At 40.3% G+C, this 86,679-nt stretch carries 64 protein-coding genes, 2 tRNA genes and 2 riboswitches; of the genes, 45 read left to right on the top strand and 21 right to left on the bottom strand.

Features of this window, described 5'->3' with window-relative positions:
- The first annotated feature begins 202 nt into the window (after positions 1–202).
- Together DRW42_RS23705 and DRW42_RS23700 are read left to right on the top strand one after the other, a co-directional pair.
- Positions 203–496, top strand: coding sequence for a DUF3817 domain-containing protein (locus DRW42_RS23705; protein WP_113951349.1), 294 nt, complete (start codon positions 203–205; stop codon positions 494–496).
- An 89-nt stretch (positions 497–585) separates the two neighbouring features.
- Positions 586–668, top strand: a tRNA-Leu gene (locus DRW42_RS23700).
- A gap of 171 nt (positions 669–839) precedes the next feature.
- Here the strand turns inward: DRW42_RS23700 and DRW42_RS23695 are convergent.
- The 3 genes from DRW42_RS23695 to DRW42_RS23685 form a co-directional block, all read right to left on the bottom strand.
- Positions 840–1,157, bottom strand: coding sequence for a RebB family R body protein (locus DRW42_RS23695; RefSeq protein WP_208643625.1), 318 nt, complete (start codon positions 1,155–1,157; stop codon positions 840–842).
- A gap of 129 nt (positions 1,158–1,286) precedes the next feature.
- The gene (locus tag DRW42_RS23690) at positions 1,287–1,865 is read right to left on the bottom strand and encodes a hypothetical protein (protein ID WP_113951348.1); all 579 of its coding nucleotides are present in this window, start codon (positions 1,863–1,865) and stop codon (positions 1,287–1,289) included.
- Positions 1,866–2,124: 259 nt separating this feature from the next.
- Complete coding sequence (locus tag DRW42_RS23685; protein WP_113951347.1) at positions 2,125–3,012, bottom strand: alpha/beta fold hydrolase; 888 nt, start codon at positions 3,010–3,012, stop codon at positions 2,125–2,127.
- Positions 3,013–3,126: 114 nt separating this feature from the next.
- Between DRW42_RS23685 and DRW42_RS23680 the strand changes: the two genes are divergently transcribed.
- The 3 genes from DRW42_RS23680 to DRW42_RS23670 all read left to right on the top strand — a co-directional run bounded on the left by DRW42_RS23680 (position 3,127) and on the right by DRW42_RS23670 (position 5,862).
- Positions 3,127–3,492, top strand: coding sequence for a MerR family DNA-binding protein (locus DRW42_RS23680; protein WP_113951346.1), 366 nt, complete (start codon positions 3,127–3,129; stop codon positions 3,490–3,492).
- Between the two features lie 300 nt (positions 3,493–3,792).
- A complete protein-coding gene (locus tag DRW42_RS23675) occupies positions 3,793–4,665 on the top strand; it encodes a helix-turn-helix domain-containing protein (RefSeq protein ID WP_244215362.1) in 873 nt (290 codons plus the stop codon).
- A gap of 78 nt (positions 4,666–4,743) precedes the next feature.
- Entirely contained in the window at positions 4,744–5,862 is a 1,119-nt protein-coding gene (locus tag DRW42_RS23670; RefSeq protein WP_113951345.1) for an FAD-dependent monooxygenase, read from the top strand.
- Between the two features lie 396 nt (positions 5,863–6,258).
- Here DRW42_RS23670 and DRW42_RS23665 read toward each other — a convergent pair whose 3' ends face one another.
- Positions 6,259–7,047, bottom strand: a complete 789-nt coding sequence (locus tag DRW42_RS23665) for a PhzF family phenazine biosynthesis protein (RefSeq protein WP_113951344.1) — start codon at positions 7,045–7,047, stop codon at positions 6,259–6,261.
- A 245-nt stretch (positions 7,048–7,292) separates the two neighbouring features.
- Here DRW42_RS23665 and DRW42_RS23660 point away from each other — a divergent pair, with 245 nt between their 5' ends.
- On the top strand, positions 7,293–8,729 hold the full coding sequence (locus DRW42_RS23660; RefSeq protein ID WP_113951343.1) for a sulfatase: 1,437 nt from the start codon (positions 7,293–7,295) through the stop codon (positions 8,727–8,729).
- A 37-nt stretch (positions 8,730–8,766) separates the two neighbouring features.
- The gene (locus DRW42_RS23655; protein WP_113951342.1) at positions 8,767–10,836 is read left to right on the top strand and encodes a sulfatase-like hydrolase/transferase; all 2,070 of its coding nucleotides are present in this window, start codon (positions 8,767–8,769) and stop codon (positions 10,834–10,836) included.
- 121 nt (positions 10,837–10,957) lie between these two features.
- Here the strand turns inward: DRW42_RS23655 and DRW42_RS23650 are convergent, their stop codons facing one another.
- Complete coding sequence (locus DRW42_RS23650) at positions 10,958–11,851, bottom strand: winged helix-turn-helix domain-containing protein (RefSeq protein ID WP_113951341.1); 894 nt, start codon at positions 11,849–11,851, stop codon at positions 10,958–10,960.
- 169 nt (positions 11,852–12,020) lie between these two features.
- On the opposite strand from DRW42_RS23650, the gene DRW42_RS23645 reads away from it, so the two are divergent.
- Positions 12,021–12,560, top strand: a complete 540-nt coding sequence (locus tag DRW42_RS23645) for a hypothetical protein (RefSeq protein WP_113951340.1) — start codon at positions 12,021–12,023, stop codon at positions 12,558–12,560.
- A gap of 249 nt (positions 12,561–12,809) precedes the next feature.
- Positions 12,810–15,818 carry a glycosyl hydrolase family 28-related protein gene (locus DRW42_RS23640; RefSeq protein ID WP_113951339.1) on the top strand — a complete coding sequence of 1,003 codons (3,009 nt, stop codon included), beginning with the start codon at positions 12,810–12,812 and terminating at the stop codon, positions 15,816–15,818.
- Between the two features lie 100 nt (positions 15,819–15,918).
- On the opposite strand, the gene DRW42_RS23635 is transcribed toward DRW42_RS23640, so the two are convergent.
- Positions 15,919–16,542 (bottom strand): TetR/AcrR family transcriptional regulator, encoded by a 624-nt coding sequence (locus tag DRW42_RS23635; protein ID WP_113951338.1) that lies wholly within the window; start codon positions 16,540–16,542, stop codon positions 15,919–15,921.
- A gap of 143 nt (positions 16,543–16,685) precedes the next feature.
- Between DRW42_RS23635 and DRW42_RS23630 the strand changes: the two genes are divergently transcribed.
- Positions 16,686–16,940 (top strand): hypothetical protein, encoded by a 255-nt coding sequence (locus DRW42_RS23630; protein WP_147243797.1) that lies wholly within the window; start codon positions 16,686–16,688, stop codon positions 16,938–16,940.
- An 8-nt stretch (positions 16,941–16,948) separates the two neighbouring features.
- Entirely contained in the window at positions 16,949–17,689 is a 741-nt protein-coding gene (locus tag DRW42_RS23625; RefSeq protein WP_113951336.1) for a DUF3667 domain-containing protein, read from the top strand.
- A gap of 55 nt (positions 17,690–17,744) precedes the next feature.
- Here the strand turns inward: DRW42_RS23625 and DRW42_RS23620 are convergent, their stop codons facing one another.
- Positions 17,745–18,722: an NmrA/HSCARG family protein gene (locus DRW42_RS23620; protein WP_113951335.1), complete on the bottom strand. Its 978-nt coding sequence runs from the start codon at positions 18,720–18,722 to the stop codon at positions 17,745–17,747.
- 112 nt (positions 18,723–18,834) lie between these two features.
- Here DRW42_RS23620 and DRW42_RS23615 point away from each other — a divergent pair, with 112 nt between their 5' ends.
- Both DRW42_RS23615 and DRW42_RS23610 read left to right on the top strand, forming a co-directional pair.
- Positions 18,835–19,221, top strand: coding sequence for a winged helix-turn-helix transcriptional regulator (locus DRW42_RS23615; RefSeq protein WP_244215361.1), 387 nt, complete (start codon positions 18,835–18,837; stop codon positions 19,219–19,221).
- Between the two features lie 180 nt (positions 19,222–19,401).
- Entirely contained in the window at positions 19,402–20,757 is a 1,356-nt protein-coding gene (locus DRW42_RS23610) for an alkaline phosphatase family protein (RefSeq protein WP_113951333.1), read from the top strand.
- Positions 20,758–21,277: 520 nt separating this feature from the next.
- Here the strand turns inward: DRW42_RS23610 and DRW42_RS28610 are convergent.
- Positions 21,278–21,535: a hypothetical protein gene (locus DRW42_RS28610; RefSeq protein WP_147243796.1), complete on the bottom strand. Its 258-nt coding sequence runs from the start codon at positions 21,533–21,535 to the stop codon at positions 21,278–21,280.
- 61 nt (positions 21,536–21,596) lie between these two features.
- Here DRW42_RS28610 and DRW42_RS23605 point away from each other — a divergent pair, with 61 nt between their 5' ends.
- The 4 genes from DRW42_RS23605 to DRW42_RS23590 all read left to right on the top strand — a co-directional run bounded on the left by DRW42_RS23605 (position 21,597) and on the right by DRW42_RS23590 (position 24,776).
- The gene (locus tag DRW42_RS23605; protein ID WP_113951332.1) at positions 21,597–22,442 is read left to right on the top strand and encodes an AraC family transcriptional regulator; all 846 of its coding nucleotides are present in this window, start codon (positions 21,597–21,599) and stop codon (positions 22,440–22,442) included.
- 115 nt (positions 22,443–22,557) lie between these two features.
- Complete coding sequence (locus tag DRW42_RS23600; protein ID WP_244215360.1) at positions 22,558–23,904, top strand: amidohydrolase; 1,347 nt, start codon at positions 22,558–22,560, stop codon at positions 23,902–23,904.
- Between the two features lie 35 nt (positions 23,905–23,939).
- Positions 23,940–24,407 (top strand): ribosomal protein L7/L12, encoded by a 468-nt coding sequence (locus tag DRW42_RS23595; RefSeq protein WP_113951330.1) that lies wholly within the window; start codon positions 23,940–23,942, stop codon positions 24,405–24,407.
- Between the two features lie 90 nt (positions 24,408–24,497).
- On the top strand, positions 24,498–24,776 hold the full coding sequence (locus DRW42_RS23590; RefSeq protein WP_113951329.1) for a hypothetical protein: 279 nt from the start codon (positions 24,498–24,500) through the stop codon (positions 24,774–24,776).
- 164 nt (positions 24,777–24,940) lie between these two features.
- On the opposite strand, the gene DRW42_RS23585 is transcribed toward DRW42_RS23590, so the two are convergent.
- The 3 genes from DRW42_RS23585 to DRW42_RS23575 all read right to left on the bottom strand — a co-directional run bounded on the left by DRW42_RS23585 (position 24,941) and on the right by DRW42_RS23575 (position 26,011).
- Positions 24,941–25,522: a DUF4833 domain-containing protein gene (locus DRW42_RS23585; RefSeq protein WP_113951328.1), complete on the bottom strand. Its 582-nt coding sequence runs from the start codon at positions 25,520–25,522 to the stop codon at positions 24,941–24,943.
- A 37-nt stretch (positions 25,523–25,559) separates the two neighbouring features.
- Positions 25,560–25,742, bottom strand: a complete 183-nt coding sequence (locus DRW42_RS23580) for a hypothetical protein (protein WP_113951327.1) — start codon at positions 25,740–25,742, stop codon at positions 25,560–25,562.
- A gap of 83 nt (positions 25,743–25,825) precedes the next feature.
- A riboswitch (SAM riboswitch) is annotated at positions 25,826–25,924 on the bottom strand.
- A gap of 16 nt (positions 25,925–25,940) precedes the next feature.
- A tRNA-Cys gene (locus tag DRW42_RS23575) sits at positions 25,941–26,011 on the bottom strand.
- 900 nt (positions 26,012–26,911) lie between these two features.
- A riboswitch (SAM riboswitch) is annotated at positions 26,912–27,009 on the top strand.
- Positions 27,010–27,167: 158 nt separating this feature from the next.
- Here DRW42_RS23575 and DRW42_RS23570 point away from each other — a divergent pair.
- The 6 genes from DRW42_RS23570 to DRW42_RS23545 all read left to right on the top strand — a co-directional run bounded on the left by DRW42_RS23570 (position 27,168) and on the right by DRW42_RS23545 (position 35,469).
- Positions 27,168–28,469, top strand: coding sequence for a peroxiredoxin family protein (locus DRW42_RS23570; RefSeq protein ID WP_113951326.1), 1,302 nt, complete (start codon positions 27,168–27,170; stop codon positions 28,467–28,469).
- A 78-nt stretch (positions 28,470–28,547) separates the two neighbouring features.
- On the top strand, positions 28,548–29,867 hold the full coding sequence (locus DRW42_RS23565; protein ID WP_208643624.1) for a peroxiredoxin family protein: 1,320 nt from the start codon (positions 28,548–28,550) through the stop codon (positions 29,865–29,867).
- Between the two features lie 29 nt (positions 29,868–29,896).
- Positions 29,897–30,538 carry a YceI family protein gene (locus tag DRW42_RS23560; RefSeq protein ID WP_113951325.1) on the top strand — a complete coding sequence of 214 codons (642 nt, stop codon included), beginning with the start codon at positions 29,897–29,899 and terminating at the stop codon, positions 30,536–30,538.
- Between the two features lie 230 nt (positions 30,539–30,768).
- Positions 30,769–31,740 carry a cytochrome-c peroxidase gene (locus tag DRW42_RS23555; protein ID WP_113951324.1) on the top strand — a complete coding sequence of 324 codons (972 nt, stop codon included), beginning with the start codon at positions 30,769–30,771 and terminating at the stop codon, positions 31,738–31,740.
- Between the two features lie 88 nt (positions 31,741–31,828).
- The gene (locus DRW42_RS23550) at positions 31,829–34,597 is read left to right on the top strand and encodes a TonB-dependent receptor (RefSeq protein WP_113951323.1); all 2,769 of its coding nucleotides are present in this window, start codon (positions 31,829–31,831) and stop codon (positions 34,595–34,597) included.
- 8 nt (positions 34,598–34,605) lie between these two features.
- Positions 34,606–35,469: a DUF4397 domain-containing protein gene (locus DRW42_RS23545; RefSeq protein ID WP_113951322.1), complete on the top strand. Its 864-nt coding sequence runs from the start codon at positions 34,606–34,608 to the stop codon at positions 35,467–35,469.
- A gap of 428 nt (positions 35,470–35,897) precedes the next feature.
- On the opposite strand, the gene DRW42_RS23540 is transcribed toward DRW42_RS23545, so the two are convergent.
- The 8 genes from DRW42_RS23540 to DRW42_RS23505 form a co-directional block, all read right to left on the bottom strand.
- A complete protein-coding gene (locus tag DRW42_RS23540) occupies positions 35,898–37,538 on the bottom strand; it encodes a TldD/PmbA family protein (RefSeq protein ID WP_113951321.1) in 1,641 nt (546 codons plus the stop codon).
- Between the two features lie 179 nt (positions 37,539–37,717).
- A complete protein-coding gene (locus DRW42_RS23535; protein WP_113951320.1) occupies positions 37,718–39,034 on the bottom strand; it encodes a TldD/PmbA family protein in 1,317 nt (438 codons plus the stop codon).
- 2 nt (positions 39,035–39,036) lie between these two features.
- Entirely contained in the window at positions 39,037–40,671 is a 1,635-nt protein-coding gene (locus tag DRW42_RS23530) for a TldD/PmbA family protein (protein ID WP_208643623.1), read from the bottom strand.
- 1,090 nt (positions 40,672–41,761) lie between these two features.
- The gene (locus DRW42_RS23525; RefSeq protein ID WP_113951318.1) at positions 41,762–43,546 is read right to left on the bottom strand and encodes a tellurite resistance TerB C-terminal domain-containing protein; all 1,785 of its coding nucleotides are present in this window, start codon (positions 43,544–43,546) and stop codon (positions 41,762–41,764) included.
- A gap of 2 nt (positions 43,547–43,548) precedes the next feature.
- Entirely contained in the window at positions 43,549–45,681 is a 2,133-nt protein-coding gene (locus DRW42_RS23520) for a DUF4175 family protein (RefSeq protein ID WP_113951317.1), read from the bottom strand.
- Entirely contained in the window at positions 45,668–47,038 is a 1,371-nt protein-coding gene (locus tag DRW42_RS23515; RefSeq protein ID WP_113951316.1) for a BatA domain-containing protein, read from the bottom strand. The genes DRW42_RS23520 and DRW42_RS23515 overlap by 14 nt, the downstream gene beginning before the upstream one ends.
- A 2-nt stretch (positions 47,039–47,040) precedes the next feature.
- Positions 47,041–47,928, bottom strand: coding sequence for a DUF58 domain-containing protein (locus tag DRW42_RS23510; RefSeq protein ID WP_244215359.1), 888 nt, complete (start codon positions 47,926–47,928; stop codon positions 47,041–47,043).
- A complete protein-coding gene (locus DRW42_RS23505) occupies positions 47,928–48,926 on the bottom strand; it encodes an AAA family ATPase (RefSeq protein WP_113951315.1) in 999 nt (332 codons plus the stop codon). Before DRW42_RS23505 ends, DRW42_RS23510 begins: the two co-directional genes overlap by 1 nt.
- Positions 48,927–49,077: 151 nt before the next feature.
- Here DRW42_RS23505 and DRW42_RS23500 point away from each other — a divergent pair, with 151 nt between their 5' ends.
- The 6 genes from DRW42_RS23500 to DRW42_RS23475 all read left to right on the top strand — a co-directional run bounded on the left by DRW42_RS23500 (position 49,078) and on the right by DRW42_RS23475 (position 55,937).
- Positions 49,078–49,707: a DUF4159 domain-containing protein gene (locus tag DRW42_RS23500; RefSeq protein WP_113951314.1), complete on the top strand. Its 630-nt coding sequence runs from the start codon at positions 49,078–49,080 to the stop codon at positions 49,705–49,707.
- 760 nt (positions 49,708–50,467) lie between these two features.
- Positions 50,468–52,837, top strand: coding sequence for an ABC transporter permease (locus DRW42_RS23495; RefSeq protein WP_113951313.1), 2,370 nt, complete (start codon positions 50,468–50,470; stop codon positions 52,835–52,837).
- Positions 52,838–52,914: 77 nt separating this feature from the next.
- A complete protein-coding gene (locus DRW42_RS23490; protein WP_113951312.1) occupies positions 52,915–54,144 on the top strand; it encodes a TPR end-of-group domain-containing protein in 1,230 nt (409 codons plus the stop codon).
- Between the two features lie 209 nt (positions 54,145–54,353).
- Entirely contained in the window at positions 54,354–54,545 is a 192-nt protein-coding gene (locus DRW42_RS23485) for a type II toxin-antitoxin system HicA family toxin (RefSeq protein WP_113951353.1), read from the top strand.
- A gap of 90 nt (positions 54,546–54,635) precedes the next feature.
- Positions 54,636–55,028: an XRE family transcriptional regulator gene (locus DRW42_RS23480; protein WP_113951311.1), complete on the top strand. Its 393-nt coding sequence runs from the start codon at positions 54,636–54,638 to the stop codon at positions 55,026–55,028.
- 117 nt (positions 55,029–55,145) lie between these two features.
- The gene (locus tag DRW42_RS23475) at positions 55,146–55,937 is read left to right on the top strand and encodes a DUF4350 domain-containing protein (protein ID WP_113951310.1); all 792 of its coding nucleotides are present in this window, start codon (positions 55,146–55,148) and stop codon (positions 55,935–55,937) included.
- 4 nt (positions 55,938–55,941) lie between these two features.
- Here the strand turns inward: DRW42_RS23475 and DRW42_RS23470 are convergent, their stop codons facing one another.
- Entirely contained in the window at positions 55,942–56,502 is a 561-nt protein-coding gene (locus DRW42_RS23470; protein WP_113951309.1) for a DUF1543 domain-containing protein, read from the bottom strand.
- A gap of 422 nt (positions 56,503–56,924) precedes the next feature.
- Between DRW42_RS23470 and DRW42_RS23465 the strand changes: the two genes are divergently transcribed.
- The 16 genes from DRW42_RS23465 to DRW42_RS23390 all read left to right on the top strand — a co-directional run bounded on the left by DRW42_RS23465 (position 56,925) and on the right by DRW42_RS23390 (position 85,162).
- Entirely contained in the window at positions 56,925–58,631 is a 1,707-nt protein-coding gene (locus DRW42_RS23465; protein ID WP_113951308.1) for an FAD/NAD(P)-binding protein, read from the top strand.
- Between the two features lie 767 nt (positions 58,632–59,398).
- Positions 59,399–62,392, top strand: coding sequence for a SusC/RagA family TonB-linked outer membrane protein (locus DRW42_RS23460; protein ID WP_113951307.1), 2,994 nt, complete (start codon positions 59,399–59,401; stop codon positions 62,390–62,392).
- Between the two features lie 18 nt (positions 62,393–62,410).
- Positions 62,411–64,009: a RagB/SusD family nutrient uptake outer membrane protein gene (locus DRW42_RS23455; RefSeq protein WP_244215358.1), complete on the top strand. Its 1,599-nt coding sequence runs from the start codon at positions 62,411–62,413 to the stop codon at positions 64,007–64,009.
- Positions 64,010–64,023: 14 nt separating this feature from the next.
- Positions 64,024–64,698 (top strand): hypothetical protein, encoded by a 675-nt coding sequence (locus DRW42_RS23450; protein ID WP_147243795.1) that lies wholly within the window; start codon positions 64,024–64,026, stop codon positions 64,696–64,698.
- Positions 64,699–64,708: 10 nt separating this feature from the next.
- Positions 64,709–65,749, top strand: coding sequence for a DUF5007 domain-containing protein (locus DRW42_RS23445; RefSeq protein WP_158544390.1), 1,041 nt, complete (start codon positions 64,709–64,711; stop codon positions 65,747–65,749).
- Between the two features lie 35 nt (positions 65,750–65,784).
- Entirely contained in the window at positions 65,785–68,943 is a 3,159-nt protein-coding gene (locus DRW42_RS23440; protein WP_113951351.1) for a SusC/RagA family TonB-linked outer membrane protein, read from the top strand.
- 14 nt (positions 68,944–68,957) lie between these two features.
- On the top strand, positions 68,958–70,499 hold the full coding sequence (locus DRW42_RS23435; RefSeq protein ID WP_113951304.1) for a RagB/SusD family nutrient uptake outer membrane protein: 1,542 nt from the start codon (positions 68,958–68,960) through the stop codon (positions 70,497–70,499).
- A complete protein-coding gene (locus tag DRW42_RS23430) occupies positions 70,490–71,254 on the top strand; it encodes a hypothetical protein (protein ID WP_147243794.1) in 765 nt (254 codons plus the stop codon). Before DRW42_RS23435 ends, DRW42_RS23430 begins: the two co-directional genes overlap by 10 nt.
- A 30-nt stretch (positions 71,255–71,284) precedes the next feature.
- On the top strand, positions 71,285–72,958 hold the full coding sequence (locus DRW42_RS23425) for a DUF5008 domain-containing protein (protein ID WP_113951302.1): 1,674 nt from the start codon (positions 71,285–71,287) through the stop codon (positions 72,956–72,958).
- A gap of 26 nt (positions 72,959–72,984) precedes the next feature.
- Positions 72,985–74,733 carry a DUF4983 domain-containing protein gene (locus DRW42_RS23420; RefSeq protein ID WP_147243793.1) on the top strand — a complete coding sequence of 583 codons (1,749 nt, stop codon included), beginning with the start codon at positions 72,985–72,987 and terminating at the stop codon, positions 74,731–74,733.
- Between the two features lie 15 nt (positions 74,734–74,748).
- Positions 74,749–76,707, top strand: coding sequence for a M60 family metallopeptidase (locus tag DRW42_RS23415; protein WP_113951300.1), 1,959 nt, complete (start codon positions 74,749–74,751; stop codon positions 76,705–76,707).
- 9 nt (positions 76,708–76,716) lie between these two features.
- Positions 76,717–78,396 carry a LamG-like jellyroll fold domain-containing protein gene (locus DRW42_RS23410; protein WP_113951299.1) on the top strand — a complete coding sequence of 560 codons (1,680 nt, stop codon included), beginning with the start codon at positions 76,717–76,719 and terminating at the stop codon, positions 78,394–78,396.
- 442 nt (positions 78,397–78,838) lie between these two features.
- Positions 78,839–82,003 (top strand): beta-galactosidase, LacZ type, encoded by a 3,165-nt coding sequence (gene lacZ, locus DRW42_RS23405; RefSeq protein WP_113951298.1) that lies wholly within the window; start codon positions 78,839–78,841, stop codon positions 82,001–82,003.
- Positions 82,004–82,066: 63 nt separating this feature from the next.
- Positions 82,067–83,266, top strand: a complete 1,200-nt coding sequence (locus DRW42_RS23400; protein WP_208643622.1) for a glycoside hydrolase family 27 protein — start codon at positions 82,067–82,069, stop codon at positions 83,264–83,266.
- A gap of 31 nt (positions 83,267–83,297) precedes the next feature.
- Entirely contained in the window at positions 83,298–84,806 is a 1,509-nt protein-coding gene (locus tag DRW42_RS23395; protein WP_113951297.1) for a M60 family metallopeptidase, read from the top strand.
- Between the two features lie 38 nt (positions 84,807–84,844).
- A complete protein-coding gene (locus DRW42_RS23390; protein WP_113951296.1) occupies positions 84,845–85,162 on the top strand; it encodes a hypothetical protein in 318 nt (105 codons plus the stop codon).
- Between the two features lie 391 nt (positions 85,163–85,553).
- Here DRW42_RS23390 and DRW42_RS23385 read toward each other — a convergent pair whose 3' ends face one another.
- Positions 85,554–86,420: an NmrA family NAD(P)-binding protein gene (locus tag DRW42_RS23385; RefSeq protein ID WP_113951295.1), complete on the bottom strand. Its 867-nt coding sequence runs from the start codon at positions 86,418–86,420 to the stop codon at positions 85,554–85,556.
- Positions 86,421–86,679: the final 259 nt, after the last annotated feature.

The following is an 86,679-nucleotide window of genomic DNA, read 5'->3' as shown; positions in this document are numbered from 1 at the left end:
TGCGGTTAAAAATGGATGTTATAAGATGGAAAATGGATGATGGAGTGTGTTTTAAGATAATTGTCAGCTCTGCGGTTAAGCCCTAAACCTTACACCTTCTGCCTTCAACCTTCCACCTTTTCAGACACTCAATTGTAAAATCATTTTTTAGTTTTTGTTGGCCCGTGGCTTTATTTTACTTTCGGGACAAACAATCAGATCAATGAACAGTTCACTTTCTATTTTCCGTAAAGTAGCCGTAGCCGAAGGAATATCCTATTTGCTTTTATTATTTGTAGCCATGCCCTTAAAGTATTTTGCGAATCTTCCTTTATATGTGAAATATACAGGATGGGCTCACGGTTTATTATTTGTGTTGTATGCAGCTACGCTCATTTTAGCCTGGCAAGAGCAAAAATGGAAATTTGGCAAAGCTGTTTTGATCTTTTTAGCCTCACTTTTACCCTTTATGCCCTTTGTAGTAGACCGCAAATTAAAAGATGAACGGCCAATATAATTGGACTTCAGTAGGTTGAGATTTAATTGAAAATAATTTTTGGATTTTAAGTTTCAATTTCTACATTTGCAACCCCGTCCAACACGAATGCCCGGATGGCGGAATTGGTAGACGCGCTGGTCTCAAACACCTGTGGGAAACCGTGCCGGTTCGACTCCGGCTCCGGGTACCAAGGCGGAGTGAAGATTTTTCGAAATTTTTACTCCGCTTTTTTATGCTCTAAATTCTTGTTAATCAGGTAGATAAGACATACGGCAGGATTCATTGCAGCGGTCAATTTAAGCCTTTAAAGGTGGCCGCTTTGCTGAAACATAACCAGCCACTATTTGGATAATCTCCGCTTTTAATTATTGGTTTTGTTCTGATTTTGAGCTTGTGCGATGATAATAGCATCGGCAACCGTGTCTACGTTATAGATTTGCATTATTCCCTGTATAGTTGCAGCCTGCTCCAGGATATTTTGCTGGTTTTGTGAATCCAATGCATTTTCAAACATATCCCCTGTAGCTTGTGCTATGGTCTGGTAAAGATTTCCTAAAGCAATTGCCGGGTCTTCTGCAATAATTTTATCATTGGACTGCGTTACCGCGTCTGTAATCTGGTCATTCATTGGTTGTGGAACATTGTTGGTTGCTGAGTTACTGTCTTCTTCTGGATTCATGATATAGTTTTTTTAGATTTAGCTTAAAGGTAAGAATTACATCCTCGCAATCTTTGAATTTTTTGTTTCAATTTTCGATTGGGTTAAATCTCAAGGTGCTACACTTGTTGTAGATAAGGATAATCTGCTCTAAATGCGGAGATGTTCTTTGCCAGACTGAATCCTTTCATGGATAATATCCACTATTTCCCTTTTTTCAGATTCACCAAGAACACCCAAGGCAGTTAATGTTTGATTTTCACCCTTAGTTTTTAATACTAACTGATGGCCGGAAAAAAATGATTTCTTAACGGTAACATCCTCGATTTCTTTATATGGCATGAATGTAAGCTTTCCTACATCCAGGGATATTTTATCAAGCCTGCTTCCTGCAGGGATGGCACGGAAGTAAAATCCTTTATCGTCGAGCCTCGCGCGCTCAATTCCCTTGGCAAATCTGATGTAAAAATAGCCCCCTATAAAAAAAAGTAACTTGAAGAACAGCATCAATATCGACATGAGAAAGCTGCCTAAGTCTTCAAAACTGATCAAAATCCTTTGTAAAACCGACCAGAACGGTAGGTTGTAGTTCACCATTCCAAAGGTTACCGCAATCCCCATACAAATGAAAATTGTACCGATAATGATCGATCGCCAGGGCGGCAGAAAATAGGAGCGGGGCAATCCCCCACTATAGATTAGCGGCAACTTGATATTTTTCTTTTTCATTTTATTCAAATGTATTCCTGGCAGACTCAACAGTTACAAACAGCATTCTCAGGTAAATGTTAGGTAATAGTCCTTTTTTTAATCTTTAAAATACCCAAAAATTAAATGAAGATAGATAGATCAGCATTCAACTGACGATTATTTTTACCATAATCCGTAAAACAAAGCTGTAAGCAAAACAGATGATATTTCAGAGATCATTTTGATACTACATTGGCTTTGAAATTTTAATTGTTAGCAGGCTTAATCAAGGCAGATATTAAGCATTACTTAAAAAACTGATGATATGATCCGCACATTCCTGCGGTTTCTCTGAAAGTAAAAAATGTCCGCAATCTTCGATTTTCACCAGTTTAACATTTGTGGCATTTTCCCTTAATCCACTTTTTAGTACCTCGTAGCCACTGCCGCCAATAGCCAGCAGCGGAACTGTGATCTTGTTGTATTCTCTAAAGTCTGCGATATCATTGTTAAATGCCTGGTACCAGCTGTTTGAAGCCCGTATGGCATCCTTACTGTTATAGGCAAATGCATAAACCGACCGGTCAAAGCGCGTTACAGCCTCTTTGTGCACCAGGAGTTGATCAAACATCCAGTCGATGAGGGTATTCATTCTTCCTTCCATAATTTCTTCAGGCAATTCTTTTATCTGATTGAATGCCAGCCACCAGGGATATACATACTGCGCTCCGGGGATAGGCAGCATTGGGAGCTGGTACATTCCCTCCTCGGGATGCGGTGTATCAAACAAGATCACTTTTTCGGTTGCACCAGGAAAATTCGCAGCAAAGCTGTAGGCTACGTGGGCGCCAATATCCTGCCCGGCAATACATACTTTTCCAAGCTCAAGCAGTTTGGTCAGTTCGTAAACGTCTTTTGCCATATTCTTTTTTTCATAACCATCAGCTGGGTTATCAGAATCGCCCATTCCACGCATTTCAACTACAAAAATCCGGAATTTTGATGCGAGCAGGGGCATAATCTGATGACAACTCCACCAGGTTTCGGGGTAACCGGGAAGGAGGATGAGGGGCTGGCCCTGTCCACCTTCAATATAATGTATCCGGGTGCCATTCACCTGTTCAAAGTGACTTTCGAAGCCCGGGAGGCTTTTCAGGAGTTCTGTGCTGCTAAAGGGATTTTCCATCGTACTTATCTTATAAATTCAATAATGGTTATTTTCAAATGCGAAATTAGACAGTAAATTTGTAGGGCACAAGTATACAGTATACTTCATAGTTCAACTTTATTTTTCCACATCATGAAACTTATCCATCAGCTATCCAAAGAAACCGGCATTCCGATTCCGACATTGAGGTTCTACGAAAAGAGCGGACTGATCAGCGGGCGAAGAAAAACCGACGTCAATACCAATAACTATCAGTTTTACGATCAGGAGGCCATTGATAAGCTGAATTTTATTCAGATGGCGAAAGCGGTGGGTTTTACACTGAACGAAATCAAAGAAGTTGTTGATCTATGGTACAAAAAGGAGATTACCCAAAAGGCTCAATTTGAGGTGCTGGACAAAAGGTTGTTGCAGATTGATGAGAAAATTGCAGAACTGAATGCTATGAAAAAGCAGATTATGCTGTGTAAGGAGAACATTAAAAATAGAAATTTATAAGGACTTAGAGGATAAAATAAAGTTTCTAAATTCATATTTTTTAATGATTTTGAGAAACGGTTTTTCAAATTTTTCCTTGAGCCAGGCTTCCCAGTCTATCTCTTTTTCTGGAATGCTCATCCCTTAAATTTCAGTAAACCAAATAAAGATCAGGGTTTGGTATGTTCATTAGTATCGGCTTTTTAAAAGATTATGGATTAAAATTCCAGCCGTTCAAAATCGGTTCTGTATAATCTGTCGTTATGCAATTTCAGCCTTCGTTTTATTTACCTTTATATTCCGATTATCAGAATATATTATATGCAAGCGAGCAAAGGAAAGATACCAGTCAATATAATGGATGATGCTTTAAGGCATGGTATTGCTATGGACACAAACAGCATAAAAACTACTGATTTTCCGTCAGCTATCCAAAGGCAGCAAGCTACCCAGTCGCACCGTGATGAGGGATATACATTTCATATCCTCGAGAGGGGTAAGGTAGTAGTTGACATCGACTTTCAGACTTACCATGTATCTTCGCCGGCAGTTGTTTTTCTTCGTCCCGATCAGGTGCACCGAATGCGGGAAATAGATCACATCATTGTCAGTTCGATTTCGATTGATAGTGAAAAACTTAATGTTGCCTATCATAAAATACTCGAAGACCTCACACCGGCTACTCCACTTTCTTTGTCTGAGAATGCTTTTTCATTGATTTCAGAATATTTTTCTGTCTGTTTGAAACTCTATCGAAAAAAAGCCGAGAAGATGTACCATCATTTAGTACGGGAAAGTTGTAATGCCCTGGTTGGATTATTGGTATCTGAATTTCTAAATCAAAAAAGCGGGGAAGAAACGGTATCACGCTTTGATAAAGTTGCCAAATTTTTCAGGAAATCATTGGAAAGAAATTATTGTACGTTAAAAAGACCTGGTGAATATGCCGCTTTGCTTAATATCTCTACACCCTATCTAAATGAATGTCTTAAAAATGCAACTGGGTTCTCAGCATCTCAGCTAATTCATGACAGAATTATTTTAGAGGCAAAGCGCTTGTTATACCATACCGATAAGTCGGTTAAAGAAATTGCTTTTGATTTGGGCTATGCAGATTATCCTTATTTTTCCAGACTATTTTCCAAATCTACTGGTACTACAGCAATAGCATTCCGGAATCAAAACCTCGATTAATCCAATTCTTGCCTCGGTTGGTTCTTTACCGGAGATTTCGGATTGAGGATCTTTGTTTCATATTATTATTAAAGGTAAATGGAACAAATAAAGAAAAGTGTATTGATATCAGGTGCCAGCTTTGCCGGCCTAACCACTGCATATTGGATGATCCGGTTGGGTTATAAAGTAACAATAGTCGAAATAGGGCCATCACTAAAGAAGGGGGGTACCCCGGTAGATATCAAAGATAACACGATAGAAATCGTTAAAAGGATGGGGCTTTTCGAGCAGATTAAATCCAGGAGGGTAGGCCCCGAAAAATGGGAATTTAAGAATGCTGCAGACCAGACGGGCTATGAGCTGATCCTTAAAGACCCTCAAAGAGGATTTTCAGATGAAGAATTTGAGATTGAGAGGGATGATTTGCTTGATATGATCTATAAATTAGCTAAGAACGATGTAGAATTCATTTTTAACAATAGCATTATAGCGATGGAAGAAAATGCAGATTGCATCAAGGTAAACTTCAAGGATGGCTCAAGCGCTCTGTTTTCTTTTGTTTTCGGCTGCGATGGAATTCACTCTGTTGTACGCAGGATTTGGTTTGGTCATGAAGTTGAATATTCTCACTTTCTTGGGCAATATTTCTCGATTGCAGTTATAGATAAACTACTGGTTGAAAATGGCACCTACCAAATGTATGCTGAACCCAATAAAGGTGCTGCCCTTTACGCTCATAACAATAAAACCGATTTGATTTTTACTTTTAGGCCTGAGGGTGAAATTAAATATGATTTTCGGGATCAGCAGCAATTGAAGGACATAGTTTCTACCCAAATGAAGGGCATGGGTTGGAGGACCGCAGAATTGGAAAATGAATTACTTCAGTCTTCATCATTTTATTTCGACAAATTTTGCCAGATAAAGATGCCTTCGTGGACAAAAGGTAGGGTCGCGCTCATAGGTGATGCCGGATATTGTGCATCGCCGGCGGCTGGTATGGGAGGCTCTTTGGCCATCATTGGAGCGACAGCGCTATGTGATGCTTTTGCCCTTAATAATGAGGATTATCAAACTGCTTTCTATACTTACCAGAATGGGCTACGGCCATTTGTAGATGAAATCCAGGAAACAGCCATCCAAACATTGAATAAGCTGTTACCATACAATGAACAGGAAGCATTGGAAATGTGGAAACATGGAATATCTTTTTAGCTACTGGTGTGCCAGCGTGGTTATTTCGGTAAAAATTGCCGCGCGTTACGCTTTTAAAATATCCAATATTTAAAATAGTTATGCCCACGCCCAGTGTTAAGATTAATTGAAGGGAAGTGTACTAAACACTTCCCAACAAAATGCCCATCATAAGCAGTAAAAAGGAAACGATAAAGTATTTTCGCCTTTTTTAGGGAAATGAAGTAAATAAAAATGCAATAGATAGGTCAATAAATTCGTTCCAAAAAATAACGCAATCCCTGCCGCTTTCGCGATTTTAAAATGTAGGGTGTTAATGGCGATGATTTAGCTATGGCTTTCCGTTCTAAGGGCGATTAACGCTAAAATTATAAAGCGTTGTGATGAATGCTTAAAATCAGATGGGTTCAATTGGTCCTATGCTATCCATAGTGTGCCAACAAAATACGTTCTGGCCTTACCGCTGATGATAACCCTTTCCCCACAATCAGAACAGTATAGCGTTCCACTGCGTTCAGAGATCTGGGTTGCAAGCAGATCATTTTTATGCATTTGTTCGCTCCAGTAAGGAATAAGTGAACAATGCGCCGAACCGGTAACCGGATCTTCCAGGATGGTTGACTGCGGTGTAAAGTACCTGGAGACAAAATCAACCGCATTGCCTTTAGCCGTAACCACCACACCACCCGGGTCGAGGTTAATCTGATCAAATATCTGTCTGTCGATCACAATATCTCTTACTTGCTGCTCGTTTTCGTATACCAGTATATAATCCCTTGATTTCAGAACTTTTTTTGGCTGGATATTTAAAGCCTTAACAATTATTTCGGGAAGTTGGGCAGGTATGGGTTTTCTGGAAGGGAAATTCAATGAATATAAATCATCTTTTATCGTCACGGTGAGTTCTCCGCTTGCGGTTGCAAAAACAATTTCTTCTTTACCATAATTTAGAATGGTATGGAGTGCGTAGGCAGCGCCGAGGGTGGCATGACCACATAAATCCATCTCTATTTCAGGCGTAAACCAGCGCAGGTGTATGTGGGTGCCCATATCTACAAAAAAAGCGGTTTCTGCAACGGCATTTTCTTTTGTTATTTTGAAAAGTATTTCGTCCGGAAGCCATTCCTTAAGCGGAACAACACAGGCCGGATTGCCACGGAATATTTCATCGGTAAATGCATCAATCTGATAAAGGTCTAATTTCATTGTATTTTATTTGTGGGTTCCGAAAATAAAAATAATAATTCTAATGCAAACCAGGCATTTCGGCAAAAGTGTACGCGCGATTCACCGCTATAGGTTAATATCTTGTTTTAATCCGTTAATTGCCGGTTGTTATCATAATTGGTGTTTGTTAAATTTGTTTGGTAGTTTTCGTTGCTGTCCAGATCAATTCCTTTACCCTTATTTAGCAATTACAGGATGTCACACTTATGCCTTAGCCAATATTTATGAGATATTTCTTTAAGTTACTACTATTCGTTTTCATCTTTTTACGCTATTTAAACGCTCATTCACAAAGTACACAGCTTCCTGCTTCAAAACCCAATATACTATTGGTTTTTGCAGACGATCTTGGCTACATGGACTGTGGTTTTACCGGTAGCAAAATCATGGAAACACCCAATATTGATGCCCTTTCGAAAAAAGGAATGGTATTTAACAATGCCTATGCTGGCGCGGGTAACTGTGCACCGAGCCGCGCAGCATTGATTAGCGGGCTGTATTCGCCACGAACTGGCGTTTATGCTGTAGGGAGCACAACCCGCGGTCCGGTGGGATTGATGAAACTTGTTCCGGTACGCAATAATGTTTCCCTCAATCCGTCATTTAATACCATTGCCGAAGGACTGAAAGGCCAGGGATATGCTACCGCTATTTTTGGTAAATGGCACCTTGCTGATTCAAAAGAAACACAGCCCGAGGCGCAGGGATTCGATTTGTACAAGGAAGGCCAAAAAGAACAATCAGCGAAAGGCAGCAATGAGGCCGCAGATCCGAAAGGGGTATCGTACCTTACCGAAACCGCTGTTAAATTTATGCAGCAAACAAAAGACAGGCCTTTTTTTGTTTATCTGGCACACAATGCGATCCACTCTAAATTAGAGGCAAAAGCTGAAACTATAGCCAAATTCAAGAAGAAAGGCTTAACTGATAAATTGGCTCTTTATGCTGCCTGTACATACGATTTTGATGCCAGCTTAGGTGTAATACTGGATTTTTTGAAAAAATCGGGCCTGGAAAAAAATACACTTGTAATTTTTACCAGCGACAATGGTGCCACCCAGCAATCATCTCAGGAGCCATTACGGGGAAATAAAGGATCTTACTATGAGGGAGGAATCAGAGAACCATTTATTGCCTACTGGCCAGGTCATATCAAACCGGGAGCTGTTAATTCCACTCCAATCATCAACCTCGATTTTTATCCCACCTTTATGTCGTTGGCTGGCGATCATCATTTTAAAGGTGATGGCGAAGATTTGATGCCACTTTTGCTTGGTCAGCAAACAGAAACTATTCGGAAATCGATATATTGGTATTTCCCTGGTTATCTGGATAACCCTGTGATCAGGGGGCGCGATAAAGTGTTCCGCACAAGACCGGTGGCTGTGGTCAGAAAAGGAGATTTTAAGTTACATCTTTACCTCGAGGAATGGATACTTGATGGAGGAAAAGATAAAATTAACGAAAATAATGCTGTAGAATTATACAATATCAAAACCGATGATGGTGAACGCCTGAATCTTGCCGGTACCAACCTGGCAAAGCGAGATGAGCTTTTGGCGGATCTTTTAAGCTGGATGGAAAAAACTAAAGCACCACTGCCAACAAAGATTACTGCAACCAATAAGCCGGTTCAGGGTACGGTTGGAGGAGAAAATTAATTTATATATTGCAGAAAATCAACCACGATTGTACCGAATGAAACCTGTTATTTACACACTGCTACTTAGTCTTCTACTTACATCGGGTAACAGTATTGCCCAGCAAAAAAATAAAAAAGCACCCAATATTATTTTTATACTCACCGATGACCTTGGTTATGGAGATGTGGGGGTGTTCTTTCAAAATAAAAGGGCAGCAGCTCAGGATAGAAGCAAACCATTTACCCTAACACCAAACCTCGATAAAATGGCTGCGTTGGGGGCTACACTCCCGGAGCATTATTGTGCCGCCCCGGTTTGCGCTCCTTCAAGGGCATCGCTTCTGCTTGGCCAAAGCCAGGGGCATGCCAATGTTAGAGACAATCAGTTTGATAAAGCATTAACCGATAACTATACCCTGGGCAACGTGATGCAAAAGGCAGGTTATGCTACTGTAGCTATAGGTAAATGGGGGCTGCAAGGAGATAAAGAATGGATTGCACATCCACTTAACAGAGGCTTTGATTATTATTATGGTTATATGCGCCATTCGGATGGACACGAACATTATTCAAAAGAAGGTTTATACAGGGGCAAAAAAGAAGTTTGGGAAAATAGGGCAGAGGTAAGCAAGGATCTCGATAATTGTTATACCGGAGATTTGTGGACTGCAAGAGCAAAAAAATGGATTGTTGACCACCAAAAAGATAAAGGGAAAGATCAACCATTTTTTATGTTTCTGGCCTACGATACTCCGCATGCTGTTTTAGAACTCCCCACTTCGGCATATCCCAAAGGAGGGGGCTTAAATGGTGGAGTACAATGGCTGGGAAAGCCTGGGGAAATGATTAATACGGCCAATGGAATTCCCGATAGCTATACACATCCCGATTATAATAAAGCTACTTATGATGATGACCATAATAAAGCAACAGCTGAAAAACCCTGGCCTGAAACTTATAAAAGATTTGCTACCTCAACCAGAAGGATCGATGATGAAGTAGGCGATATTTTACAATTGCTAAAAGACCTTAAAATTGATTCAAACACACTGGTGGTATTCAGCTCAGATAATGGCCCGTCTATCGAATCTTATCTTCCAAAACCGCAGTTACGTTACGATGCCAATTTCTTCAGTAGCTTTGGGCCGTTTGATGGTATAAAAAGAGATGTGTTGGAAGGTGGCATGCGCATGCCGGTGATCGTTAACTGGACAGGCCATATCCAAGCAAACACAGTTGTACATTCGCCGAGCATTTCTTACGATTGGATGCCAACTTTTCTAGATGCGGCAGGTTTAGCTGCGCCAGCAGTGGCAGATGGCGTATCCTTATTGCCATCGCTAACGGGAAAGGGAAAGCAGCGTGAGAGTATGATTTACTCAGAATATTTTGAAGGTGGTAAAACACCGGTTTACCCTGATTTTGCAGCGGTTAACCAGGGCCGCACCAGAAAGCAGATGCAGATGATCAGAATAAATAATATGGTAGGCATAAGATATGATATAAAATCTCATGCGGATAATTTCCAGATTTTTGATGTATCTAAAGATTTTCATCAAGAGTTTGATCTGGCTAAAAATAAAAATATGGCCGGCCTTCAAAGTCAAATGAAAGATATGGTACTACACGTGCGCCGCTCAGATGTAGAAGCGCCAAGGCCATACGATACTGTAGCCGTGCCCGCCATAGCAAATCGTAAGCTAAACAAGGGGCTTTTATGGAAAACCTATCAGTCGGCTACCGAGTGGATTTCCAATCCTTATGGACTGAGTTTAATTTCAAATGGTACAAGTGCAGGTCTAAACCTGGGCCTAACTGGAAAAGGTTCGGGAAATATGGTAGCTTTCGAAGGATTTATCAAAATTCCTGCTGATGGCGATTATATTTTCCACCTCAGTGCTGCAGGTAAAACATTTCTCAGGATCCATGATGCAGTACTGATTGATGAAGACTATAAATATACGCCTGGAGATGAAAAAGTAACTAAAATCAAGCTCAAAGCAGGTCTACATCCCATTAAACTTTATTATCAAAAGCCCGCACAGGGGGTAGAGAAAGTTAATTTAGAATGGTCTGGAAACTTGTTTGCCAAACAGCCGGTTTCACAAACCGCATTTTTTCATTAGTGGTGCTGTTCTTGCTGCTAAATGCATTGCAAATTATTCTGAATTAAAAAAACCGCACATCAATACTGCGGTTTTTTCCTTAACAGCCTGCTTCAATTATGGTAGTTAAAATTTCTGGTAATTAGTTTAAAATCTCCAGCCGATAGCCTTTTCCGCGTATTACTGCAATTTTGATGTTCGGATCAAATTCCAGTTTTTTTCTGAGTTTTGATATAAACATATCCAAACTGCGCCCTACAATTACACCCTCATCTTCCCATATTTCTTTTTGCAACCGGCTCCGTGCTATGGTTTCATTTGGAGACAATGCAAAAATGAGTAATATACGGGTTTCCGTTCCGGTTAGCTCTATTGTTTTTTCATTTATGATGAGTTTCCGGTTTTTAGCATCGAACAATACTGAACCCAAAGTGAACATATTATTAGACTGTGCAGGAGGTAAAGCTTTTTGTGGCTTAACAGATCTCAAAAAAATAAAACCGACAATCGCTAAAAATGGCAGGCTGCCTAGCAGATATCCATTCCTTGCCTCATTTGTTCCTGTTGATTTAAATTTAATATTGATTAGGTAGCGTGCCATAGCTTGCTTTCTTCCTATGCAGGCTATAATATCATCTTTTTTGTTTTTGGATATGGCGAATCCATAGGCTATACCGGAGTTACCGGAATTCAAAACCTTAACAACGTAATCATCTGTTAACGGATCTTCTGTTAATATACGCTTTGTAGTACTCACCAGCGAAGCCGGTTCAAAAGTTAGCTCATGCTCAAAGCTGATCTGGTATTCATTCTCATTGATCTTTTTTACCGGCAACACCCTTGATGTACTGTCGCCCGACTGTAAGAGTATTTCATGCCCGATCCTGCGCAACAAAATTTCCCTTCTGCTGATATCAAAGTCATAGTTGCCTCCATTTATACTAAAAGCTACACATATTCCAGATATAAACAGGAATAGTATCAATCCGAACAGGTACTTGCCTTTCCCGGACAGAAGATTTCTGCTATCAAACATAGTGTCAAGTTTTTATTTACAAAGTTTACATTTTTATTTACAATTCTGGTTATCAGGATGGAAAGATATCAAAGTAATTTCGCTGAATCAGATTTAAAAATAAATTATGTCATTTCCGATCTGATTTATCAAGAAAATCTATATGTCATTTAAAAAAAACTAAAAAATTATGAAAAAAGTATTTTATGCGCTGATGTTACTACTTGTTGTGGTGAGCGGACTAGTATTTGCCAATCGTGAAATCAATAATGAAAGCACTAAGAAGCCATCCCTAAAGCCGCTTTCTGCTGCTGAAAGGAAAGCAGAATTGAAAAAATGGGAGGCTAGCCCTGCTGGTATCATGTACAAAAAATGGGAAGCGTCTCCCGCAGGTAAAAAAGTGCATGCCGCTGAAGCTAAAATAAGGAAAAACATTAAAGATTATACCAATATGGAGGGAGTTGTAACCTCACTTTCTCTTCCGCCAGGATCAAGATTAGGTTTCGGAGTTATGGTGAGGATAAATGGTGACGATTATATTGTAAAATTTGAGCCGGAGAAGTCTCAGCTTGAGCAATTACATAGCCTGAAAATTAACGACAAAATAATGATAAGAAGCCATAGCGTATCGCATGCGCCTAAGTATTCATATCCAATAATATCGTGCGAATATGCAGAACGGGATAGTAAAGTAATTTTTAAACGTGCTCCCCGCAAAGGCGGTTGCTGAGCAAATAATTATGGAATACATTCACTTATATATTTTATTTGTAAACAATATCCTCCTGAGGGAAGCTAATGAGAATAGTATTAATTTGTTTTTTATTGTAATCATCACAATTGCTGCAAGATAGAGCTGTATTTCCATGAAATACTGATGTCAATTAACTTTGTTGCCGCTATGTTACATGGTTAACTTGCAAGCTATCTTTTAATCAGTTAAGTTCGGGATATCCAAATATCAATCCATTCCCGAGTTATGAAACGATTATTACTGCTCTTGTCAATTTTTATTGCCTGCCGCTCTTTCGCAGCCGATATTTCTGTTTACAGCCAACGGCCAAACGATCCCGAAGCCTTTTATTTTTCGAAAGAAAAATATGGTATTGCAAATGATGGTAGTACCGATGTTTCTGAGGCTCTTCAGAAAGCCATTAATGAACTCAAAAAGGCAAAAAATTTCGGCATCCTGTTCATCCCGGAAGGGAAGTATAAGATCAGCAAAACCATTTATATTCCCAACGCCATTCGTTTGATTGGATACGGAAAAAAGCGTCCGGAATTTATTCTGGCCAAAAATTCACCGGGCTTTGATCAGGTTGTGCCAGATGATAAAGGAAAATCGAAATATATGTTCTGGTTTACCGGTGGGATAGTAGAAGGTACGCAGCAGCCAAGAGATGCCGGTGCGAGTACTTTTTACAGCGCCATGTCTAACATCAATTTAAAAATCGAAGATGGGAACAGCCAGGCCATTGCCCTCCGTACCCACTATGCCCAGCACAGTTTTATTAACCATGTGGCTGTTTACATCGGCAATGGCCGTGCGGGATTGTTCGATATTGGCAACGAACTCGAAGATGTTTCGTTTTATGGTGGCGATTATGGTATTTACACCACAAAGGCCTCGCCAGGCTGGCAGGTGATGATGGTAGATGCACGTTTTGAAGGACAACGGAAAGCTGCGCTTCATTGTCAGGAGTCAGGCTTAACCATGGTAAACCTTCAGGTTAAAAATGTACCCACGGTATTTGAAATCGATTCGAATTACAGCGACCGTTTATTTGTAGAAAACAGCCGTTTCGAAAACATAAGCGGACCGGCTTTAATTGTTAGCAACCAAAATAACAGCAATAATCAGATCAACTTCAGGAATGTCGACTGTTCGAATGTTCCGGTTTTGGTAAAATACCGTTTAAGCGGTGATCAGGTTCCTGTATCGCATAAAATCTATCAGATCAAAAACTTTTCTCATGGTTTACAGCTCGATAATATGCAGGCAAAAGCTGAGTACCGTACGGTAAGCGATTTGGTTCCTTTAAGCAAAATGCCTGCTCCCGCCAAAAATGATATACCGGCATTGCCGGCAATGGAAAACTGGGTGAATATTAAAGACCTTGGTGTAAAAGGCGATGACCAAACAGACGATACCAAAGCTTTTCAGGCTGCGATTGATCGATACGACAATATTTATGTTCCTCAGGGATGGTATATTATTTCCGAAACCCTCCACATGAAGCCAAAAACCAAACTGATAGGTCTTCACCCCTTTGGTACGCAACTAAAACTTGCAGAAAGCACAGCCGCATTTAGTGGTTTTGGTGGCCCAAAGGCGCTGATCGAATCTTCAGTAGGCGGTGCCAATGTATTTAACGGTATTGGTATCAATACCGGTGCTTATAACTACCGAGCGGTTGGGCTGAAGTGGATGGCTAGTGCCGATTCTTATGTAAACGACGTTAAGTTTGTGGGCGGACATGGCGGTTTGTCAAAACCTGATCCTGCTTCAGGGAATCAAAGTCAACAGTTTTACCGTCAGGGAGCCGGCCGTATCAGTTCGCCATCAAATCCGGTAACTGCACAGGGTGTGGATCTGGCATGGGATAACCAGTACTGGAGTTTTTGGGTAACCAATAACGGTGGCGGAACGATTAAAGATGTTTGGTCGGCATCTACTTACGCAACCAGCGGTTTATATGTTAATAATACCAGTACACCCGGCAGGATTTATGCCATGTCGATCGAGCACCATGTACGTAATGAAGCCCGTTTTAAAAATGTAGCAAACTGGAAGATCTATGCTTTCCAGCTTGAAGAAGAAAGCAGGGAAGGTACAGATGCCCAGCCTATCGAACTCGACAATTGTAAGCACATCAGCTTTGCGAACCTCTATATGTTCCGCGTAATCAGGATCAACGAACCTTATCATAGCTCGGTAAGGAACTGGAATTCAACAGATATCGAGTTCCTGAACATGCACAATTACTCACAGATTAAATACACCACCAACGTACCTGTTTACGATATCAACAAGGATATAGAAGTGCGGCCATGGGAATTTCAGCGGCTGGTAATTACAGGAACCGAGAAACGGAAAGAGCCTCTGACAGATGAAATTGGAAAGGTGCAGCAACTGGCCTCGGGGTTTGAATTTGCCGAGGGCATTACGCGGGATAGTAAAGGAAATATCTATTTTTCGGAACAACGGCTCAAAAGAATCTACAAATGGACTGCAGAAACCAACACGCTTTCTCTGCTCGCCGATTTTCCATGGGAACCTTTATCGCTGGCTACCGATTCGAAAGATAACCTGCTGGTTGTTTTCAGGTATAAACCACAACCTGGCTATTTGGTTAACGGCCAGCAGGAAGTTCCTAAAACATATCCCGATGTTAAAGGAACCTCTTTTGCCGGTTATGGAAACAACTCTTTTGAAACAAGGGTTTATTCAATAGACCCAAATCATCCGGAAGAAAGCATTTCGCTGCTGCAAAAGGTACCTATGGGATCGGTAAAAGAGGTGTATAAAGCCTTGTATACCTCGAACAGGTGGCGCGATTTTCACGACTTTAATGATGTGGTAATCTCCAAACCAGCACTATGTTTCGTTGCACCTGATGGCAAAACAGTTATACCCGAGCAATATGACCTGGCACGTGGATCGTCAATTTTAGAAGCTTATCCGGGCAAAACTTTTTATGCTTCTGATGAATACGACCGCCGCATGGTAAAAATGGATGTTGCTACTGATGGAACTTTATCAAACCTTAAATATTTTGTAGAGTGGGGCGAGTTTGGTTCGGCTGTAGATGCGAAGGGCAATTTGTATGTGGCCGATGGACAGATCCTGATCTTTGATAAAGATGGTAAAGAAAAAGGAACGATAGAAGTGCCCGAAAGACCTTCAACAATCCAGTTTGGAGGAAAAGATAATAAGACATTATTTATAACCGGACGCTCGAAATTGTTTAGCGTACGGGTGGAATAAGTTTATAATATACTGTCGTCACCCTGATTTAATAGCTATCGGATTTATTTCAGGATCTATCTAGCCATAAAGAGGGATCAGGTTCAGCATAACGACCGGATTATTCGTAAGTCTTATCTATCAAAAAACTCAGGGCTTCCTCAATTTCCGATCTGCCTTCTGCGGTTTTAAGGTCTAAACCGCAGAAGGTACAATCGTTAGTGGTGGCGTAAATATCCAGGTAGTAGATGCCCGATATCAATAGCGCAATGATGGCCCGGTATCTTTTAGCGTTTTCCTTGAAATGCGGGTCGGTGATGCTTTCAAACAGCATTGCGCCATTTTCTTCGCGATCGTCCGCCAGTTTTTTTAACGATTTTCTGTTTTCAAGCAATCCCCACAATAAAATTTTCTGAAACTCCTTATTCTTGAAAACATAATCGAACTGGGATAAAAGCATTGCTTTCGAAAACATTTTTCCGCCATCGTCCGCTATAGGATCGCCCGGTTCATTTTTTACATTGCTCCAGAAATCCTGTGAGCGGATATATTCATCAATCAGCTGGTCGCGACCGCCAAAATAAGTGTACATCAGTTTTTTGTCCAGCCCGGCGGTACGTGCAATATCGTTAACCTTTAGTCCCGAAAAACCTTTGCTATGCAATATTTTTTCAACGGCATCCAAAAATTTTTGTTTACTCTTTTCTTTGTCTCTTAGCTGTTTAACCTCTTTTTTCTGTTCCATTTTAATGAAAAATATTGCGTTGGAAAATTACGCAATCAAAATTAAATATTTTTATCACCGATTGGTGATATGTTGTATATTTGTTCGGCCATATCATGTATCTGAATATTGTGCCGCAAATTATTAACCAGACAATAAACAATATGAAAAAAGTAATTCCACTTACCGAATTATCTATCGAAGAATTATACAAGAAAAAACAGATGATAAAGGGTGCATTAATCGGACTTGGTTTGGTGATGCTTGCCGCATTTATTGTTTTAATTTATCTTGTTATTACAGCTAAAACGCCGAAAGTTCTGGCGGCTGTTCCGATATCCTGCATGCTGGCGTTGTTACCGGCGTTTATTAGCCTTGGCCAGATTAATAATGAGATTAAAAACCGCAATTCAAAATAACGATTTCAATGTCATCCGATTGCCTAAATTGTTCCGCTCCGGTAACTCAGAATTATTGCGCTAATTGTGGGCAAAAATCTTCTACGCACCGTTATTCCATCAAACATTTTATAGCCCACGATTTCGTTCATGGTATATGGCATGTTGATAAAGGTATTTTATTTACCCTTAAAGCACTTTTTACCCGGCCCGGTCATAGTGTGCGCGAGTTTATCCAGGGCAAAAGGGTTCCATATTTTAGTTTTGTTACGCTCATCCTGCTGATCTTGACGGCATCAAGTCTCATCGCACCATATACGCATGGTAGCATGACGGACCTGATGCCTCAGGCAAGCAAGGCAATGATGGGTGAGATCGAAAAATTTATCTCCGACCACCCAAAGCTGATACTAATTATTACCATTCCCATATATTCATTTTTTACTTTTATATGGTTCCGGAAAGCAAAACTTAATTATTCCGAACACCTGGTGTTAAATTCGAACCGCATTATTGTCGAATTGATTATTGGGTTGCTTTTCTCGGTCATTACTATTTTTTACACCAATAGCAAAGTGTTAGTGTTGTATTTTGGTGCGGTAACACTATTTGCATTTATTTATAGCATTTGGTTTTATTACCAGTTTTTTTCTGGATTTAATTATAGTAAAAAAGGATTGTTGCTGCGGAGTATCCTTGTTCCTGCCTCTTACTACATGGTGTCATTTTTAATTGGTGTGGTATCTGCCATTATTAATTTGAAGCATTGATTATTTTTCATCTACCTATGGAAAATAATTTTTACACGATAAACGCTTAAAACAATTAAATGGAAAGCTTTTCGCCCTGCCAGCCAGTGGTTCGAAGAAATTGTTCCCAGTTCAGGCTATCCGGATCTGTTAAACGGCTCCATAACAAATCACGGTCTTTACCGAAATAACCATAATCAACAGCATATTCTGCCATTCCAAGTATTTCACGTACTAAAAGCTCGTTTGAACTAAATTCGGGAAAATGATCAAGAAAATCTGTTCGTGTAAAAGCAGAACTATATACCGCTTTTCTTCCGGTAACACTAATAAAAGTATTCACCATTTCCTGCGGGGAGATAATATCACCAATTACGGGTAAAGATTTGCTTGCATATTTGTCTGGATTTGATAAAATTTCTAAAACAGCAGGTCCTGTAGCAGTAAGCGGATCAACAAATGGGGCACGGAAATTCTTTGGCAAATATATCGGAAACACGAGTGTATCGCCTTCAATCTTTGGCGTATAGAACTCCATTAAATTAGTGTAGAAAAAAGCCATGTAGATAAATGAACTTCTAATTGGAAGTGTGCGGATGTATGCCTCAATATTCGCCTTATCAGTAAAGTGGGGTGCAAATTTTTTACCTCCAGTAATTTTATCTACATTTTCCAAACTACTGAAGATTAGGTATTTAACACCTGCTTTAACTGCCGAGTCTGCCAATTGTTTACCCAACTCAAACTCATGCGTTTGCGGAGGAGCTATATTGGGTGTCATCATAAAAACACCATCTGAGCCACGGAACGCTTCTACAAAATCTTTTTCATATCCCAGATCTAGTGGTATACTGATCAGTTCGGCACCCTTTTCGATTAAATTAAGTGCCTCAGGCGAATCAATACGGCGGGTAATACCACGCACACGATAACGCCCACTATTTAATAATGTACGGGCAACACTAATTCCCTGCTTACCTAAAATGCCGGTGATTGTGATGAGCGGTTTATCTTTTTGTGTTGATGCATTTTCTGCTTTTAGATTAGATCCCATGATTGTAAATGATTAAAAAATTAAACTATAAAAAGTATAGTTGCAAAACTATTTATAGTTTAATAAATTTGCAATAACTATCCAATTGGATAGGCTTAAAGAATTAATGGTTATGAATATAGAATGTGAAAGTGACTATATAAAAGTTAACGAAAAGTTATACCCCTGCACGGTAAGTTTAGCGATGGATCTGATCGGTGGAAAATGGAAAACAGTGATTCTGTATCATTTAAAAGATACAGATAAACGCTATAACGAGCTCAGAAAAGAAATGCCTGGCGTAACAGAAAGAACATTGAGTTTGCAATTAAAGCAATTGGAAGAGGATGGCTTAATCTCAAGGAAGGTATATGGTGAAAAGCCGCCTATCAAAGTTATTTATGGCTTAACAAAATTTGGCAGATCGTGCATACCCTTACTTAACGCCATTCTTTTATGGGGCAACCACATCGCGGAACAGAAAGGAGAATTTATAAATACGCTGGCAGCGAATGCCTGATTTAATGTTATTGATACACGTTACCATGAGTGATAATTTAAATAAAATTCATTCTTATTAGTTTAAAGGTAATCCTGATAAAATTTTCTATCCTTAAAGTTACTTTCCCTTAATATTTTCTTAATCATTACACAACCTTACGGGCATCTTATCGAAATACCTTCGCGTAAAAATAATTTTATGAAGAAAATAGTTTCGCTGATCGCCTTGCTTGGGCTTTCGGTAGGGTATTTATCGGCCCAGGAGAATCATGTAGTATTGATCAGTATAGATGGTTTACGACCAGAATTTTATTTAGATCCGCAGTGGGGTATGGTTAATGTGCGTCAGGGAATGAACAAAGGCTCTTACGCCGAAGGTGTGCGTGGCAGTTTTCCTACCGTAACTTATCCTTCGCATACTACTATTGTAAGTGGTGTATTACCAGCAAAACATGGTATTTATTATAACACACCGGTTGAGCCTTTGGGCATTTCGGGCAAATGGTTCTGGTATTACAAAGATATTAAGGTACCTACCATCTGGACAGCTGCTAAAGATGCGGGTTTAACTACTGCAGGCGTGAGCTGGCCGGTTACTGTAGGCGCACCGATTAACTATAACCTGCCCGAATATGTAATCCTGCCACAGGGTAAAGGCGAAAAGAAAGATGAAATTAAAGCCATGTTGCAGGAATCGAATCCGAAAGAACTTTTTCAGGAAGTGCAGGATAATGCCATCGGTAAGTTTGGTGAATTCGGTGCTTCGATTGATTTTTTTACCAGCGATCAGAACAAATCTAGAATGGCCGCTTATATCCTGAAAAGATATAAACCAGCTTTTTTAGCGCTGCATATTGCATTACTTGATCATTTTGAACATGAGCAGGGTAGAGATGGTGATAAAGTAAGATCGGCTATTGTTGGTGCTGACGTAGCCATTAAAACCATTATAGATGCGGCAGAAGCTGCCGGTATCAGTAAAAATACCACTTTTATCATTACAGGCGATCATGGTTTTGTAGATATCCATACCCAGGTTAACCTAAATGTAATGCTGGCTAAATTGGGCTTGTACAGCGATACAAATAGAGAAAGCTGGAAAGCTTATTTCCAGCAGAGCGGTGGTTCTTCTTTCCTGCATCTGAGAGATCCAAAAGATAAGGCCACTTTAGAAAAAGTTAAACAGGCTTTAAACGAACTTCCTGAAGGTATTAAAAAAACATTCCATGTATTGGATAAAGAAGCGTTAACCAAAGCACAGGGCGATCCGAATGCGTTTATGGCACTGGCTGCAAACCAGGGTTTTAGTTTTGGTGCTGCGGCATCGGGCGAAATGCTTACCCCTGCAAGCGGAGGTACACACGGATACCTGCCTACTGATTTTAAAGAAATCCAGACTGGTTTTGTTGTTTTTGGTAAAGGCATTAAACAAGGTACTGTGTTGCCATTAATGGGTCAGGAAGATATTGCACCTTTAATTGCAAAATTGTTAAACCTGAACCTTAAAACCGACGGGGTTTTATACCCGGGTTTGCTTGCGCCGGTTAAGAAATAGGATTCTCTCTTGTCTCTTTTTTAATAAGATCGTCATTTCGAACGCATTCGAAGTGACGATTATTCTAGCGGGTCGTCACCCTGAACTTGTTTCAGGGGCTTTTATAAAAGATTAGATCTCTCTCCCGAATATACCTATCGTGTGGACTCAAATACCAATATTTCTCCGCTCCTATGCCGCGGGGGCATGGAAGTTTCACTTTAAATTTTATTTTTAATTGTGTTCAAGAATACTCNCTTTAAATTTTATTTTTAATTGTGTTCAAGAATACTCCGCATTTTGGAGCGCCAAAGTACCCAAAGCGCTTCGTCAATCCAGCAATGTGCGCTCACACAAGGCCCATGCACATCAAAAAAACAGCGGCACCTTGTTTTGTGCAGCAACTACTTAGTTAACGGTTCGGATAAAACAGCACAAAACCACTGCATTTCATTTTTGGTAGTGCTAATTGTTCTATTTTGCAACTGTTTTTTGATTCTCCCCGTCCCGATAAATTTCATGTTTGGTAGTGCTAATTGTTCTATTTTGCAACTGTTTTTTGATTCTCCCCGTCCCGATAAATTTCATGTTTGGTAGTGCTAATTGTTCTATTTTGCAACTGTTTTTTGATTCTCCCCGTCCCGATAAATATCGGGAGGATTGACGGGCGTACTTCGGTAAAATCTGTTTGTTTTTCAAAGCAAACTAGCATAGCGCCATAAAAAGATGTGTCAACACGATAGGAATTTTCGGCACGTTTCAGTCGGGATGACGATTTTTTCCATCCTACATCATCCATCCTACATCATCCATTTTACATTTTTCCCTATTACATCCATTATTAATGTTAATTTTCGCCAATGGATACGATTACAAATTTTCCAACGCTCGATATCAGCGAATTTTGGCCCAGTCAGGATGCAGGAAATAATTTATTGTACCACGAAATCATCGGGGAAAGACATATCGAAAAGCCACATAAACACGATTTTTTTCTCTTTATGTTATTTGAAGAGGGGAGTGGCACGCACAGCATCGATTTTATTGATCACCGGGTTGCGGGCAGGCAGTTACACTTATTGTTTCCTGAGCAGATCCATAAATGGGAATTGCAGAAAAATACCCACGCGCATCAGTTGATGATCAGCAGAAGTATCTTCGAAACCCTGGCTAATTCTTTACGGTTTTCGTTAATTCTGTACCAGAATTATCCGGTTATCAATTTAAGTGCCGAAGCCTTCCAGGATATCTTATATGAGTTTAAACAGATTAAAAATGAACTTGCAAAGCCTGATATATTATGGGAAATTGTACTGTCCAGAACCAGGCTCATTGCCCTGATGATCAGTCGGGAAGCGGAAACTATTTTTAATAACCACACCGTTTACCAAACCAAACCCTTGCTTTTTAAATACCGATCGCTGATTGATGCCCATTATAAAGCAGAAAAACTTGTGGCTTTTTATGCCGATCAATTGAATATTTCGGCAAATTACCTGAATATCCTCTGTAAAAGATATTTCAATGTATCTGCTACAGCACTCATTCACGAAAGATTGATCCTTGAGGCTAAACGGATCTTATTAACTACCGAAAAACCAATTAAAGTAATCGCTTTCGATCTCGGCTTTTATGATGTAGCCTATTTTTCTAAATTCTTTAAAAAACATACGCAGATTACACCACATGCTTTTCGGGAGCAGTGATGAATAAAACTGTAAATTGTACTCCATTATTGAAAAATTTGAATCAATAGTTATAAATGATACAATTTTTGAAATAAATCTTACTAGTGAAAAAAACTGACAGCGTTTTACATTTGTGAAAAGAAACCCTGTTACGATGAATCCACAACCGATCTCCCGAAAAGATTTTATCAGAAGCTCTTCTATTTTGCTTGCAAGCACCTGTATTCCTTCAACAGAGGTAACAAAGGCAAATGAAATACTAATGGAAAATTTTGCAGATAAAACGCTTACCTTAAAAAATGTAAGGCTCGAAACCGGGTTCGATTACGATGGTGATGAGGTAATCCATACCAAAACCGAACTCTTTACTGTAGAAATCGAAAAAGGGAAGATCAAAAATGTGCTGCCTAATCAACCCAAAGCAAAAGCGATTGATGCTAAAGGGTTATTGATGCTGCCGGCTTTCAGGGACATGCATATCCACCTCGATAAAACCTATTATGGTTTACCGTGGCAGGCACATTTAAAAAAGAACAAATCGGTAAAGGATATGATCGCTTTTGAGCAACAGGTAATTCCTGAATTGTTAAAAACTTCCATTCCGCGTACAGAAAAACTAATCGGGTTGCTTCAGTCGTACGGAACCAGTTATGCACGGTCGCATGTAAATATTGATCCTACTTCTCAACTCGATTCTTTAAAACATTTACAAACTGCCTTAGAAAATAAAAGTAAATCTTTCGGGGCTGAGCTGGTGGCTTTCCCTCAGCATGGGCTTTATTACACCAAATCTGCTGATTTATTAAAAGAAGCAGCCAAAATGGACATCGATTTTATCGGCGGACTCGATCCGACTTCTATTGATGGGGGTATCGAAAAACACATGGATTTTGTGATTCAGCTAGCCCTTGATAATGGAAAAGGCATTGATATCCACCTTCACGAATCAGGAGAATCCGGAATTAAAACCATCGAATACCTGATTGATAAAGTAAACGAGAACCCGGTTTTGAAAGGGAAAACTTATGTAAGTCATGCTTTTGCCTTGAGGTATCTTGACAAATCGAAAACCGAAGAAATAGCTGAAAAATTGGGTGCTGCAAAAGTAGGTATTGCATCAACCATTCCACTTTCGGGCAGTCCGATGCCCATTCCCACGCTTTACAAATATGGCGTAGAAGTACTTGCAGGCAACGATTGCATTGTAGACCATTGGAATACCTTTGGCACAGGCAGCATTCTGCAAAAAGCAAACATTGCTGCACAGATTTACGGTTACCGTACCGAATTTGAACTTTCGAGGATATTAAAACTGGCCACAGGTAACATTCTTCCTTTGGATGATAAAGGAAAGAGGCAATGGCCTGCAGCTGGCAATCAGGCCAATGTGGTGCTGGTTGATGCGAGCTGCTCAGCCGAAGCTGTTTCGAGGGTATCGCCTGTCAAATCATTAATCCACGAGGGTAACCTGGTTTTCTGATCGAATAATTGGTTCATAATTTGCTAACTTAAATTATGATTAATGTTAGTCCCGAATTACAGCAAGAAGCACAATTACTTATCGCCAATAACAAGAAAATATTGGCAGTAAAATTAATTATCGATCATACCCGCTGCGGTTTAAAAGAAGCCAAAGATTATATAGACGGTTTACAGGCAGGTTTTCAGAAACCTTTATCAAATCCTGTTCATCTGGATGAACAGGTGTTGGCTATTTTAAGTCAGGGTAATAAGCTGGCTGCCATTAAACATTATAAAGATGCCACGGGTTTAGGCCTAGCAGAAAGTAAAGATTATGTGGAAAAGCTGATGCAGTACAAGGTTAGTGGCAATATTGCACAGCAAAGCAGGGATACCGATATTCAAAATCTCATTTCCAATAATGCCATCAATAGTCAAAATCCCCTCAAAAGGTTTTTAATCAAATTGTTGATTATTTTCCTTGTGGCGATAGCTTTAACTTATCTCATGTTCAAAATTTAGCCTTAAACAGATTGCAATATTTCTGATAGAATGAAAATGTGGCGTTCAAAAGTCTTATCTTGAATTTACACACAAATAAATCTTTAGAATATGAAAATTACATTGGACACCAAATTCCTTTTATTGGGATTTTTAGGCGCTGGCTTAATGTTCACCGCCATCAGTTTTAAAAACGAACAAAGCCCTTTTATCGGGAAATATCACACAGAAGTAAATGCCAATAATATGGTGGTTATCCTGGATAGCGAAACCGGAAATTACATCATTGCACCACCTATACAACAAAGTGGAAAAACGACCTGGATAAAAGGAGAGTTTAATAAAACTTTTAGTGCTGCTATTGATAACAAAAGAGAGGCGAAGCAATAACGGTTTGTTAACTAGGCAGACCGTCATTGCGAGAAGGCTTTTTCAGCCGACGAAGCAATCTAATAACAATTGCTACCTCTCGTGCATTAAGATTGCTTCGTCGTTCCTCCTCGCAATGACGACTCTTTTCATTGAAATCTGTCAATGGTAGCAAAGTCGAAAGACTACTTTACACTTACCCTTTCCACAATAGGCTTACCAGTTGCTTCATCAGTTCCCTCTATCTCAGCATATTTTACATTGGGTAGCCAGAAACTTCCGCCCTGTATCCTTATAAACAAGCGGCTAACCTTAATCGTATGGTTATTAATCGTTACCCAAGCATGATAACTTTTATCAGCGGAGCGTTGCAGATAAAAGGGTAGCTTTTTATGCGATACAAAGCGAAATTCGTATTTATCGCCTCCTAATGCTTTTGTATCAATACCATAGGCAAATTTTCGCTGGATATAACCAAGATCTTTCTTTTGCCCTTTCTCTCCATAACGGATCCAGTATACCTGGATGGGCGAATCGGCATCAACATTGCCGTTTTCTTTCAGGTTTAAAGCATAAATAAGTGTATTCGTGTTCGGATCGCGCTGAAGATAGAACAGCATGTGATCTATATTTTTAGGCGTAGGAAAATTAATGGGAGAGGGGTCTTTTGCTTGTGCCCTGGATTGGGTTGTGAAAAGAACAAGGCTTAAAACGGTTAAAAATAAGTTTTTGGTCGATGTTGAAAATGGCGGTGGTATTATATGCATTTCAGGATTTTTATATGAATGAGCCGTTTATTTGAGCTCAGGTGTCTGTTTTTTCTTGATTTTCCTTTGGGGTTTCTTCTTCGCTTTCTTTTAACTGTTCGTTATAAAGCCGGTCTGATTCGGCCCTGCAATGTTCATAGTCGTTTAACTTTTCGCAGGATGTATTTCCATGGATTTCAAAAAAATCCCTGATTGATGGGTAATCAAAATGAATTGACATTTCTTAAAATTTAGGTTACCAATTTCAGAAAGAGGGGATTGCCGTTAGTCATTCGTTGAAAATAAGCACATTGGCTATTTTCAAACTCATCTTTTCTGCTACCTGCAGCTGGAATTAGCACCTTGTTAAAACAGGTTGCTAAGACATCAAAGGGCCATTCCCTCCGTCTTTCTTGATAAGTATGTAATATAATTTCAGACGTCATGGACGGAATCGAACCGCCGTACTAGGTTTTGCAGACCTTTACCTCGCCACTCGGCCACATGACTATGTGTTCTTTTTCGATTAGCTTATTATCTGCTTTTCGTATAAGACAGAACAAAGGTAAAAATTAATTACTATAAATTCTATAGAAATAGTAGTTTTTTTTGTGAATTTTGTTTTTTCCTGTCATCCTGAGTGCGACGAAGGATCTTTTTAATGGATGATGGAAAATGGATGATGGAAGATAATTCTGCGGCGATCAGCGAAATCAGCGGGAGCTACAAAGCAAAATGTTTTCCCGCAGATTAAAGAAGATTCACGCCGATCGTAGTGCTTAGTAATCGCGACTTTATAAATTATTATCTATAAATTATCGTCATTTCGGCCGTAGTGGAGAACCCGAAGGCTCTGCGAAGCAAAATCTATTCCGAGGTAGATCTCTCCGCTCCACTGCGTTCCGGAGATGACGAAGCGCTATGCGCTCTGGTCCGCATTATGCTCTCTGCTTTATCCTCTCTGCCCAAAACCCTCTGCTTAAACTACTTGTATAATAAATTATTCTATTGTAAATCAGTTAATTATAAATAAAGTCTATAAAATCCATAGGAATACTTGTATAAATTGTTCAAAGTTTATACTTTTACAAAAAATTAAAACAGTTCACCAGCAAATCTACGTTCGATATGAAACTCCGCAGACAACCTCAGCCATATTCTCTGATCCATTTTTCAGGTCAGTATAACTGCTGTTGCCGCTAATATAAGCTAAGATACGGATCACCTGATAAAGGTTTTCATTCAGATATTCTCATTTAAAAATCCTGGTACCCCGGGGCATTTTGATAGAATATTATGGTGGTCATGTATTTCAGTCAATAAGTTGCCGGGGTATCAGGAACAGCCCAAACTAATCACCACCACTAGTTTAGGTTATTACTCTAATTAATTCACCACCATTAATTAGTTGATTTATACAGAAGAAGGGAGAGTCAGTCCTCGTTGAACTTCTAGCAACTTTCCATAGGAAAAAGTGCTCAAACTGATCTAGCAATAGATTATAAATTAACCGGTAACAAGTAAACACATCGTTTCCCGTTAAAGATCATGATGCAATAACAGCTGTTAAACAGCCTGTAGCTTTGCTGTATGGTTTTCCGTGCGAATCATTGTGCCTTGTTATCAAAAACTCTAAAACGATAGTGTTTAACTAATAATGATGATTATGAAAACGAGAATTACCTCAAAAATTGCATGCCTAACCACCTCAATATTGCTACTGGGAGGCATTGCATCAGCCAGGGTGGCAAAACCGTTCCCTAAAGAAGGGATCTGGAGGGGAGAGTTTAGTGTAAGCGAATCAAAAGTACCTTTTAACTTCCAATTGAAAGGAAAAACACCACAAACAGCCATTTTAACGCTCATCAATGGCTCCAGACGTGATGATTTTCATGTAGAACGACGCGGCGACGATTCGATTTACGTAAAAATGAACACTTATGATGCGGCGCTGGTAGCGAAGATCGAAACTGATGGTACCTTATCAGGCGAATACCGCAGTCTGGTACCCGGTTTCAGGGGTAATTCTTTGCCATTTGTTGCCGAACATGGCAAAAGTTACCGCTTTGTAGAACCGGGTAAAGATGTAGCCCCAAAACACAACATTACTGGTAAGTGGGAAATTAAAACCTATACCAAAGAAGCTGTGCCGGCCTCAATTGCTTTATTGAAACAGAACGGTAACAAGCTTACCGGTGTAATCATGACCGTTGTAGGCGATACCCGCGAGCTCGAAGGTACCGTACAGGGCGATGAATTTGAATTGTCGGGTTTTACCGGGCCTAGTCCTTTTATTGTGAAGGGAAAAATCAACGATGATAACAGCATTACCGGCGAACAGGGTTTTGGAATTTACAAAAACCTGAAATTTGATGGTCAGCGTAACGAAAAAGCCGAACTTCCTGATCCTTATAAACTTACTTTCCTGAAAGAAGGTTACAGCAAACTTGATTTTACCTTCCCTGATCTGAGCGGGAAAAATGTTTCTTTAAGTGATGATAAATACAAAGGTAAGGTAGTGATTATCGAAACCATTGGTACCTGGTGCCCGAATTGTACAGATCAAACGGTATTTCTTTCACCATGGTTTAAAAAGAACCAAAAACGTGGGGTAGAAGCCATAGCCATTGGTTTTGAGCAGAAAGATGACCTGGAATATGCCAAATATACCTTAGGCAAGCTGAAAGAAAAATATGATATCACTTATGATATTCTGTTCGGTGGCATTGCCGATAAAAAAGTGGTGGCCGAAAAATTGCCTGCGCTGAATAAATTCATTGCTTTCCCAACTACGATTATTATCGATAGAAAAGGAAATGTGCGGGAAATCTACACCGGTTATACCGGAACCGTAACCGGAAAATACTTTAACGATTACGAAGCCAAATTCAATAAAGTGTTAGACGAGCTGATTGCTGAACCAGTACCCGAAAAGTTAGCCTCAACCGAAACACTAAAAAGTAAATAAAACCAAACCAACTAACCTAAATATTGGGCTGTATTTTATTACAGCTCATATTTTAACCTACACCTAAAATTATACAAGATGAAAAATTACTATGCTAAAATGCAGGTGCTGGCTTTGGCATCCCTCATTTCTACTACGGCTTTTGCTGTAAATAAGGTAGACGAAGAGCCAAAAGTGGCCAAAAAATTTATAAAAGAAGGAATTTGGCGAGGTGTATTCAAGGTTGCTGAAACCGAAGTACCATTTAATTTCGAACTCAAAGGAAAAGATGCTGAGCATGCTACCTTCACTTTGTTAAACGGAACCCGTAGAGACGATTTCCACATTAAATATTTGGGTCAGGATTCTTTGTTTATCAAAATGAATACCTACGATGCGGCTTTAGTGGCCAAAATAGAAAGTGATGGCAGGATTTCTGGCGAATATAAAAGCCTGGTGCCGGGTTTGCAGGGTAATGCTTTGCCTTTTACTGCCGAACAAGGCAAATCATATCGCTTTGTTGAACCTGGTAAAGATGTAGCACCTACCGCCAATTTAACCGGTAAATGGGAATTTAAAGGATTTTCTAAAGAAGCCGTTCCAAATAAAGTAGCCATTTTAAAACAGGAAGGTAATAAACTTACCGGTGTAATTATGCAGGTAACCGGCGATAGCCGCGAGCTAGAAGGTACCGTACAGGGAAACCAGTTTGTGCTTTCCGGATTTAGTGGCCCCAGTCCTAAAATTTATAAAGGCACAATTAACGAAGACGGCACACTTTCTGGCGAAATCAGTCAGGGGATTTACGATAACTTAAAGTTTACCGGCGTAAAAGATAGCAAAGCCGAGCTGCCCGATCCCTACAAATTAACACACTTAAAAGAAGGCGTTAAAAAACTTGCTTTTACTTTTCCAGACCTCAACGGCAAACCGGTTTCGCTAACCGACGATAAATATAAAGGTAAAGTGGTGATTGTGGAACTGGTAGGTACCTGGTGCCCTAATTGTACCGATCAAACCGTATTTCTTTCGCCCTGGTTTAATAAAAACAGCAAAAGAGGTGTAGAAGCCATAGCGATTGGTTTCGAACAGAAAGACGACCTGGAATATGGAAAATATACCCTGGGTAAACTCCGCGATAAATACAATATCAAATACGATATCCTGTTCGGAGGACTGGCCGATAAACGTTTGGTTGCCGATAAACTTCCGGCTTTGAACAAATTTATTGCTTACCCAACCACCATTATTATCGACCGTAAGGGTGAGGTACGCGAAATCTACACTGGATACACCGGAACTGTTACCGGAAAATATTATGATGATTATGAGAAAAAATTCAATAAAGTGCTCGACGAATTAATTGCAGAACCAGTACCACCGGCAGCCTATTTTGAGGCACAGGCAAATGGAAAATAGATACCACCTAAACTAAAAACCAAAATATAATGTTACAGTACAAAACGATTGCACTCATTGCTACCACCATCGTAGCTGGATCTTTAACCGCTTTAAACGGACCAAAACCTAAAGTTAAGGCACCTGCCGAAACTTCCGTAAGTAAACTGGTAAACTATAAAGTAAATGCCGAACAGAGTAAACTTACCTGGCTGGCGAAGAAAGTAACCGGAGAACATTCGGGAACCATCAATGTTACATCGGGATCGCTTGCCCTCGATAATAAAGTGCTAAAAGGAGGCAGCTTTGAACTGGATACCAAAACTATTGCGGTAACCGATTTAACGGATAAAGAAACCAATGCAAAACTATTGGGCCACTTAAAAAGTGCTGATTTTTTTGCCGTTGATAAGTTTGATAAAGCTACTTTCAACATCACTTCTGCCAAAAGTACAGGTGCAGGAACTTATGATGTAAAAGGAAAACTCACCATTAAAGGCATTACCAACGAAATCAGTTTCCCGGCTACGGTTAAGCAAGATGGCAACAAAGTAACTGCCAATGCAAAAATTATTATCGACAGAACAAAGTATGATATCAAATTCAGATCAAAAAGCTTTTTTGAAAACCTTGGCGACAAAACTATTTATGATGATTTTGAGCTGAATGTACAGCTTGTTGCCAATAATTAAAAAATCTCTTGTTAAGGTTAGTGGAGTATGGGAGGATGTATTGTTCTCCCTGCCTCTGGCTAAATGATTTCCAAAAAAGTACCGTCATTTCGAGCGAAGTGCAACGTAGCCGAGAAATCTATCTCGAGGTAGATCTCTCCATTTCACTGCGTTTCAGTCGAGATGACGACCCTTTTTATAGAGTCTGTCAATGGTAGGACAGCAGAATCTGATATTACCCAAATAAACCAATGAAAAGAAGCAAACTCATAATCCCCCTAAGTCTTATCACCTTAGTGATATTGATGGCCGGTTTTGGTGCCGATGATCCCACAGTAATCAACAGCAGGGAGCGTTTGGGCGAAAAATTGTTTTTTGATCCGATTCTTTCCAAAGATAAAAGCATCAGCTGCGCTTCGTGCCATAAACCGGAATTTGCTTTTGCCGATACCGCAAGGGTAAGTTTAGGCGTTGGCGGAACCAAGGGAACACGTAATTCACCATCGGTAACCAATTTATCAGGTCGGCCCAATCTTTTTTGGGATGGCAGGGCAGCCTCTCTCGAAGATCAGGCTTTGCAACCCATCATCAATCCGGTTGAAATGAACCTGCCCATTGCTGATGCCATCGATAGATTGCAGAAAGACAAAGAATATGCAGCGCTTTTTCAAAAGATTTTTAATGCACCGCCCACACAAAAGAATTTACTGCTGGCCATTGCTTCTTTCGAACGGACTTTAGAAACCGCAAACAGTCCTTATGATCGTTACATCAATGGTGATGATAAAGCGATATCCGAAAATGCCAAACGGGGCAGAATGTTGTTTATCGGAAAAGCCAACTGTAACAACTGTCATTCCGGAGAAGATTTTACTGCCGACCGTTTCAAAGGCATAGGATTATTTAACGATGAAGACCTGAAAGACCAGGGCAGATTTGAGGTAACCGGTAATCCGGAACATAAGGGACATTTTAAAATCCCGGGTTTAAGAAATGTTGGATTAACGGCCCCATATATGCACAATGGGATGTTTAAGACGCTAAAAGAAGTAATCCAGTATTACAATAACCCTGACGCGGTAATTAAAAATGGCAAAAACAGGGATCTTTCCCTAAATAAACCATTGGGATTAAGCGAAACCGAAATAAACGATATTGAAGCTTTTTTACTGTCGCTAACCGACGACAGATTTCAAAAACCAAACCATAAAACAGGCCAATAGCCAAAACCCGAAAAATCAATTTTAAAACATTTTTTGACCCGAAAAAAGGTTGAATGGCCATTGGCATGTCTATTCCAAAATAAACAACATGAAGATAAAACTACTATTCATATTGCTGTTGAGTACAGTTATCTACTCAAAATTATCTGCCCAGCAGCGGATCATCACCGGGGTGGTGGTTGCTGCAGAAGATCAGTCACCATTGCCCGGAGTATCGGTAAGGATCAAAGGATTAGATGGCTCTACCGTTACGGATAAAGATGGTGTATTTAAAATTTCAACCAAAAACGGACGCTTTATCGAAGTATCTTACATTGGTTATAAAACCGCTACGGTAGAAATCGGATCGGCTACCAAATTAAACGTTTCGCTCGAACAAGCTGATAATACTTTAACCGAATTACAGATTGTAGGCTCGAGGAATGCTAACCGCACCAAACTCAATTCACCTGTTCCGGTTGATGTGATCGATTTAAAAACATTGCAGCAAACCTCACCACAGGCCAGTGTAACACAGTTACTCCAGTATGTATCTCCATCTTTCCACTCTTCGGTTTCCGGTGGTGGCGATGCAGCTTCGGCAACTTCTACCGTACAATTGAAAGGTTTAGGCGTAGATCAGGTATTGGTGCTGGTAAACGGAAAAAGAAGACATAAAAGCTCGAACATCAGTTGGGGCGGTTTGGGTAACGGGGCAACCGGATACGATCTGAATGCCATTCCGGTGGGTTCGATAGACCGTATCGAAATTTTACGCGACGGTGCTGCGGCCCAATACGGATCGGATGCCATTGCAGGGGTAATTAACGTGGTGCTGAAAAATACTGCAGATGAAATTACGGCAAGCACGATTGAAAGCATCCGCCGCAGGGGCGATGGCTTAACCACCAGGAGCAATGCCAATATCGGACTGAAATTGGGTGCGAAAGGTTTCCTGAATATCACCGGCGAATATGCCACACAAGCAGTTTCACTTCCTTCCGGAAATGACTCTGATGGGATTTACATCGGTCCGGCTTATGGTGGCGGAGCCAATACCAGGGGTTTTGACCAGATTTATACCAAAGAAATTGATGATGCCATTATTGCCAGCCGCGGTATCGACCGCCATTTCTTTGATCAGCGCGGATCGACCAATAAATCCAAAGATGGTTTATTATCATTCAATGCCGGAATACCATTGAAAGATGGTTTTGAAGTATATTCTTTTGGTGGGATCAGTCACCGTAACTCGCAGTTTACCGCCGTATACCGTTTGCCAGGCTGGACAGAGCGTAACAATACCTTTGTTTATCCGGATGGATTTCTGCCTGCCATGGATAACATCATCACCGATCAATCTCTGGCAATAGGTGTAAAAGGCAAAATAAGCGGATGGAACTTCGACGTATCCAATGTTTACGGGAGAAATGCTTTTGATAACATCATCAGCAATACGTTGAATGCCAGTTTAGGTCAAAAAACACCACGCACCTTTAATGCGGGCAGTTACAATGCTTCGCAGAACAGCGGAAGTTTAGATTTCTCAAGGAAATTTGATAAAGTACTTAAAGGATTAAACGTTGCCTTTGGTGGACAGTACCGCGTAGAAACCTATCAGATTATAGCGGGCGAAGAAGGTTCTTACTCGAAAGCCGATTTAAGTACCATTTATTCCATTGGTTACACCACCGGCGGTATCCCTTATTTTGTAGCTGCAGGCAGTACACCTTTAAACGGACTTTCGCCAGGTTCGCAGATCCATGCCGGTTTCAGGCCATCAAATGAAGTGAATGTGAAACGTTCTATTTCTGCCGCTTATGCGGATCTTGAATTGAACGTAACTGATAAATGGCTTTTATCAGGTGCGGTTAGGGTAGAAAATTATTCCGATTTTGGAAGCGTAACCACTTACAAAGCAGCAACGCGTTACGGTTTCGCTAAATGGCTGGCCGTTCGTGGTGGTTATAATACCGGTTTCAGGGCTCCCGATCTGGCACAGTTTTACTACACCGAAACCTCTACTACTTTTCAGAACGGAGTTGCGATAGATCAGGTTACGGCAAATAATGTAAATCCTGCAACCAAAGCATTGGGCATTCCATCGTTACAACCCGAAAAATCGAAAGGTTATTCTGCAGGATTGACTTCACAGCCGATACAGAATGTTGAATTAACAGTGGATGCCTATCAGATCGACATTAAAGACCGCGTGGGTAATACCGGACGTTTCTCGGCAACGGATGCGAATTTACCTGCAGATGTAAGGGCATTATTCGTACAAACCGGTACCGTACAGGCCAAGTTTTTCTATAATTCATTCAGTACACGCACCAGGGGCATCGAATTTACCGGAAGTTATCGTTTTTTATTGCCCAACGGCGGTAATGTAGCCTTTTTGGCCGGCGCAAACCTACAAGAAACAACGCTTACCAAGGTAAATACACCTAAAGGTTTGGAGGCTTACCGTTACATCATTTTCGACGAGAGCGAAGAGGTGCGTGTAACCCGTAGCATCCCAAAAACCAAAATTACCCTGCAGGGAACCTACAACATCAATAAGTTTAACTTTCTATTGCGTAGCGTATATTTTGGATCCGTATTGGCAGTGAGCCAGTTAAATGCCAATTTTCCGAAACCTGATTATTATTATCAAACCTATAGTCCGATATGGATTACCGATGTTTCGGCAGGGTATCGGATTACGCCTCTGCTACAGGCTACCATTGGTGTAAATAACCTCTTCAATGTGCTGGGCGATTATTCTATCCCTGCGCCGGGAAGTAATATTACCCGTACAAATTCACCAAGTGCGGCACAATCGGGAACCAGCACCGGTTTACAACCTTTTATCCGACTTTCGGCCACCTTTAATTAAAATCACAGATGAGAATTTATAAATTTCCAACATTATTTTTTGCATTAGCCGTTTCATTGTTTGCTTCGTGCAAAAAGACAGATTACCTCGATATTAATGCTGGCGATCGGCCACCTTTAAGTGCAAAGGTTAAATTTATCAATGCACGCCAATCGGTTACGGCCGTTAATTTCTGGGATTTTACTCGAAAAGTTACGACTACTGCATTGCAACGCAATACGGCTACGGGTTATTTAGATACCCAGTATGGAAAAGTACAATTTAACCTCACGGAAGGAACGGAGCCTTCTTACAAAGCATCGTATGTTTTTGGTGGAAGCGCAAATTTTATACAGGAAACCAATTCTGCATCTTTTGCTGGTCCGAACGGGCCCATTGCGGATTTTGCACACAGTTTATTTACCGTAAAGAAAAAATTAACGAGTACGCTAAATCCGGGTAATATTGATAGTTTGATCCTGGTATACGATGATTTAACCCTACCTGCAGCAGGTAAAGCTAAAATCAGGTTTGCTAATTTTTCGCCGGATGCACCAAAAGTTGATCTTACCTACGCCGCCGGAACAGAAATATTTGCTGATGTAGCTTATGGTAATTTTGGTAACCAAACCATTATTCCTTATACATCAGGAAAGGCACCTGCAGTAATTGAAGGTTTGAGCTGGAGAACACTCGGACCCTTTAAGGAAATAGACGCAGGTACCAATGTGAGTTTATTGATAAAAGATAATACCACTAAGGCGGTTATTCCTTTAACCAATACAGCTTTAAATGCGGCCACTTTCGAAGCCGGAAAAATTTATACCGTTTATATTAATGGTACAATTACTGGAACACCATCTATTACGGCTACCATTATTACGCATAATTAACATTTTCGGTTGGTAAGATACCAACCAATAGAAGAAACTCCTGGCTCAAACAGGTTTATATTTGGTTAGAAAAAGGGGCATGTCTGGATAGAATGCCCCATTGTTGTTTAAGATGCTGTCATCCTGAGCGCAGCGAAGGATCTTTTTTTTGCTTATCGTCTTTACCATATAATGCATTTAAGAGAATATAAGCTTAAATGTCTTATATTTTTATATGGTGAATAATGGTCCTCGTTTATAACGAGGATCAGTGAGGTTTGCATTTGCAATGCAGAATAAAATATGTGTGGCGATACAATCGCCTTTCTCGTGCATCCCGATTGCAAATCGTGAAGAAGTTAGTGAGGCTGTCATCCTGAGCGTGGCGAAGGATCTTTGTAAAATAGACCCTGAAATAAATTCAGGGTGACGAACGCATTTAGAAAATCTTACCCCAATTTCCTCCCTGTATTAATCACATTAACGCCATTAAAACGGGTAGTGGCACTGCCATGCGAAACGGCGCTTGCCTGCCCCGGTTGACCTTTTCCATCAGAAAATGTTCCGCCCAGCCGGTAATCATTTTTATCGCAGCGTTGCACGCATGAATTCCAGAATTCCTGGGTATTGGCCTGGTAAGCGGCATCTTTAAACATGCCCACAATTTTTCCTTCTTTAATTTCGTAAGCCAGTTGTGCGCTGAACTGGAAATTATAACGTTGCTGATCGATGGAATAAGAATTCCGGCCGAACATATAAATGCCTTTTTCTACATTTTTAACCATATCTGCAGCGCTTAAAGCGGCATTCCCAGGCGCTAAAGATACATTAGGCATTCGTTGGAACTGGATACTGTCCCAGCTATCTGCGTAACAACAGCCTTGCGATTCCTTTAAACCTAAAATATGTGCCTGATCGCGGATGGTTTGGTAATTCACCAGAATTCCGTCTTTAATGATATCCCATTTTCCACATTTTACACCTTCATCATCGTAACCCACAGCGCCTAAAGATCCTGTTTCCAGTTTATCGGCAATAATGTTTACTTCTTTGCTCCCGAAGTTGAATTTTTTTGATTCCCATTTATCCAATGTCAGGAAACTCGTTCCGGCATAGTTGGCCTCGTAACCCAAAACACGGTCGAGCTCTGTAGGGTGGCCAACCGATTCGTGAATGGTTAAGAAAAGGTGCGAAGGATCCAATACCAGATCGTATTTGCCGGGGGCAATGGGCTTTGCTTTTAACTTTTCGTCAACATGTATGGCGGCTTCACGCACATCTTCCAGGATGTCGTAACGTTTTTTGTACATCGTAACGGGGCCGCCTTTAATTTTTTCTTCGTCTTTAGGTTTAAGGTATTCAAAACCCATTCCCATGGGTGCGCTTAACGCATTTCTGGTTTCGAATTTGCCACTTGCCGCATCGGTTTTGGTGAGCGTAAAAGTTGGCCAGATCCGGTGGATATCCTGATCAATATACGAACCATCGGTTGAAGCAAAATATTTCTGCTCATTGATCATGAAGAGATTAGAACTGATGTATTTTGCACCACCTTTCATCGCCTCACTGTTTACTTTTAAAAGCAGGTCTACTTTATCGGCGATAGGTACTTCAAAAGCATTGATTTCGATAGGGGTTTTCCAGCTTACTTCTCCAAAACCTTTTTGCGGAGCCAGTTGAACAGGTTCTTCCATCAGTTTGGCATTTCCTTTTGCAATGGCAACGGCAGCTTCTGCAGCTTTGGCAATGCTGGCATCATCCATATTATTGGTGGCGGCAAAACCCCAGCTTCCGTTGGCAATTACGCGTACACCCAAACCATAAGATTCGGAATTGGAGATGTTTTCTACCCGTGTTTCCCTGGTGGCTACAACCTGGTTCAGGTAGCGGCCAATCCGTACATCGGCATAAGTTGCACCCTTGCTTTTTGCTGCATTAAGGGCAACATCGGCCATTTTTTTCTTCAGGGCAACATCAACAGGAGTTAAAGATTCTTCAACAGAAATAATTTTGCCAAAAGCAGGGATGTTGGGTATCATGCTGGCGCCAAGGCCAACACCTGTCATGTATAGGAAATCTCTTCTTCTCAATTTTTAAAGTTTTAATAAGTTGTTTTAGGCCCTTCGACTCCGCTCAGGGTGACATTCCTCGAAAGGTCGTCATTGCGAGGAGGAACGACGAAGCAATCTTAAAACGGTCGCTACCAGCGTGTGCATTAAGATTGCTTCGTACCTCGCAATGACGAAGTTTTTTATTGGACGATCCCAGGTTATATCGCGTCTGATAATGAAGTGAAGGTAAAATCCCTGATTTTCATTGGCGGAATCAATCCGCTTCCTGTTCTTACAGGTTTACCTAAGGCTTCCACATTGTTAAGCATAATTACCGGACTCTCATTAAACCTGAAATTCTTGATTGGGAATTTGATTTCGCCGTTTTCAATATAAAAAGTACCATCACGGGTTAGACCTGTTAATAATAAAGTTTGCGGATCAACCGAACGGATATACCAGAAACGGGTTACCAGAATACCTTTTTCGGTACTTTTGATCAGCTCTTCCAGTGACTGGTTGCCTCCTTCGATAATCATGCTTCGGCTAAATGGAAGGGGTTGAACATTTTTTTGTGCAGCCCAATATCTTGAATAGGACAGGTTTTTTACCACACCTTTTTCTACCCATTGCGTCCTTTTTACTGGTAAACCTTCGCCTGTAAACGTTGAAGATGGGATTTCGGTATTCATAGGATCGGAATAGATGTTTACGTTTTCGGAGAATAATTGTTCCCCTAAACGCGTGCCACCACCTTTTTTGCTCATAAAGCTCCGGCCTTCGTCGGCACTCCGGGCATCGAAGCCCCTGAACATGTTGCCAATGATATCGCTGGCTGCAAGCGGTTCTAAAATTACCGTATATTTTCCGGGTTCGATGGCTTTTGCACCTGCCGAACCGTTGGCCTTGCTTGCTGCAATTTTGCTTAGCGCAAGGGTATCCATTTTATCAAGATCGTTAAAATCCTGCTCCACATAGCCAGAACCTGTTCCCTGTTTATTCCTAACGGTAACCGAGAAAGATACATTTGTTCCTTTATTATATGCGAATAAACCTTTAGAGTTCATGATTGCATTAAAACGGGTAGCGTTTTCGAGGAAACCAGCGGCATCTAAACCGGCGGCTTTTGAAACGCTTAAACTTTTACCCACCATTTCAGCCCTGGTATCAGGTGTAATGGCAGCAGTTTTTGCATTGAAGGTATTCGATTCGGCAAATGTTTGCGGACCTAGCGGCGGCATAAATTCAGGGTTTTCTGGTGCCAGCATGGCCAGTTCTTCGGCTCTTTTTACCACTTTTTGCAAAGAGGCATCGTCGAACTCGTTGATGGTTGCCGAACCTGTTTTTTTACCAAACGTTGAGCTTACCCCTAAACTCATGGTGCTGATCTGGCCTGCAGTAGAAACGGCATTACGTGCATAACGGATGTTTCCGCCGTCCGAACCGCTTAAACTTACCTCGCAGAAATCGGCTTTAGAAAAACCGACTACTTTTTTTAATATCGCCTGGGCTTCTTCTTTACTTAATATGGCCATAATTATATTTTTCTTGCTGTATTGATAACATTAACTCCATTAAACCGTGCAGTAGAACTGCCATGTGAAACGGCACTGCTTTGCGAAGGCTGGCCTTTTCCGTCATTGAACGAACCACCTAAACGGTAATCGCCTGCATCGCAGATGGCATTGCATGAATTCCAGAACTCCTGTGTATTGGCCTGGTAAGCCACATCGTTAAGCATACCTACAATTTTACCTTCTTTAATTTCGTAGAAAATCTGTCCGCCGAACTGGAAATTGTAGCGTTGCTGATCGATAGAAAAACTACCGTCGCCGATGATATAAATACCTTTTTCTACATTTTTGATCATGTCGTCAACACTTAACTTTTCTTTACCCGGCTGAAGTGAAACATTTGGCATACGCTGAAACTGTACATCATCCCAGCCCTGCGAATAGCAACAGCCGTTTGATTCGGTTAAACCGATAATGTGTGCCTGATCGCGGATGGCCTGATAACTTACAAGAACTCCATCTTTAATTAGATCCCATTTTTTGCATTTTACACCTTCATCATCGTAACCCACCGCACCTAAAGACCCTACTTGGGTTTTATCGGCCACAATATTTACTTTATCACTGCCGAATTTGAATTTTTTCGATTCCCATTTATCTAAAGTAAGGAAACTGGTACCTGCATAATTGGCCTCATAGCCTAAAACACGGTCGAGTTCGGTAGGGTGACCAACAGATTCGTGTATGGTTAACCAAAGGTGCGAAGGATCGAGTACCAGGTCGTATTTACCCGGCTCAACCGATTTTGCTTTTACTTTTTCATTGGCAACACGGGCTGCTTCTTTCACATCTTCGAGCATATCGTAACGGTCTTTGTAACGGGTTACAATACCGGTAACTTTATCTTCGGGGCGTGCGTGCATATACTCGTAACCTTTGCCACTTGGAGCGCTTAGTGCATTACGGGTTTTAAATTTACCCGATTCGCGGTCGACCTTGGTTACATTGAAGGTAGGATAGATGCGGTGCACATCCTGATCAATATAGGAACCATCGGTAGAAGCAAAGTATTTCTGCTCATTAACGGCGAAAATAACGGAGTTTACAAAGTTGGCCCCGTTCTGCATCGCTACATCGTTAACGTTCAAAAGCAGGTCTACTTTTTCTTTTACAGGGACTTCGAAGGCATTAATCTCGATCGGAGTTTTCCAGCTTACTTCGCCATAACCTTTTTGAGGGGCGAGCTGCACAGGTTCTCCCTGTATTTTAGCATTGGCTTTTGCAACGGCAACGGCTTGTTCGGCTGCTTTGGCAATGGCATCTTTGGTTACGTTGTTGGTGGCGGCAAAGCCCCAGCATCCATTGGCTAACACACGGATGCCCACGCCGTACGATTCGGTATTGGCAACACCTTGCACACGTTTTTCGCGTGTGGCTACAAATTGATTTAAATAGCGACCGATACGAATATCGGCATAGGTAGCACCTTTCGATTTTGCAGCGTTGAGGGCAACATCGGCCAGTTCCTTTTTAATTTTTACATCCACTCCATCAAGTGCCTGTAAAGGATCGATGGGCGTTCCGAATGCAGAAAGGTCGGGAAGGATTAAGGCACCCATACCCATTCCGGTTAAGTAGAGGAAATCTTTTCTTTTCAATTGGTTCAGTTTAGTTAGTTTACGTTCTCAATATAGCGAATTTTGAGGCTAATGAGTCCGAAATGAGTATAACATTTTAGTTTCAAAGCTAAAAAGGAGATGATTTTATGTGAAAAGGTATTTTTAACCACAGATATGCACTGATAAACACAGATTTTTTGTGTTTTTTTTCTTATTGTCATTCTGAATGCAGTGAAGAATTTTTTATCATGCTTGCGCTCGTTTCCAAACGAGTGCAGAAATAGTTCTACGATTTTATCGTTTTAAACGATAAGCTATTGAACGCTCGTTAGAAACGAGCGTTAGCACAGCAAATGAGTAAATTTTGCACGGTGGCGCAGAAAAGCACGGAAATTAAGTGAAAAGCTAGTATTTAAATGATTTCGATACGATTTTCATCCCCTGCGATCCGTCATTTCGACTAAAGCTGCTGATTTTTTATCAGTAGCGGAATGGAGAAATCTATTGGAAGATTTTTGTTATTAGATCTCTCCATTCCGCTTTGCTTCAGTCGAGATGACGAATCGCCTATGCCTGCGCTCGTTTCCAAACGAGTGCAAAATAGTTCTACGATTTTATCGTTGTAAACGATATGTTATTGAACGCTCGTTAGAAACGAGCGTTAGCACTAGCAAATTGAGTAAATTTTGCCACGGAGACACAGAAAAGCACGGAAATTAAGCGAAAAGCTAGGGTTTAAATGATTTCGATACGATTTTCATCCCCCGCAATCCGTCATTTCGACTGAAGATGCTGATTTTTCATCAGTAGCGGAATGGAGAAATCTAAAGATGTTTGTTATTAGATCTCTCCATTCCGCTTTGCTTCAGTCGAGATGACGAATCGACTATGCTTGCGCTCGTTTCCAAACGAGTGCAAAAATAGTTCTACGATTTTATCGTTTTAAACGATAGGCTATTCAACGCTTGTTAAAAATGAACCTTAGTTAAATATTATGTTATTTATAATGATTCCAAGCAGCATGCTGCAGGAAGGTTTCATGACTCTCATGATTTGTTAACGCGTAAAGCGGCAAAGTTTCATCATAAAATGAACTCCAAAGAAGTCAAGTTTTTAAAACTTGACTTCTTTAAACTGCCAAAATCCTTGCTTCGTACCATAAAAAGGCGGCTGCAAGTACAAATCCGGCAAAGAACCACCAGATCGAAATCTCTTCTTCTACAAATACATCTTTTAACGCTGTATTATTTTCAGCTGTACCCATATTTCTGACGAATTGATGCGTATCATTTAAAGTCTGTTGATTTTTTAGTGTTTGCCAATCGGTTTTTTCGTAAATATAAACAGGTTCAATGTTTTGGTTTACCTGTAAGTTTGTCCACCCTGCTTGTTGCGGCCAGTAAAATGCATCCCACTGGAAAGGAAGTTCCATATTTTGCCGCGGACTCAACGCAACATCATCTATTTTTAATGCCGGCATCTTACCCGACGTTGCTAGATCAGTAATGATCCTGGTTTTTTGATTTACCGTTGGAAATTGTGGAAGGATGTTTACACTTAAAATCTCGCTTCTCTTTTTTGCAGCGCTGCTTAAAAGTTTGGACCAATAGGTAGCATAATCTGTTTTTTGTCCGGAAAGTAGCCAGTTATATGTTGAAGAAAGGGTAGAAACCATTATTTTGCCAGCACCACTGATGCTGCTGTTTACCAATGTTTTTCCATTCGGATCTGCAACAATGGCTTGATCATGTTCACCTGATTTCAAAAACAAAGTCTGCTCAATGGGCAATGGTTTAAATTTGAAATGATCTTCGGCCAGACTTAAATTTAAAGGTTTATCCTTTAAAACAGGAGATTCGAAACGAGTGAACCTGCCGCTAAGCGGGGTTAAAGCTTTCGGACCTGAAACCCTGATAAATAAACCCATCCCATTATTAACTGCGACGTTTATTGAAGTCCTTTCGTTTGGATTGATGGCTGCCAGTTCGTCTTCATCAATAATCAGGATATCGAATTTTTTTAAGGTTGAAGTATTGATCTGGCTAAGATTTACACTATCCATATTTAAAAAATCTGAAGCAAACTTATTTTTACTGATCTGACTTCTGAAAGCCAGCGGATAATGGTTTTCGTACAGCCAGTTTTTTAAAAACTTATACTCAAAGTCGGGGAAAGAAGTCAAAATCAGTACTTTCATTGCTGGCTGATCACCTACCTGTATTGGGATAGGCTCTTTGCTTAAAGTATCATTTTTTTGCAAAGCAATAAGTTGATAAATAGCTTTTCCGCTTTGTTTTGGTGTGGTTTTGAAAGAAAATGTTTTATTCGATTGTGCTTCAATAGTAGTTGAGTCGACTGTTTTTCCCAAACCTTTAAGCAAAAGTTTAATGGTGTGCTTGCTGGTATTTTGATAATTTCCCTGAACGGCAAGAACGTCGGTGGCTTTTAATTTTTCCTGCCAGCTGGCTGAAATAATCCCGTTAGGATTGGCAGATGGATGGAATTTGATCTGATAGCCTTTAAGTTTTTCCAGCTCTGCAGCATTTAAACCATAACCGTAAATATTCAGTTTCCGGATATTGGGATTGGTTTTTAAAAAATAAGAAAGATCAGAAATGGAGGTTGCTTTTATATTTTTTAAATCTATAGACGAAAGCACATACTTTTTTCCTTTTAAACTGGCAACAGAATCAGGATGGGTGCCCTGGGTAAGTAAAATGATTTCATCGGAACGTTGTTGCAGGTGTGTTTCGTATTTAATGGGAACAATAAATAATATAAAACAGCCAACTGCGATGATATTGGCTAAAATACGCCAGAATAGCCTGGCTTTATTTAACCTTTTGATCTCTTTAAACAACAAAAAGCTAAGCAATAATAGGGCAACAAAAATGGCGATGTATTTAAATTCCATATCTATCTGCCCGCTTTGTTTAAATTGTTAAAATAATCCTGGTACAAGGCCGAAGCCGGACCAGCATTTTGTGTTTGTGGCTTCGTTGGTTCGATACTGATCATTTTTTGTATGGCCTGCTGAACCAGATCAATATCTTTAATTATCAAATTATCTATTGTGCTTAATTTTCTTAAACTGACAAGTGCATTTAAATAAGTAGAAGGATGATCGGCTGCGGCACCAATCATATATTTTTCGGTTTCACTGAGTAAAAAGTGATCGTTTTCGGTAAACTTTTTGCCCATTTTTCTGCTTTCTAAAAGGGCAAGTGCGGTTTTTAGCGAAGCTGTTCGTTTTTCTTTCTGCTCGAAGCTCATTTTTTGTACAGGTTGTGTAATCTTATCGAGTTCACCGCTTAACCGCTTTTCGGGTTTTAATGCTGCAACCTTAACCGTGGTTTTGGCTACGTAAGCACGAGATTTTTGTTGCAGGTCTTTAAGCAACCTCAAAGCTTTATATTCGTATGGCAAAGCTTCCTGCGGTTTGTAGGTTCTTAAACGCAGTTCAGCATTCCACATTTCGGTTAAAACAGCTTTTAACTGCGCTTTCATTTCCGGCTCGAAAAAAGTGGCATCTTCTGCAATATCGTGTTTGTGCGCATATTTGTCCATAATGGCACTTACATCACCAAATTTTTCACCTTCGGCTTTGTGTTCGGTATGTTCATCATGGTCGTCGTGATCGCCACCAATTTCAGTCTCGTTTTCTTCTCCCAAAAACTGACCATAACGCAACCTCAATAACTTTTGGTCGATGCCGAGGTCGTTGCTTCTGGTTTTAAAAATGGCTGCAGGTAAGGTGGATTGCTCTTTTAATAATTTCTCGGTATCGATAATGATCTGCCTTTCGCTCCTGAAATATTCGGGTACAAGGTTTACGCCGTTGGTCATGCCTGCCAGACTCATTAACTCTGTAGTATCCACAATCGAAACAAAATACATATCCGAGCGGCTCGATTGACCGTGATTATCCATCGCTTTGATGAAAAAGTAAAGCTCATCACCTGGTTTCATACCCAGGCTTTTTAGATCGATGAGTTTATTTAAGGAAACATTTTTCTTATTATCGAAATTGGTATTGAAAGAGAGCTTTTTTTCCGTAAAACTTACACCTTCACCTTTACCACTGGCCATCGTAGCCGAGATAAATGCGTCAACGATACCATAATCATCAGTGAGCGATACACTCAAGTCGAACTTTTGTGGCTGACCGATATCAATGGTGGTGTGCTGCTTAGGTTTAGTAATTTTAATGGTAACGGGCAAATCGGGGATCACTTCGATCTGGTAGAGATCTGATTTTTTACCATCAAGATCAAGCTGGTAAAAACCCGATTTATTAATGGTTTTGGTGAAACTCCACTGCGTATGCGCTGCATTTAAAGCTTTTAATGATAAGGTTTCATTGTCGTTAAAAATGAGTTTTAGCTTTTTGATCGCAATATTCGTTTCAATTTTCCAGTTCACTGTTGCTCCTGTTTCGGCGTTAATGGTAAACTGCTTTTGTTTCCGTTCTGCTTTTCTGGTATAAGCAGGAGGAATAATGGTTGCACTGAAATCTGAAATTTCTGCAGGGATATTTTCTTTAATCAGTGGAACTGAAGTTTTGGCTTCTGGTGAACTTAAATCTGTTTTTTTGATTTGAGGGATTTTACTGATCCCGAAACTGATTAATAGCGCAACAAGAAGTATTGTTAAGCCAAAATATAATTTCTTTGCCGGCTCTTTCGGTTGTGAAAGGCGTAGAATGATGTTTTCTATCTTATTACGTTGCAATTGTTGCAGCATGGATAATTCCGTTTCGTTTTGCAGCAGCAGATCAGCACTTTCTTCCAGTTCGGGATAATGATTGTTCACAAATCTTGAAACATCAAGATCAGTGGTTTTCCAAACCGGTTTGCTGAATAATAAAATGGCAAGGGCAAGCGGAAAAATAATTGCAAAAATCCAGATGGGGGCATGCAGCAGATAAAAACCTGTAACCGATAAAAGCAAAGTAATGGCCAAAGCAGTGGCTATAGTACCGATCAGGTAAAAACTGATCCACCTGATTTTTAACCTACGTATCCAGTTTTTTCCTTCAGTTTTTAACATATTGTGGTTTTTTTCTGAATGATAAAATACGTTCGGTAGCAAAAATCAAAAGTGCAGCAATCCAAAATATAGTGGCAAGGGGCTTATTTTGGGTGGTTTTTGTTGCTAAAACAGTTTTATTGGCCTCAATTACCGCTTTCTGTTTAAGCGATACTATTCTTTGATCGGCAGGGTTATTTTCGAAACCAAAATCTTCCGGATTTTTATCAAGGATGACAATTGGCATCAGTGCTTTTACAAATAAAGGATCCCAAACGAGTTCGTTCCATTGTGGATTAAAACGGCTATAAAAATGGAAAGTACTTAAATTACCAATCCTTTCTTTTGCTAAAATTGCATCCCCAAAACCATCTGTCCATACTTTTTCTGCCTGATTGCCTGATGCAATTCTTTTACTCAATTTGAGTTGTTTTCCATCAATTTTAATAAAAGACGGCGTAGTGAGTATTTTTCCTTTTTCGTATTGAAACAAGGCACCATCCGGAGCAATTGATGATTTAAAAGCTGCTGAAACGGTTTCATCTGATAACCAGAAACCGATGGTAGCCTTGCCTGCCGGAGGGTTAATGATTATCTTCCGTTGGGTAAAACTGCCAATGGCTTTCAAAGCCGCAATAATGTATTTACTGTCGCTAATTCCGGCTCCTTCATGTATCGTTATGTTTACCGGCGTGTTCTCTGATGTGTTTAAAGCCTGATAAACAGTGCCTGATGGATTGGATTTCGCTTCATACTTTTTTCCTGCATAAGTGGCGATCCAACTACTTAACGTATCGCTTTGGTTGAGCGGAATCCAGTTCAGTTTATAATTTACAAGAGGCAATTCATTCCCAAAACGGTTTACACGTTGATCGGCAAAAAGATAAACCTGCGCCCCTGCAGGAACGGTTTGATCGGCTGCACTAAGTAAAGTGGTATAACTGAGGTTATTTTGCGGTTTAATTTGATTAACAACAGTATCATTTAAGCTTAATAGCGAAAAACCCGCATTAAAATCATGAATTTCGTAACCATTTTTTAACAATGAATCGATCGTTTTTTGATGCGATTTGAAAACCCTCGGAAAATTGTTTTTATCGACCAAAATCCAACCTGTTTTACTACTTTTTGATATTGTTTTTTTAAGATAGGGTTGTGCCAAAAGAAAGGCCAGCAGCATCAGCAGTAAACAACGCAATACAAACAAAAGCCAGTCGTTAATTTTAAAACTTTTGGAGCTTGCACTCGAACTTTCTCCCAGCAAAGCGATGCTGCCTATTTTGATGGTTTTGCCCTGTTTTACATTCCATAGGTGTATCACAAGCGGCACAATGATGCCTGCAAGCGCAAATAAACCTATAGGATATAAAAAATGCACGGTTAAATTCTGAGTTTACTTCTTTGTTTTAAAAAATCCCTTAAAGCCTGATCCAATGCTTCGTCGGTAGTGATGGTACGGTAAAAAATCCTTCTGTCTAGCAGTTGTATCCTGGTATTTTCCAGGTAAGCGTTAAGCTTATGCTGGTAATCTTTTCTTGCTTTGCTTTGATCAATCTGGATGGTTTCTCCGGTTTCAAGGTCCTCAAAATTGGTGTAACCTTTAAAATCAAGATCGAGTTCGTTTCTTGATAATATATGGAAAACCACAATTTCGTGCCTTAAAGTATTCAGTGTATCCAATAATTTGATGATTTCGTCATCTTTCTGGTAAAGATCAGTTACAAAAATCAGCAGTTCGCGTTTTTGGGCACCTGCGAACAACTCTTTATAATGAATGGGCTTGGTAAATGTTCCATCAGGGTGGATCTGCTCCAGCTGATAAAACAAACGGGCCAGATGCTGGTAATCCTGCCTGGGCGTCATGGAGAAAATACCCGAATTCTTTAATACATATAATCCAATGGCATCGCCCTGCAAATTAGCGAGATAAGCTAAGGATGCACCCAGGTATTTTGCATAATCTATTTTGGTAAAATCGCCATCATTGTGGTTCATTGAGGCACTGGCATCAATTAATATACGTACGGCAATGTTGGTTTCCACCTCCGATTCGCGGATGTAATAACGGTCTGACCGGGCAAACATTTTCCAATCCAGTGAGCGAAGATCGTCGCCAGGCTGGTAACTTCTGTATTGGCTAAACTCTAATCCAGGCCCTTTTACGGTACTTTTGTTAATACCGTTCATAAACCCATCAATCGTCATTTTAGCCGATAATGAAAGGTCTTTAATGGCCATCAATATTTTTGGATCGAGCAGTTTACTCATTAAATATTGGCTTTTGGTTTCGAAATGGCTTTGATCAGTTCGTCGGTAACTTTGTCTGATGAAACATTTTCGGCCTCTGCCTTAAAGTTCATCAATACCCTGTGGCGCAATACCGGATAGGCCATGGTCTGTAAATCTTCTAAAATTACTGCATACCTGCCTTTAAATAAGGCCCTTGCCTTTGCCGTTAAAATTAATGCCTGCCCTGCACGTGGTCCAGCGCCCCAGCGCACCCATTCTTTTACAAAGTTTACGGTAGTGGTATCAGGTCGGGTAGCGCGGATGATTTCACTTACGTATGTAATCAGGTCGTTGCTGATACTCACCTCACGGGTGATGGCCTGAAGTTCTTTGATTTCCTCAGCACCAATAACCGGGTTAATTACGGCTTTTTTGCTACCTGTTGTGCTGCTTAAAATCTGTGTTTCTTCTGCTGAGGTAGGATAACCAATTTTGATATATAAAAGAAAACGGTCTAACTGTGCTTCGGGCAAGGGATAGGTTCCGGCCTGTTCAATAGGATTTTGTGTGGCAAGAATAAAAAACGGGCGATCTAAAGGGTAGGTTTGTCCCCCGTAGGTTACCTCAAACTCCTGCATGGCCTCCAATAATGCCGATTGTGTTTTTGGCGGAGTTCTGTTTACTTCATCCGCGAGGATAATATTGGCGAACAGCGGACCTTTGTTAAACTTGAAAAAACGTTTCCCGGTTACATGGTCTTCTTCCAATATTTCGGTGCCCACGATATCGGTTGGCATTAAATCGGGTGTAAACTGGATTCTCCGGAAAGAAAGGTCTAAGGCCTGCGACATGGTTCTTACCATTAACGTTTTTGCCAAACCGGGTACGCCTTCCAAAAGGCAGTGTCCGCCGGCCATTAAGGCAATCAGCATTTCTTCAATGATCACATCCTGACCCACAATAACTTTCTGTATTTCGGTTTTTAACAGTGAGATCTTATCGATCAATATTTTTAGCTTGCTTTCTGAACGCTCCAAAACGGTTTAATTTTTAGTTTGACGATATGGTGCTTCAATATAGGGCATATTAACAGATAGTTTTTAGCCCTGTGGAAAGAATATCAAAAAATTTACACGATAATTGGCATAAAAAAGCAGTTTTATAAAAAATGAAGGTAATTTTAGGGTGATGCAGAGAGCTAAATTTACATTTGCGAGGTTAAAATACAATTCCGGCGATTGGGATACCGATCAAAGGATGCCTTCCAATCTTTTAAATTCCCTTTTAGAATATACAACTATTCCTTTGGATGAGGAGGAGAAGATTGTTGAACTGGGCAGTAAAGATTTGTTTAAATATCCTTTCTGTTATTTAAGCGGACATAAACTGGTGCAGTTCAGTGCGCAGGAAGCCGTAAATTTTAAAACCTACGTGCATAATGGCGGTTTCGTTTTTGTTGACGACTGCAATCACGATATTGATGGTTTATTTGCCCGTTCTTTTGAAACACAGATGAGTAACCTGTTCGGTGCACAGGCGCTGAAAAAAATTCCTAATAACCATGGTATTTATAATTCTTTTTTCAAGTTTGAAAAAGGACCACCAACCACATCATTTGAATTAAACGGCTGGGGAGACGACCTGGTGCACGATTATCTGAAAGCAATTACGGTTAACAACCGGATAGGGGTATTGTATAGCAATAAGGATTATGGCTGTGAGTGGGATTACGATTTCAGGAATAAACGTTTTCTGGCGGAGGATAACACCAAGTTCGGGGTAAATATCATCCTGTATGCGATGGGGATTAACAGCTAGGTTTTTTTCTGGTGCTGTTAGATTTTACCAATTGACAGACTGAATAGTTTGTTTATTATCTACTACACCTTTTCTCTATATATTAACCATATAAGAAATATAAGAACATGTAAGCGCGTTGAGCTTATATGAAACTTAAATGTCTTATATGGTTCAAAAAAGATATTGGTTCATTTATTTTACCACCTGAGTCACCTGCGCGCATCTTAGTTTTAAATGGGCGATAGTCCTCTTAGGTGTACTAAGGTGACTTAGATGGTTCAAACGAAGTAAGCGAGATAGTTAGGTATTCGGTTCTATACTATCTATACTGTTAAAATACAAGCCCTTTTCTCTATATATTAACCATATAAGAAATATAAGAACATGTAAGCGCATCGAGCTTATATGAATCTTCAATGTCTTATATGGTTCAAAAAAAATATGCTATTGGTATTGCCAATCTACATTACATATTTATTTTACCACCTGAGTCACCTGAGCGCATCTTAGTTACATTTGCATAGAGTCTTTTTAGGTGTACTTAGGTGGTTCAAACGAAGTAAGCCAGATAGTCAGGTATTCGGTTCTATACTATCTGTACTGTTAAAGTTCAAGCTCAGTTGTTCGATCATGAACATTATCTGTCCGATATTGAACAGGTGTTGGGTGTTGATTTTTTGTAACCCATTGATTTATAATTTGTTTAGCTATTTTTTAAATTTGGTATGCACTTGGATATAAGCAGGTTATCGAATAAGATTTAAATCAATCATTAGAAATGTTCAGATTAAACATAAAAATTGCCTGGCGGAATGTCTGGAGAAATAAAACTTCTTCACTCATCAATATTATTGGCCTGGCAATCGGTTTGGCCTCCTGCCTGTTGTTGTTGCTATACGTAAATTACGAATGGAAATTTGATAAACAGTTCAAAGGCGCTGATCAGGTTTACCAGGTATTGACCAATTTCGAAGATGCAAACGGAAAAATTACCGGAACGGGTGATGCAACAGGAAATACTATAGCTGATATTTTAAAGGAGAAAATTCCGGGGGTAGAAACCGCTACGCGGATTGGTTCTTTCGGTCAATCGTTAATTGCCAATAAAGAAAATAGCTTCAGGCGAGACGCAAAATTTGCAGATCCCGGTATTTTGAAGATTTATCAATATGAATTTATTCAGGGAAACCCTAAAACAGCTTTAAATGATCCAGAATCGGTTGTTTTAACAGAACAAACTGCTAAAGTATTGTTTGGTACTACCGATGTACTCAATAAAGAAGTACAATTTGATAATAAAACGGCTCTGAAGGTTACTGGTGTCGTAAAAGATTTGCCAGCGAATATGTCTAACCGCTTCGATCTCTTAATGCCCTGGACTTTTTACCAAACGCTTTTTGATTGGGTGAAAGAGCCGAGCTGGACAAATTTTAACTGGCAAACCATCGTTAAGCTAACGCCCGGAACCAACGTTAACCAGGTAAATGAAAAGATTAGAAATCTGATTAAAGAAAACAGTACAACCAGGGCCGAAAGCTTTTTGTTTCCACTGGCCGATAAACATTTGTATGGAGAGTTTGTAAATGGCATAAGTGTGGGTGGAAACATCGAAAGAATTTACCTTTTTATTGGTCTTGCCCTGGGAATATTGCTTATTGCATGCATTAATTTTATGAATATGGCCACAGCCAAATCAGAAAGAAGGGCGAAAGAAGTGGGCATTAAAAAAACAATAGGGGCCAACCGGACATCGCTTGTTGCGCAGTTTTTAACCGAATCGATGTTGTTAATGGTTATTGCAGTACTCATTTCGATCGTTATTGTAGAAACTACACTGCCTACTTTTAACCATCTATTAAACATTAAATTAGCCATCAATTATCATAACATCAGCTATTGGCTGGGCATTGTTGGGGTAGTTTTAATTACCGGTTTTTTATCGGGGAGTTATCCTGCGTTATATCTCTCGTCTTTTAACCCAATCCAGATTTTAAGGCGTAAAGGCGCAGGTGCAAAAAAACTTCCATTTACGTTAAGGCAGGTTCTGGTAGTTGGTCAGTTCTGTTTTGCCATTATGCTCATCATTGCTACCATGGTGATTTATAAACAGATCCAGTTTATTAAAAACCGCCCGGTGGGTTATGATATTAATTCGATTGTAGAAATGCAACAGGATGGTGAATTGTACGGTAAATTTGAGGTTTTTAAATCCGAGCTGATCAAAAAAGGAGCGGTTACTTCAGTAAGCCAGTCTTCAGGCAGTATTTCGCATGATGGTTCTAATTTCTGGAATTTCGAATGGCCAGGAATGGCCGAAGCCGACAAACAGATTGTTTTTAACCAGATTGCAACTTCCTATGATTTCATCAAAACCAATGGTGTTAAACTGCTCGCTGGACGCGATTTTTCTAAAAATTTTGCTTCTGATTCTGCTGCGGTAATGTTAAGTAACTCCGCCGTAAAGCAAATGAACCTCAAAAATCCGGTAGGTACCATAGTGAAATATCACGGTAACGATGCCAAAGTTGTGGGGGTATTTGATGATTTTATCTGGGGTTCGCCATATTATCGCGACAGGCCAATGGTAATTGCCTTTAGCAAAGATTGGTCGGGAAATATTACTATGAGGCTAAATCCTGATAACAGTTTAAGTAAAAATATAGAAATCATTACACAGGTGAGCAAACAACTTAATCCGGCCTATCCGGTAGATATTAAGTTTGTAGACGAACTTTATGCCGAAAAGCTGCAGGGTGAAAAGATTTTAGGCATACTATCCAATCTTTTCGGTGGATTAGCTATTTTTATTTCCTGTTTGGGACTTTTTGGTCTGGCCGCCTATAGTGCCGAGCAACGTACTAAAGAATTTGGTGTACGCAGGGTTTTGGGTGCTTCGGTAAACAGCATTATGAACCTGCTATCGGTTTCTTTTATGAAAATGGTGCTGATTGCTGTTTTTATCGGTGTGCCTGTAGCCTGTTACTTGATGAACCAGTGGCTCGGTCATTTTGAATACAAAACAGCTATTTCATGGTCGATTGTATTGACCAGTGTATTCGGAACCATGGTTATTGCTTTTGCTACCGTGAGTGTACAATCGTACAGGGCGGCAACGGCAAATCCGGTAGATGCATTGAAATATGAATAATTCAGTTAATAATTTGCAACTCATCACAACAATAAACCAATTTAACAATTTATACCTGTAACCCTAAAATTATCGCAATGAAAAAATTTCTTTTTTTATTTATCTCATTTTTTATCTGCACTACTATAGCATTTGCCCAAACAAATGCGCCGGTAGTTGATGATTTTAAAGATTATACAATTAAACTGGAAAACAGCAGGCGGGCAGCTTCGGCAAAAAAAGATTATGCTACCGCTGCCGGTTTAATGAGCCAGTGGGTTGATCAATATGAAAAATCTACGGTCGAAATTAAAAAAGAATATAAGCCTTATTATCCGGGGATGTATTATAACCTGGCCTGTTATGAAAACCTGCAGGGGAAAAAGCTGGCAGCATTAAATGCATTGGATAAAGCAGTTGCAATGGGCTATTCAAACTATGCCAATACCCTGGTTGATACCGATCTTGCCAGTCTTCATCAGGAGAAACGTTTTAAAACTGCCCTGCAAACATTAAGGGAACGTGGTGATATGAATTATGTCCTCCAAAAATCGGCTCCCTACAAAAACGAACAGGTTAAAGATTTACCAGCTTTCAGTTATCAAACTGCAGATGCCGCTGAACTGGTTAAATTTAAAAAAGACTTTAATCTTGATTCGGTAGCCGGCAACGGAGATGAAATCAGTAAAATAAAAAAACTGCTTCACTGGGTACATAATGTTGTACGCCATGATGGTGGTTCGGATAATCCAGCCTTAAAAAATGGGAAAGACCTTATCGCCATCTGTAAAAAAGATAACCGGGGTATAAACTGCCGGATGATGGCCACTATTTTAAAAGATGCTTATCAGGCAGAAGGTTTCAAGGCGAGGGTAGTTACCTGTATGCCAAAAGATACCACCGATTTCGATTGCCACGTAATTAATGTGGTATGGAGTAATACACTGAATAAATGGGTATGGATGGATCCAACTTTTAATGCTTATGTGAGCGATGCGAAAGGAAATCTCTTAAGCATACAAGAAGTACGCGAACGTTTAAAAACAGGTGCAGATTTAAGCTTAAATGAAGATGCCAACTGGAACAATAAAGAAAAACAGACTAAAGAACATTACCTGGATTATTACATGTCGAAAAACCTCTACTGGATACAATGTGCGGTAAATAGCACCTGGGATTTGGAAACCTATAAAAAAGATGGCCCCGTTACAGCATATATCAACTTATATCCGGGAACTTTTAATACCATTCATCAGCCAAAAAAGGTTACCAAGGGATCAGTGACTTATGCAATCAGCAATCCTGAATATTTTTGGCAGAAACCTTAGGTTAGTCCTTAGTCTGGAGTCCATAGTCCGATGTCTATATGTTACCTTGTTAAATAACCAAAACACGCATAATACAGCCAGTGCAAATTCTTAAAAAGAAAGTACTGGCTTTTTTATGTATAATGATGAAAGGTATAAAATTGTTTACTTATTTTTGTTTTGAGGTAAACTATTGTTTACTTTTGTTTGCGGGAACCAATTCTAGGGCAATGAAGTGGAGCGAGCTTAAACGGAAATTAAAAAGTGCCGGTTACGAATTTTTAAGGGATGCCAAAGGAAGCCATGAAGTGTGGCATCACCCTGAAAGGCCGGGAAGCGAAATTATTATTGCAAATCATCCATCCAAAGAAATTGGAACCGGTTTGGCGCAAAAAATATTAAAGCAGGCAGGATTAAAATAATCCTTGCAATAGGTTCTTCAATACCTGAAATTGAGGCAGATAAAAACAATAGCTAAAATTATACCCTGATAATTTAAAAAATTGAACACCATGTCGAAAATTGAATTTATTGTAGAGAAAACCGGTACCGGTTTTTCTGCATACGCATCGGATGACTCATTGCCAATTGGTACTTCCGGTGATGATGTAACGGCGTTAAAAAACAATATTGTAGACGCTTATAATTCCTATGCGGAAATCAAGGGCTTAAATGAAATTACCATTGATGAGGTATTAATCAGGTTAGATGTTAAACAATTCTTTGATTATTATAAAATAATTAATGCCAGTGCTTTGGGTGCAAAAATAGGTATGGATAAAACCCTTATCTCGCAATATGCAAATGGGCATAAAATACCAGGGCCAAAACAGGTTGAGAAGATTCTTAATGGGATTAAAAAGTTAGGTCAGGAGCTTTCTTCCTTAAATCTCTCTATTTCATAAACATCTTAAGGTTTTCAATCTGGATTAAAAATCTATCAATACTGTTCAAAATATTATGGCAATGAAGTGATTACCTTTTAAATTTATATTTTTGGTTTTCTAATCACATACCATTTTATGAAACTACTTTTTAGATTTTGTTTACTTGGGCTTTTAACAGGTTCATCACTTGTAGCCGGTGCACAAACCGTTACGCTCGATTATTTTTTTAACCGCGAAACCCGTAAAGATAAACAGGGCAAAGAAATTCGTTTTCATTACCTTTGGAGTGAACAGGCGATGAGTGGTTTCTCTATTTTTGGAAATATATTTAAAAAGGAAGGTTTTAAATTAGATTCGCTCGAAACCGCACCAACATTGGCCAATTTAAAAGGAAGCGATGTTTATTTAATTGTAGATCCCGACCGTCCGAAGGAAAACCCTAAGCCTAACTATATCGAAGCCGATCATATTGCTGCAATTTCAGCCTGGGTAAAGCAGGGCGGGGTATTGGTGATGTTTGCCAATGATAGTGCAAATGTAGAATTGCCGCACTTTAATAAACTTGCCAATGTATTCGGTATGCATTTTACCAACGAAATGCAGAACCATGTAATTGATGACGCCCATTTTGAAGATGGTGCCATTGTAATCAAAAACAATCCGGTGTTTAAAACAGCTAAAAAAATCTTTATGAAAGATGTGTGTTCAATCGAAACCAAAAACGCTGCAAAACCAGTATTAAAAAATGCTGCCGGCGCCACAGTTATTGCCACTGCCAATTTTGGTAAAGGCAGTGTGGTAGCCATTGCCGATCCCTGGTTATACGATGAATACGTTAACGGACGTTTGCCAAAGGAAATGGGTTTCGAAAATGACAAGGCAGCACAGGATCTGGTACTTTGGTTAAAAAGCCTCGCTAAAAAATAATAGTTTATAGTTTATCCAGCTTAAAATAACCTAAATGAATCTCATCTTCAGGTAATCCTGAAGATGGTTTTATTTCAATGTGGTATTTTTGCTTCGCCTCCTCACTTAAAATATCCTCTATTTTATAAATATCATCCACATCGATGCCGTATTTTTCGTCGATATGCGAATTTGCGCCTTTCATCGAATTGGTTTTAAAAAACACGGTCTTTTTGGCATCCTGTATGGCTTTTGCACGCTCATCGTGCACCGATAATACAATATGGTGCTGCTCGTACAATTGACCGGATAAATAGCCGCCGAGATTGATAAAAAACAATTTATGTAATGAAAATGGTGTGTGCTCGTCCCTTAATCTGATACTGACTTCGTAATCATCAACCTTATTTACTTCTCTCCAGCCATCAATATGCAGGCTGTTTCCTGCTTCCGGCCAGAAAGCCTTAATCTCAGGAACAAGTTCTTTTAACGACCGGGCAATACCGAAAAAATAGTCATGCTGCTCCACATTCCGCTTCGGGGCTTTTGAGCCCAGTAAAATCATATATAATTTTAAATCGTTCATTCGTATGGTTAAATGTTTAAACTGCTTGATCGGTTAATTCTGAATAGCGAATTGTTTAATTCTTAATTGTGCATGGCCAACTGAAACTTATTAATTGGATTAATCGGTTAATTATTTACCCTTCGATAATGTTCAGGGGGTTAACTAATCGGATACACATAACTCTTTTAACAGCAATTCTCACAATTGGTTCATATTTATTACAACTTTTGACCGCAATCGTTATCTCTATCGAAGTATAACGTCTTAAGATGACCTATTAAAGCAGATCTCTCCCTGCCCGAAGCAGGCGGGCATTCCACTTTGTTTCAGTCGAGATAACGGTCTGCCTGAGGTGTTATTTCCACTCCGTCAGACCTCCAATCCCGGACTTTTTACTTAATCCAAAACAATTTCTTCTTTTTACGATTATATCAAAGCAAATGGATACGAAAACAGCAATAAAGAAAATCGCCATCATTGGCGGCGGACCAAGTGGTCTTTTCATGTACAAAAGATTAACAGCGTCGGAGACAACCGATTTTGAAATTACCATATTTGAACGTAAAGATTACCTGGGGGCCGGTATGCCATACAGTGCTGAAGGTGCCAATGTTGAGCATATCACAAATGTATCCGATAATGAAATTCCTGTTATTTATAATTCTATCGAAGATTGGGTGAAAATTGCACCAAAATCAATCTTAAAAAAGTTCGACATTAACGAAGAAAAATTTAATGAATACAAGGTGTTACCAAGGTTATTTTTTGGTGAATATCTATTCGCTCAATTTAATTTATTAAAAGAAGCTGCGGCAGAAAAGGGAATTAAAACCAGCATACATTTAAATTGCGTGGTAGAAGATGTGATTGATTTTCCTGAGGAAGATAAAGTTGCTGTTTGTATTAAAGATAAAAATAAAGCCTATTTCGATCAGGTAATCATCTGTATCGGGCATAACTGGCCAAAGAAATATGAAGGCAAAATTCCTGATTATTTCGATTCACCTTATCCGCCTAAAAAAATTGAATTAAAACTTAACCATGCGGTCGGGATTATGGGCTCATCGTTAACGGCAATTGATGCGTTAAGAACACTGGCCCGCAACAACGGGAAATTTGCCGACAATGAAGATGGTACTTATTCCTATCAGCTGGAGAGCAAAGGTTTTAAAATTGTAATGCATTCGCGCAGCGGACTGTTACCTGCTATCAGGTTCCATTTAGAAGATTCGCACCTGGGTAAAGATGAAACTTTAAGTAAAGCCGAAATCCATAAAAGTATAGCTGAGCATGGAGGCTTTTTACCACTGGATTTTGTATTTGAGAAGAACTTTAAAGAGATGTTTATTGAAAAAGATCCTGCTTTTTATAAGAAGATCAAAAACATGAACCTCGAAGGTTTTGTAGAAGCCATGATGGGCTATCGTGAAAAAATGGAGCCTTTCGAACTTTTCAAAAAAGAATACCTTGAAGCCGAAAAATCGATTGAAAAACGAAAATCTATTTACTGGAAAGAAGCACTTGCCATTTTAAGCTTCGCGATGAACTACCCTGCCAAATACCTTTCTGCAGAGGATATGGAACGCCTGCAAAAAGTGTTAATGCCGCTGATTTCTATTGTAATTGCATTTGTTCCCCAGAGCTCTTGCCGGGAGCTGTTAGCCCTGCATGAAGCCGGCGTGTTAAGTATTGTTGCAGTGGGCGATGATGCAGAGGTAAAACCTTTAAAAACAGGCGGTGCAGATTATCATTACAAAGCAGATGGTAAAGAGATAACTACACATTTCGATACATTTATCGATTGTGTTGGTCAGCCGCACCTTTCTTTTAAAGATTTTCCATTCAAAAGTTTAATTAACGAAGGAACATTGAGCCCTGCCAGGTTACAGTTTAAATCTCCGGCACAGGGAAAGTCCGAAATGAAACATAACGATTTGGTGATAAAAGAAGATGAAAATACCTACTTTTTAACCGTACCGGGAATAACCATTAACGATCATTTTCAGGTAGTAGATAAAGATGGCGAAGCCAATAAAAGAATTTATATTATGGCCGTTCCATACATTGGCGGTTATAACCCCGATTATTCGGGAATAGATTTTTGCGAGGCTGCATCGGAGGCTGTGATTAACAGTATCTTAGCTTAAATACAAAGGTAAATTTTTATCATGGCAGGCAATCTCTTAAATATTTTTAAGAGATTTTTTGTTTTTAGTAAATTGATAATCAGTTGTTTATTTATTTTTTGAGAATTTATAGTTTTTAAAAAACAAACGTTTGCGCTTTGTTTGTGTCCCCCTGTATTTGATGTCATTTTACACAATGCTTAGCTGTATTTAAAAATCTATATCTTATCAAAATCCGATTACAGTGGGTTAATTTTTGTAATCAGGATAATTGTCATTTCAATGTTTTTTTAAGTGAGAGGTACAATATCTGAACTTCATTTTTTAAAAACTTCTAAATATCCATCCTGCGGTTATTTTAAAATCACTTATGTGCCTATAATTAAGTGATTAACGCGATTTTTTAAGCAAACGTTTGCGTTGAAAAAAATAAAAATCAAGCTTTCTTAATCTATATCTTGCATTAACAAATCATAACGAGCCGATATTTTTATTTTAGTATTACGAGCAAAAAATCTTGTTTAACCGCCAAGAGCACTATAAATAATAAATAAAATAAAACCTCTAACCAAGGTATAACAAACAAACAATAACTAAACCATTTATGGTACAGTATATCTGGGCTATAAATAATAACTAATCATCCAAATCTTAACCGTATGTTCAAAAATTTTACTTTTTGTCGCCTGGCATTGCTATGCCCAAAATCTCCAAACAAAGTAAATTCTCAATTACGCTTTAACAACAGCGCTAATCTTTAACACTAAAATTTAATAAAAACTAATCAAATGGTTAAAATTTACACAAGCATTTGTTTTGCCGTGTTTTTATCTGTTTTTGGATTTCAATCTTTACATGCCAGCGAGGTATTGATTAAGGGGAACAACAGAAATTATTTTGCCTTTCAGCAGGATACCTCAAAATCTAAAAAAGATCCATCCACTTATTCTGTAAAAACAGATACGATAGGGCAAATGATCAGGGCGTTGCAGAAATTTAAGGCAGCACGAGATACCGTTAACATCCGTTCGGTTGCACCAGTTCCAAATTTATCGCTGCAACAGGTTATTAAAGGAAACCTGGCAGGGGTTTATGTACAGGAACCAAACGGAGAACCCGGAACCGAGCAAAGTATGATTATACAGGGTACATCGGGCCTGCTTTTTAACAAAAAAGACATTTACGCTTTACAGCCGGCAGTTTATTTAAACGGAGTGCCTTTAGTAGCCGATAATCCTTTCGCTTTTGATGTGCAGAAATACGATTATAACAGGATTGGTCCGGCAACCAATTTATTATCACAGGTTGATATTAATAATATACAATCCATTACGGTAATTAAAGATCCTTATGAATTGGCCAAACTAGGCCCTAACGCAGCCAATGGAGCTATTTATATTACTACCAAAAATGCAAAGGCAGGATTAAGGGATATCAGTCTTAACTCTTACTTTGGGTATGTAACTGCACCAAAAGTAAATACCGTTAACGGTGTGTATGAGAATAATTTCAGGAGTCAGTTTTACCAGAAATATAACCCTGCGGGCAGTCCGGCTTCTTATTTACGCGATTCTACCAATGTGGCTTACTTCGGGCCTTCTAACTGGACGGATCTATATTATCAGAATGCGCCAACCTTTTCGGCCGATTTAGGTATTACAGGTGGTACAGAACGGGCGAACTTCAGGTTTTTTGGCTCGGGTACAAAAAATGCCGGAAATGCCGATAACACCGGAATTAACCGCTATAACCTGTTTTTTGGCATCAACATGGCTCCCTTTAAATGGCTTACCGTGGCAAGTACAGTTAATACGGCCCGTTTAGACCGCACCCGGAACAGAAGTTTACGCGATCGTTTTGCCGAAACACGCTATATTCCTGATTTAAGCAGTCCGCTATCTCCAAATTCCGATTCGTATTCAAGTTATTTAACCCAGAACGAAAGAAATGTAGATAATAATCGCTCAACGGTATTAAATGGAAATTTAACGCTGAGTGCCAAGGTTAATAAATTTGTGATCTCCACCACCGGTTTGTTTAATTATAACGAAGGCGTGAGGGATTACTTTATCCCATCAACCTTATTGGCAGGCATCAGCTATGTATCCAATTATTTCGGATATAGCCAAAGGGTAGCCATAAACAATACAGTTAGCTATAAATACGACATCAATAAAAACAATACCGTCGATTTTGAAGTTGGGCAGAGCTTGCAGGGCGATACCTATAAATACAATTATGCAAGGGCTTATAACGGACCGAATGATTATGTTAAGTTATCTTTTGTTGATGGCAGGCAAACAATAGGCGGCTCAGAAAACCCTGATTATCTGAATGTATTAGCCAGTGGAGGCTTTTACGTATTCAGGTATATTGATAAAGAACGCAACAACTTAATGTCGTTTTACGGCTCTGCAAAATATGCCTATAAAGACCTGTTTACATTTAGTGCATTACTCAGGAGGGATGGCACTTCAAATGGTCAGCCCGATAGTCGTTGGGTAACAACACCTGCATTTAATGCAAACTGGAATTTAAAAGAACAGTTATTAAAAGACAGTAAAACCCTTAACGCTTTACATTTAAGTGCAGGCTGGGGCAGAACGCTGAGGATTTTTCAGGATGACCGTTTTGCGGCGGGCCCACAGTACCGGTCGGAAAATGGATGGGAAGAAGAACCTACTATACCCGGCTACGGTGGTTTGCTGGGTATCAACCGTCCATACAATAGCGGTTTTATTGGTTACAACATCAGCCTGCCTTTTGCCGACAGAACCAGCGTAACCTTAGATGCTTCATTTTTAAACAACCGCCTTAATACTGCAGTAACCGTTTATAACCGCGAAGATAAAAATAACGTAATCGGTTTGCCGGTAGCAGTTGAAACCGGTTATTCTACCCAGTATAAATCGGGCATGGATATCAACAATAAAGGTATTGAGCTTCTGGTTAACGGAGCTGTTTTGCAAAAAGTACAGGGATTAAGCTGGAACACGGGTTTAAACCTGAGTTATAACCAGAATAAACTATCTGCTTTACCAGAAGGACTGAACGAACTGATTTACCAAAACGATAACAAACTTCAGGTTGGGAAATCGGTTGGCAGCTACTGGTTATACAGCAATGAGGGGATTTATAATAGCGATGCCGAAGTACCTGCTGGCAGAACCTTTAATGGCATTCCTTTAAAAGCAGGCGATCCGAAATGGGTTGATTATAACAATGATAACCGGATTGATAGTAAAGATAAGGTACTAACAGGCGATAGGTTGCCGAAATTTACCGGAGGCTGGAACAATACCTTAACCTATAAAAACTTCGATTTAAACTTCAATTTTATTTTTGCCGCCGGTCAAAAGGCAATTAACCAATACGAGGCCACCCGTTACGGCTTTGTAAACCGCGAGGCCGGAAACGACATCAACTCGGTTAAAGAAGTTTCTTCATGGCAATCGTTCGATAGCGAAAAAAATTATCCGGTATACAATCCATGGAGTCCGGTTGATGCTTACCGTACCGATCAGGATCTCTTTTTAGAAAGTGCTTCTTATATCAAATTGAGATCGGTAACCGTAGGATACGATTTTAGCAAAACAGGTCTCTTTAAAAAAGCGGGTGGAAAGTTTAGAAGGGCTTATTTATATGCCACCGCCCTGAATGTATTTACGCTAACGGATTTTTCGGGTGTTGATCCCGAACTGATCAACTATAACGGAATTTACGACGGCGCCAATATCACCATCCCACGAACATTTGTTCTGGGTTTCAAACTCGATTTATAAAATATTACCAGAATTGATATGAATTATTCTAATTATAAAATTAGTATCTGCAGATCGGTTACCCTTGCTTTAATATTAACCATGGTTGGCGTTGGCAATTTCTCCTGTAAGAAAATTGATGATGTGCAATCAACCAGGTTGGCTACAGAGGAAAGCAATTGGAAAACACTGGAAGATGCGCGTGCAAACCTGCTTTCGGTATACGGTCTGATGCGCTCGGCCACAGTATCAGATAATACCCACTGGTTAATGGGCGATTTACGCCAGGGCGATTTTCAGATCACCAACAGGGCTGACCTTAAGTCTATCGTTACAGGACAGTTAAATGCACAATATCCTGTAATTAACCGGATTACCAATTGGCGCAGGTTTTATGCTGTGGTTAATGCAGCAAGTTTATTTATTGAACGCTCAAAACAGATTATACCTTTAGATTCGCGTTATACGCAGATCAACAACAATGTAGATGTGGCACAGGCCAGGATATTAAGGGCTTTTGCGTATTTCTACATGGTAAGGATCTGGGGCGATGTGCCTTTGTTAACCTCATCGCATGATGGCGATTTTGTTAAATTACCAAGAACCGGCAAAGACAAGGTTTTACAGTTTGCCACTACCGAACTTTTGGCTGCAGCGCAGGTTGTGCCGTTTAAATATGGTGGCGATGATCCTATTCTGCCCGGACTTTATTACGGAGCGGGCTGGGCCAGCTGGAACGGGAATATTTTTACCCGCTTATCTGCCTATATTATTTTGGCTCACATAGCCGCCTGGCAGGGCAATTACCTCGATGCAGCAACGTACAGCAAATTTGTACTCGATAATTATACCCGTTCTAACGGAAGCGGATCAAACGGGATCGTATACCTCGATATGGATGCCCTAACCGAAAATGTAAATTATTACAGCCCTTTTGCTTTTAAACGTGCAACTGTACTGGTAGGCTTCCCTTTTGAGGCGGGTAACGGCTTATCAACCGCCAACGGGCATATAGAACAGTTAACCCTTGCCGAGCCTTTTATCCCTAAGGCACAACCGGAGATGTTTGTACCGAAAGACAGTATTCTCAGAATATTTACCGATCCGAAGGATTTAAGGTTCAGCATTAACCCAATTAGTGGTTTATACCGCACCAATTACTTTTACAATTTTACTTCAGAGCAGCCCATATTTAATAAGATTAAAGTTATTTATACTGCCCAAACCTCCGGCGATTTCACACTATTCAGTTCTACGATGCTCTTTAGCCGCATAGAAGAGGTTACCCTGTTAAGGGCCGAAGCCTGTGCCGTACTGGGGCAGCGTGATGAGGCCATTACAGCCTTAAACAAAGCCTCAAATTTGAGGGGAACAAGCACTTTTGATCCTGCTTCGGGTAAAAATCTAATCGATGCCATTTTTGAGGAACGCAGGAGGGAACTGATGGGCGAGGGCTGGAGATGGTATGATATTGTGCGCTACAACAGGATTAAAAATGCCAGCGGGACTTTTATCAGCAAAAATGGTACTCCGCTTACATTCAGGCAGTTTGAAAGCGCAGGTGGCATTTACTGGCCGATATCGCAGGATGTAATCAATGCCAATTCGCTTATCACGCAAAATCCATACTGGCAATAATCAATCAGAAGATCATGAAAAAGAAATTATTTAAGCATAGCCTATTGTTGCTGGCAGCCGTAATGGGTATTTATTTAAGTGCCTGCAAAAAAAGCGATTCGCCCTACTACGATTATACCAATACCGTACAAACCTTTAAAGGATCGGCCATGGATTATTTAAAATCCAAACCTAACACTTTCGATTCGCTGCTATTGGTATTGGATCGTTTCCCTTTCCTTAAAGATTCGCTAACCAACCAGCAGGTTACCCTGTTCGCCCCAGTAAACGAAAATTTTGTGGCATCGGTTAAATATTTAAACCAAACCCGAAAAGCAGAAGGAAAACCCCCGGTTTATTTAAAAACAGGAGATCCCGACGAATTATTGTACATGCTCACCAAATACATCATCAGGGGAAACAAAACCACCTATGATTATGCCGATAACGTTGATGGTATTACGCTAAACACCATAGGTTTTAATTATCCTATGCATATTAAAGCTGTAAAATCAAATGCATCAGGCTTTGTAGGCGGCGGGGCTACCACCCTCGAGTACAGCGATATGTACGGTTCAACCATACAGCTTAACTGGGTAACCACAAATACCAATGCAGTTAATATCAAAACCAACAACGCCACCATTAACATTTTAACTCCACTGCACAATTTCGGGTTTGATGAATTTACATACAGATTAGACCAATAGCCTTATGAAGATGAAAACTAAAAAATACTTTCTCAGTGTAGCTGTAATGCTATCGGCCATGATGCTCATACTGATTTCGTGTAAGAAAAATTTGCCCGATAACAGGTTATCTATCGCTAACGATAGCCAGTATACACAGTTTATATATCAGCCTACTTTGGGCAGAAACACCTTGTTTACCAATAATTTTACCTATGGCAACTCGAGCAGACCGCTTGATTTTAAAATTGTAAACATGCGCACATTTGGTGGCGAGCCTGCCCCCGAACTCACCAAATTGTATCCGGTTAAGGTATGGAAAACAGCTTACGACGGGACCGAGAAATCGCTGGCCGAAATTGAAGCAAAACGCGTAATAGAAAACCACCCGTTGTTTGAAGTACGTCCGCATTCAGGCGAGTTTTTGATGTGGGCAGAGGCAAATTCCAACATGATTAAGGCCCAGCCCGATTCGGGTTATGTTTTTGATGTGGAAATGTCGAATACCGGTGGAAGAAAATATTTTCAGAATATGCGCCTTACACCCCTGCGCGAGCGCCCTTACGAGCCATCGCCGCTTGATCCGGTAACCGGACAGGGAACAGCTACCTCTATCAGTCCTTCCGGGTTATTTATTACTGGTGTGCGTACCAATCAATTTTTGTCATCCAGCGATGTAAGGGTAGTATTCAATAAACTGCCAAAAGGATTGCCGGGTTATTCGGGGCATAGCATCAGTTTCAAATTTGTGGATACACTGGCCCAGCCTATTGATCCGAATAAGTTTGCCTTAACCGATTGGGGTAACCTGGTACACGGTTTTAATATGATAAAAGATGCTACAAAGGTAAAATTCGATGTAGCTTATCCTGTTCCGCTAACTGCATATCCTACAAAATATACCACTACTGATGGTGGTGCGGCAAGGGTAGTGTTCAGGTTCGACAGGCAGGCCTTCGGTGCCGCTTTACTTCACTGTTATCTGGCGTTAAATTTTAAGATCTACGAGGAGGGGGATTGGGAAATCATCTTCCAGTTTAAGAACGACAGACCAAAATTCGACAACGACTGATGAAACTAACTAAATCAAAACAAAACATATTTCCAATGAAGTATTTTTACAGCATAGTAATCTTATTGATTTTTGGTTTGCACAATCTTGCCCTGGCACAACAGCAAATTGCGGTTACAGGTACGGTTTACGATGGCGAATCGAAAAAGAAGGAAACCATGCCCGGCGTAAGCATTTTAAGCGGTGGCAGGGTAATGGGCCAAACCGATGGAGATGGGCGCTTTAGGGTAACGGTAGCATCAAATGCCGAAATTACCTTTAAATATTTAAGTTATGTAACCCAAACCGTAAAAGTAAACGGCCGTACCACTATCAATGTAACCCTACAGGGCGATAACACAACCCTTAAAGAGGTAACCGTTAGTGCCGGCTATCAAACCAAAACCCGCACACTGTCTACCGGTTCTACCGTAACCATTTCGGGTAAAGATATCCAGGGGCAACCCGCCAGTGATGTGATGTCGTTATTACAGGGTAAAGTTGCCGGGCTTAACATCCAGAACAATACCGGTGCTCCGGGTTTCAGGGGATCTATCACCCTGCGTGGTATTTCTAACATCAATGTATCGGGTTCAGGAAGTTCGAGTTTCTTAACCCCAACTTCTCCGTTGTTTGTAATTGATGGGGTTCCGGTTGATGATAATACCAATTATTCTTACGGTTTTCAGCAGGCTGGTCCGGGTGTATCGCCCATCTCACAGATTCCACCCGAGGATATTGAAGATATTACCACATTAAAAGATGCTGCAGCTACGGCGTTGTACGGATCAAGAGGTGCTTATGGGGTAATTTTAGTGACCACCAAACGTGGTAATTCAAAGGTGCCGGTAGTGCGCTATAGCGGAGCCGCATTCTTTTCGATGGTGCCCCAGTTGCGTACCGTTATCGGTGGTAAGGGCGAAAGACAATTGCGTATCTGGCAGATTCTGCAGAACGATACTACTTACAACCACGCCGTGGATCTGATCAACTCATCGCCCGTACTGGCTGATAGTTTAAATGCTTACTATAACAATTCAACCGATTGGCAATCCTACTTTTATCGCAGTACATTTAACCAAACCCACAACGTAAATGTTTCGGGTGGTGATGTTGCCTTCAACTATAAAGTAGGTTTGGGGGCCTATGATGAAACAGGTATACAACAGAATACCGGTTATTCGAGGTACAACCTCAATATGAACATGCAGTACAACCCTACGCCCAAGTTCAAATTGGTTGGGCAGTTGCAAAACTCCATTCAAAAACAGCAAACGGGTAGTGGAAATGGTTTGTTAAACAGCGGGCTTGCCTCTACAGGTTCGGCTTCTACCTTGCTGCCATCACCTTCGCTCTATTCATCGCAAAGTGGTTTGCTGGCACAGCTGCAAACAGATAACGATAATAAATCTTTACAAACTTTTGCAACCATTAATGCGGAATACGAGGTTTTTAAGAATTTCAGGATTGCCACATTTTTAAATTATACGAATAGTTCGGCTACAAAAGACAATTTTTCGCCGGCTGCCTTAAATGGTAACCAATCGCAGTACTATACCTATAACGATAGGGCAACCAAGTTGTATAACCGTAACCAGTTTTCTTATGTATATGGCCTGAAAGATGCTTCGGGAGAAGATTCGCACACTTTTAACTTATTTGCCTTTACCGAAATTAATTCGAGCTTTTTTAAAGCCGATGCCATTTTGAACGAAAGGGGTGTAAACGATCAGTTAAGAGGCCCTTTAACCAATATGACCGATTATCTTACCTCTTTGGGTGGAACTATTGATTATAATGATGCCAGAAGCGTAGCTTTTGCCGGTGCATTTTCTTATAACTACAAACAAAAGTATGTTTTAGACTTAAATTACCGTCTGGATGCCAACTCGGCCAATGGAGCTAACGCACGTTATATTGCCAATCCGTCAATCGCCCTGAAATGGAACTTTAATAAGGAAAAATTCATGGATAATATTAAATGGATCGATTATGCCGATATCCGTTTAAGTTATGGTTCTAATATACAGCCAGTTGGTGGGATTTTTGATGCCTACGGTAAGTATGTTGGAGGTGCCCGTTACAACAATGCCAACTCGGTAATATTGGATCTTGGCAGACTTCCAAATCTCGATCTACAGCCTACCAAAGCAACAACCTATAATGCGGGTGTTGATTTTAGCTTGTTCAATAACCGTTTTTCATTTGTTTTTGATACTTATTATAAACAGAACGATAATATTTTCAGGTACAAGGATATTTCAAGTTCCAATTCATTCAGCAGCATTGCCTCTAACGAAATCAGTAACGTAAACTATGGCTGGGAGTTTCAAACAACTGCCCGCCCCTTAAGTCCAACCAGTCCGTTTAAATGGACCATATCTGCCAACCTGGCCATTAACAGGGAGGTTTTGGCACAGTTGCCTGATGGTTTACGCGATATGATTTATTATGATAAGGAATTAGGCCAGGATATTTATTACCGTTTAGGTACCAATTCGCTGTCTAACTACCTGTTCAATACAAAAGGTGTTTACTCTACCAATGCCCAGGTTCCGGTTGACCCTAATACTGGTTTACCATACCGCGTAGGGGGCAACGGACGATTAAATTATTTCAAAGCGGGTGATCCGGTTTTTACAGATCTGGACGGAAATTACGTTTTGGATGGCAACGACAGGGTTATAGCAGGTAACTCTCAGCCACAGGTAACCGGTGGTATAACCTCTTACCTGCAATGGAAAAACTGGAGTTTAGAAGTAAATACCTCATTTACCCTGATCCGCGATATCATCAATAACCCATTGGCCAATCAGTTGCGTAATTATTATTTTCCTAATGGTTCGGGCAGTCTGGTGCCGCTCGATCAGCTGAACTACTGGAGTAGCCCTGGTGATGTGGCTACCTATGGCAATCCTCTGGATTTCGTGCGTTCAAGGATTATCGATCCCTTCAGGTTAAACCAAACAGCCTTTCAGGAAGATGGCTCTTACTTTAAGTTAAACTCTGTTAAAGTGTATTACATTTTTGATAAAAGGTTTACCAGCAGGTTTGGTATGAACAGGGTAAGTATAAATGCCACTGCCTCTAACCTTGGTTTTATTACACGTTACTCGGGCCCTAATCCCGAAAATGTAACCAGTTTAGGTAGAGACGATTCAGGAGGTTATCCTTCTCCGCGGCAATTTACACTGGGTTTAAATATTGAGTTTTAATAAGATAATTAGAGATGAAAAATACAAAATATATAATCCTGTTTGCCATACTGGTTTTAAGCACGGCAGGCTGTAAAAAATTTCTGAATGTAACGCCCATCGAAGCACAGAGCGGTAACAATTTCTGGAAAACCCGTCAAGACGTGGAAGGATTTACAAACGGTATTTACTCGCGTTTAAGAGCGAAAGTGGCAGGTACACCACAGTTTTTTAGTGATGATGACCGTGCATTTTTCCCAGCTCTCGAAATCAGGGGAAACGGCGTTCAGGTAGTGAACTTAGATAACGACGGGGCAAATAATTTTAATGCGCTGATTGGCAGTGATATGAAATATATCGTTAACTCTAGCGGTCGGTATAACAGCATGATGAAAAACATTATGAACTGGAAAGAGTGGTACGATGTGATTGCCGCATCCAACATCATGTATTTTGAGGTTGATAAGGTGCCATCCACCAGTTTGCCCGATGCCGATAGAAGAAGATATAAAGCAGAAGCAGTGTTCCTCCGTAATTTAAGCTACATGTTTATCTGTAAGTTATTTGGCGATGCCATTTATTACACAGATGCTTATCATAGCAGCCCGGATGCCAGAACACCGCAGGTTACCGTAATGAATAAATGTATTGCCGACATGACTGCGGCAAAAAATGATCTTCCAACCTATTATAACGATGCCTCATCTAACGGATTCAGGCCAACAAGGGCCTCGGCTGTAGCACTGTTGATGCATTTAAACATGTGGGCCGCTGCCTGGGATACCGGTGTTAAAACCAAATATTACGAAGCCGTAAAAGCATTGGCCGCCGAACTCGATACCTATAGTAATTACAAAATACTCCCTATTAACGCAGCCAATACCATGAAGATTTTTAAAGGAAGAAGCTCCGAAAGTTTGTTCGGTATCCTGCAGGAGTTTAACTATGGCGAAGGCTTTTCATTACCCGCAGGCTTTTCCTATTATTTTTCACATTTTCCTTATAGGGGTAATGTAACCAAAACATCAAGCAGCATGACATACCGTAGCGATTACATCAGCAAGTTATACCTGCCCGGATCTTCTGATGCGAGGTTAACCACCTGGTTCGAAAACTACGATGCTGGTAGCGGAAGCTTTCAGTTTAAAAAATTCGCGAATACTTACACAACAGGGTCGGGAACTGCCATATCGGTAACCAGCGATGACAGCGCCATTATTTTCAGGTTGCCCGATTGTTATTTATTAACGGCCGAGGCACTTGCTGAGCTTGGTGATGATAGTGGGGCAAGGGATTTTGCCAACAGGGTTACTGTTGCGGCCAACGCACCGCTCCTTACCAAAAGCGGGCAGGATTTAAAGGATGATATTTATAGGGAAAGATGCAGGGAACTGATTGGCGAAGGACAATTCTTTTTTGACCTGGTACGCACCAAAAGGGTAATCGATTCCGATTTCACCAAATCGCCAATGTCTGTAGCCAACCTAAACGCAGGCGCATGGACCTGGCCGCTTACCATTAGCGCGGCTGATCGTAGCGCGAACCCAAATTTAATCGGTAATAACTTTTGGAATTAATAGATATGATGATGAAAAAGAATTATAAAAAACTGCTATTCTCACTGATCTGTATATTATCGGTATTAACCGGCTGTAAAAAATATTACATGGATACAGGTGTTCATGATGCAAAATACAGCGGCAATATGATGCAGTATATGGAAGAAAAGAAACCTTTTTTCGATTCAACCCTTACGGTAATTAAACTGGCTGGTTTGGCCGATGTGGTGGGTAAAGAGAACATTACCTTTTTTGCTCCCCCAAGTGGTTCTATTTTTAAATCCATTAAACGCTTAAATGTCGAATTAAGGGTTACGGGAAAAGACACCGTTTCTAAATTATCGCAGATTAAGCCCGAGGTGTGGCGAAATATCCTGTCGCAATATATTTTTAAAGGCCCAAACCGCTTAAAAGATTATCCTCAGCGCGATACTTTATCCTACCTCGCTTATCCTGGTCAGGGTTATACCTCTTATGGAGGCCGGATTATGAATGTTGGGGTAATTTTTAACGATGCTGTGGTTTATAATGATAAGGGAGCAGAAATTTCGCGCGTGGCTTACGCAGGTTACCGTCAGTTATACCTGGCCTATATCCCCGATCTTTCCAATCCACAGGTTTCGCTGATGAATATTCCGGTTGCCACCTCCGATATCCAGCCAAGCAATGGTGTACTTCATGTACTGAATAAGCTCAAACATAATTTCGGGTTTAATACCGATGTTTTTATCGAACAGGCCATATCGGCAGGCATTAGTCCGCCAGCACCATAGGTTTATTGTATCACCCATAAATAGAATAAAATGTTAATTCACATAAAATATAAATTTAAGCTGTTTTTGTTGGGCGCAATAGGCCTGGCAACGGCTTTTGTTTCCTGCCAGAAAGAAAAGGGACTTACCGAAGATCCCTATGCTGGCGGTAAAAAACCATTGGATCTTACTTTCGTTACCAAAACCATCGATCCTGATGTGGTAAACCCCGGAGATGTGTTAAGCGTAAAAGTGAAAGGCCTGGCTAAATACATCAGTGATTTTAAGGTATATGTAAACGAAATCGAGGCAGAAGTAGTCCCTGCATCAACCAACGATAGCACTTTAACCTTTAAAGTGCCATTAACAGCCAGTACGGGTAGTATGTGGATCACTTCCCAGGGACAGAGTTTTTTCGGGCCGATTGTTAAAGTAGGCGGCAAAATCAGTGTTGATGCCAGCTGGAAAATCATCAACGGATCGGTAAGTGCCAACGGTTTTAGTACCGTACTGGATATTGAAACCTTACCCGGAGGCAATTACCTGGTAGGTGGAGAATTTAATGATTTTGAGTTAAAAGGAACCGAAAAACTCCCTATCGGGGGGATTGCCCAAATTACCGGAGATGGTGCATATACTACCAGCGGACTTAATTTTGGAAAAGGGGTAGGCGGTGCTTTGAAACAGATCAATTCCATTGTCCGTATCCCAACCGGTTCGCAGGCAGGTAAATATATTATTGCCGGTAGTTTTACCAGTTTCAATTCTACAAGGCCCAACCGCCAAACATTAAATAATGTTGCCAGGCTAAATACAGCCGGAACACTGGATAGTTTGATCCTGAGGGATGTAATCAATCCGAAGCCACAGGAAACCTTTAAAAATGGCGATACTGTGAGTGCCTTTAATGCCGGCGTGGATGGGATGGTGAGAAAAGCTTTTGTATTTAACGAGCAGATTTACCTTGTAGGCAACTTTAATAATTACAAACGCATGTATCTGCCAAACTCCAGTTACGACGAAAAGGTGTATGATTATACACGTATGAGGCAGATGGTGAGGGTAAATATGGATGGTTCTATGGATTCTACTTTCCATTACAACAAATCAACCCGCCAGAGTGCCATAGGTGCTAACGGTATTGTTTTGGATGCCATGATGCAGGCAGATGGAAAATTGATCCTGGTGGGCACTTTCAGCACATTTAATGGCGTACAGGCCAACCGGATTGTAAGGTTAAATCTTGATGGTAGTGTTGATAACAGTTTTGGTGCCGGCACCGGGGCCAACAGCGATATTAACTCCATCAGGTACAATGCCACTACCAATAAAATTGTGATTGGCGGTTCGTTTACCACCTTTAACGGAAAAACAGCCACAGGAGTAAATTTATTAAATGCTGATGGTACCAACGTATCTACTTTTAACAGCCAGGCCATAACAGGGGGTATAACCACTTTTGCCGGTCAGCTTAATAACGGAAAAATAATTGTAAGCGGCTCTTTTAATAAATACGGCGATTATCTCCGTCAGGGTTTTATGGTATTAGAGGCTAACGGGCAACTGGCCGTAGGTTATAACAATACAGGTGGTTTTCAGGGGATGATTTATGATATGGTCGAAACTCCAATTACAGGTGGCTCCCAGGTAATTCTGGTGGGTAATATTTTACGTTTCAACAGCACTTTTCCACATAACCTGTTGCGCCTTAATTTTTCTAATTGATCAATAAAGTTTCAAATATAAAAGAGATGAAAAAAGGATTTACATTAACCATAAAATATTTAGGCTTTGCCCTGGTATCAGGGTTTTTCTTAATGTCGTTTGGATGTAACAAGGATTTTGATAATACATTGCCTGCATCATTTAAAAACGATACGCTGGGCGTTGGGGATGGCTCCAAAAGGGTACTTTATATCATTTTAGATGGTGTTAAAGGTTCAGTGCTCAAAAACCTGGCTCCAACAAACCTGACACAGATTACCGCTAAATCCATATATTCTTATGATGGGTTAACCGATTATCAGACCAATGAAATCACCAATGCAGCTGGCTGGACAAACATGATTACCGGGGTGGATGTTAGTAAACATAAGGTAAGCACCGAAAATTTTACCGGTTTTGATAGCCAGGCTACGCCAACGCTGTTTTCGAGGATTAAATCGGTATTTGCCAATACACGTACGGTATCTTTTGCAGCAACGGCAGCTTTTAACGATAATCTGGCAAAAGATGCCAGCGTAAAACAATCTTTTACCGATGATGCTGGGGTAAAAACAGCGGTGATAAACGAAATTAACAGCAATAATCCATCGGTACTCGTGGCGCAGTTTCATAGTGCCGATGCAGCAGGAGGAAATAATTACAATACGAATAATACGGCTTACACCACTGCAATCAATACTTTAGATGGATATATTGGAGAGATAATGACTGCTTTGAGGGCAAGAAAAACCTTTGGTGGCGAAAACTGGATGGTGATTGTAGCATCAAATAAAGGCGGAGGTCCATCTGGTGCGGCAAATAGTTCCAACCCATTTGTAGATGGATCAAGAAACACCTTTATAGCTTTCTATAACCCTAAATTTAGCCGGTCGCAGGTGGCCCTCGATCCAAACAACTTACCCTATAGCGGAACAGCACCCAATCTGGTATGTACCAATACAAGCCGTAATGATTTAGTTGCCAATAATACAACTACCGGAAACTTTGGTACAAGTGGCGATTATACTTTACTGCTAAAAATTAAGGCAAATCATTCTTCGGTTGGTGGTTATCCTCCATTTATCGGTAAAACAGCAAACTTTGCAAGCGGTAATGCAGGATGGGTACTATTTACCAATGGTGATTCCTGGAATTTTAAGGCCAACGGAACGCAACAGTTTGGCGCCGGAACGCGGAATTTCAGGGATGGCCTTTGGCATACCATTGCCATCAGGATTTATACCGAAAACGGTACCCGCTACGTTACCGGTTATCAGGATGGTAAAATAGTAGGTGGACCTTTAACCAGTTCAAATGGTAACTGGACCGCAAGTATGACATCTACTACGCCTTTAACCGTGGGCAATATTGTTACAACCGAATCTACGGTATCAGCCATTGATGTTTTGATCCAGGATGTGCTTATTTACAATGTAGCGCTATCCGAAAATGATGTTATCAACAACATGCGTAAAACAAATTTTTCGTCAACTGATAACTATTATTCAAATATTATTGGTTATTGGCCATTAAATGAAGGCCAGGGTGCTGTTGCCGCCGAAAAAACGGGCAAAGGGCCGCTTTTAAATTTTGTGGGCACAAATATCTGGAAACCCTATGGCGATCTGGCTCCTAATGTTTCAGCATCTGTATTTACAACTGCTGCTTATACTGCTGTGCCAAATGGCGTAGATATTCCGCTGATGATTTATAACTGGTTAAATATTGCTGTTCCGGCCAATTGGAACTTAATGGGTAAATTTTATACCCCGCCTGTTAATTTACCTACAAACTAATTAACGATTAGAAATATGAAACTCAAACAACTCTGCATATTACACGCATTTATACTTATTTTAAGTGTATCGGCCTGTAAAAAATACGGCTACGAAGTTCCGGATGGTTACCCTGATGATTCGCAGAATAAGGCCGAAGGAACCATCGATACCAATATGAAGCTGATCGATAAATCGATGTATGCCAAGGCAAGGGTATTTCCTGGTTTGGTAGATCAGTCAGAACCAAGGGTTAAAGATGCCCAGTTTACGCTCGATCTTAACTTTACCGATCAGAATGCGCAGAATTTAAGGATTTCTGTTGCACCATCTCCACAATACAGTACCGGTTATTATGCTGCTCCGGGCGAACTGATTAAAATTGTGGTTCCCGCAGGTGTAGATGGATTAACCGTACAGATTGGTGCGCATACCGATAACCTGGCAGGTAAATCGCCACTTTTGCGCGATCCGGTTATTTATAACAGAAAACAGCTGGTATCAGGCGTAAACTATATCCGCAACTTGTATGGCGGACATATCTATATTCTGGCATCGTTTGCCTATGCCAATCCCGTTACTTTTACCATCACTGGCGCCGTGGTATCGCCTGATTTTATTTTGGGCCAAACCACCGACGCCGATTGGGTAGCCAAAGTAAAAGCTTCGCAGGTGCCCTGGTTAGAGCTGCGTGCCAAACGGGTTATTTTTACCATTCCGAGGGATAAGGTAATGGCTACATTTAACTCAAGCGAACCGTTTACCAATCCAACCGCGGTATTTACCCGTTGGAACGATGTTTTCGATCTCGATTACAATGCCTGGATGGGCCTGTCTGATAATGCACCTGATATCAGAGACAGAAGCCCGCAGAGCCAGTGGAGGGGTATATTAGATATCCAGTTAACTAATGGTTATGGTCATAATGGTTTCCCTTTTGTAGGTTTAAACGATTCTTATTGGTTTGCCAGTTTTACCAGTTTAAATTCAATCACCACCAGCTCTGGTCAGTGGGGTACCTATCACGAATTTGGTCACAACTGTCAGCAGGGAAGTGTCTGGAGCTGGAGTACCCTGGGCGAAACCACAAACAACCTTTTCAGCTTTAAAGTGGCCAACAGGATCGGTGCAAACTATAATATCCTGCATCCGGCTGTTTCAAGTGGTTTCCCTAAGGCACTTGCTTACGCAAACGCAGCCGGAACCAAAAATTTCGATACCGATGCTGCCATGGTTACTCCTGATGAATCGCCGTTTATGAGAATGCTGCCTTTTGTGCAAATTTTTGAAAAATATGGTTATGGTGCCATGACTTATTTATATACACAGGCACGCCATGCTGATCGTTTAAACACCAACGACGTTACCAAACACAATTTTGTTTACGAAAAACTTTCTGATTATACCCAAACCGATTTATCACCATTTTTTGGTGCCTGGGGTATTTTAATCAGCGATGCCGTTGTAGCCAAGGTAAATGCCAAATATCCGCTCCTTAAAACCCCATTATGGACATACAATCCGCTAAATAAAACCGGAGGCACGGGTACAATTAAGTATACCACCACCGTGGTTTCTGTAAGTTCAAGCCAATCCGGCGATGGAACACCTGAAGCACTGGTTGATGGTATTGTATCCTCATCTTCGTTTTGGCATTCTAATTATGGTACGGCTACATCAACCAATACGCTGGGTTTCCCAATCAATATTGTGCTGGGTACAGGTTCACCGCTGCCGATACAGGTTAAAGGGGTAACTTTTGCCCAAAGACAAAATAACAGTGGGGGATATGTAAAAGATGTGGAAATATTTACCAGTAACGATAATGTAAATTATGTGAGTGCAGGTACTACCACCCTGCCACAAAATACTGCGGTTTACAATTTTAATTTCCCGGGTGGTGTTGTGAGTACCAAATATGTAAAAGTGGTAATTAAGAATGGTGTGAGTACTGTTTATGCCAATTTATCAGAATGTAATCTTATCAAACCTTAATGTGCAATTATGAAAATCAACAATAAAATATACAACCTGCTGTTTTGTGTTTGCGTATTAAGCATATTGGGATATAGCAGTTGCAAAAAATACGCAAATCCACCGGCCATATACGAAGAATTACAAAGAAACACTGCAAAACAAAAGAAAGTACTGATTATCAGTATTGATGGATTAGGTGGGGCCGAACTTAAAGCCATAGCGCCCACAAATCTCACTGCCCTTCAAAAGAATGCCAAATATTCTTTCAATACCAATAAAGGATATTCTGATGCCGCAGGTTGGGTAAGTATATTAACCGGTACAGGTTATGTGAAACATCAGATACTTAATGATAATTTCGAACGCATTCAGGATCCGAACGATGATGAACATGGTACCATTACTTCATACCGCAATGTATTCGATTACATCACGCAGTTCAAAGCCGTAAAAACCGGGGTAGTATCGCCCTGGCCAAATTTGCGTAAATTTATGAGCAATGCTGATTTTGCTCCGGTTGTGAGTACAGATATTGCCGTTAAAGACAGCACTGTTGCACTCTTAAACAACCAGGCAGGTTTGGGTGCGCTGGTCGTTAACTTCCGCGAGGTAGAGGCTGCTGGCTTAAATGGAGGGTTTAGCGCTACAAACGCAGCGTACAAAACAAGTGTAACCACTGCCGACACTTATATAGGCGATATTATGACCGCCCTGAAAGCCAGAAAAAACTATGCCAATGAAGATTGGCTGGTAATGGTAACTTCTAACCACGGCGGCAGCAGTGCTGCACCAACCAACGGCTTTATGATGGTATATAATACTGCGCTTCAACCACTCGAACTTAAAAAAACGGGTTTCAATACTGTTGCTTTTAAAACCAGCGCAGTTACAGCTGTTGTTCCTATTGATAAAGGTTTATACAACATGGGCGATAATAAGGATTTTACCGTACAGATGCAGACAAAATTTAATTCAAGTTCCTATTATCCACAGTTTTTAGGCAAGAGTACAGCACTTAGCGGCTCGGTAATGACAGGCTGGTTCTGGATGCAGGAAGGTGCAACATGGAACCTTGAATTTGGAGGCAGTGCAAATGGCGGTGGCGGAAAACAGCAATTGGGCATACCAGATGTGCTGGCAAATGGCTGGCATACCTTAACCATGACAGTTAAATATGTAAATGCGACTACACGCACCGCTTCTGCCTATGTAGACGGTGTTTTTAAATCTTCGTACAATGTAAGTGGATCCAAAAATATCAACACCAATGAACTGTTAAAAATCGGCGCTTTTGGTGGGGAATCTGACTTTTATGCAGCGAATTTGTCCATATTTAATACCGCTTTGGACGCTTCAACTATTGCTGCAAATATTAGCCTGAAAGACATTACCAAACATCCCAACTTTGCTAATCTTATCGGTTTTTGGCGTGTAGATGAAGGAGCTGAAGGTCTGTTAGAGAATAAAGCAGCTATGGGTTACAACATGGTTTTAAAAGGGCCTTACACCTGGGTTGGCTTAGGGAATGATTTGCCGGCGAGTACCACCCCGGATCCCAACTATGTAAATGGTGATAAATCCTTTCCTACCGCCCTTGGCGATGTAACCGCGCTATCACTTTATTGGATGAATATCAAAATCCTTCCGGACTATGGTATTGATGGAAATCCTTTTCTGAAACAGTTCGAAATAGAATTTATAAAATAGTAGTTAGTTTAGTTAGTGAAACCCTTGCCGCCGGAGGTGGCAAAGGGTTTTTTTGGGTTTAAAATAGTAGCCCATTAAAAAGGGATCTTTGTATTTTGCGATTCACTTTAAACCTGGAGTCGTCACCCTGAATTTATTTCAGGGTCTATAATTTATAATAAATCTATTGGTATGACCTGCGATATGATCGTTGTAAAAAGCTAATACCAAAGTTTAATATCCTTAATTCCTGTATCAAACTTACTTTCACAATCTTTCTGCATCATGCCGGTAAGATTCTCAAAGTTTAAATTAATGTTCTTAATCATAATGGTCCAAGCGTTAAACCAATACTCAACCTATCGTAACATCTTTAAAACTCAAACGTTTGCGCAGAAACAATTTTAACATCCTAAACTTATCATCATTAATTTGGATGAATAAAACCTAATAACAACACATAATGAGGAGAAAACTAACCATTTTATTTACACTATTATTTATTGCAGGGCAGCTGGTCGCGCAGGAGTTGCCTTCTGAATTACAAACACCAGAAGTGGTTTCACTTAACCGTTTGCCCATGCGTGCATCGGCCTTTGCCTTCGAAAATCAGGATCTGGCCGCTAAGAGAAACAAAGAAAAATCAGCATATTTTTTATCCTTAAACGGTACCTGGAAATTTAACTGGGTAAAGGATCCGCGTAAACGCCCAACCGATTTTTATAAAGTAGATTTTGATGATAAGGCATGGGATAACTTTAAAGTACCTGCCAACTGGGAGCTAAACGGTTACGGACTTCCTATCTATGTAAACCAGCCTTATGAGTTTGCTGGCAGACAGTTAACCGGTGCAAAAATGAATCCTCCTTTCGATATTCCGGTGGATAATAATCCCGTAGGTTCTTACCGTAAAAAAATCAATATCCCTGCAAACTGGGATGGCCGGCAGGTATTTATCAGCTTAGGAGCAGTAAAATCAGCCTTTTACATTTGGGTAAACGGTAAAAAAGTAGGTTATAGTGAGGATAGCAAGCTTGCAGCCGAATTTGATATCACCAAATATGTAAAACCGGGCGAAAATACCATTGCGCTACAGGTTTACCGTTGGAGCGATGGCAGTTATTTAGAGTGCCAGGATATGTGGCGTATTTCGGGCATCGAACGCGAAGTTTACCTTTATTCTACCCCAAAACTGGATATCCGCGATTTTAAGGTCATCGGTAACCTCGATGCCACTTACACCAATGGTTTGTTGAATGTAGATTTAGCGGTCGAAAATTACAAAATAGATCAGCGCACCAACCACAGTCGGCCTGATAGTTTTTATGTAGCGCTCGATCTGGTTGATGCAAAAGGCAATAATGTTTGGAAAGATGAAACAACGCTTCAAAAAGTGTTGGGTAATTATAAAACCAGTCTTTCCTTTAAAACACAGATTAGCAATGTAAAAAACTGGTCGGCAGAAGTGCCTTACCTCTATACCTTATACATCACTTTAAAAGATAAAAACAGTAAAATAATTGAAGTAATTCCGCAGCGTATCGGTTTCCGTTCTGTTGAAATTAAAGGAAGCGACTTATTGGTAAACGGCAAACGCGTATTTCTGAAAGGTGTAAACAGGCATGAACATAATGCCACCCAGGGCCATACCTTAACCCATGCCGATATGGAAAAAGATATGGAAATGATGAAAAAGCTTAACGTAAATGCCGTGCGCCACTCGCATTACCCACCCGATCCTTACTGGATGGAACTTTGCGATGAATACGGTTTATATGTGATAGACGAAGCCAATATCGAATCGCACGGTCGTTATTATAGTTTGGAAACCACTTTCGCCAATGATAAACAATGGCGTACACCTCATCTCGAGCGCATTACCAGGATGTACGAGCGCGATAAAAACCATGCTTCTGTAATTACCTGGTCGCTAGGGAATGAAGCGGGTAATGGCGTTAACTTTTACGAAGCTTACCAATGGCTTAAAGGCAAAGATATCCGCCCGGTGCAGTACGAAAGGGCAGAGAACGATTTTAATACCGATATGATTGTTCCGCAATACCCTTCGCCAAATTATCTGCCGCGTTATTCAAAACAGGAAAAAGAAACCCGTCCGTTTATTATGAGCGAATATGCGCACATTATGGGCAACAGTTTGGGTAATTTTAAAGAATATTGGGATGCCATTGAGAATAATCCCAAACTTCAGGGTGGTTTTGTATGGGAATGGATCGATCAGGCCATTGATACCGTTAAAAATGGTAAACGCATTATGGCTTATGGCGGCGATTTCCCCCTAAGCGGTCCGGTTGACGAAAATTTCAGTGATAACGATTTCTGCGTAAAGGGTGTAGTAACGGCATATCGTGGAATAACACCAATGGCCGTTGAACTGAAGAAAGTACATCAATATATAAAAACTACTTTCAACGGTACCAACCAGATCAACGTAAACAACAGCTACTTTTTTAAAGATATCAGCAATGTACAATTGAACTGGGAATTGCTGGAAGATGGTAAAGTAATTCAAACCGGAATAGTGAGCAACCTGAATATTGGTCCGCGCCAATCGCAAACTTTAACCATCCCGTTTAAAACCAATTATGCTGCGGGCAAAGAATATTTCCTGAATGTACGTTACCGCTTAAAAGCGGCTGAACCATTTTTGGAAAAAGGTTACGAAATTGCTTACGAGCAGATTGCATTGGCCGGTACACCAAAAGTAAATGTTTACACTGCTGGCAAAAAAGCTTTAAAAGTAGAGCAGACTGCTGAAAAAGCAATCGTGAAAGGAAGCGATTTTACCATCACTTTCGATTTAAGCAAAGGAACGCTGACAAGTTACATTTCCAAAGGGCAGGAGCTATTGGCTTCGGGTCCGCAACCGGGTTTTTACCGTGCACCAACTGATAACGATATCGGTGCAGGTTTAAATACTAAATTACGCATGTGGCGCAATGTTTATCAGGATAATCCTTCAGCAAATATAAAATCTACTGTAAACAATACAGCCGATGATTTTACCTTAACCGTTAAATCTACTTTATTAAAAGGCGATGCCGAAACCACGCAGGAATTTTACGTACTGGCCGATGGAACCATTAAAGTAAGCAACCAGTTTAAAGCTGTAACCGGCAATTACAAAAGCCTCATGCGTATCGGTAACGATCTGCAGCTGAAAAACGATTTCAGCAATATTCAATGGTATGGCCGTGGTCCGGGAGAGAATTATGCCGACCGCAAAACAGCTTCTTTAATCGGCACCTATAAATCAACCGTTTCCGATCAGTATTTTGCTTATGCCCGCCCGCAGGAAAGTGGCAATAAAACCGAAGTGCGTTGGGTAAGTTTCACCAATAAAGCAGGCAAAGGGCTTCGTTTCGAATTTTCAGATCAGTTGTTAAGTTTTAATGCACTGCCTTATGCTGTAGAAGATCTTGACCCTGAAGCAGAGAAAAAGCAATATCACTCCGGCGAACTGGTAAAGCGTAATCAGGTTTATGTACACATGGATTTGCAACAACTGGGCGTTCAGGGGATAGATAGCTGGGGTTCTATGCCATTGATCCAATACCAGATTCCTTTTAAAGATTACCAGTACAGTTATTATATCAAACCAGTTAAATAATAGATAACGTAAAGTGGATGATGGAATCAACAGCATCCATTTTACATTGCTAACAATTTACTTATGAAATTAAAATTAACCCTTCTGATGTTTTCAATTGGCGCTGCTGTATATGCTCAAGTGCCAAAATTAGCAGCAACACCGCCTATGGGCTGGATGAGCTGGAACATCATGTCAGAAAATCCGAACGAAAAGGATATCAAAGAAATGGCCGATGCAATGGTAAGCAGTGGAATGGTGAAAGCTGGCTATCAGTACATTTTTTTGGATGATTGCTGGCAAGGTGGCCGGGATAATAAAAATAATATCATTGCTGATCCCAAAAAGTTTCCTTCGGGAATTAAGGCTTTGGCCGATTACCTCCATGGTAAAGGAATGAAACTGGGTATTTATTCTGATGCCGCTCCGTTAACCTGTGGTGGTTATACCGCAAGTTTAAATTTCGAAGATAAGGACGCTAAAACCTTTGCTTCATGGGGGATCGATTACCTGAAATATGATTATTGCAATGCCCCCGAAGATGTAGAAACCGCTAAAAAACGGTACGCCACAATCGCACAGGCCCTGCGTAAATCGGGGAGGGACATTGTATTAGGCATCTGCGAATGGGGACCACGTGAACCTTGGAACTGGGGTGCAGAAGTGGGCGGACAAAGCTGGCGTACCACTTACGATATCAGGGATAAATGGATGGATATTGAAGGCAAAGGTGGAGTAGGAATTTATAATGTGGTGGATAAAATGGCCGGATTATCCGGTTTTTCCGGCCCGGGTAGATGGAACGATGGGGATATGTTGGTAGCAGGTTTACACGGCACTAAAGGCCCTTCTTCAGCATTTAAAGGCATAGGATGTACAAAAGCCGAATACCAGAGTCAGATGAGTTTATACAGCATGCTCAACTCGCCCTTATATGCCAGTTGCGATATCCGCAAAATGGATGATGAAGCCAAAACCATATTCACCAACGCAGAAATAATTGCATTAAATCAGGATGCTTTGGGCAAACAGGCCGAAAGAAAAGTTAAAACCGATATATGGGATGTTTTCGTACGTCCGCTGGCCAATGGCGATTTCGCCATAGCCATATTAAATAGATCAGCATCCACACAAAATGCCAAGGTAAATTTTGCCGAGTTGGGCCTGCCCGATAAATACGAAATCAGGGATTTATGGCAACACAAAGTAATCGCTAAAAACAATAAATGGACAGGTGAGGTAACCGCTCACGAAACCAGGGTTTTCCGCTTAAAAAAAGTATAACAAACCTTACAAAACAACAAACCAAACACAAATGAAATCATTATTAACCCTGGCATTGCTTGCCACAGGATTAACTACCCTGGCCCAGGATGCAGCAAAAGATCCTGCAACGGTGATCATCTCGCCGCAGCATCCCCTTTCTAAAAACGACACTGTATTTAGAAAAGCCATCGCCAAATGGAGCGACCAAATTTTAAAAAGTACCGATTACAAGAATATTAAAGCCCAACCCTCTGCCGATATTTTTCCGGGGGCAGTAAAAACCGGTTTTCAGTTTGTAAATAAAACGGTAAGTATTGAACATAAAAAAATGACCGATAGCCTGGTATCGGTGGTTTCTACCCTGGGTTATTCGGGTTACGATAATGCCACCATGTACAGCACCGGTTTATATGCCAAGGCCGGCGAATACATCGAAATTGATGTGCCCAAAAATGCCAACATCAACGACCTCGAAGTACAGATTGGAGCACACAGCGACCGTTTAAATTACTGGGTTGCTGGTAAGGAGGATTGGCGCAGAATGCCCATTATTACGAAAAAACAGAAATTGTTGGTTGGCAAAAACTGGTTAACATCGCCTTTTGGCGGATTAATTTACATCGATATAAAACCAAAGGCCGACAGCAGAAAAATTGATTTTAAAATCAGTCACGCCGTTGAAGCACCACTTTTTGTATTGGGTAAAAGTTCGCATAACGATTGGGAAAAGCAGCTAAAAAACAATAAAGCACCATGGGGAGAAATGGCAACCGAAAACGTGATTTTAACCCTACCCGATAGTGTATTGCAAACCATCAAAAATCCTGAAGAGGTGTTAAAATTATGGGATCTCGTTGTGCTGGGCGAACTAGACCTGGCCAATATGCCTGCACCGTTTTACAGGGCACAGCGTATGGTACCCGATGAACATATTGGCGGCGGATACATGCACAGTGGTTATCCGATCATGATTCACCATTCCCCATCCAGGAAAATGTTATCCAACGAAATTATGGCCAATCCCGAATTACTGATGAAAGCGAGTAAAGGCGGGGCAAACTGGGGTTTCTTTCACGAAATCGGTCATAACATGCAAAATCTGAACTGGGTTTTTGGCGGTACCACTGAAGTAAGTAACAATTTCTTTTCGCTTTATATGTTCGATCGTTTAATGGGCGGTCGCGATGATTCGCATACTGGTGTTTCAAGCGTGAATACACAGAAAATGATGAAAAAATATTTTGCAGAAGGGGCAAGCTACGAAAAATGGAAAAACGACCCTTTTTTAGGCCTCATCATGTTCCGCCAGATGCAGGAAGGTTTCGGTTGGGAAAGTTTTAAAGCTTTTTTTAAAGAATATCAAAAAATCGGACCAGGCATTGGCGAACTGAACGATCAGCAAAAACGCGATTTATGGGTTAAAACCTATTCAAATATTGTGAAACGCAATCTGGCGCCATTTTTTAATACCTGGGGTGTGGGTATTAGCGAACAAACACAAAAAGAACTGGCAGGTTTACCTGCGTGGAAACCTTATAATTTTCCTCCCGTAAACTAGGTAATAAGCATTCTTAAATTAACTCAAATCAAAGCACAATGGCAGTAAGTAGAAAAACAGCCTTAAAAAAAGATGAGCAAAGCGGTAACCAGCTTCATATTTACGAAGTAAACCCCATTATCTTTTACTCAGGCGAAGCAGACGAACTTAATATCGAACTTTTAGAATTCAATTACGGCGAACTGATTATCAAATCGCTTTCTACAGCCATTTTAAAGGTAAAAGAATTGATTATGGAAAATGAGGAATTTCCTGTCAGATGGAAACAAACCGCCAAAGGCCTGCGTATTACCCTGCCCGATGGATTAATTAATGATGAAACCAGGAAAAAGTGCACTTTGAAAATTAAGTTTTAGCCATACTTCCGAAGTTTAATAACCATCCTGCCAATCAAACTTCGGAAGTATCGCGAAGTAAATCTCCGAGGTTTGACAGGCATATTGCAAAAAAACCTCATAGGTTTTTTAAGCTGCATTGTAGCGTTTTCAATATCGCATCCGTTTTAATATAAATTAAACGCATGCTCTATACATTAACCTCCATTGTGCTGATTATAAGTTTAACCTGGGGCCATAAAGATGGCGATGAACCCATGCAAAACGAAGATTGAGCTGAACTTTTATGGCTGAATTCAAATAATAGAGCTCTTTCTAAACCAAAAGCCGTCACCCTGAATTTATTTCAGGGTCTTTATCTGTTTTGGGGGTTATAGTAGATATTCTTATCTAAAACTAATTTAAATACCACTTACTTGTCTCGAAGGGCATTTTCAAAGTATTCAGAAATGCCCGTTTTTAATTTTACAAGGGTTGTTCCCTTATTTTCGGGATCTGTATTTCCATTCACAACAGTTTCAGTCATCTCGATAAAATTTTTCCTTGCATCCGGCGAAAAACCTATTTTTTCCAGCGTTTCATCCCAATTATCTCGCGGAATCTGTTTTGCTTTTACCTCTTTATTCAAAACCGCCGAAAATGCTTCGGCAACATTATCCGAATTAAGCTTTTCTGGACCAACGATCTCATAAATTTTAGATTCATCATCTTTTACCAATACATCGGCTACAAATGTGGCCACATCCATAGGTGAAATCATCGGAATGGCTAAATCTGTTGGGTAAAAAGTAGGAAGCGTGCCGCTTTTTTTAGCTTCGGGCATTTGTAAAAGCCAGTTGCTATAGTAATAAGCCGGGCGGACAAAAATCTGTGGTATATCCAGATCTTCAAAAGCATGTTCAAGCATATACGACATTAATAAATTACCTGTTCCCTTATCATATTGCGCACCGATAGATGATAAACCAACCACTTTTTTAATCGAAGATTGTTGGATCGCTTTATGATAATTTTCGAGAATGGTTTTGGTTTCGCCCAATACATCCTCATTCTTTCCGGTTTCTGGAGTTAAAACGAATAGGGTATCCCCGTCTTGAAAGGCACCAATTAATGAATTTAAATCCATAGCATCAGCTACCGCCACTTCGGCTCCCTTGTCTTTTATTTCTGAAGCTTTTTCATGATTATGAATAACGGCTTTTACGGCAAGTTTTTTAGCCAATAAATGATCTGTAATTGCTGATCCCACCTGACCAGATGCGCCTAAGATTACGTACATAACAATCAAATTTTAGTTACGAGCGTTTCTTAATCAACAAGTTGCAAAGAATTTTGGTTTTAGGTATTTTGAGTATTTCTATCGCTTGTTGTCTCACCAACCGAAACTTTCCTTATTTACTCTCAAAAGAGAAGTCAAGTTTACTGGGTATGTTGCCTATTCAAACTTGACTTCTCTACCGCCGTGGTCTGTGTCTCCACAGGCCACTACTTAGTTTTTTATTTCCTCTCAAAAGAGAAGTCAAGTTTATTGGGTACGG

The organism is Pedobacter miscanthi (genome assembly GCF_003315595.1).
In the GTDB taxonomy this organism is placed as follows: Bacteria; Bacteroidota; Bacteroidia; order Sphingobacteriales; family Sphingobacteriaceae; genus Pedobacter; species Pedobacter miscanthi.
Note: the sequence above shows the minus strand (reverse complement) of the source record. Positions and strands in the feature narration are given on the sequence as shown.

What these genes read in the sequence shown, in the direction of transcription:
- DRW42_RS23390 (WP_113951296.1), top strand. Translation starts at nt 84,845, where the DNA reads ATGGCAGTAAGTAGAAAAACAGCCTTAAAAAAAGATGAGCAAAGCGGT.
- DRW42_RS23650 (WP_113951341.1), bottom strand. Translation starts at nt 11,851, where the DNA reads ATGTTTGATAGCAGAAATCTTCTGTCCGGGAAAGGCAAGTACCTGTTC.
- DRW42_RS23660 (WP_113951343.1), top strand. Translation starts at nt 7,293, where the DNA reads ATGAGATATTTCTTTAAGTTACTACTATTCGTTTTCATCTTTTTACGC.
- DRW42_RS23685 (WP_113951347.1), bottom strand. Translation starts at nt 3,012, where the DNA reads ATGGAAAATCCCTTTAGCAGCACAGAACTCCTGAAAAGCCTCCCGGGC.
- lacZ (WP_113951298.1), top strand. Translation starts at nt 78,839, where the DNA reads ATGAGGAGAAAACTAACCATTTTATTTACACTATTATTTATTGCAGGG.
- DRW42_RS28610 (WP_147243796.1), bottom strand. Translation starts at nt 21,535, where the DNA reads ATGGATGATGTAGGATGGAAAAAATCGTCATCCCGACTGAAACGTGCC.
- DRW42_RS23570 (WP_113951326.1), top strand. Translation starts at nt 27,168, where the DNA reads ATGAAAACGAGAATTACCTCAAAAATTGCATGCCTAACCACCTCAATA.
- DRW42_RS23425 (WP_113951302.1), top strand. Translation starts at nt 71,285, where the DNA reads ATGTTAATTCACATAAAATATAAATTTAAGCTGTTTTTGTTGGGCGCA.
- DRW42_RS23495 (WP_113951313.1), top strand. Translation starts at nt 50,468, where the DNA reads ATGTTCAGATTAAACATAAAAATTGCCTGGCGGAATGTCTGGAGAAAT.
- DRW42_RS23550 (WP_113951323.1), top strand. Translation starts at nt 31,829, where the DNA reads ATGAAGATAAAACTACTATTCATATTGCTGTTGAGTACAGTTATCTAC.
- DRW42_RS23520 (WP_113951317.1), bottom strand. Translation starts at nt 45,681, where the DNA reads ATGTTAAAAACTGAAGGAAAAAACTGGATACGTAGGTTAAAAATCAGG.
- DRW42_RS23565 (WP_208643624.1), top strand. Translation starts at nt 28,548, where the DNA reads ATGAAAAATTACTATGCTAAAATGCAGGTGCTGGCTTTGGCATCCCTC.
- DRW42_RS23630 (WP_147243797.1), top strand. Translation starts at nt 16,686, where the DNA reads ATGAAAAAAGTAATTCCACTTACCGAATTATCTATCGAAGAATTATAC.
- DRW42_RS23510 (WP_244215359.1), bottom strand. Translation starts at nt 47,928, where the DNA reads ATGAGTAAACTGCTCGATCCAAAAATATTGATGGCCATTAAAGACCTT.
- DRW42_RS23560 (WP_113951325.1), top strand. Translation starts at nt 29,897, where the DNA reads ATGTTACAGTACAAAACGATTGCACTCATTGCTACCACCATCGTAGCT.
- DRW42_RS23460 (WP_113951307.1), top strand. Translation starts at nt 59,399, where the DNA reads ATGGTTAAAATTTACACAAGCATTTGTTTTGCCGTGTTTTTATCTGTT.
- DRW42_RS23680 (WP_113951346.1), top strand. Translation starts at nt 3,127, where the DNA reads ATGAAACTTATCCATCAGCTATCCAAAGAAACCGGCATTCCGATTCCG.
- DRW42_RS23435 (WP_113951304.1), top strand. Translation starts at nt 68,958, where the DNA reads ATGAAAAATACAAAATATATAATCCTGTTTGCCATACTGGTTTTAAGC.
- DRW42_RS23655 (WP_113951342.1), top strand. Translation starts at nt 8,767, where the DNA reads ATGAAACCTGTTATTTACACACTGCTACTTAGTCTTCTACTTACATCG.
- DRW42_RS23445 (WP_158544390.1), top strand. Translation starts at nt 64,709, where the DNA reads ATGAAAACTAAAAAATACTTTCTCAGTGTAGCTGTAATGCTATCGGCC.
- DRW42_RS23450 (WP_147243795.1), top strand. Translation starts at nt 64,024, where the DNA reads ATGAAAAAGAAATTATTTAAGCATAGCCTATTGTTGCTGGCAGCCGTA.
- DRW42_RS23410 (WP_113951299.1), top strand. Translation starts at nt 76,717, where the DNA reads ATGAAAATCAACAATAAAATATACAACCTGCTGTTTTGTGTTTGCGTA.
- DRW42_RS23415 (WP_113951300.1), top strand. Translation starts at nt 74,749, where the DNA reads ATGAAACTCAAACAACTCTGCATATTACACGCATTTATACTTATTTTA.
- DRW42_RS23400 (WP_208643622.1), top strand. Translation starts at nt 82,067, where the DNA reads ATGAAATTAAAATTAACCCTTCTGATGTTTTCAATTGGCGCTGCTGTA.
- DRW42_RS23485 (WP_113951353.1), top strand. Translation starts at nt 54,354, where the DNA reads ATGAAGTGGAGCGAGCTTAAACGGAAATTAAAAAGTGCCGGTTACGAA.
- DRW42_RS23580 (WP_113951327.1), bottom strand. Translation starts at nt 25,742, where the DNA reads ATGTCAATTCATTTTGATTACCCATCAATCAGGGATTTTTTTGAAATC.
- DRW42_RS23640 (WP_113951339.1), top strand. Translation starts at nt 12,810, where the DNA reads ATGAAACGATTATTACTGCTCTTGTCAATTTTTATTGCCTGCCGCTCT.
- DRW42_RS23675 (WP_244215362.1), top strand. Translation starts at nt 3,793, where the DNA reads ATGCAAGCGAGCAAAGGAAAGATACCAGTCAATATAATGGATGATGCT.
- DRW42_RS23440 (WP_113951351.1), top strand. Translation starts at nt 65,785, where the DNA reads ATGAAGTATTTTTACAGCATAGTAATCTTATTGATTTTTGGTTTGCAC.
- DRW42_RS23690 (WP_113951348.1), bottom strand. Translation starts at nt 1,865, where the DNA reads ATGAAAAAGAAAAATATCAAGTTGCCGCTAATCTATAGTGGGGGATTG.
- DRW42_RS23470 (WP_113951309.1), bottom strand. Translation starts at nt 56,502, where the DNA reads ATGAACGATTTAAAATTATATATGATTTTACTGGGCTCAAAAGCCCCG.
- DRW42_RS23555 (WP_113951324.1), top strand. Translation starts at nt 30,769, where the DNA reads ATGAAAAGAAGCAAACTCATAATCCCCCTAAGTCTTATCACCTTAGTG.
- DRW42_RS23695 (WP_208643625.1), bottom strand. Translation starts at nt 1,157, where the DNA reads ATGAATCCAGAAGAAGACAGTAACTCAGCAACCAACAATGTTCCACAA.
- DRW42_RS23705 (WP_113951349.1), top strand. Translation starts at nt 203, where the DNA reads ATGAACAGTTCACTTTCTATTTTCCGTAAAGTAGCCGTAGCCGAAGGA.
- DRW42_RS23605 (WP_113951332.1), top strand. Translation starts at nt 21,597, where the DNA reads ATGGATACGATTACAAATTTTCCAACGCTCGATATCAGCGAATTTTGG.
- DRW42_RS23535 (WP_113951320.1), bottom strand. Translation starts at nt 39,034, where the DNA reads ATGGCCATATTAAGTAAAGAAGAAGCCCAGGCGATATTAAAAAAAGTA.
- DRW42_RS23455 (WP_244215358.1), top strand. Translation starts at nt 62,411, where the DNA reads ATGAATTATTCTAATTATAAAATTAGTATCTGCAGATCGGTTACCCTT.
- DRW42_RS23480 (WP_113951311.1), top strand. Translation starts at nt 54,636, where the DNA reads ATGTCGAAAATTGAATTTATTGTAGAGAAAACCGGTACCGGTTTTTCT.
- DRW42_RS23625 (WP_113951336.1), top strand. Translation starts at nt 16,949, where the DNA reads ATGTCATCCGATTGCCTAAATTGTTCCGCTCCGGTAACTCAGAATTAT.
- DRW42_RS23610 (WP_113951333.1), top strand. Translation starts at nt 19,402, where the DNA reads ATGAAGAAAATAGTTTCGCTGATCGCCTTGCTTGGGCTTTCGGTAGGG.
- DRW42_RS23635 (WP_113951338.1), bottom strand. Translation starts at nt 16,542, where the DNA reads ATGGAACAGAAAAAAGAGGTTAAACAGCTAAGAGACAAAGAAAAGAGT.
- DRW42_RS23490 (WP_113951312.1), top strand. Translation starts at nt 52,915, where the DNA reads ATGAAAAAATTTCTTTTTTTATTTATCTCATTTTTTATCTGCACTACT.
- DRW42_RS23500 (WP_113951314.1), top strand. Translation starts at nt 49,078, where the DNA reads ATGCAGAGAGCTAAATTTACATTTGCGAGGTTAAAATACAATTCCGGC.
- DRW42_RS23420 (WP_147243793.1), top strand. Translation starts at nt 72,985, where the DNA reads ATGAAAAAAGGATTTACATTAACCATAAAATATTTAGGCTTTGCCCTG.
- DRW42_RS23590 (WP_113951329.1), top strand. Translation starts at nt 24,498, where the DNA reads ATGAAAATTACATTGGACACCAAATTCCTTTTATTGGGATTTTTAGGC.
- DRW42_RS23385 (WP_113951295.1), bottom strand. Translation starts at nt 86,420, where the DNA reads ATGTACGTAATCTTAGGCGCATCTGGTCAGGTGGGATCAGCAATTACA.
- DRW42_RS23595 (WP_113951330.1), top strand. Translation starts at nt 23,940, where the DNA reads ATGATTAATGTTAGTCCCGAATTACAGCAAGAAGCACAATTACTTATC.
- DRW42_RS23475 (WP_113951310.1), top strand. Translation starts at nt 55,146, where the DNA reads ATGAAACTACTTTTTAGATTTTGTTTACTTGGGCTTTTAACAGGTTCA.
- DRW42_RS23670 (WP_113951345.1), top strand. Translation starts at nt 4,744, where the DNA reads ATGGAACAAATAAAGAAAAGTGTATTGATATCAGGTGCCAGCTTTGCC.
- DRW42_RS23620 (WP_113951335.1), bottom strand. Translation starts at nt 18,722, where the DNA reads ATGGGATCTAATCTAAAAGCAGAAAATGCATCAACACAAAAAGATAAA.
- DRW42_RS23645 (WP_113951340.1), top strand. Translation starts at nt 12,021, where the DNA reads ATGAAAAAAGTATTTTATGCGCTGATGTTACTACTTGTTGTGGTGAGC.
- DRW42_RS23525 (WP_113951318.1), bottom strand. Translation starts at nt 43,546, where the DNA reads ATGGAATTTAAATACATCGCCATTTTTGTTGCCCTATTATTGCTTAGC.
- DRW42_RS23585 (WP_113951328.1), bottom strand. Translation starts at nt 25,522, where the DNA reads ATGCATATAATACCACCGCCATTTTCAACATCGACCAAAAACTTATTT.
- DRW42_RS23395 (WP_113951297.1), top strand. Translation starts at nt 83,298, where the DNA reads ATGAAATCATTATTAACCCTGGCATTGCTTGCCACAGGATTAACTACC.
- DRW42_RS23545 (WP_113951322.1), top strand. Translation starts at nt 34,606, where the DNA reads ATGAGAATTTATAAATTTCCAACATTATTTTTTGCATTAGCCGTTTCA.
- DRW42_RS23465 (WP_113951308.1), top strand. Translation starts at nt 56,925, where the DNA reads ATGGATACGAAAACAGCAATAAAGAAAATCGCCATCATTGGCGGCGGA.
- DRW42_RS23615 (WP_244215361.1), top strand. Translation starts at nt 18,835, where the DNA reads ATGAATATAGAATGTGAAAGTGACTATATAAAAGTTAACGAAAAGTTA.
- DRW42_RS23665 (WP_113951344.1), bottom strand. Translation starts at nt 7,047, where the DNA reads ATGAAATTAGACCTTTATCAGATTGATGCATTTACCGATGAAATATTC.